Below are 111985 nucleotides of genomic sequence, written 5' to 3'. Positions count from 1 at the left end.
TTTGCCTGCCAACGCCTTGATCGCGGCCGTGTCCTGCAGGACGATGCCGAAACGCAGGAACGCAAGAAAGCCCACTTGGCCATACTCGGCGTAACGCTCAACCAAGCGTTTCAGCGTCAAGCTGCGCACGGCGCGCAAGATCAGCTCGTTAAAGTCGCCGGCAAACATAAACTTCTTGCCAGCAGCAATATCAGCAATTGCCTGATCAATGACGTATTGCTGTTTAAGAATGGTCGCCGGACGGTCGCTATCAATGCCCGGCAGCCAGAGAGGACGGTTATTGCCATCGACCATTTCTTCAAGGGCCTGACAGGTTTTGTCGTTGAAGGCCAAGCGGAATTTCGGAGCCGCACGATAGGCCGGGTCGACCGAGTGAATCAGGCTGTTCACTTCCTGCCAGGTGAACTTGGTTGCATTGGCTGTAACGCTGCCCACGCTTACCGAGGCTTCCAGTCCCTTAGGCTGGGCCGGCGCATCTGCCGCCTCGGCTGCGCCAGTGCCCTGCACGATCAGGCGGTTACGAGTGCGTCCACAACGCTTGCTGATGCGGCCAGCCAGAAAGGCTTCCATATCAATACCGGAATCCTGCAACAGCTGTTCAGAGACACGAATAATCTTTGAGCTGATTGTGTACGAACCCAAAGTGCCCATACCAAACTCGACATCTTTTTCGTTGGCTTGCTTGTTTTCCCCAATCAGCTCGCCTTCTTCTTCACCGCCATTGCTCACCGCCCAGGCAATGGGTGCACCATTGTCGGTATTGAGTAGCTGACAGACAGCCGCAATACCGCCATAGGTGTTCAGCGATTCAATTACCCGCGCCTGCAACGTGGTGGGGACAGTAAAGCCACCCGCTTCATTAGGGTTGGTAGCCTGAGCACGCATAGCAAATACAGCTGAACGTTGTTCAGCCGTCAGCGGCTCCGTGCCGCGACGCAAGAATGCATCGAAAGCGCTTCGTTGTTCAGCGTCGGCACCCGTCAGTTCTGGTTGAGGCTGGGCGCCATGGTTGCCGCTACGAGCGCGCTCTTCGACAAAGGACTGATCATTCTCACGCAATTCTTCCTCGCGCTCGATCTTCTCCTTCAACGCTTTGAGGTCGACTTTCATCGCCTCCCACTTGGCACGCACTTCGCCGGTCCATGCTTCATCACCCGTGCTTTCATGCAGGCTACGCATTTCGGCAGATTTTTGGGCGTACAGCTCTTTAAGTTGTTGCAGTGTCATAGATCCCCCAAGGGCTTAAAGGTCGTTCAAATCCAGCAGGCGCTCTCGGGCTTCACGCTCAAACAAAGCGCGACCCTCAAGGCCTTCGGTGTTCGCCTGCTTCCAGGCATTCAAGGAGCGCTGGGCAGCGCTTGAATCGGGATAGGCGGGAAAGGACACTGGGCCCACGTCGCGCAGTTCGGCGATCTTGTAAATCGTCCGCACCACCACGCCGTCTTCTTCGTGCCACGTGTCACCCCCCGGAGCAACACGCATGGCGAAGCTGCTACCGCTCATGTCACCGCGCTTAAGCGGCTCGACAACCAGGTCGCGAATGGTCTGCGTGTTAGGGGTGTCGATCTCGTAAGCCAGGCCACGTTGGTCTACCGAGAGCCGCAACGTGCCGCTGACTGTGCGACCCAACAGATAGTTAGGATCATGGTTGAACAGCCCGCGCACGTCCTGTGTAAGGACCTCATCGAATGCACCCGGTGCAATCAGCTCTACAAAGAAGCCCCCCAGCAGATCACTACGCTGATTGAAAACAGCGCCGTATCCGGCAATGCGCGGCGACGCGTTCTGATCGCCGCCCTCTTGCGTCGGGACAGCGCGAAGCTCGCAGTGCTGCGCAGGCAGCATGCGTTTTTCAAAATCACTCATTGGGTTATTCCTTTGGTGTTACAGGTAACGGCAAGCCGTCTACGCCAAGCAACTGCGTGTTGACGTTGAGCAACATCGAGTCGAGTCCGACAAGCGGGTTCAGGTCCTCCAATACACGCACTTCATTGCGGGCCATCCACCCGTCTTGGATGGCAATTCGGTAGAACTCTGCACGCTCTTTTGGGGTGCCGCGCAACAAGCCTGCAAGGTTGAACTTGACGTAGTAGCCCGCCAACCTCTCAGCGCGGGTGAACACTCGGCGGTTTAACTCTTCCTCCCAGTTCTTGACCCACGGCATGATCGAGTGCCGCACAAACTGGATGGCTTGTTCGCTGATGTTGGAAAATGTCGCCTTTTCGAGGTCGTTGATCATGTGAGAAGGCACGTTAAACATGCTGGCAATCTCACTTCGGGTCAGCTTGCGCGTCTCCAAAAACTGCGCATCCTCGGGCGCAATGGTCAGCGCCTTATAATCCAGATCCGCGGGCAATAGCAGGGTCTTGTTATCCGATTGTTTGAGTCTGACTACAGCGTTATTCCAGGCCTTTTTAAGCCGCTCCCAAGCGTCATTGGAAAGTTTTCCATCCTTGAGCGATACCAGCCCTGTAGGTCTCCCGCCCCCCTCAAAAAACTCTTTTCCATAACGCACCGCCGCCAAACCAAGCCCAATGGTTTCAGCATTCTGTCGAATGGGACTGGTCCCCATTCTGCGGCCCGAACCGATAGCCCGAAGATGAATCATGTCCTCGGGAGAAACAGCCAGCGGGTAGCCATCCTCATCCTGAGTTGAATAGATCCAGCGCTGCCCATTTTTGACCAGATCAGTCACTTGGGGCTCGCACATTTCCAGCGTCTGTAACTCTCCCTTACGGCTGCGCACAATCCGCGTGAAACCATTGCCCCAGCCCAAGGTGTGGGCCTGCTTGGTCTCACGCCAACGGTACGAGGTCTGCCACTGGTTCGGTTCGTCATGCAGTAAGAAGTGCGCTGGGTGGTCAGTCGCTGGCACGATCCGACCGTCTACCTTGCGCAGTACGCTGAGCGGCAACTGAGCCATGGTGCTCGACAGCACATAGATGCAGGCATACACCGCCGTAAGCTTCTGTGCAGTAGCAGGGCTTACCGCAATACCGTTACCCCCACCCAGTAACTCTGCGAGCGCTTCACTGCTTAATGAGGTATTCGGACTCTCCAAACTGCTGCGCTGCTCGTACAGCGCGCCCAGAATCATGTCTGAACCAACTTAATGGCAGCACCCAGCAGCAGCGCACCACCGACGATCATTGCAATACCGGGGCCGAACTCTATGTGCAGACCGGCAACAAACAGGCAAAAGCCTGCCGTCCCGACTAGTTCAGGAAGCATCTTTTTCATAGGTCTATCCGACTAAGAGGTCATCATCCTCAAGGGTATCGAGCACAGAATGTGCTGCACCATCCGCCAACAGAGCGCGACTCATGGCCATCAGAATGGCGACCATGCCGTCTATCTTTTTAGCGCTACTTTCCTTGGTCGGGGTAATGCAGCCTTTGTATTCATGGGCCACTACGTTGCTGGCCATCCAGGCCAAAACAGGATCACCGTTATGGCGGACTCGACCAGAAACCAACGCAGCCTCTAGCTCACGCATGGCAAGGTTCATGGTCTGGATACCGCCGCCGACCTCAACAACCTCGGCGCCGTCTTTCATCAACTGGTGCGCGAGCTGGGTAGCACGCCACTTGTCATAAGCGATTTCTTCGACCTGATGATCACTGCCAATGTCTTTGGCGTCTTCGCGGATCACATCAAAATCAAGTTCCTCACCATCTGTCGTTATCAAGTGCCCTTCATTCACCCAGCGCTCATAAGCATCTTGATTAGGGCCATCCCCCTGGACCGCGCCTTCAGGCAGATAGTGACGATTGAAGAAAGACCATAGATCACGCCCCTCCTCATCCTTTTCACGGAACACAATGGCAATGTCCGCAATGTCACACTTGCTTGCGAGGTCGACGCCGAGATAGCAGCGTTTACCGCGCATATCATCAAGGGTCAAATTGCCATCACCGGCTCGCTCCCAATCCAACTGGTTAAGCCATGCCATTTTCGCGTTTACCCATAAGTTGCAATGTTTAGTTTTAAATGCGTTTTGCCGTGACGGGTAACGCGTGGCATCAGCTAAGCTGCGCTGCAAGTTCTCGGGAAAAATGGACACCCCATAGTTAGGGTTTGCCTTCTTCAAAACCTGTAACTCTCGCCAATCATCTTCCTCATCAAGTGTGTAAATCAGCCCGAACAACTCGTCATTTGCCACGCTGTTTTCCAGCATCGCACATATCTGTTTACGCTTTTCGTAACAGGGGCCGGCGATATTGGAGCCCGCTGTAGTGATGGTAAAAATCAATGGTTGCTCGCGTGCCCCCATGCCGGTCAGCATGGTTTCGTAGAGCGCATCACTTTCATGTTCGTGGTATTCATCCACCAGCGAGCAACTGGGCGAAGATCCATCGCCGGGGTCGCCAATAATCGGTTCCAGGCGGCTACCGTCTTCTGGTATGGCCAAACTACGCGCATTAATTTCGACGCCGGCCGCTTCCACCAAATAAGGCGTTTTAAGCATCATCAAGCGCGCAGGCCGGAACACTTCCCATGCTTGTTTTTCCGTAGTCGCGCCGCAGTACACCTCGGCGCCAAATTCGCCATCGGCACAGAGCATGTAGAGAGCGAGGCCTGCCGCAATAACGCTTTTGCCGTTTTTGCGTGGAATCTCGCAATACACCTCGCGGAAACGGCGTAGACCATTTTTCTTACTGACCCACCCGAACACACAGCAGAAAATGAAAAGCTGCCACGGCTCCAACTTCAGTAGGCGCCGCTCTCGCGCCCACTTGCCTTTGGTATGAGGCAGCAACTGCACGAAGGCGCAGACCCTTTCAGCGGCGGCCTTATTGAATTTCCATTTGTAACTTTTGCTCTTGCTGGCCTCCAGGTCGTCGAGGTGACGCTTGCAGGCCAAACGTACCCACTTACAAGCATCAATTTTTCCGGCCACTACATCGCGGGCGTACCTGTTCGCCGCGTTAACGCTCACATTGGCCATTGTTCTATTCCCTCACTTGCCTCCGATGATCGCGGAAAAGGCATTGGATTTTTTGGACTTGGGCACGACCAGTCGCGCCCGGCTTGCAGGGTCAAGCCCCAAGGCTGCCCCGTAGCTGGTCATTTGACGCATGGCCTCATTGGCCACTGTGCAGGCTGGGTTCTTTACCCGCCCCATCGCCGTTTTGATAGTGATGCCGTTGTGCATGACGTCCTTTTCCGCTTCGCGCCAACGGCTGTAAGCCAGACAAAATCCTTCAAGTACATGCAGGTCGGTCAAGGTCAGAACCTTGGCGTCAATCAGCTCGGGAGCCAACTTGTCCCACATGACACCGGCGTAATCACTCATCCAGTCAGGCGCCGGCGGTGCAATCAGCAGCGTTGAAAAGTCCGGCTCGGCGTTGTTGAGTTTTCGCTTTCCGGGATTTCCGGCTGCCCGCTTTTGGGCGGTCGGCTTGGGTTTCCGGCCTCCCCCTGGGGCACGCGTTGCCATGAAAAACATCCGTCTTGGTTAGTGGGCTGCCTCGCTGGCCGGGCGTACCCTGATTTTTTTATTTCGCGGTCGCGTGAAAAGGGCTGGGCGAGCGGTGGAGACAAGGGAGGGCTGTAGAGATTTACCCCACCCCCCCCTCTAACAGAACACTTTTCTAGAAATTCCAGCATTTTTCGATGAAATTCACGGCCTTGAGGCTCGTCTAGCCGCAGCCGACTCGGCTTGTGTTTTTCTCTTGTGACAGTCCACGTTTATGGCAGCGAGATTGTCAGAATCATCACTTCCACCGAGGTGTTTTGGCGTTACGTGGTCAACTTCTGATGCTGGAAGACGCCGACCTTTGCAGTCAGCGCACTGACACAGGTAACGATCACGCTTGAGTACTGCTGCCCTTTTCTTGCGCCATTCCCAGTCATACCCGCGCTGCTCAGCAGTCCCACGATCCGGGTTAGACCAGCCTGTCGCAAGGTGCGAATGGTCGTCGCAATAGCCGTGCTTACTCTGCGTCTTTCCCGGACACAGCGGTTGCCGGCACGCGCGCTTGGCCTTTGGCGGCATTGCTTTGGGCCTCCTGCTTGAAAATGCAGTCTATTAATCTGATCTGCGTGGCAGCTTGAAGTCAGCGAAGCGATCAGCAAAATCAGCGATCTTCTTCACACCCAAGAAGCCAATCCAAATGCCTGCGGGTGTAGCTAGACTGGACGGCAGGCCGAAGTACTCCAGAACCGCAATCAGGCTGGTGGTGAGCAACATACAGATGGTTGCTTCAAGCATCGCCTGTCGCCGCGTGCCACCGCCGTAGATGATGCGGGCGACAGCCATTGCAGCTGACGCTAAGGCCGCGTAAATAGTTGGCGAGTGCTGACTCAGCCACGCGAGCGCTATCACCCAGGTGTCTGGCTTATCAGGCATATGAGGCATCCGGTGTCCTCCCCTGCGGGGAGTGAAATAAGTTCGGCCCTGACAGCACTCCCGACTTAGAGCTACGGGTGTGGCAGGGCCGAAAACGAAAAAGCCCCGGCAAATGCCAGGGCTCAGAAACAAAAAAGCCCAGCGCTGGGCTGGGCTTTTCAAATCAAATAAGTTTTACGCAGACTGATAGGCAGCTACAACGCGACGAACCTTACCTGCATCCTTAGCAGCTTTATAAGCAACCAATGCGGCGTTCAAACGCTCTACTTTGCTTGCTTTAACGGTGTCTTTCGCTTCAGAAGATCGCATATCCGGATCCCTCGAGTACTTGATGAACGTTGTAGCCTAATTGGGCTTCATACTTTTTCAGTAGGCGACCGTAGTATGAACCAAGCTTGGGCCTGTCTTCAAGAGCTACTGCCACAAATCCACGTACATTTCGGGTTCGCCTCAATAACCAATGCGATTGCAGAAGCCCATTGCCTACACCCATGGCCTGCTTATAGCTCAACGGCCCTAGGTCTGGCCAGCTACTTGGTGTTGTGTAGTCGGGGGCACCAGCATCGAAGTCACGACGCAAAGCGAACTTTATCTCATAGCAGTCCTTGGGAAAACTACGACCCAGCTCTCTCTCTACCCTGTCCTGCTGTGCAAACAAGCCAGCGGACAACGGCAGATACCACACGCCATACTCGAATTTATCTACGTAGAAAGTATGCAGAATGGCTAGCTCTCCTTCATTGATCAACAAAGGAACCTCTTCGTATTCTTCCAGCAAGCGTACTTCAGCCACCCATTCGCCTCTTCTATCCATATGGAGGCGATACGCCCAAGAATACAAAGCCCCGCTCAATAGCAGGGCTTTTACTAGTCGATCCTCATAACGCGCAAAACCGACATGATGGGGTGAATTTACGGCGAGTCGGCGAGCCAGTCAAGCGGCATCAATAAAGATTTCTTCCACGTCGAATATCTCGGTGGCATGGATAATCGCCCCTTCCTCAAGAGCCTCTAAGCGCTTACCAATGCCAGCCCTCCAGTCACGTCGCGTGCGCTCTGGTGAAGCTTCAGGATCCCAAGTGTTCATGTCATAGAACTCGGCAGGCAGCACGATCATGTCTGTGGAGCGTTTGCCAGATTGAACGCCCTTTAGCTTAGGAATGGCCCAGGCTGTCACAGCTTTGTAGATGAATAGCTGCGGTGCTGGTGAGGCAATCCGGCTGATTAACCGCCCTATTGCCGCGACCTTGTTGGCCTTGTGCGTCGAGAACTTCGCCACCAGAACATCCCAATGCGCCGGGGCCAACTCGCGGTGTAACAAGGCATACAGGCAGCAGTCATAGTCGAATTTATCACGCACCGAGATACCAGCGCCTTGCCCGCCTGAACGCAGTTCTGCATCAATGAGTTTCTGCCAGCTCTGCTTGGTTGAGTTGTCGATGTTGTCTGCCGCAAGCACACGTACCAGCGTGCCCATTACGTCTTTATAAAGCCCCATCACTTAGCCTCCATCAGCCGCTGGTGTAACTCATAAACGTTGTCGCCATCGTGACAATGCGAGGTGTGCGGAACTCGATAAATCTCACCATTGCGCATCTGAACTTCCAAGGTCGGGGCATGGTTCACGGTGTAGATGAACATAGCGCTGACCTCCGCTGGGTTTACTGCGAGCCGAGTGCGCTGGATGAGCTGAATCAGCATTTTTAATCCTCGCCTATGGTTGATTTCTGAATGGTGCTGCATGCCACGCCGTTAGCGGCCTCCAGCGCCTTACCGGATTCTTTGAATCTAACGCCTGTCTGCCCGTGGATCAGGTTCAAACCCTTCTGATCTAGATGCGCATGCCACTTCTCCAGCGCGTCACGTTTGCGGCCCATCACGTCAGACTGGATGTACACCTGCACGTTGCGGCCCATGGCATGGTTGATCAGCAGTTCACCAATCAAGTGATCAATGCCAAGGTCAGCCCATGCGGTACGAGCTACTTTGCGCAGGTCGTGGCTGGTCCACTCGCCCTTGCCCAACCGGGTGAACACGGCACTGGCCTGCCCTTCACTCAACGCCTTACCACTGCGCGCCGGAAACAGGTACTGGCCGTCATAGCCGCGGGCGGTTTGATTTTCTCGGTACTGGATCAACAGACTGCGGACTTGCTCAGTCAGGGGCAGGTGATGCTCAACACCGGTCTTGGTGTGCTCAGCCGGAATGAACCACTCGCCCTCTGCCAGACTGATATGCGACCAGCGCGCTTGCCGGGTCTCACCAATGCGCGTGCCGTGGCACAGCATCATCAGGGCCAGCATGGCATCAGCCGGTTCGCTACCCATCACCCGCCCCAACTCACCAAGCAAGTCCTGCAACTGCACGCCGCGCAACCGAGACGGCTTGATGCTCACCTTGGCCTTGGAGAAGTCCTTGAACTTGATGCCCGCCATCGGGTTGGACGTGATCAGGCCCAGCGCCAATGCCTGCCGGAACGCCAAGGCCAGCAACTGGAACGCCAGACGCACGTAATCGATTGAGAGGGTTTCTTGCAGCGGCCACATCAGCAACTTGTCGAGTTCAGCCTTGCTGACCTCCACCAACGGCAGATCCCCCAAACGCGGCAGTAGATGACACTTCATGGCCGAGGCGCCGGTGTTCTTGCGCTTGGCCGACAGATTGCGGTCACGGGCCATACGATCGGCATACCAGGTGAGCAGTTCGCCCGTGGTCGCCCACTGCGAAATAGCCGAGCCAGCATCGGCTGAAACCCGCAGGCGTACAGAGGGCAATGCGGCCAGCACCTGCTTGGCGCTCAAATCAGGGAACGCGCCGATACGGTGCCAACGGCGTTTGTTGACCAAGTACCAGGAGCCGCGCGTGCGGTTCTTGCCAAACCGAAAATGCAGCGCAGGATGGCCGGCGTCCCGCAGGTCTCGCACATGCTCAAGCTTGGCATTGCGCCCAATCTCCGCGTCGGACAGCTTCACGGTCAGTGTTTGAATTTTGGTGTTCACAGGGCACCTTCCGGTTGAGGCTGTCGGTCGACAACCTCGTAAGTGTTGGGCCACATCAAGCGGCCAAAGGTATGGGCCACGCGCTCATGCTCAAACAAGGCCACGGCGCGGTCAGGGCCAGCACTCAAATCCAGCTTGTGAGCGCAGCAGTGAACGGCCCAGCGATAAGCACTCGGTTCCACCGGGGCCAGATTGGGGTTAGGCATGTGCAGCACCTCCAGAACGCATTGCACGCAATGCCGCCAACGCGTTGTTTCCAACCTCGGGTGCACTGCGCTCGATACTGCGCGGCGGCAAGGCCAGCGGCATTTTCTGCAACGGCAGACCTGCCAGCACACGGCGCACCGTGATCGTGTAATTGCGCTCAAACAGTTTGATGCTCAGGTCATGAGCAAGACGGTTGAGATTTTCAAACCCGCACTCCTTGGCCGTATGCCACACCGCGTCATGGGACCATTGTGCTTGTCCTGCCATCGACGGGTGCGCGTTGCGGCAAGCCTCGCGGTGAGCAGCGACCAGCTTCGGCAGTCCCAGCATTTCCGCCGTTGGCGTGCACCAATCGATAAATACTCCCACGTTGGGCACAAAGTCCTTGGCAGCCTGACGCGCTCGCATCAGTCCAAACCGCAGTTGCTCAGTGCTGCAAATACCCGCTTCGAGGAACCCCTGCATCCACTGCTGCTTTGCGGCTTTGTAGGTCGCCATGTCCGGCCACGCTTGCTTCCAGGCGGGAAAGATCGAGCGCAGTTCGCGGAAAAGACCGTTGATGACCTTGGCCGTCGCTTCGGACACTCCCACTGCGGGTCGGGCGTTTTCGCTTTCACCGGCAGCAATGAATTGGCCGGTTTGTACCTTGGCCCACAGGCCGGTGGCGATCACTGAAACTTGATTCATTGCGCAAACTCCTGATTGATCCAATCGGTGTCATCGTCGTCATAGGCCTCTTCGCTACGAGGCCTGCTGGGGAATTGCCGGACGTTGCTCGCTCGGGTCTTGTCGTCCCTTGCCCACCTGACCATCAGAGATACCCACTTGGCTTGAGTATTCAGGCTGCCCTCGGTTTCGTGGTGGGCCGTGAACGCAGCGATGGAGTCCTTGGTAAGCAAGTCAGCGGATACGCCAAAGTGAACGCAGTAGGTTTTCAGGAGATTGGCGTCAGGCTCCCAGTCCAGGGTCATTTCCACTGGAGCTTTTGGGTCGACAGGTTGTGGGGTTGATTCAGGACTGGGCTGAACCAAGGCAATTTTTGCCTCAGTTGGATTTTCCCCAACAGCTGAGGATTTCTCGGGGGTTGGTTTTTGCTCTGGCCCCGCTGGCTTAGTTTCTTCGTTCGCGCTGAGAGGGTGGTGTTGATCTTCTTCAGGAATCAGTGAATCAGTAAATCCGGAATCAGGAATCAGGGCGTTACCTAACGGTGCCGTAACAGGCTCTAACGGTGCGGTAACGGTATTGCTCCGTTCCTTAACGTGAATCTTGCGGTCTGAGCCCTTAACAGCGAGTTTGCCGTTCCGTTCGTAAACGGTTAGATAACCGTTAATGTCTGGTAGGTCGCTGTCTTTTTCGGTGGCGTGTGGGCTCTGATGCTTGGTGAAGTTGACGACCTCAATAATCAAATGGCCCTCATAGGAGTAACGCGAAATGAAGCCAGCGGCCGCGAGATTGTTTAGCCCTGCGTCAATGTCGTAGTTATCACAGGGAAATAACTCCATTTTGATTCGTTTAACCCGATCCTCAAGACGCCCTTCACGATCCGCCAGACACCACAGTCCAATGAACAGCAGGCGATCAAATGCAGGAAGGTCGACAAGAACTTCGTTGGTGAACAGTCCAGGTTTGATATTTCGTGCGCGGGCCATTACAAGGCCTCCTGTGCGGTGGTCGATGTAATAACGCGTGGCGCTGATGCCGTTCGTGACATCAAGTGGGTGGTATTGCCTGATGGCTCAATGATGCTCATAATGACACTCGCTAATTGTTGTAAAGCTGTGAAAAAGTCCGCCCGTCTACGGCGGCTTTTTTTTGCCTGCGATTCAGGCGTTATAGGTGTCCGGCGCATCTGTGGTAGCTTTTTGATTCCACTCGAAAAGGCCTTGGAGGCCGGACATGTCAGAAGATTTAGCGGTAAACCCGATAACCGAATGGGAAGTACAAACGGTTCCGGCAATGAGCTCGCTGCTGCTCAAATTCAAATTCATTTCGACACCTTTCCAACGACCAGATGAGGCGCAAGGGACTCCTCTTCTGGCGGTGACGGTTGAGCAAGCGAAAGAGCTGATCGAGGTATTGAAAAGAGGCGTGGCGAAAGTGGAAAGCGAAGCCCCGGCATCACCACCTGGGCAGCGGCATTAACCGAGAAAACACCCGAGACTTCAGGCTGAGCAAATTTTCTAAATTCAATTGAAAGGATCATCTGGTCAGCCTTTTGTCCGTTGCTTGGGAGGCCGGTCTAGCCACCGGCTTTTTTTTGCCTTGGATTTGGGTACTGGATGGATTAACAGCTAATCCGACTCACTACCTGCGATAGCCTCTAGGCCCGATACTTACTGAAAGGTCAGACGCAGTGGATAGACAGGCTTGGCCGAAGCTCGCATGCCTTAACTTCGCCACATGTAATCGCCTCAGCGCGAAGCGCAACCTCTGCCGAGCAGCCATGAACGCCACGAACCCAGCCGCTAACAGAGCCTTGCTTTACGTTCAGGGCGGAAGCTGTCGCAGCCTGAGACCCGAAGTGAGCCACAAGTTTTTCAAAAGGGTTTTTCATTACTTCTCCGCCCAAATAAAGGGATTCCTTTATGCTAATTCAAAGGAATACCTTTTTGCAACTTTAAAGGTTGGCCTATAAATTGTCTGACATGGAACTTAAAGACAGATTGAAATTGGCGCGCAAAAACGCCTCTCTCACGCAAGCCGAATTGGCACAGCGTGTAGGGATAAAACAGGCCTCTATCTCTGAGATTGAGCGTGGGCTGACGCGGTCTAGTGGATACCTAATCAAAATCGCCAAAGTTTGCGGTGTCGACCCGATTTGGTTATCAGAGGGCGCAGGAAGTATCGACAGCTCCACTACTTCACTCAAAGCCATGCCTAGCAATATCGAGTCAAACGCCGAGCTTCTTGGAGACTTGGTGACATGGGAGACCGAAGACCCTCTTGATGACGATGATTGCGAGGTTCCTTATTACGCAGAGGTAGAGTTTGCAGGCGGCAACGGAATGACCGAGGTGATTGAGGTGGCGTCGCGCAAACTGCGCTTCAGTAATTCCACCCTTAGAGCGGCAGGCGTTGAGTGTCAAAATGCTGCGTGTGCTCGAATCAAAGGCAAGAGCATGGAGAGACTGATCCTGGATGGAGCTGCTATTGGATTTGACCGAGCATGCACATCGATAATTGACGGAGAAATTTACGCCTTTAACCAAGATGGCATGCTGCGCGTTAAGTATCTATATCGACTTCCGGGCGGAGTAATTCGGATTCGGAGTGAAAACTTTGAAGAATATCCTGACGAGATGATTTCTCTCGACCAGTATCACCAGGACGTAAGAATGCTTGGACGCGTCTTCTGGTGGTCAACAGTCAGGCGAGCGCCAAGACGCTGACATAATGCGCTACACAGAACCCGGCCTTCACCGGGTTTTTTTTCGGCCATAACTTGTCTCCCTCCCTGAGGTTTCACGAAATCCGTCTGTAAATTCCAACTCCCACAAAAAAATAAAGGCATACCTGTTGACTTCAAATAAAGGCAAACCTATATTTACCCCGTCACCGGCCAACACCGGCAACACGGCAGAGATGCCAGGGGCAACCCGAACGCTCTTTACACAACCTGACGTGACCCCGCGACGTACCGGCAAGCCCGGTGGTGAGAAAGCTAAACCGTCGCCCATGCAGCCTCTGGAAGCTGCCGCTCTCTCCACATGAGAGGACGCCAAACTATGCAGCCAGCCGGCAGATCATCGAGCACGAAATGTGTGATGCCGGACAGGAGGGGAAACCGCGGCGCCGCGCATGGTGCGGAACAAACACATAGGAGAAATACGAAATGAAGTAAGCAGGCCAGCCGGAAGTCGGACCGGCAACCCACGACGAACTGCCCTACCCAGCAGGCCAAGGAGCTGCAGTTGTCAGTCGTGTAGCGAATACATAACCCGATGACCACGGAGCTAAAGCCGAAATAGGCACCGTGAACAGGGAAGCTCAAGGCCGAACAAGCCTCCAGCGCGAAGCCATCGGCGGCGCAGCGTTACCAGACATTGCTGATGCCGCAAACCCAAGTCGACGCCAGTAGCGGACTTGGGCGCTTCACGGGCACTTTCACTGCTGCAGCTGGGCAACCGGGTGCATCGGGAAAACAACCGAGTACACATCATGGAATCGACAATCGTAGACGGCGCATGGAAAGGCCACCTCGGCCGTGGCCTTGCGCCGCGTGAGCTGCAATTTGTTCTGTCGGTCGCACAAGGGCTCACCGCCAAAGAGATCGCCCGGGTGTTCGGCATTGCGCCGGGCACCGTGGTTAAGCGACTGGCCAACGCCATGTTCAAGCTTGGCGTTCACCGCCAAGGCGCGCTGGTCGCCGAAGCCATGCGCCGCCAGATCATCACCCCGTTGTGCCTGCTGCTGGCTGGCCTGATCGCCATGCACACCGCCACAGATGACCAATTGGCCCGCCGCGACCGCCGCCCGACTGAGCGGCGATTCGCAGAAATGCGTCTGATACGCCGCGCAGAAGCTGTCGGGCTGATCGGCTAAACCGTATCAACCAGCGCCACGACAGCCTGTCGAAAACTGCCCGAGCGCCTGGTCCCCCATCACCAGGCCGCATCGGTCTGTACTCCGACTTTACAACCTGAATACAGACCGATGCGGAAGCCAACCCAGCAGACGCTGGACACCTGCATCACACCACTGCCGTGCTACCGCCCGCAGTGCACACCTGAACGGAGGATTTGCAGCCATGGGCAATTAACACGATTTACACGCTTCGCTCTTACATACGGCGGCGTTTGTAGAGCAGCTCACAGCCCGGTTTCGACCGGGTTTTTCAATCCTGTGGTTATTCGTCAGCACTCCCCTGCGCGCCCACCGGCATATATGCCAGGCCCCGAGTGCTGACGAATACCCGTAACCCTGTCGAGGATCGACCATGCACCCAACCTTCTCCCAGCGCCGCGCCATTCTCGAAGGGTTGCGCGAACGCACACGCCAAGCCACTGCCGACTTCTACCAGAAGCCAAACGTGATCGCCCCGCCGTTGGCTCCGCGTTTCATCGTCAAGCCGACGGGCAGCAACACCTTTGAAGTGATCGAGCGCGCCACGGGCAAGATCATCACGGAGCGCTTCGGCCACAACAATGCGACCGCTCATGCTCGCGAGTTGGAAGCCAAGAAAGATCAGTTCGATGTGAAACAGTTCGGCCGTTTCCTGCGGGACTGGGCACTGCGCATCAGCCTGACGCTGACGGTGTTCGCATTCTTCGGCAGCCACGTGTGAAACGTATAGCCCGCATCCAGCAACGCAAACGTCAAACATGGCTGGCACTGCCGGCCAGCGGAATTGAAGAGGTAGATCATGGCCAAAACGGCACAGGAGCGGTCGGCCAAGGCTGCCAAGAAGCGCGTGGAAAATGCCGAAGAAGAATTGAGGCTCAGGGTTCGCCCTGGCACCCGACAGGCACTGGCCGACCTGATGCAGTGGTCAGGCATTTCTGAGCAGGGCGAGGCAATGACGCTGATGATTCATCACCTGCATGGGTTGGGCCCGGGTCGTGCGCTTCCGCTTCTCGAACCACCGCGCCACAAAATCACGGTGTCACCGGCTGTGGCGCGGAAGCTGGAGCAATTCAGGGCTCGTGAGTCACTTCGGCTATGCTGCGATGGATAGCACTACTCACTCCAGTCACTCGATATCCAAATCAGACTGAATGCGGGCAGCTACTGATGGGGCCCAGTTCTGGCCCGTCAGTTGATACGTTGAGCGAGTCTTGCTTACGATGTGGATCGTGTAGCTATCTGATACTTTTGTTACTGGAGTAATGAACAGCCCTACTACTTCCCCCCATGTCGCCATCCCGGCAGGCGCTTCAGATTTAATCACACCGGCCGACTTGTCCATTTCGACTATTGCCAGGTTGGTGCTCATCGCTTTAACCGATGACTTCCAAACCTCTGCAAACGGCTTTTGGGTAACTTCCAGTGTAATACCCTTATCGGTTGACTCAAGCCCATCAATAGTCGAGCAAGCGGTAACCCCGCTAGCCAATATCGCTACACCTACAAATCGTAGCCAGCGCTTCATCACACAAAGATTCCTTCTTTTCAGCTAGGTTATCCGGCTAGGCGCACATCGCCTGCCTGTTCTAGCGATCCGTAATACCCCAACCGAAACCAAATTGCCACCATCTGTGATGGAGGGCGGCGCTTACCTGGAGTGATGCCATGAGCACATTTGCAGTGTTTGGAATGACCCGCGACGTTGCGCTGGCCGAGGCCAAGAAGCGCACCAAAGGCACCCGCAAGAATGTAGAAGCACCGGGCGGCGTTGAGCCAATCCCGCTCGCAGAATGGATGGAGCTGGTCGAGAAGAAGACCGAGCAGATTATGGGGGGGGTACGGTTCGGCAGCTATCGCCGCTGTTCGATGCCCCGCAGTACGCCCAGCAGTTCATTGCGCTGGCCCGAAAAACCATTCAATGCCGGGATCTGCGGATCAGGGCCAAGCGCGTTATGACTGACGCTGACGGGAAGCCAATCATCAACCCAAAGACAAAAGCACCAAAGGTTGGGTTTTGTGAATGGCAGCCCGCAAAAGCCGCATAGATACACCCCCCCCGGTTCTAACAATCTCCCTTCATCAAATATCACGCCATCTGGCGAGGCGAAGCCATGGCCGCTTACTACAACGAAATTGACCCGTATGCCGCCCAGTGGCTGCGAAACCTGATCGATGCCGGGCATATCGCGCCCGGCATCGTGGACGAACGGAGTATCGAAGATGTCCATCCAAACGACCTGCGCGGATTCACGCAGTGCCACTTCTTCGCCGGCGTTGGCGCCTGGTCTCTCGCCCTTCGGCGTGCCGGCTGGTCAGATGATCGACCTGTTTGGACCGGTTCCTGTCCTTGCCAACCTTTCAGCGCGGCAGGCGCTGGAGCTGGGTTTGAGGACGCAAGGCACCTTTGGCCAACCTTCGCCTGGCTCATTAAACAGTGCAAACCTGCAATCATCTTTGGAGAGCAAGTTGCGAGCAAGGCTGTCGAGCCTTGGGTCGACCTTGTACACGCTGACTTGGAAGCCTTGGGTTACGCCTTCGGGGCCATCCCGTTCCCGTCTGCGGGCGTCGGTGCGCCGCATATCCGCGACCGACTCTACTGGATGGCCGACTCCAAAAGTGGCCGATACGAATGGCCCAGGAAACTCAACCAATCGACAGGGAGGGATGGCCCTTCACACTTGCGCGCAACTGGTGGGATGGACAACGCCGACGACACGCGACCACAAGGACACGCCGGGCATGGTGGCCCAGCGGAACGGAAAGGATCGGATCGACCAACTTCCGCGACAGGCGTATTTAGCGGGCTGGAACACACCAGACTCGACAATGATGCAAGCCAAGTCGAAACCGCCGGTGATTGGAAATCGAAAGCCGACAGATCCACAGATATCACTGGCGGATCAGGCATTCCATCTCGCGGGCTGGCCGACCTGCACAGCGACGGATGCGATCAAGGGCGGCAGTGTCAGCCCACGACCGGGAATGATGGGGCTGAGCGAGACAGCGCCGCTAGCGGGATGGGCGACACCAACAGCAACAGATCACATAGAGCGCAAAGGACTTCGGCCGAGTCGAGCAGCGACAGGCCGAACAGGTGGGTATCTATCGGAGGAAGTGGTGATTCACTTACCGGTAGAACAGCAGGCCCGATTAACGGCCTGTGGGCAGATGCTGACTGGCTCTTCTGCCGGGATAGAAAGTGGCGGGCAGTTGAACCCGGCACATTCCCGCTGGCTCATGGCGCTGCCTCAAGAGTGGGACGACTGCGCGCCTACGGAAACGCCATCAACGCTGAAGCGGCGACGCAATTCATAGCTGCTTTCCTCGAAATCTGAAACTCACTTTTCATTCTGCTGGGCATGCCCCGGCAAAGGACGACTCATGACAGCCCTCCGCCGAACCGTCCAAAAGCGCGGCATCCCGATCCAGAGGCTGGATCTGCAAACCATATGCGACCAATGCAACACGTCACGCGCCCACGGCAACCACACCAAATGCAGCAAGTTGCGCCAGGCCAAAGCGGTTGAGCGGCGCGCACGGGAGAAGGTATGACCAATAAACCGATGTTGAGCGTTGAGCGGGATTCAATTGCTCTTGAGGCTCTGAAGGTCGCTCGCCAGTTTATAGCCAATGGCATTGAGCTTGGTCATATCAGAATGCCTGAACCCGAAACGCCAGACCCTGCGCACGATACCCTTCCTATGATTGATCGGGCGATTGTAGAGCTGCGCGCCCTTCTCAATAAGCCAGATGGGAAAAACTGGGAATACTTCCATAACGCTATGGAATCTGAGCGGGACTACTGGAAAGCACTTGCGCAGAAGCAAGCCGCCCAGCACCAGGGCGATACAAACCCAATTACTGGGGATATGTATCGTCTTATGGAAGCCTACCGTATTGGTGAATTCAGTGCTGAAAGTGGATCTGAAACCGTAGAGGCTTTATCTGTAGCAGCTTTCGATTCCGTAGAAAGCCAAGGCCACGATGCTGATAGCTACATGGCTGGTTACTGTGCTGCGCTCTACGAGCAAGGCAAGCCGTTTATAGGGCTGGCACTTAAACCTAAGCACCAGGTAGAACCGGTCAAGTGGGAGCGAATGTCGATAATGGAAGGCGGTAAGTGGTGGCCTTGCGATGATAAGGAAGAGGCTGATGCAGCGGTTCTGTGCGGATGGAAGGTGCGAGCTCTCTACGCCGAGCAGCCCGCGCCGGTAGCGGAGGTTATGCCATTTGCCGAAAAAGTAATCGCCAAGCTACAGAGATTTGAAGCATGTGTAAGTGACGGGCAGGACGTTGATATTGATCGTCACTGGTTTGACGTGCTGACCCATCTTGGGCTTTTGCGGCGCGTTCAGCGCAGCCCTGCATATTGGGAAATAACGCAGCAAGGCGAAGATGCTTTAAAAACAACCCACTGCAATTCCCCGCAGTAACCCCTCCCCCCCCTAATTTCAAACGCACCAGCCGTAACCGGCATGGCAAGGTAACTCTATGAACACTCAAAACACCCAACCAACCGAACTGATCGCGCTGCCCGAAGTTATCAAGATTACCGGCTTCAAGACCACGAAGATCTACGACATGGTGAATAAAGGCGCCTTCCCGAAAAAGGTGCACCTCGGCACACGCTCAGTGCGCTGGGTTAAAGCCGAGGTGTTGCAGTGGGCCAATGATCAAATGGCGGCACGTGAGCACCGCGCTTAATCGGCGGCCTCGGTCGCATCGAGAAAGTCAGCCCACTCCTGCATCATCACTCTCCGCTGTTCCACGTACTCCGCATGGTTGTACGTCTTGCGCACCTTGTTATCCCCCGCGTGGGACAGCTGAGCCTCGATCCAGTCCTCTTTGTATCCCATCTCATTTAAGGCCGTTGAAAGCGTGGCGCGTATTCCGTGCCCGGTCAGTCGGCCTTCATATCCCATTTTTTTGATCGCGCTATTTACCGTGTTCTCGCTCATCGGTGTGTTCGGGTGATTCCTCCCGGGCAACAACAACCGACAGTGCTCACCGGTCATGCCTTTCAATGCACGCACCACCTCTACCGCCTGCCGCGACAGTGGCACCAGATACGGCGGTATTACATCCCCCTCTGTTCTAACCCGGCTGCGCAACTGCTTAACGTTGTCAGCCGGCACTGTCCACAGCGCGGCGTCCAGATCGAACTGATCTGGCGTTGCCGCTCTCAGCTCACCCGTCCGAACGCCTGTCAGCAGCAATAGCCGGATCGCATGCATAGTGAATACCGAACCTTTGAAATTGCGCAGGTCCAGCAGGAACGGTTTGAGTTCCGAACGTTTCAGGAAAGGGTTGTGTTTCGCTGGCGGCTGCACGGCGGCAACAATATCGATATCTGCCGCAGGGTTGGTCTCGATCAGGCCCTGCGCTATGGCGTAGCGAAAAATCTGATTCAGCCAGGTGCGGCACTTCTCAGCCACATTCAGCGCGCCACGCTTTTCAACGCGATGTACTGCCGCTAGTACATCGGCACGCTTGATTTGGCCGATGGGGATTTTGCCCAGCATCGGTATCAGGTCTTTGTCCAAATACCTACGCGATTGCGCCGCGCCACCCTTCACAGCAGCCACCAGGCGCGGAGACTTGAAGTCGTACCATTTGTTGGCCACAACTTCGAAGGTGTTCTCGACCTCGGCACCAGCAGCGCGTCGGGCCTGCTTGCGCTCTAGCCGCGGATCAATGCCTTTTGCAACGAGCGCACGCGCCTGATCCCGGAGTTCACGGGCTTCACGGAGGGTAATTTCGGGATATGTGCCAAGAGAGATGCGCGGTTGTTTGCCGTGCCAGCTAAATCGAAAGTGCCAGGACTTCTTGCCGTTGGCAGCCACGAACAGCGAAAGGCCGTCGAGATCACTCAGCGTAAAGTCTTTGTCACGGGGCTTGGCTTGCCTGACAGCGGTGTCAGTGAGGGGCATTAGTACATCACCATAGTGCTCGAATTACCGATGGACTGGCTAATGTACTAAAAATGTTGGGAAGGTGGCGAAAGAAAGCGAAACGCCACAAAAGAAAAAACCCGCTCAAGGCGGGTTATTTCAAGGGTTTCGCGAAAGTCAGCGAGACTGTGCGAAACCATGTTTGGTGCGGACGGAGAGACTCGAACTCTCACACCTTGCGGCGCTGGAACCTAAATCCAGTGTGTCTACCAATTCCACCACATCCGCATTTCAAACTTTTGAAGCAAAGACGCCAGATTATTAATCTGGCGTCTTTCTAAATATGGGGTGGACGAAGGGGATCGAACCCTCGACAACGGGAGTCACAATCCCGTGCTCTACCAACTGAGCTACGCCCACCATATTGCCTGTACTGCCTACTTGTGCCAAAGCTGCCTAATGGCGCACCCGGCAGGACTCGAACCTGCGACCATCCGCTTAGAAGGCGGATGCTCTATCCAGCTGAGCTACGGGCGCCTTATTAATCTGTACTCTGTGACGACTACAAACTAAGTGCTTTCAGTATCACCAAGCTAGACATCAACTTCGCTCTACCTTCTTAACCAGTGCTAGGCTGTGCCCGACAAGTGCGACGAATGTTATAGGTGAGTCGGTAGGTCGTCAACTCTTTTTTAAAAAAAGTTTAGAAATATAAAGGGGTTAGGGGATTAAGCAGACCAAGCGCCTTTGCCCTCACGCCATGGCATGCGAGAATGCACGCCCTTTTTCCACCCTTTTCGATGGTTAATCACGCGTAATGACTGCACAACTAATCGACGGCAAAGCGATCGCCGCCAGCCTGCGCCAGCAGATTGCCAAACGTGTTGCCGAGCGTCACGAGCAAGGCCTGCGCACTCCTGGTCTGGCAGTGATTCTGGTCGGCAGCGATCCTGCCTCCCAGGTTTATGTTTCGCACAAGCGTAAAGACTGCGAAGAGGTAGGCTTTCTTTCACAAGCCTATGACTTGCCTTCCGATACCAAACAGCAAGACCTGACCGACTTGATCGACCGCCTCAATGACGATGCGAACATCGACGGCATTCTGCTGCAATTACCGCTGCCAGAGCATTTGGACGCTTCCAAACTGTTGGAGCGCATCCGCCCTGACAAAGACGTAGACGGTTTCCACCCCTACAACGTCGGGCGCCTGGCACAACGCATCCCGCTCCTGCGCCCTTGCACCCCGAAAGGCATCATGACCCTGCTGGAAAGCACAGGCCAAAACCTGTACGGAATGGATGCCGTCGTCGTTGGCGCCTCCAACATTGTGGGGCGTCCAATGGCCATGGAGTTGCTGCTGGCAGGCTGCACCGTGACCGTCACCCACCGTTTCACTAAAGATCTGGCTGGCCATGTCGGCCGCGCCGACCTCGTGGTGGTGGCCGCTGGCAAACCGGGCCTGGTCAAAGGTGAGTGGATCAAGGAAGGCGCCATCGTGATTGACGTCGGGATTAACCGTCAGGCGGATGGCAAGCTAGTGGGTGACGTGGTTTACGAGACCGCCCTGCCCCGCGCAGGCTGGATCACCCCCGTTCCGGGCGGCGTAGGCCCGATGACGCGTGCCTGCCTGCTTGAGAACACGCTGTACGCCGCCGAGACGTTGCACGGCTAAGCGCTCAATCCATTGAGGCCAACGGCACCTTCGGGTGCCGTTTTTGTTGGCGATAACTTTCCAGACAAACAAAAGCCCGCACGAAGCGGGCTTTTGTTGGTACGGCGATTAACTAGTCAGCCAGACGCCAGGTGGTTGCGCCCTTCCCGTCTTCGAGCACAATCCCCATTTCGGTCAATTGATCACGAATACGATCGGATTCGGCCCAGTCTTTTGCCGCACGTGCCGCCAAACGCGCCGCGATCAGAGCTTCTACCTGCGCAGCGTCGACCTTGCCTTCAGCGCCTGCCTGCAAGAAATCGTCTGCCTCAAGCTGCAAAACGCCCAGCACATCCGCCAACTGCTTGAGACGAGCCGCCAAACCAGCCGCCGCCTGAAGATCAGTTTCACGCAGGCGATTGATTTCACGGACCATCTCAAACAAGACCGCACACGCTTCCGGCGTACCGAAATCGTCATTCATCACCTGAGTAAAACGCTCTACAAACGCTTCACCACCCGCTGGCTCAGCCTTTGGCAAGCCTTTGAGCGCATGGTAGAAACGTTCAAGCGCTGCTTTCGCGTCCTTCAGGCTGTCTTCCGAATAGTTGATCGAGCTGCGGTAATGGCTGGACACCAACAAATAGCGCACCACTTCCGGATGATATTTCTCCAGCACGTCGCGAATGGTGAAGAAGTTGTTCAAGGATTTGGACATCTTCTCGCCATTGATGCGAATCATCCCGCAGTGCATCCAGGCATTGGCGTAGGTCTTGCCCGTCGCCGCCTCACTCTGGGCGATTTCGTTTTCATGGTGCGGAAACTCAAGATCACTGCCGCCACCGTGAATATCGAACGTCTCGCCCAGGCAGCAGGTAGACATGACCGAACATTCAATATGCCACCCCGGACGACCCGGCCCCCACGGCGATTCCCAGCTAGGCTCGCCGGGCTTGACGCCTTTCCACAGCACGAAATCCAGCGGATCGTCCTTGGCTTCGTCAACTTCGATGCGCGCACCGATACGCAGGTCTTCGATCTTTTTACGCGACAACTTGCCGTAGCCCATAAATTTGGCCACGCGGTAGTACACGTCACCATTGCCCGGCGCGTAAGCAAACCCCTTGTCTATCAAGGTCTGGATCATCGCGTGCATGCCAGCAATATGATCCGTGGCACGCGGCTCCATGTCCGGTTTGCGGATATTGAGCCGCGCTTCGTCTTCATGCATCGCGGCGATCATGCGCTCGGTCAACGCCGTGAAGGACTCATTATTTTGGACCGCGCGATTGATGATCTTGTCGTCGATATCCGTAATGTTGCGTACATAGGTCAAGTCATAGCCACTGAAACGCAACCAGCGGGTAATCAGGTCGAAAGCAACCATGCTGCGACCATGACCCAGATGGCAATAGTCATAGACCGTCATGCCGCACACGTACATGCGCACGTTGTTACCGTCCAGCGGCTTGAAGACTTCTTTGCTCTTGGTGAGCGTGTTGTAGATCGTTAGCACGACGACTTCCTTAAAACTGACTCACTGACCCCAAGAATCGCGCAGGGTTACGGTGCGGTTGAATACCGGACGACCCGGTTTCGAGTCCTTGATATCCGCGCAGAAGTAACCTTCGCGCTCGAACTGGAAACGGTCTTCAGGCTGTGCATTCCCCAAAGAAGGTTCAGCACGACAACCGGTCAGGACCTGCAGCGAGCCAGGGTTGATGTTTTCGAGGAAACCCGCACCGTCTTCAGCCTTTTCAGGATTCGGCGAACGGAACAGACGATCATAAAGACGCACTTCACATTCAACGCTGGCCGCAGCCGGCACCCAGTGCACAACCCCTTTGACCTTGCGACCTTCCGGGTTTTTACCCAAAGTTTCCGGATCGTAGGAACAACGCAACTCGACGATATTGCCCTCGGCATCCTTGATTGCTTCATCCGCGCGAATGACATAACTGCCACGCAGCCGCACTTCGCCCGCAGGCTCAAGCCGCTTGTAACCTTTTGGCGGCTCTTCCATGAAGTCATCCCGGTCGATATAGATTTCGCGCGCGAACGGCAGCACGCGCACACCCATGTCTTCTTTTGGATGGCAAGGCAGCTCAAGGTTTTCAACCTGACCTTCCGGGTAGTTGGTGATCACAACCTTCAACGGACGCAAGACGCACATGGCACGCGGCGCGCTTCGATCCAGATCGTCGCGGATGCTGAACTCCAGCATGCCGAAATCGACCACACCGTCGGAACGGTTGGTGCCGACCATGTCGCAGAAGTTACGGATCGACTTGGGGGTATAACCACGACGGCGGAATCCCGACAGCGTGGACATGCGCGGGTCGTCCCAACCGTTGACGTGCTTCTCATCAACCAACTGCTTGAGCTTGCGCTTGCTGGTGATGGTGTAGTTCAGATTCAGGCGCGAGAACTCGTACTGACGAGGCTTGCTCGGCACCGGCAGATTGTCGAGGAACCACTCATACAGAGGACGGTGACCTTCAAATTCGAGGGTGCAGATCGAATGAGTAATCCCTTCGATGGCATCAGACTGCCCATGGGTGAAGTCATAGTTGGGGTAGATGCACCACTTATCGCCCGTCTGATGGTGATGAGCATGGCGAATGCGATACAGAATCGGGTCGCGCAGGTTCATGTTCGGCGAGGCCATGTCAATTTTGGCACGCAACACACGCTTGCCATCTTCGAACTCACCCGCCTTCATGCGCGCAAACAGGTCGAGGTTTTCCTCTACGCCGCGGTCACGAAACGGGCTGTTTTTGCCAGGCTCGGTCAGGCTGCCGCGGTACTCTTTGGCCTGTTCAGGCGTCAAGTCGCAGACGTAGGCCTTGCCCTCTTTAATGAGGTAAACCGCCCACTCGTGCAACTGGTCGAAATACTGAGAGGCATAGCGCACTTCGCCGGACCATTGAAAGCCCAGCCATTTGACATCGCTTTCAATGGCGTCAATGTATTCCTGGTCTTCCTTGGCCGGGTTGGTGTCGTCAAAACGCAAGTGCGTGACACCACCAAACTCTTCAGCCAGCCCGAAGTTCACGCAAATCGATTTGGCGTGACCAATGTGCAGGTAACCGTTGGGCTCGGGCGGGAAACGGGTCACGATCTGTTTGCATTTACCCGAGTCAAGGTCAGCCTGAACGATTGGACGCAGGAAATTGGCCGGGACAGCTGGGCCAGCCTTTGGATTCAGAGTGGGGTCGACAGTGGGCTTGCTCATAGGATCCTTGAACATAACGAGTGCGCGGCCTGGGTCGGCCGACTAAATCAAAGCGCCTATCATAGCCGATGCTGTCAAGCCACTGACAGAGCAGGCGCTCAATCAAAGCATTTGAAATCGCCGCTTTTAGTACCCATATCGTAAAAACCGCATCGAAATGCCGCGCGAGCACGCTAAACTCCGCCCCGCGGCTGTTTCTACCCAGCCAGCTCAGGGGTTGGGGCGACCCATACCGCCTCCGGGCCCGACGAATTCTCTGATAGAGCGATAACACCATGTCAAAAGTAAAACTGACCACCAACCACGGCGACATCGTGCTCCAACTGAACGCTGAAAAAGCGCCGATCACGGTTGCCAACTTCATCGAATACGTAAAAGCCGGCCACTACGAAAACACCGTTTTTCACCGTGTCATCGGCAACTTCATGATCCAGGGCGGCGGTTTTGAGCCGGGCATGAAAGAAAAGAAAGACAAGCGTCCAAGCATCCAGAACGAAGCCGACAACGGCCTGCCGAACAAGAAGTATTCGGTAGCCATGGCCCGCACCATGGAGCCGCATTCTGCTTCTGCTCAATTCTTCATCAACGTGGCTGACAACAGCTTCCTGAACCACAGCGGAAAGACCGTTCAGGGCTGGGGCTACGCAGTGTTTGGCGAAGTCGTTGAAGGTCAGGACATTGTCGACAAGATCAAAGCTGTCGCAACCACTTCCAAAGCTGGCCACCAGGATGTACCTGCAGACGACGTGATCATCGAGAAAGCCGAGATCGTTGAGTGATACTGCTGATTTCAGATTTGCATCTGGAAGAGGAGCGCCCGGACATTACCCGGGCGTTTCTGAATTTCCTGACCGGGCGCGCGCGCTCGGCTCAGGCGCTGTACATCTTGGGCGACTTTTTTGAAGCCTGGATCGGCGACGATGCAATGACGCCCTACCAGCGCTCGATCTGTGACGCACTGCGCGCCCTGAGCGATGGCGGTACTGATGTGTTTCTCATGCACGGCAACCGTGACTTTTTATTGGGCCGGGCCTTTTGTAAAGCGGCCGGCTGCACCCTGCTGAAAGACCCAAGCGTCGTGGACTTTTACGGCGAACCCGTGCTCCTGATGCACGGCGACAGTCTGTGTACCCGCGACGAAGCCTACATGCGCTTACGACGCTACCTGCGCAACCCGGTAACACTGTGGGTGTTGCGTCACTTGCCAGTAAGCACCCGCCACACACTCGCGCGTAAATTGCGCAGCGAAAGCCGCGCCCAGACCCGCATGAAAGCCAACGACATTGTCGACGTGACCCCTGAAGAGGTTCCGCGGATCATGACGCAGTTCGGCGTCCACACCTTGATCCACGGCCACACACATCGACCGGCGATTCATAAATTGCAGATTGGTGAGCAGGCCGCCAAGCGGATTGTGCTCGGCGACTGGGACCGTCAAGGCTGGGTGTTGCAAGTGGATGAGCAAGGCATGCAACTCACGCCGTTCGACTTTCAGCTGACATTGCCAGCTGCCACGCACCCCTGAACCACCCGAGCCTCGCCGACAGAGCACTGACCGGCGTCGCCAAAGGCCAAGACCCAGTACGTCGCGGCCTTCGGCTATCCCCGCCTCATCCCTGCTAAAAGTGTCTCAATGCCCGCTGGCCGCTGGCCCCGCCTTGGCAGCAAAGGGTGGTTTGGCCAGCCATACGATCAAAATCAAGCCCATGAACATCCAGCCCATCATCGTGAAGTAATCCACGGTCGACAGCATGTACGCCTGGCTGGTCAGGATTTGATCCATCTGAGCGTAGGCCTTGGTACTGGCACCCCCCAGATTTTCTAGGGTATGCCGGGTAATTGGATCGTACGTACTGATGCTTTCACTCATGTAGGCATGATGCTGATCCGCCCGGCGAATCCAGATCCACGTGGTCAATGAGGCCGCGAAACTGCCGCCCAATGTACGCAAGAATGTAGCCAGCCCGGCCCCGTCGGCAATTTGATGTGGGGGCAAATCCGACATCAAAATGCTCAACGTCGGCATAAAGAACAGCGCCACGCCAATCCCCATAAACAGTTGCACCATTGCGATGTGCTGGAAATCCACTTCATTGGTGAATTCGGCGCGCATAAAGCAGCTCAGGCCAATCGCCAGGAAGGCCAGCCCCGCCAACAGTCGCAGGTCAAATTTATGCGCGTACCTGCCCACGAACGGAGACATCACCACCGGCAAGATGCCGATAGGTGCAACGGCCAGACCGGCCCAAGTGGCCGTGTAACCCATTTGGGTTTGCAGCCATTGCGGCAGAATCAAGTTGATACCGAAGAAGCCGGCATACCCCAATACCAGTACCAGCGTTCCAATACGGAAGTTGCGATGGGCGAACAGGCGCAGGTTGACGATCGGGTGTTTGTCAGTCATTTCCCAAATGACGAAGGCCGCCAGTGCAACCACTGACAGCGCGGTACCCATCAGGATGAAGCTGGATTCGAACCAGTCCAGATCATTGCCTTTATCGAGCACAATTTGCAGGGCGCCCACCCCGATGATCAGCGTGATCAACCCCACATAGTCCATGGGCTGGCGGGTGATAACCACGGGGCGCGCTTTCAACTGCTGGCGCACGACCATGACCGCGAATATTCCGATCGGAATATTAATGAAGAAAATCCATGGCCAACTGTAACTGTCCGTAATCCAGCCACCCAAAATCGGCCCGGCAATGGGCGCCACCACCGTGACCATCGCCAGCAATGCCAATGCCATCCCCCGTTTTGCGGGTGGATACACAGCAATCAACAGGGTCTGAGTCATCGGGTACAAAGGCCCCGCGACCAAGCCCTGCAGGACCCGAAAGCCCACCAGTTCAGGCATCGACGTGGAAATTCCGCACAAAAATGAAGCCAGCACGAACAAAATCGTCGCCCATAAAAACAGCTTCACTTCACCGAAGCGGCGGCTCAGCCAGCCGGTCAATGGCAATGCAATCGCGTTGCTGACCGCAAAAGAAGTGATGACCCACGTCCCCTGCTCCGAACTCACCCCCAAGTTGCCGGAAATGGTGGGCAGCGCGACGTTGGCAATGGTGGTATCGAGCACTTGCATAAAAGTGGCCAACGACAGGCCAATGGTGGCAAGCAGCAGGCTGGGCGGCGTAAAAGACGCGTTTGTACTCATCGCAAATCCTTTAAAACAGAGAGCGCAACCCCGCCGTAGCGACGGGGTCAGTGGATTGGCGAATCAACGCGCAGCGGCGGCATTGCTCAAGGCGGCACTGTTACGGTCAATCAGGCGCGCGATCAAGGCTTCAGCATCGGCCAATTGTTTTTCATACACATTGGTCGTGAAGGTGGCTTTTTGCGGTGGCTGTTGCGCCAGCACCGGGCCACTCTGGTCATGCAAGTTCACCTCCACCACGGTCGACAAACCCACCCGCAACGGGTGCTGCGCCAATTGGTCGGCATTGATATGAATACGAACCGGTACCCGCTGGACAATTTTGATCCAGTTGCCAGTCGCGTTTTGCGCTGGCAACAACGCAAACGCGCTGCCTGTACCGGCGCCGATACTGTCGATGGAGCCGCTGTATTTCACATCGCTGCCGTAAATGTCCGATTCGATCTCAACCGGCTGGCCGATACGCATGTTATGCAGCTGGGTTTCCTTGAAGTTGGCATCAATCCATAACTGATTCAGCGGGATAACGGCCATCAGCGCCGTGCCCGGCTGGACACGCTGACCCAGCTGAACCGTGCGTTTCGCCACATAACCGGTCACTGGGGCAATCAGGGTGGTGCGCGCATGCTCCAGGTACGCCTGACGCAATTGCGCGGCGGCCGCGAGTACATCGGGATGGTTAGCGACGGCGGTGTTATCCACCAATGCCGTGGTGGTATTTAACTGTTGTTCGGCATTGCGCAAGGCACTTTGTGCCGATGCCAGATCGTCCCGCGCATGGGACAGCTCTTCCTGCGAAATTGCGCCGCCCGCAGCCAGACTTTTACGACGGCTGTAGTTGTCCTGAGCCTTTTGCACTTCGGATTTTTGCGCAGCCACTTGAGCCTTCATGCCGTTCACATTGCTGAACAAACCACGCACCTGACGCACCGTACGCGCCAGATTGGCTTCAGCACTTTGCAGCCCGACTTGCGCATCGCTCGGGTCAAAATTGAGCAATACCTGACCTTCGTGAACCAGATCGCCATCATCGACGCCAATGCTCACCACCGTACCTGTCACCAGAGGCGTGATTTCAACCACGTTGCCATTGACGTAAGCGTCGTCAGTGCTTTCACTCCAGCGGCCGTACAGTTCGTGCCAGGCCCAAACGCCTACGATACCGAGCACGACCAGCAGCGCGAGGGCACCCAGCCAGAGTTTGCGTTTACGCGAGCCACCCGCGTTTTCGTTGTGTTGCGTTTCATTCGGTGTTTGCACAGAGGCCATGACCATTACCTGAAATTATTCTGCCAGCGAGGCTTGGGAGGGAACGGCCAACGCCGTGTGAGCGGGCTCGAAGCCGCCGCCCAAGGCCTGCATCAATTGAATCGAGAGATCGATCTGTTGCGCGTTCAAATCAGCCAATTGGCGCTGAGCCTGAAGCAGTTGCTGTTCAATGCTGAGCACGTCCAGGTAGTTACCGACCCCCGAACCATAACGCTGCAACACCGTGTCGTAGGAGTCCTGCGCGATATCGGCGGCACGCTGTTGAGCCGTAATCTGACGGCCCGTGGCCCCCAATTGCCCGAGGGTATCGCTGACTTCGCCAAGGGCGCCCACGACTGTTTTGTTGTATTGCGCCACCGCCAGATCGTAATTGGCGTCCTCCGCATCCAGCCCGGCGCGTAAACGCCCGCCATCAAAAATCGGCAGCGTCAACGCTGGCGCAATATTGAAGAAGCGGCTTGCCGACCCGAACAACGCATCCCCTAGCAACGACTGAGTACCCGCTGCGGCCGTTAAATTCAGGTTGGGGTAGAAGCGGGTCTTGGCCGCAGCAATGTTTTTGCTGGCCGCTTCCACGCGCCAGCGCGCCGCGACCACGTCCGGCCGACGCCCCAGCAAGTCCGCAGGCAATGTACTGGGCAATGCCACGGCGCCCGGTGCCAACTTATTGGGCCGGGTGATTTCCTGACCGCGATCCGGTCCCTTGCCAAGCAACACCGCGAGCGCAATACGCGCCGAATTGAGCTGTTTCTCGGCGTCAATCAGTTGCTCTTGAGCGCTGGCCTCAAGGCTTTCGGTTTGTTGAAACTGATAATGGCTGTCGATGCCTGAAGCCAAACGACGCTTGCTCAGGTCCAGCATTTTTCGCGTGCGTTGCAGATCCTCTTGCGACAGATCTCGCACTTGGAAGGCATGTCCCAAATTGCTGTAGGCACGCGCCACATCGCCCGCCAGCGTAAGACGCGCGGCCTGGCCGTCCACTTCCGCTGCACGGGCTTCGCCCAATGCGGCTTCCCACGCAGCGCGCTGACCGCCCCACAAGTCAAAGGTGTAATTGAAGGTCAGATTAAGGTCACGCTCGGTGCTGTAACGTCCACCTTGCCCGCTTGGATCTTGTGATCGAGACAGGCGCGAGCGCGTGACATCCCCGTTCGCATCCAGCGTGGGCATCCGCGCCGCGTTCGCTGAACGGGCAGCAGCCGTGGCCTGATGTGTGCGGGCGCTGGCCACTTGCATGTCCGGGCTGTCACGCAAGGCCTGCGCAACCAGGCTGTTAAGTTGCTGATCGCCCAATCGCGTCCACCATTCCTTTTCGGGCCAGGCGGCGGGGGTGACGCTGACGTTTTTGAAGGAGTGACCGGCCTTCAAGTGTTGGGCATCAAGGCTGATGCCCTGGGGGTTCAGCCCGTGGTAATTGGCACAGCCAGCCAACACCATTGACGCAAATACCAGGCCCAAGCCCGTACGCAAGGTTTTGTCGCTCATTTTCCACCCAGGCGCTGCACCGTGATCGTGTCACCGGCGGCGAGCAGTATTTTTTTCAGGATATGTTCAAGACTTTGCAGTTCTTGCGGGGTTATCGCGCCAGCCAACTGGTTCATGGCAGCGGCACCGATGGTCGGGAGTTGATCGGCCAGGCCTTGCCCCTCCTCTGTAAGCACTAACCGCACCTGACGCCTGTCGGCCTCGGAGCGCTGACGCACCAACAGATTTTTTTGCTCAAGACGATCGAGCATGCGGGTCATCGAACCGCTGTCGATGCACAAGTGCCGACACAGCTCGGCCGGGGTGTCCACCTCGAACTGCGCCATGATGATCAGCACTTTGAACTGCGCAGCCGTGATGCCATACGGCTCCATGTGCGTATCAATAATGCGGTCCTTGAGCAACGCCGCACGACCCAGGAGTAAACCCAGGGTGCAATTTTGGAAGTTATCGGGGGAAAAGTGCTTCATCGGCCACCAGGAAGCTGCTTAAGCAGTAATGTTTCAAAATATTACTGTCTAGGCAGCTAATGTCAAGGCGATAAATAGCCAGCTATCTATTCATGCCAATGGCGTCTGACCGACGGGGTGGGTCCGCCACTCGTAGCAATGAGCTGTTTGATAAAAAAACAGGGGCTGACGCAAGGGATGCCTGCGCCAGCTGAAGGCTACGCCTGAGCAGGCACGCCACTGTGGAAGCGAAACTCAACGTCAGGGCTTTCGATGAGTGCTTGCTCGGCGTCGCGAACGCGCTCAATGACCTGAGCAATGTCCTTGGCGTCGCCGTATTGATAGGCCAATTTCAAATAGCCCTGGAAATGCCGCGCTTCGCTTTTCAGCAAACCGAAATAAAACGTGCCCAGCTCTTCGTCCAGGTGCGGCACCAGCGCCTCGAAACGCTCACAACTGCGCGCCTCGATAAAAGCCCCTACCACCAGCGTGTCTACCAGCTTCACGGGCTCGTGGTTGCGTACCACTTTGCGCAAGCCTGAGGCGTAGCGGCCTGCAGACAACTGGCGAAGTTCGATCTTGCGCTTTTTCATCAAACGCATGACCTGCTCGTGGTGCACCAACTCTTCGCGGGCCAGACGCGACATCATGTTGATCAGGTCAACATGGGAGTGATATTTGGCGATCAGGCTCAGCGCCGTGCTGGCAGCCTTGAACTCGCAGTTTTTATGATCGATGAGCAGGGTTTCCTGATCGGCCAGCGCTGCCGCGATCCAGCCATCGGGCGTTCGGCAACCAAGAAACTCGTGAATTTCAGGAAGAATCACGCGAACGCTCCCGAAATAAGAAGGGTGCGCGACGAGTCGGCAGTAGGCAGAGAAGTGACAGGCATGAGGCTCACACAGGCTGGAGTGACAAAGCCGCCGATTATACGGGGCCCACGGCACAGCACCAGCCTGGCGAGTTGATATGCATCAACGTGCGAGCAACCCGTGAGCAACTATAGTGGTTGCACTTAATCCTCCATGGAGCCTCGACCATGCAAAAGATCAAAAAGCTGCTGGTGGTGATCGAACCCGAGTTAATGGAAAGCCTTGCCCTCAAGCGCGCCAAACAAATCGCCGAAAAGACCAAGGCCGCCCTGCACCTCTTGATTTGCGACAAAGAGGACAAACACGCCGCATTGCTCAGCGTCCTTGAGAACGCGTTAAGGGCCGAAGGCGTTACTGCCAGCAGCGAACGGTCCTGGCATGAGAGCAAGCACCAGACCATTATCCGGGCGCAGCAGGCTGAGAATTGCGGCCTGGTGATCAAGCAGCACATTCCTGACAACCCCCTGAAAAAACTCTTGCTCACGCCCGAAGACTGGAAACTGTTGCGCTACTGCCCGGCTCCGGTATTGCTGGCTAAATGTGCAACGGACTGGGACAACGGTGTCGTGCTGACCGCGGTGGACGTGGGTAATGACGATGCCGACCACATGGAACTGCACAAGAGCATTGTTGACGCCGGTTTTGAAATCGCCAGCCTGGTTAAAGGCAAGCTGCATGTGGTCAGCGCCTACCCGGCTCCCATGCTGGCCGCCGTTGAAGCCGCCTACCCGATTGAAACGGAATACGAGGCGATTTATCGCAAGGCGTGCGAAGGGTTCCAGAAACAGTACGACATTGACGGCAGCCGCCTGCATGTCGAGGAAGGCCCGGCCGATGTGATTATTCCGCGGGTTGCCGACGAGCTACACGCTGCCGTGACCGTCATGGGCACAGTGGCGCGCACCGGGTTTTCGGGGGCGCTGATCGGTAACACCGCAGAAGTTGTCATCGACAAACTCAAAAGTGACATCTTGGTGCTCAAGCCAGAAGAAATGACCCGTCACCTGGAAAAACTGGCATCCAAACATTGACCTGCTAATCAGTTGCCCAGCGCATCTTTCAAGAAACTGGGGGCGATGTAGCGCTGATAGTGGGCTTCGGACAGCAGGAAAAATTCCCGATCAATGGCGTCTCGCAGCTCGGGCAAATTCCAGTCGCGAAACTCGGGCAACAGCACCATTCCGTACGCTTCCAGCTGATTGATCACCCGCGCCCCGCGGGCAATCAGCTGGTAGGCCCAGCAATATTCGGACTGATGGGGGACAAACCGGATTTGCCGCGCCAGCAACTGGCCACGCAGCTTTTGAGGGTCAAAGACTTCAACCTTGCCCGCCATCACCTGCACGAGCAACTGCTCCAGACGCATCCACACTGCGCGCTTCTCGTCGTCGTTGTAACCGTTCCAGTGGATCACTTCATGATGGAAACGCTTGCATCCACGGCACACCAGGTCGCCGTAAACCGTCGAACACAGGCCGATACATGGAGTCTTGATGGTTTGGTTGGGCATGGCGAAATAGAGCACTGCAGAGCGAAACAGGCGGGCATGTTAGCCCTTTGTCTAACGCAGATCACCCCTCAACCTTCAGGGGTTAACTTACCTTTACCAAGTTTTTCCCGTAGAATCGGCCTGCCTTTTAAGGCGCCAATGTCCGTTAGAAGCTGTTTTCAAAGCGTCACGAGCACAGTTGATCCTGAAGAACGGTGTTGGTGATGGGTACTTGCCAGGCAACTGCCCGCACCAACGTGCACCACCCCTCCGTTCCCAAGGCGTAAAACTTTGAAAACAGCTTCTGTTGGGAATCTCTGCAACTCTGGCTAAGCGGCTCATAAAGCCCCGCAGCGCATGAGTGCCTTGCATTCCTGGATGAGCGTCCCGGACACCCATTTGGGACCAATGATGAGGGTAATAACTGTGCTTGAAGCCTACCGCAAACATATCGAAGAGCGCGCAGCACTGGGTATCGTTCCCCAGCCGCTTAACGCCGAACAAACTGCAGGCCTGGTTGAGCTGCTGAAAAACCCGCCTGCTGGCGAAGAAGAATTCCTCGTTGACCTGATCACCAACCGCATTCCACCGGGTGTTGACGAAGCGGCCTACGTAAAAGCCGGCTTCCTCGCTGCCCTCGCGAAAGGTGAAGCCACCTCCCCCCTGATCAGCAAAAAGCGCGCTGTTGAACTGCTTGGCACCATGCAAGGCGGCTACAACATCGTCACGCTGGTTGACCTGCTGGACGACGCAGAGCTGGCTCCGGTGGCTGCCGAGCAGCTCAAGCACACCCTGTTGATGTTTGACGCCTTCCACGACGTGGCTGAAAAAGCCAAGAACGGTAATGCCCACGCCAAGGCGGTGGTGCAATCCTGGGCTGACGGCGAGTGGTTCAAAAACCGCCCTACCCTGGCAGACAAAATCAGCCTGCGCGTATTCAAGGTGACCGGCGAAACCAACACCGACGACCTGTCGCCTGCCCCAGATGCCTGGTCACGTCCTGACATCCCGCTGCACGCGCTGGCCATGTTGAAAATGGCCCGTGATGGCATCGTGCCAGACGTCCAGGGCTCCATCGGCCCGATGAAGCAAATCGAAGAAATGCGCGGCCAGGGCTTCCCTATCGCCTACGTCGGTGACGTTGTCGGTACGGGTTCTTCGCGTAAATCGGCTACCAACTCGGTACTGTGGTTCTTCGGCGACGACGTGCCTTACGTGCCGAACAAGCGCGCCGGTGGTTTCTGCTTCGGCAGCAAAATTGCTCCGATCTTCTACAACACCATGGAAGATGCGGGCGCACTGCCTATCGAGTTTGACGTCAGCAACATCAACATGGGCGACGTGATCGACCTGTACCCGCACGCTGGTAAAGTCTGCAAGCACGGTACCGACGAAGTCATCACCACCTTTGAACTGAAAACCCCGGTTCTGCTGGATGAAGTCCGCGCTGGCGGCCGTATTCCGCTGATCATCGGTCGCGGCCTGACTGAAAAGGCACGCGCCGAACTGGGCATGGGTCCGTCTGACCTGTTCAAAAAGCCTGAAGCGCCTATTGAAAGCACCAAGGGTTTCACCCTGGCGCAGAAAATGGTCGGTAAAGCCTGCGGCGTAACCGGTGTTCGTCCGGGCACTTACTGCGAGCCGAAAATGACCACCGTGGGTTCTCAGGACACCACCGGCCCAATGACCCGTGACGAACTGAAAGACCTGGCATGCCTGGGCTTCTCGGCGGATCTGGTGATGCAGTCGTTCTGCCACACCGCGGCCTATCCAAAGCCGATCGACGTGACCACCCACCACACCCTGCCTGACTTCATCATGACCCGTGGCGGCGTTTCCCTGCGTCCGGGCGACGGCATCATCCACAGCTGGTTGAACCGCATGCTGCTGCCTGACACCGTCGGCACCGGTGGCGACTCCCACACCCGCTTCCCAATGGGCATTTCGTTCCCGGCCGGTTCGGGTCTGGTGGCATTTGCTGCCGCGACTGGCGTCATGCCACTGGACATGCCGGAATCGGTTCTGGTTCGCTTCAAAGGCAAAATGCAACCTGGCATTACCTTGCGCGACCTGGTTCACGCCATTCCTTACGTGGCAATCCAACAAGGCCTGCTGACCGTAGAGAAAAAGGGCAAGATCAACGAGTTCTCGGGTCGCATCCTGGAAATCGAAGGCCTGGACAACTTGAGCATCGAGCAAGCGTTCGAACTGTCCGACGCGTCGGCAGAACGTTCGGCTGCTGGCTGCACGATCAAACTGTCCAAAGAGTCGATCACCGAATACCTGAAATCCAACATCACCCTGCTGCGCTGGATGATCGGTGAAGGTTACGGCGATGCACGCACCCTTGAGCGTCGCGCTCAAGCGATGGAAGCCTGGATTGCCAACCCGCAATTGATGGAAGCCGATGCTGACGCCGAATACGCGCACATCATCGAAATCGACCTGGCTGACATCAACGAGCCAGTGCTGTGCGCCCCGAACGACCCGGATGACGCCCGTCTGCTGTCCAGCGTTGCCGGCGAGAAAATCGACGAAGTATTCATCGGTTCGTGCATGACCAACATCGGCCACTTCCGCGCAGCGGGCAAGTTGCTCGACAAGGTCAAAGGTCAGTTGCCAACCCGTCTGTGGCTGTCGCCGCCGACCAAAATGGACGCTCACCAGCTGACTGAAGAAGGCTACTACGGCATCTACGGCAAAGCCGGCGCGCGCATGGAAATGCCAGGTTGCTCGCTGTGCATGGGTAACCAGGCACGTGTTGAGCCGAACGCCACCGTGGTGTCGACTTCAACCCGTAACTTCCCGAACCGTCTGGGTGACGGCGCCAACGTATACCTGGCTTCGGCCGAGCTGGCGTCGGTGGCCTCTATCCTGGGCCGCCTGCCTTCCGTTGAGGAATACATGGCGTACGCAGCTGAGATCAACACCATGGCGGCGGACGTTTACCGCTACCTGAGCTTTGATCAGATCGCTGAATTCCGTGAAGCGGCAGCCAATGCCAACATCCCGGTTATTCAAGCGTAAGCTGACGCTGTAACGAAAAAGCCCCGACTCGCAAGAGCCGGGGCTTTTTCATGCCCGCCGCAATGACAGGCTATAGGAGTGGCGCCACAACCTGCTGCTTGCGCGGCCAGGCATCCAGCACCGCCTTGAACAGCGTGGCCAGCGGGATGGCGAAAAACACACCCCAGAAGCCCCACAAGCCACCGAACAACAGCACCGCGCAAATGATCGCCACCGGGTGCAAGCTCACCGCTTCTGAAAACAGCAACGGCACCAGTACGTTGCCATCCAGTGTCTGAATGATTCCGTAGAGCGCCATCAGGTAAATGAACTGGTCGCTCCAGCCCCACTGGAACAAGGCAATCAGGCACACCGGCACAGTCACGACCACCGCTCCTACGTAGGGCACCACCACCGACACACCCACCAATAAGGCCAGCAATGCCGCGTAATTGAGATCCATGACGACAAACGCAATGTAGGTGACGCCTCCGCAGATGATGATCTCGATGACTTTGCCACGAATGTAGTTGGCAATCTGACGGTTCATATCATGCGCCACGCGGGTAATCAGCGCACGCTGGCGAGGCAAGTAGCTGCGCACCCAGCGGCCGATCATGGCCCGGTCCTTGAGAAAGAAGAACACCAGAATCGGCACCAGTACCAAATAGATCATGATGTTGACCAACAGCGGCAGACTGGACAGCGAGAGGGTCAACGCCAATTGCCCCACTTTGCCAATCTCCCCCCGCGCCACCTCGATGGCCTGCAACACTTGCTCATCCGAGACCAGATGCGGGTAGCGCTCAGGCAGCAACAACAGCAACGACTGCCACTTGACGAGCATGCCCGGCAGCTCATTGAACAGCGTGATCAATTGGTGCCACAGCAGCGGCACCACTACCACGATAAACAGCAATAACAGGCCCATGAACAACGCAAACACCAGCCCTACGGCCACCGCTCCAGGCAAGCGCAAGCGCTCCAGCGCCACCACCAACCCCTGCATGAGGTACGCCAGGACCATGCCCGCCAGCACAGGCGCCAGCATGCCGCCCAAGGTCAAGACCACTGTGAACGCCAGCACCAGCAACACGGCCAGCACCACCGCTTCCTCATCGGAAAAGTAGCGTTGTATCCAGTTACGCAACACGTTGAACATCAAGATTACTTTTAAAAGGTGTCGCCCGGGCGTCAGGCCTTGCGCAACCAATAACGATAGACGCCCGAATCCTCTTGCTCGCCGAGCAGTTCATGCCCCGCCAGGCGCGCGAATGTGCGGAAGTCGCGCTGGGAGCCCGCATCAGTCGCAATCACCTTCAGCACGGCACCCGAGCTCATCTGATTGAGTACCATCTTCGCCTTGAGCAACGGCAACGGGCAATTCAGACCGCTGGCGTCCAGCAGCGAATCATGTTCCAACACATCAGTCATTTACCCGTCCTCAGGCATTTTGTAGCGCACTAGAATACCCCAGGCTGACCCGCCTCTGGTCGCCAGCCCACTGTGCAGCTACAGTAAGCCCTTTATCGACTAGAGCTTCGTGCATGAATTTTCTGCGCCCGACCCTGTTGACGCTCGCTTGCCTGCTCGCATCACCGCTTTTCGCCGACGATTTGCCGTCGTTGGGTGATGCCAGCTCCTCCATTGTTTCGCCTCAACAAGAGTACAAACTGGGTCGCGCCTGGCTAAGCATGTTGCGCGGCCAGGTCTCGCAGCTTAACGATCCGCAGCTCAAGGACTACGTTGAAACCAGCGTCTATAAATTGGTCGAAACCAGCCAGGTTCAGGACCGGCGCCTTGAATTCATATTAATCAACAGCCCCCAGCTCAACGCCTTTGCCGCGCCCGGCGGAATCATCGGCGTGAACGGCGGCCTGTTTCTCAACGCGCAGACCGAAGGTGAGTATGCCTCGGTGCTGGCGCACGAATTGGCCCACTTGTCGCAGCGGCACTTCGCACGCGGGGTCGAAGCGCAACAACGCATGCAATTGCCCATGATGGCCGCCTTGCTGGCGGGCATCGTCATCGCCGCCTCGGGGGCGGGTGATGCCGGGATTGCCGCTATTGCGGGCACTCAGGCCGCAGCATTTCAGGAGCAGCGACGCTTCTCCCGGCAAAACGAGCAGGAAGCAGACCGCATTGGCATCCTTAATCTGGAGAAAGCCGGTTACGACCCGCGCTCCATGCCGACGATGTTCGAGCGCCTGATGCGCCAATACCGGTTCGATGCCAAACCACCGGAATTTTTACTGACTCACCCGGTGACCGAATCGCGTATTGCAGACACCCGCAACCGTGCTGAACAAGCCCGCCCCGGCGGCGCCGAGGACAGCCTGCGCTATCAATTGATTCGCGCACGGGTGCAACTCAACTACGAAGAAACACCCGGACTTGCCGCCAAGCGTTTCCGGGTCCAACTCGATGAAAACCCGAACAACGACGTGGCCCGCTACGGTTTGGCCATCGCGCAGATCAAGGGCAGTCAATTCAAGGACGCTCGGGACAACCTGAAACGGCTGCTCGACAAATCGCCTAACGACATCACGTACAACCTGGCACAGATCGAACTCGACATGGCCAGCAATCAACTGGACGATGCGCAAAAGCGCGTCGAACGGATGCGTACGCTGTATCCGGGCAATTACCCGCTCAATCAGGCGCGAGTCGATCTGTTGCTTAAACAGAACAGAGCAGGCGAAGCAGACAAAGCACTAGAAGCCTTGCTCAAAAGTCGACCGAACGACCCGGATGTCTGGTACTCGGTGGCTGAAACCCGCGGCCTTTCGGGCAATATCATCGGCTTGCATCAGGCGCGGGCGGAGTACTTTGCACTGGTGGGTGATTACCGTCAGGCCCTGCAACAGCTGGACCTGGCGAAAAAACTGACCAATAACTTCCAGCTGCTATCGCGCATTGATGCTCGTCAACGTGATTTGCTGGATGAAGAACGGTCTATCAAAGACATGATGAATTGAGAGTACACCTGAAAGCGGCAGCTTCACGAGAATGAGCTACCGCCTTCAGTGCCTACGCCCAAGAGCGACACTCAGGCGTTGCCCGCCAGCTTCAAACGGGCCGTTTGAGTGAAGTCCAACATGCGTTTGAGCGGGCGAACCGCTTGCGGCACCAGCGCCGGATCGACAAAGATCTCGTTCGATCCCTTCTGTAGACATTCCAGCGTACGTTCCAGCGTATTCATTGCCATCCACGGGCAATGGGCGCAACTGCGGCATGCCGCGCCATTGCCTGCCGTAGGCGCTTCAATAAAGACTTTGTCAGGACACAGCTGCTGCATTTTGTAAAAAATGCCGCGGTCGGTGGCCACGATGAAGGTCTTGTTGGGCAGGTTCTGCGCGGCGGCAATCAGTTGACTGGTGGAGCCTACGGCGTCGGCCAGATCAATCACCGACTCGGGCGATTCAGGATGAACCAGAATCGCTGCATCCGGGTACAGCGCCTTCATGTCTTCGAGCTGCTTGGACTTGAACTCTTCATGGACAATGCACGCCCCATCCCAGAGCAACATGTCGGCCCCGGTCTGGCGCTGGATATAGCGCCCAAGATGCTTGTCAGGCCCCCAGATGATCGTTTCGCCGTTATCCATCAGGCTTTCGACGATTTCCAGCGCACAGCTTGATGTCACCACCCAGTCTGCACGGGCTTTAACCGCAGCTGACGTGTTAGCGTAAACTACCACAGTGCGCTCGGGGTGTTTGTCACAGAACGCAGAAAACGCTTCGACCGGGCAACCCAGGTCCAGCGAGCAGGTGGCTTCCAGCGTCGGCATCAGCACACGCTTTTCAGGGGTGAGGATTTTGGCCGTTTCACCCATGAAACGAACACCGGCGACCAGTACCGTTTTTGCGGGATGCGCGGCACCGAAACGGGCCATTTCCAGCGAGTCGGAAACGCAACCGCCTGTTTCTTCGGCGAGCGCCTGAATCACGGCATCGCAATAAAAATGAGCCACCAGAACCGCATCCTGCGCCTTGAGCTCGGCAGCGATGGCGGCACGCAATGCAGCCTCTTCTTCCAGGGTCAGGGCTTTAGGCTGCTTGGCATCAAGGTGGGCTTGAACCAGAAGTCGTTCGGAAATATGCGTCATGTTCGCAAGACCTGCAGGCGCTACTGCGCGAAAGTCGAGTGTACCACCGGCTCCGGACCGTCGAGTCCCGCCGGGAGAGTGTGTGTTATCAGGCACGGACCATCTATTCAGCTCGCCAAGGCTACAGAATATGCTTGCGATTCAAAAGTTTAATGTTTCAGGGGAGGTCTTGCAGGGGATGTGTTGCAGGGCCACAAGGGCAAATCTGCCGATGACTGGCAGGCCACCAGGCATCGGCAGCAGAACTTAACTCACTGGCTCAACGCTTTAAGCACAAGCTCAGCCACAGCGCCACCTGACGCAGGGTTCTGGCCCGTAATCAAACGCCCATCTGCAACGGCATAAGCCGCCCACGGCTGGCTCGCCTTCTCATACTTGGCCCCACGCTTGACCAGCTCGGTCTCGGTCAAATACGGCACGACTTCGGCCAAACCGGCCAATTGCTCTTCTTCATTGGAGAAACCCGTGAGTTTTTTCCCCTCAATCAGCAGTTTGCCGTCGCTGAGCATGATATTCAGCAGCCCGACCGCCCCGTGACATACCGAGGACACGACTCCACCCGACTCATAAATCTCGCGGCTGATGGTTTGCAGCTCAACGTTGTCCGGGAAATCCCAGATGACCCCGTGGCCCCCTGCAAAGTAAATAGCGCAGTAGTCTTCAGGCTTGATATCGCTTGGCTTGAGCGTTGCGCCAAGGCGATTCATGAACGACTTATCGTGATACCACTGCCAGTCAATATCAGCTGCCATGTCCTTGGCCAAACTGTGAGGGTCGATCGGCGTGTAACCACCTTGAGGGCTGACGAAGTCGACTGTGTAGCCTGCAGCCTCAACCTTCTGTACGAAATGCACCGCCTCCCCCAGCCATAAACCCGTGGCACGCGGCAGGTTCGGGTATTTTTCGACACTGGTCAAAACCACCAACATTTTCTTGCTCATCGTAAGCCTCCTGTAAATAGCGGGTATGCACGCAACTTGGGCTGTACATCACTGCAAATGGTTCAGCCGAGGAACGAAGCGAGAGCATAGACCATTAGGTTTGCCGACTCAGGGTGAGCGGCTACGCTGAGTTTTCCCAGCACTTGAAATAGCGTGCCAGCATCCAACCCAACAGGAGTTGAAGCCATGACCACAGTCACGAATGCGCAGGAAGCCGTCGGTGTCGCGGCATCGGAGTCAGTCAACGCGGCGTATCAAAAAACCTTTGCTGTCGGCGGAGCCATCATTGATAACGCCACAAAAAAAATCATCGCAGCCATGCATAACAACGTATTGATGCCCTACCCGCCAGCCTCTGGCACAACCCGGTTTCTACCCCACGACCCTACCGCCCATGGCGAACGGCAATTGGTGGACTGGTATTACGAAAACGCCGCCGCACTCAAACTGCCACCTGCGCAGCAGCTCACGATCGTTACAACGCTCGACCCGTGCGCCATGTGCGCAGGCTCTTTACTCACCGCGGGGTTCAATGTTGCCGTCAGCGCAATCGATACCTATGCGGGCATTAATTACAACAGCGCGTTTGATTTCCCCACTCTGCCCCTCCACATACGCGAACAAGCGCAAAAAAGCTGGGCTTATTACGCTGTCGCACCACCCTTCAGCCGTGCTTTTACAGGCAGCACCACGCCGGTCTTTGCAGGACAGACGATTGATTCGTTGTTGTATTGCCTGACGTCATCCATTTTTGAAGCCAGCGTGAACACCGTCAGAGAGTCCAGCAATAACAGCGGCATCGAGCCGGCACACTTGAAAAACCCCGCCGACCTCCCTGCCAACAGCCCCGTACGACAAGCGCTAACAGCATTGAGCGACCAAGCACTCACAACGGTCTCACCCAGCCCGCGCAACCCTGGCGCCGAGCTGAGCGCCCCATTGATTGCCGTTGCACAACAGGCCCAGCTCAACGGCGGCGCCTTCAACGCGGTTGCGCTGCTTGATCCATTTGGTAATTTGCTGACCTGCTTGGGCGGGAGTGAAAAACAATCCCCCATCCGCACGGCATTTATGGAGACCACGCGCGGTTACGCCGTTCTGCGCTGGAAACTCATGAATGACCCGTCACCGGAAGTGCGCGCCGAAGCCGAGCAATATCTGACGCACCCCAAATACGGAACATTCGTCTTTCTTTACGCCCCAGATCCCGCAACACCACAGGCCGTGATGACACTGGGGGCGTACGGATCAACGATGGAAGGCCCCGTACCGCAGAGCTACCCCTCGAACTTTCAATACGTACTGTTGCCCGCCTCAACCACCGCACAGGCCGTTTCGGAACTGGCGCAAACGCTGCCGCCTTTTTATACCCAAAGCGTGCAAGTGGCGCCCGCCCAAGTGCTCAGCGAAGCGTTGATTGCCAGCGCCCAGCAAGGCGGATGCGAGCACTAGCTAAATTCGCCATCAAGCGCCAACGGGACGACGCGACTGGATGGCGTCGTCCCGTTGCAGGTATGTCCATTCCAGGCAAATTAAAGACACAAAAAAGCCGGTAGACCCTAAGGTACTGACCGGCTGTTTTGGTGTAGCGATATGGTGGGTCGTGTGGGATTCGAACCTACGACCAATTGGTTAAAAGCCAACTGCTCTACCAACTGAGCTAACGACCCGCTTCGTTGTGGGACGTATAATACTGATTTTTAACGAGAATTCAACACCCGATTAAAAATAAATATGAAATAAATCAAAAATAACGGGTTGGGTCTTTGATTCCGGCGGCTGCAAAGCCATCTGCACGCAAGCGACAGCTGTCGCACTTACCGCATGCACGGCCCTGGTCATCGGCCTGATAGCACGAAACAGTCAGCGAATAGTCGACGCCTAACTGTATGCCCGCCTGAACGATCTGTGCCTTGCTCAGATTTTGCAAAGGCGCCTTGATACTGAAAGGCTTACCTTCGACACCCGCCTTGGTAGCAAGGTTGGCCATGACTTCAAAAGCCTCGACAAACTCGGGACGGCAATCCGGATAGCCTGAATAGTCCACAGCGTTCACGCCGATAAAAATATCTTGGGCGTCCAGTACCTCGGCCCAACCCAATGCCAACGACAGGAACACCGTATTGCGCGCTGGGACATAGGTGACGGGAATACCTTCACTTGGCGCCTCAGGCACGTCAATCGAGCTGTCGGTCAGCGCCGACCCTCCGATGCCGTCCAGGTTCAGGCCAATGACCTTGTGGTCAATGACCCCCAGATCACGGGCAACACGCGCTGCGGCATCAAGTTCCGCACGATGGCGCTGGCCATAATCAAAGCTCATCGTGTAGCAGCTGTAGCCCTCGGCGCGAACCATGGCGACAACGGTCGCCGAATCCAGGCCACCCGACAACAGAATGACCGCTCTTTTCTCTCTTACAACCGATTGTTCCGTCATTTCAGCGCCCCGGCTCATCATTCCATAAGTATTTGTGCAACTGCATTTGCAAACGCACAGGCAAGTTGTCCGCTACGATCCAGTCGGCCAGGTCACGGGCCGACAAATCATGATGGCTTGGCGAAAACAGCACCTCGCCCGCTCGCCGCTCCAATCCATACTCGATCAACTTCGAAACAGCCCAGTCGTAGTCATCACGCGAACAGATCACAAACTTGACCTGATCATTGGATGTCAGCAACGCGATATTTTCGTAGAGGTTACGATGGGATTCTTTAGAGCCAGGGGTTTTCAAATCAAGCACGCGACTGACGCGTGGATCAACTGCCGAAATATCCAAGGCGCCACTGGTCTCGATGGAGACTTCATACCCGGCATCACAGAGCTGCGTCAGTAAAGGGATTGCGTTGGGCTGCGCCAGCGGCTCCCCCCCCGTAACACAGACGTAACGCGGACGATAACTTGCCACCTGCTCGAGTATGTCCTCAAGAGGCCTCACAGTGCCGCCACTGAATGCGTAAGCGCTGTCGCAATAACCACAGCGCAACGGGCAACCGGTAAGGCGAACAAAAACGGTCGGCAAGCCAGCCGTTCGCGTTTCACCCTGCAACGAGTAAAAAACTTCGGTAATTCTCAATGTGTCTTGCATATCCGCCACGGGCGTAACAGCTAAACAGGCTGTCCGCCTCCGTCAGGCACTCCAAAGAATCTGCCAACGCAGTACTCAGAAGAGCGTATTTCATAAAAGGGCGTGGATTCTAACGAAAAAACCCGCGACAGGCGCGGGTTTCTCGATGAAAGCGTTTGAGAGCTTACATGCGCTGCAAATCGCGCTGCGCCAATTGCGCTGCCGATGTGCCCGGATATTGAGACACCACTTGCTGCAGGATGCCTTTAACCTTATCGGCATGGCCAAGACGGCGCTCTACATCAGCCAACTTGTACAAAGAGTCAGGCACCTTCCCATGCTTGGGATAAAGCTGGCTGACTTTGGCAAATGCCTGGCCTGCAGCCTGCAAATCCCCTTTCGCCAAATTCACCTCACCCAGCCAGTACTGCGCGTTACCGGCGTACTGACTGTTAGGGTATTTGCGCAAAAAGGCAGTGAAAGCCTGACTGGCCTTGTCGAAATCTTTGGCCTTGATCAAGTCGAAAGCAGCATCGTAATAGAGCTTTTCTTTCGCAGGATCACCCGGCTCGGAACTGGCGGCGGCCTGAGGTGCAGGCGCGGCCGTATTACTGGCGGCGGTATTGCTGCCACCCGATGACGAATTATCAGGCGTGGCAGCAGGAGCAATGCCAGCACCAATACGCCGATCAAGATCCTGGTATCGCTCCAGGCTTTCTTGCTTCATGCGCGAGATATCATTTTGCAGAACTTCAATCACACCCTGTTGGCGTGCAATCTGTTCCTGCATTTGTTGCAACTGGTTGAACAGCTCGCCCTGTGCCGAGACAGGGGCCGAAACCCCTCCCCCGGCATAGGCGCCGCTCGCACCGTAACCCGTTGACGGATAACTCCCCCCGCTATTGTTATAGCCAGAGTTGTCATCGACCACAGGAACCGCAGCCCAAACCGCAAGCGACATGAGGCTGAGAGTCAGAATAGTTACAGCACGGCGGCACGTTCGCATGACGAATTACTTACGCAGTTCGACGCGACGGTTCTGAGCCCACGACTGTTCGTCGTTGCCAGTAGCGATCGGACGCTCTTTACCGTAGGACACCAGCTCCAGCTGTGCTGGAGAAACACCTTGCAGTACCAGGTAGCGTTGAACGGCTTTCGCACGACGCTCGCCCAGTGCCATGTTGTACTCACGAGTACCACGGGCGTCAGTGTTACCTTCCAGAACAACGCGAGCGCCGTTAGCTTTCAGGTCTTTTGCGTGAACGTCCAGAGCGCGCATAGCTTCTGGTTTCAGGTCCGAACTGTCGTATTCGAAGTAGAAAACAGTGATAGCACGCAGAGCAGCTTCTTCGCTCAGGGAGCCATCAACAGCGCCTGTGTTTGCGCCGTAACCAGCGTTTGGATCAACAGCAGCGCCTTCACCGGCATTGTCGCCGCCTTTGGACGAGCAACCTACAGCTACAGCCATGGCCAGTGCCAGCGCAGCAAATTTACCAAACTTCAGCATTTCCATCGTAAAACTCCTAATGAACCCCAAGTGTTAAGTGCAACGTAAAGCTATCACCACGTCAGTTCAGGTAAGGGGACCAGGAAGGTTCTCTGACTTCGCCTTGAGCGGTAGGAAGAGGGAGCCTTACGCGTCCGTTAATGGACACGAGCATCAAGACTCCCCGGCCCTGCTGGCGGGTGGCGTAGATTACCATGGTGCCGTTGGGCGCAACAGTAGCTGACTCATCAAGGTTGGTATCTGTGAGTATTTTCACGCTTCCACGCTGCAAATCTTGCGCTGCGACACGGAAGTTTGTGAAACCGTCCTGACGATGAATCATTACCAGGGTCTTTTCGTCTGCCGAAAGCTTCGGACTGGCGTTGTAGTTCCCGATAAATGTCACGCGTTCTGCATTACCGCTACCGACTGTGGTTTTGTAGATTTGTGGTTTACCGCCACGGTCAGAGGTGAAGTAGATGGTAGACCCATCTTTACCCCAGAACGGTTCGGTATCGATAGCCGGGCTGTTGGTCACGCGCGTCAACTGACGAGAAGCCAGGTTCATCACGTAAATTTCAGCGTTGCCATCTTTGGACAACACAAATGCCAGCTTCGAACCGTCCGGGGACCACGCAGGAGCACCGTTGAGGCCTTCGAAGTTGGTGATTTGCTCGCGACGGCCGGTATCAATGTTCTGCATGAAGATACGCGGACGTTTTTGTTCGAACGACACATAAGCAATGCGCTTGCCATCTGGCGCAAAACGCGGCGACAGAATCGGTTCACGCGATTGCAGCAGTGTGACTGCACGCGCACCGTCGTAATCCGAGCGCTGCAAGGTGTAGCGTGTGTTGTTGGCACTTGCGCGCTCAGCCGTCACGTACAACAGACGGGTTGAGAATGCACCTTTAATACCGGTCAGCTTTTCAAACGACTGATCGGAGATGTAATGCGCCATGTCCCGAAGCTGCTCAGCAGTACCGGAAACACTGCCGGTCAGAACCGGTTGCTCGGTGGCCACGTTGAACAGGGCATATTGCACCTGCAAACGACCGCCAGCCGGAACAATATTACCGACCATAACGTATTGGGCACCCAGCGCTTTCCAGTCACGGAAAATGACTTCACTCGCCTGGGTCGGCAAGCTGATCATGTTCTGCTTTGGAATCGGCGCGTAGTAACCCGAGTTGCGCAGGTCATTACCAATGATCTCCGCCATGTCGTCCGGCAGAACGGAACCACCCTGCCAGCCGAATGGAACCACGGCAATCGGTGTGGCCCGGTCGCTACCGCTGGTGACCAGAATGTTCTTTTCTTCCGCCATTGCCATCCCTGCAAAGCAGCAGACGACGACTAGCAGTCCTCGAAAAAAGTTAATCACAAGGCTAGATCCTCAGGTGTGAATGTCATCTTGAATGATCGATAAGGATTGAATTCGCTGGGCTTCAAACCCTGCATCTCCGTTAAACGGCCAATATTCTTGACCGCCGCCACAGCCGAACTGTCAAAAGGTCCGTCACCGCTGGACCTGGCAACCGTAACCGAAGTTACCGTGCCATCCGGCAACATGCCGATTTGCAGCACCACTGTCATGTTCTTGCGAGCCGAAGGAGGACGAGCCCACCCTTCTGCTGCCCGGGCACGAATCAGGTCATCAAAACTACCGGCGACCTCATCGCCCTGCTCCTCTGCCAAGGCTTGTTGACGTTGGGGCGTGTCAGAAAGCAAATCTGCCAAGGCCTGGGCCTTTTTCTCTTCGGTCGATTTACGCGCTGCTTCTACTGCCTTCTTCTTGGCAGCATCGGCAGACGCTTTTTTCTTCGCGTCTTCGGCGGCTTTCTTTTTTGCCTCGTCCGCTACAGCCTTTTTCTTGGCATCTTCAGCCGCTTTCTTCTTCGCATCTTCGACAATCTTTTTCTTGGCTTCTTCGGCGGCCTTTTTCTTCGCCTCTTCTTCAGCGGCTTTTTTGGCCTCTTCCTCAGATTTCTTTTTGGCTATGTCAGCCAATTTCTTCTCTTCAGCCTTTTTAGCTTCGGTAGCTTTTTTAGCATCATCAGCCTTCTTGGCTTCGTCCGCTTTTTTAGCTTCTTCGGCCTTTTTGGCTTCGCTGGCCTTGGCTTCGTCAGCCTTCTTGGCCTCTGCGGCTTTCTCGGCAGCCTCTTCTTTCTTTTGCTCTGCCGCTTTCACGGCTTCCTGCTCAACCTTTTTTTGCTCCATCTGTTCAACTTCGGTCTGACGTGCGGCAGATTTCTTTGCCTCACCCGCAATCTTTTGATTGGTTTGGGTCGTCGCCTGACTTTTTGACTTCAGTTGATACAAGGTTGCTTGAACAATCGGCTTGGAGGGTGGCAATTCCGGCGTCATGGCAAAACTGGCGAAGAGCATGCCAAAAATCAGGACGTGCAGCCCCACCGCCCAAACTGTAGGCCAAAAATAATTTTCAGAGGCGGACGGCTCCCGCTGTTCGCGCATCAGGGAGCCTCGGTGATCAAGCCAACGTTACCGACGCCGGCTTTCTGCAAGCCGCCCATGGCACCCATTACCGCGCCGTAATCCACCGACTTGTCACCGCGAATAAAGACTTGGGTGTGCTTGCCACCCTCATTGCCGGCACGAATGATTTTGGTCACGGCATCGGTCATCTGCGGCAAGGTCATGGCCTTGTCCATCTGCTTTTCAGTGTCGACTTCGCTGCCAAGGTTCCAGAAGTAGGTCTTGTCAGCCTTGATCGAAATAGTCAGAACCTGAGTGTTGTTGTCTTGCGGCAAAGCCTCGCTGGAGACTTTGGGCAAATCCACTTTCACACCCTGGTTGAGCATGGGCGCCGTCACCATGAAAATGACCAGCAGTACCAACATCACGTCGATGTAAGGCACTACGTTCATCTCGGCGACCGGCTTGCGCTTCTTGCGAGCTCGAGCGATTAAAGCCATTGGAAAATACCTGCTTATTCTTCGCTGGTGTGCACTTTGCGGTGCAGGATCGCCTGGAATTCATCGGCGAAGGTGTAGTAGCGACTGATCAGGGTTTCGCTACGCGCAGCAAAGCGGTTGTAAGCGATAACAGCCGGGATTGCAGCAAACAGACCGATCGCGGTAGCCACCAGCGCTTCGGCGATACCGGGTGCTACGGTTGCCAGCGTGGCCTGCTGCGCAGTCGCGAGCCCGCGAAAGGAGTTCATGATGCCCCACACCGTACCGAACAAACCGATGTACGGGCTAACGGAACCGACCGTTGCGAGGAACGGCAGGCTTTGCTCCAGCTTTTCTTCTTCACGGGAAATGGCCACGCGCATGGCACGGGCCACGCCCTCCATGACAGCCTCAGGATCTACGCCTGGCTGCTGACGCAGACGGGAAAACTCCTTGAAACCCGCACGAAAGATCTGTTCAACGCCCGAATCCGGGTCAGGGTTACTGCCCGCCTGGCGATACAACTTGGACAGATCTATACCCGACCAGAAGCGCTCTTCAAAGCTTTCCAGGGCACGTCGACCGGCACGCAGCATGGTGCTGCGCTGAAAAATCATGACCCACGAGGTAACCGATGCGGCCAGCAGGGTCAACATTACCAATTGCACAACAATGCTGGCATTGCTGACCAAGCTCCACATGGAGGAATGGTCGACGACGTTAGCTTCCACGCTTTATCTCCTGCTCTAAATGTTTACCCGCGCCGCTCACGTCGGCAAAGGCCGTACGTAAAGCTTCGGGAATGGCCCGGGGTTTGAAACTATCGGCGCGCACACAGGCCACCAAAAACTGCCCTTCACAGAGCAACGTTGAGTCCGCAGCCCGCCAGACCTGCTGTTTGAAACGCAAGCTGGCACGGTTGAGTTCTATTACTTGCGCAGTTACCAACAGTTCGTCGTCCAGTCGCGCCGGTGCGTGATAACGCGCCTCGCTGGAATGCACGACAAATAACAGGTTCTCGCCTGCCAGCTCGGACTGGGCAAACCCCAGCTCCCGCAGCCTTTCGGTTCGAGCCCGCTCCATAAACTTTAGATAATTTACGTAATACACGACGCCACCCGCATCGGTGTCTTCGTAATAAACGCGACAGCGATGTGCGAACGGCTCAAGCCTGTTTTGCGCGCGCATACTCTAGTGCTTACTCCTCAGGTTGCCAATCCGCCAGACCACTGTTTTTCACTCTTCTTAGACTTTAAGACCCAGGATTTTCAGCGCCAGCCCTTGTGACATCAAAAACGGCAAAAAAATCGACTCATTACGCCTTAATTAATCATCCAGCGCGTTCGAGAATTCATTAGCGCCCGGCATTTCGCCCAAACGCGACGGAATATTCAGACCGAAGTGCAAATACGCATGCCGGGTCACGACCCGCCCTCGCGGCGTACGCATGATATAGCCCTGCTGAATCAAATACGGCTCCAGCACATCCTCAATGGTATGGCGCTCTTCACTGATCGCCGCTGCAAGACTGTCGACCCCAACCGGCCCACCATCGAACTTCTCGATCATGGTTAACAGCAATCGCCGGTCCTGATGATCAAAACCGTGCTCATCCACATCCAGTAGGTTGAGTGCCAGATCCGCCACCGATTTGGTGATGTGCCCCTTGGCCCGCACTTCGGCAAAGTCACGCACCCGACGCAGTAATCGATTGGCGATACGCGGCGTACCGCGGGCACGCCGTGCAATTTCGTACGCACCTTCAGGATCCAGCGGCAAACCGAAAATTCCCGCGGAACGACTGACGATCGTCGCCAGATCATCCGTGCCGTAGAACTCAAGCCGCTGAACGATACCGAAGCGGTCGCGCAGTGGGTTGGTCAGCATCCCGGCACGGGTTGTGGCCCCAACCAGCGTAAACGGCGGCAAGTCCAGCTTGATCGAACGGGCAGCAGGCCCCTCACCGATCATGATGTCCAGCTGAAAATCTTCCATGGCCGGGTACAAAACTTCCTCGACAATGGGCGACAGACGATGGATCTCGTCAATGAACAGCACATCATGGGGCTCCAGATTGGTCAGCAAGGCCGCCAGATCTCCCGGCCGCTCAAGTACCGGGCCCGACGTACTTTTGATGGAAACCCCCATTTCCTGCGCGATGATGTTCGCCAGGGTGGTTTTACCCAAGCCTGGCGGACCGAAAATCAACGTGTGGTCCAACGACTCAGCACGCCCCCGCGCCGCCTGAATGAACAACTCCATCTGCTCACGCACTGCCGGCTGGCCAATATAGTCAGCCAGACTCAGTGGACGGATCGCACGATCCTGAACGTCTTCGCGGTCACGTCCACTGGAAGCGGTTATCAAACGATCAGCTTCAATCACTTAAATCATTCCCTTCAGGGCCCGGCGAATCATATCTTCACTGCTCAACGTTTTGTCCTTAATGGCTGACACGGCTTTACTCGCCTCTTGAGGCTTATAGCCCAAAGAAATCAAAGCGCTGACCGCATCGCTTTCAGCGCTGGCGACTTGCACCGGCGCATCCGGCTGATTGGGCACCAGCGCAAACATGCTCGGCACCTGCTCCCAGGCCTTGAACCGATCCTTCAACTCGACCAACAGGCGCTCGGCAGTTTTCTTGCCAACCCCCGGCACCTTGGTCAGCGCCGACGTGTCCTGTGCCTGCACGCAACGCACCAGTTCATCGACTTCCAGGCTGGACATCAATGCCAGCGCCAGTTTCGGGCCCACGCCATTGAGTCGAATCAGCTCGCGAAAAAAATCGCGCTCTCGCTTGCCACTGAAACCATAGAGCAACTGCGCATCTTCGCGAACCACCAGATGGGTATGCAGGGTCAAGGGCTCGCCGATTGAAGGCAGGCGATAGAGCGTAGTCATCGGGACCTCGACCTCATAACCCAGGCCATTTACATCCAGAATCAGGTGAGGGGGCTGTTTTTCAGCGAGAGTACCGCGCAAGCGTCCAATCACGTTTCAGATCCTTTTTCAGGCCAGATCAATGGCTAACTAATGAGACCGGGGCGCTGCACAATTGCACAGGCAATCATTCGCAGCGCTCACACACGGCATACATGCCCTTCAAAGGCGCAGACGACCGCCCCGACTGCGCGCTGCGCCCAACCCGTGCGGCAGCAGACTGGAGCGCGTGTGCGCGTGGCACAACGCAATTGCCAGGGCATCGGAAGCATCGATTTGCGGCTTTGTGGTCAGTTTGAGCAAATGCATGACCATCATCATGACCTGCTCTTTATTCGCGCCCCCCGTGCCTGCAACGGCCTGCTTGATTTGAGTCGCCGTGTACTCGGCAATTTCCAGGCTCTCTTCACCGCCAGCCACGATCGCCGCGCCGCGGGCCTGACCCAGCTTTAATGCAGAGTCCGCATTACGCCCCATAAACACTTTTTCAATGCCCATCGTAACTGGGCCGTACGTCTGGATCACTTCGCGCACGCCGCGATAAACGATCTGCAGCCGCTCATGCATTTCGCCGTTGCCTGTACGAATACACCCCGAAGCCACGTACACACAGCCACGACCGGTATCCTGCACCACGCCATAGCCGGTAATTCGCGAACCGGGATCGATACCAAGAATAAGAGTCATAACGCCTGCAGCTTTAGAAGTGATGCCCTCGGGCATGAACCCGGACAGCTTAAAGGCAGAAGCCGGAGGTGCACAGCCTGCGATCATCGCAGCGTTGCACCTCCGGCTTCCAGGATTACAGCGAGGTATCAGGCAAGCTGTTCCAGCACAGCCTCGGGAATCTCGGCGTTGGAGTAAACGTTTTGCACGTCATCCAGATCCTCAAGCATATCGATCAGCTTGAGGATCTTTTCAGCCCCCTCCAGATCCAGCTCGGCACTCGTGGTGGGTAACATCACGATTTCGGCATCAGCCGGCTTAAAACCTGCAGCCTCCAATGCGTTGCGAACCGCGTAGAAGCTCGAGAACGATGTAAACACATCGATCGACCCGTCTTCATTGGTCACAACGTCATCCGCATCAGCCTCCATCGCCGCTTCAATCAACGCATCTTCATCAACGTCAGCGGTATACGAAATCTGGCCTTTACGCTCGAACAAGTAGGCCACAGAGCCATCGGTACCCAGATTGCCACCGCACTTGCTGAAAGCATGACGCACAGCCGCTGCAGTCCGATTGCGGTTGTCGGTCATGCACTCAACCATCACCGCCACACCACCGGGACCGTAACCTTCGTAACTCAGCTCCACCATATCATCGGTATCAGCCGCACCGGCACCGCGGGCGACCGCACGATCAATGACATCGCGACTCATGTTTGCCCCGAGCGCCTTGTCCAGCGCCAGACGCAACCGCGGGTTGGACGCCGGATCACCGCCACCCTGACGCGCCGCGACGGTCAGCTCACGAATCCACTTGGTGAAAATCTTGCCTTTTTTGGCATCCTGACGCTCTTTGCGGTGCTTGATGTTCGCCCACTTAGAATGACCTGCCATAACCTACTCCGAATCCTTGTCTGTGAAACCTTGCCAATTGGCACCGAAGTGCCAGTCAGCAATAAAATTTCCGGTCCAACGAGAAAGGCGCATCCGGGGATGCGCCTTCGCTGTTCCGTCTTACTCAGCCTTAGGCTGTTCACGCAAACGAATATGCAGCTCTCGCAGCGCCTTCGCATCCACCATGCCAGGGGCCTGAGTCATGACGCAGGCAGCACTCTGGGTTTTCGGGAACGCAATGACTTCACGAATCGACTGAGCGCCGGTCATCAGCATGACAAGACGATCCAGACCGAACGCCAGACCACCGTGCGGCGGCGCACCGTACTTCAGTGCGTCCAGCAGGAAGCCGAACTTCTCTTCCTGTTCCGCTTCGTCGATGCCCAACAGGCGGAAGACCGCTTGTTGCATTTCTTTACGGTGGATACGGATGGAACCGCCACCCAACTCAGTACCGTTCAACACCATGTCGTAAGCACGGGACAGCGCGGTTGCAGGGTTGGCTTCCAGCTCCTCAGGCGAACACTTGGGCGCCGTGAACGGGTGATGCAAGGCGCTGAAGCTACCGTCTTCGTTCTCTTCGAACATCGGGAAGTCAACGACCCACATCGGGGCCCACTCGCAGGTCAGCAGGTTCAGATCGTTACCCACCTTGATACGCAGCGCACCCAGTGCCTCGCTCACGATCTTGGCTTTATCGGCGCCAAAGAACACGATGTCGCCATCCACGGCACCTACGCGATCAAGGATGACATTGAGATTAGCTTCCGGAATGTTTTTAACGATCGGCGACTGCAGACCCTCAACACCCTTGGCGCGCTCGTTGACCTTGATGTAGGCCAGGCCGCGAGCACCATAAATGCCCACGAATTTGGTGTAATCATCGATCTTGCTGCGCGGCATGCTCGCCCCGCCCGGAACGCGCAACGCTGCAACGCGGCTTTTAGGGTCGTTGGCCGGGCCACTGAAGACCTTGAATTCAACATCCTTGAGTTGATCGGCAACATCTACCAGCTCAAGCGGGTTACGCAAATCTGGCTTGTCGGAGCCATAACGGCGCATGGCCTCTTCAAACGTCATGTGCGGGAATTCGCCGAATTCCAGATCCAGCACTTCCTTGAACAGGGTGCGAATCATGCCTTCAGTCAGGCCCATGATGTCTTTTTCATCAAGGAAGCTGGTCTCGATGTCAATCTGAGTGAACTCAGGCTGACGATCGGCACGCAAGTCTTCGTCGCGGAAGCACTTGGCGATCTGGTAGTAGCGATCAAAACCGGCAACCATCAGCAGCTGCTTGAACAGCTGTGGCGATTGAGGCAAGGCAAAGAAACTGCCTGCATGAGTACGGCTCGGCACCAGATAGTCACGCGCACCTTCTGGCGTGGCACGGGTCAGAATCGGCGTTTCGACATCCAGGAAGCCGTTTTCATCCAAATAACGACGAATGCTGGTGGTCATGCGCGAACGCAGGCGCAGCTTCTCGAGCATTTCTGGGCGACGCAGGTCAATAAAGCGATAACGCAGACGGGTTTCCTCGCCTACGTCAGAAAATTCGTTCAGCGGGAACGGCGGGGTCTCTGCTTCGTTCAGCACCTCCAGCTCGTAGCCCAGCACTTCGATCATGCCAGACGCCATGTTGGCGTTACCGGCACCTGCCGGACGCAGACGGACTTTACCGGTCACCTTTACGACGTACTCGCTACGCACGCGATCTGCGGCAGCGAAGGTTTCAGCACGGTCCGGATCGAAAACCACTTGGGCCAGACCGTCACGATCACGGATATCGAGGAAAATAACCCCACCGTGGTCACGGCGACGGTGTACCCATCCGCAAAGGGTAATTTCCTGGCCTTCCAGGCTTTCGTTCAGTTGGCCGCAATAATGGCTGCGCATCATGGTCGTGTTTTCACTTCTCGTAATTCGAAATTCGGTGGAGGCCTTGCGCACCCTTACTACTGGAGAGTGATGCGCAAGACCCCGCTCATATTCAGACTGTTTTCGCTCAATCTCAGTCGGATTTGTCGCCGCTTGCCAGATTCTTTTTCGAGCCTGTCTTGAAATCTGTTTCATACCAGCCCGTGCCACTCAGGCGAAAGCCCGGCATGGACAGCAGTTTCTTCAATTCAGGCGCCTGGCAGGCAGGACAATCGATCAGTGGCGTGTCACTGATTTTTTGAATGGCTTCCAACTGATGACCGCAGGAAGCACATTGATAATCGTACATGGGCATTGGCGTATCTCGACTATCTGTTAGCGGCGCCCCCTTCAGAGGGCCACAAAGCGCGAGATTATATCTGGTAAATCGAGCCTTTGCAGCCGCGCGAGCGGCCATATCAAGCTAAAGGCACCATAAAGATTGAGCGATTACAAGTCTCTGAACACCGGCACTCGATTTGCCAATGGGTGACTTACCCCCAAAAGAACTGCTTTTGTGGCGCTTCAGTCGTTCCGCGCACAGCATTGGAGAGGTGCATGACGCACACAACACGAATCAGTCCACTGAAGTTTTTTACCCCGCCGTGCCGCAGGTGGACCTCTCTGTCGACGTAAGACAACAAAGCATTTATTGAGCAATCATTATTGCGCGCTATCTCGGATAACACCTCCCAATACACCTCCTCCAGACGAAGACATGTTGCAAACCCGTTTAATCTGACCGATCGCGATAACGGTCGAGCCAAAGACATCCCAAAATCAAGAATGGCAGGATCAATTTTGACCCGTTGAACTACTCTGCCACCCGCCCCTTCATGCCTGATTAATCGCCCCATATTTAGAGCACTCCATCGCAACACCATTTAAGTTAATTAATATTTCCTGAAACACCCTTACATAAAACATTATGTAAAAGTTCTAATCCAGCGGATCTCACCCGCAAATACGTAGGAGCTCTCCCGCTGCACCGATTGAATTCTTGAACGCCCAAGCCCGAGCCCTCAAGCGCCCACCCCCTAGGCAGGCCGTCATTCAAACTCAACCAACCGGGCGACCGACCTTTCCTATCCATTGAGTAACACCCATAGACTTCACACCCACTTTTCCTTCACCTCATATATGCGCAACACCGCCCCCACTCACACCAACTAAAAAAACAGCGCACCTCCCATGCGACTGAATAAATATATATAGGCTTTATTTAAAAACCGCCAAACTTCAAAGCGAAACAAAATTCATCCATTACCAAAAAACCTCAACACCTTTCAGCTTTAGAAATAAATCCACAACGCCACAACATCAAATCATGCACCCGCCGAGTCATAGCCAAAGCAAGAAAAGGATGCATCCTACGCACTCGAAGGAAACACCTTTATTTACCGTTCAGGACCCATAATTTGAGAAGCACCCCGCTTTACTGTTAAATAGGCAGCGTGTCGCTTCCACCAAGGCTTGGTGAAGGTGCATAGGCTGATAAACGTACGTGTCCAACGCCTCCATTTTTTTTCAGAAGCGAACCGTACCCACTCAGCTCTTCCTTGCGATCCATCTTAATGTGAGTCAATCGAAATGTTGAAAATCGTCCACTTGGTGACGGGAACAGCGGCCTTGCTGCTGTCCTTCGTACCCAGCCTACAGTCCGAAGCGGTCCCTTACCTGCAACACGCCGATGCCCTTTACCTGGCATTTCTCGGCTTACTCAACCTCACACTGGCACCTGTCATTCCATTCTGGAATAAAGGAGCACGCCACCAACTGCAAAACCTTGTCAGCGCCTTACTTGTCCTTTCGGTGGTTCTGCAAACACTCACCCTGTTTGACCTTCTGCGGCCGATCGGCGATCAGCCTGCCGTCCTGCTCAGCCTTGTACCGGCTGTACTGGCCGTGCTTCTGCATCTGGCAGTGAGTTTTTACAAATCCTCACCTTCGTCAGCTTCGCAAAACTACGATATGACCAACCGCGATACAGGGACCGTGAAGTGGTTTAACACCTCTAAAGGCTTCGGTTTTATTTCCCGCGACTCCGGTGATGATATTTTCGTGCACTTTCGTGCCATTCGCGGCGAAGGCCACCGCGTTCTGGTAGAAGGCCAACGCGTCGAGTTTTCGGTCATGAACCGCGACAAAGGCTTGCAAGCTGAAGACGTCATTGCAGCATTGCCACGCCGCTGATTTCCCGCGCCACATAAAAAACCGCGAACAGCTTGGCTGATCGCGGTTTTTTTTATTCTCTGCCAGCAGAATCAGTAATGAGGCGGAGGCGCCTCATCCTCAAAAGAGTCGAACTGCCCACCCATTTCTTCCTGACGTTTGAGCAATGCCGCGATCTGCATTTGCAACCGATCAACCGCATTTTGTTGAGCCACCAGCACGTCATTCAATGCCTGGATGGTGTCATCCTGAAAAGCCAAACGGGTTTCAAGATCCGTCACACGAGCTTCAAGCGTCACAACGCGCCCTCCGAAATAGTTAACACGTCACCCATGATCGCTTTGAGCTTGTCACGCAAGCTCAGTACCGCATCACGCGTGTAGGGCTTGGCCGGATGCTTGCCCCAGACCGGGCCAGGCCAGGCAGGATCCGTGGTGTAACGGGCGATGACATGCATGTGCATCTGCTTGACCACATTGCCCAACGTGGCCACATTCATTTTGTCCGCACACAACAGTTCCTTCAGTACACGCGCCACTGCAGTGGTTTCACGCCACATCAATTGCTGATCATCCTCATCCAATTGAAACAACTCACTTATACCCTCGCGGCGCGGCACCAAAATGAACCAGGGGTAATTTGAGTCGTTGGACAGTAAAAGGCTGCACAAAGGGAGCTCCCCTATCAGCCACGTATCCTGTTTGAGACGAGAATCCAAAGCGAACACTGAATGTTCTCCTGTACGACGGGGAATTTTACCAGTGACCAGACGCATCAACCGCCAGCCAGCGCAGTGCAGGATACCTGTGATTCAGGCTTGCATCACGTCACACGGCTAGAGCGATTACACAAAGCCGCACCAAAACGAAACAGCTGACTGGTTTTGGTGCACACAACTGTCACCGCCACCAAGGTTAGGTGTGAACCGGTAACATCTTGGTCGCCCCAACGCCCGGAAATTTTACAATCGGGTAACACACGTTGCGCCAAGCCTGATCCAAGGCGCGCAGCCCCTTCGCTCAAGGCCGCACCAATACCCGCAATCCCCGATTTATAATTTTTTTCAAAACTTTTCAAGATTTGAGCATGCTTGTTGCATAGAGCCTATCTATATCGAGGGCACGCCCTTGGGAAGGGAACGGGCCTGCGATTAACAACCCTAGATCAGAATCTGGGAAGTGGCGCTTCTAACCCGTGGTTTCACGACAGAACGCACCGTTCCCAAACAGTAAAAGCAGTTTCGACAACATGTACAAACACTCATGACCGCCGCACATTTACGACGTCAAAAATGTGTTTTGCGACACAGCTGTAAAGAAGCTGAAAGCTTATGAGGGTAAGTATCGCCAATAGGGCCGGCGTGATATAAGTTTGCGCCGACACAAAAAGAAAGAGCCGCCCAGATAAAAATTCAGGTGGGACGGCAGTACTCTTCCGAAAACCAAAGGAGCAAATCACGATGCGCGTGATGAAGTGGAGCATGATCGCACTGGCTGTATCAGCCGGGACTACGCAGTTCGCAATGGCATCGTCTCAGGACGAAGCCAAGGGTTTCATTGAAGACAGCACCCTGACGTCCAAAACCCGCATGTTGTACATGAACCGTGACTACCGTAATGGCGCTGGCAACATCGCTAAAGAGGGCGGCGGATTCAAAAGCGGTTATCGCGAAGACTGGGGCCTGAGCGAACTGCTCAACTACGAGTCCGGCTTCACTCAAGGCACCGTGGGCGTAGGTGTCGATGCTTTTGCAATGGGCACCGTACGCCTGGATGGCGGTGCAGGTCGCCAGGGCAACGGCCTGTTCGCCACGCGAGGCAATGGCGATCCTGAAGACACACAATCGAAGATCGGTGGCGCAGTCAAATTCCGCATCTCCGACACCGTTCTGAAATACGGCAACCAGTTTGTCGCCAGCCCGGTCTTCTCTACCGATGACAGCCGCTTGCTGCCTGAAGTCGCGACCGGCACCTTGCTCACCAGCAAGGAAATCAAAGGGCTTGAACTGAGCGCAGGTCGCTTCACCAGCCTGAGCTCCCAGACCGGCATGGGTCGCGACAGCATCAACGGCCCGGGCGAGCCCGGCCTGACGGCAGCCAACATCGCCGGCGCGACCTACCAGTTCACCGATAACTTCGTCGGTGGCGTAGCCGCATCGGACGTTGACGATTACTTCAAGAAGCAATACGTCAACCTGAACTACACCCTGCCGATCGCCGAGTCCCAGGCCCTGAACTTCGACTTCAACGGCTACCGCACCTCTAGCCAGGGCAAAGAGCTGGCGGGCGACGTCGACAACAAAATCTGGAGCTTGGCAGCAGCCTACAGCCTGGGCGCACACAAATTCACCCTGGCCTACCAGCGCTCCACCGGTGACAGCGGCTACTACTACGGCGTAGACGGCGGCGGCTCTATCTTCCTCGCCAACTCCGTGCAGTACTCCGACTTTAACGGCAAGGACGAACGCTCCTGGCAGGGTCGTTACGACCTGAACATGGCCAGCTACGGCGTACCCGGCCTGAGCTTCATGGCCCGTTATGTCAACGGTGACAACATCTCCACCTCCGAAGGCGAAGGCAAAGAGCACGAATTCAACTTCGAGAGCAAATACGTGATGCAAGAAGGCCCGGCCAAAGACTTGTCTTTCCGTCTGCGTAGCTCGGTTTACCGCACCACCAGCAACTACGGCGTTGATACCAACGACGTTCGCGTGATCGTTGAGTACCCGCTGAACATCTTGTAATTAAGTGCGTTAATGCCTTAACCGCATCGTGTTCAAACAAAGCCATGCCCTTCAAAGAGGGCATGGCTTTTTAATGTCCGGACTCAGCCATATAGCAAGCTAACTAACTTCTTTAGTGCTTGTCGATACCGTCCCGACCACTAAAGGCACCCGCCAAAAACAATTAAAGAGGCTCTCGCCCCTTCAATTGGTCAATCACACAGACGTCCAGGCCGTAATATTCCCAGCAATTATTCTGCTGCCGACTCTTGCACCACGCGAATCACGCGCTGCGGGAACGGAATATCAATATTGGCTGCTTTTAGTCGATCACGGGACTGTTCGTTGAACATGAACAGCACGTCCCAATAGTTCGGCGTATCCACCCACACGCGTAACGACATGGTGATAGCACTGTCACCCAACGTGGTCACCACTACTACCGGAGCAGGTTCTTTGAGTACGCGCGGGTCATCCGCCAACGCCAGCAACACCTCGCGCACCTTCTGCAGATCGGCCTCGTAATCAACGCCCACATCAAACACCACCTTACGCGTCGGTTGGCGGTTGTAGTTGGTGATGATGCCGTTGGACAAATTGCCATTGGGCACGATGACCGTCTTGTTATCGCCTGTGCGCAGCACGGTATGGAAAATCTGAATGCTGTCGACGGTGCCGCTCACGCCCTGCGCTTCAATCCAGTCACCGATCTTGAACGGACGGAACAACAGAATCAGCACCCCGCCGGCAAAGTTCGCCAGGCTGCCTTGCAACGCCAAACCGATTGCCAGACCCGCCGCACCGATCGCCGCCACAAATGAGGTGGTCTGAATGCCGATCATTGAGGCGACACTCACCACCAGCAGCACTTTGAGAATGATGTTGGCCAAACTGCTGATAAAGCCTTGCAGGGCCAGATCAGCCTTGCGCAACGCCAGCAGATTACCCAGCTTGGCGGTCAGGCGGTTGATCAACCACCAGCCCACAGCCAGTGTAATCAGGGCCAGCAGCACGCGGCTGCCGTACTCCATGATCATCGGAATCCAGGCTTGCGAAGCCTTGATCAAGTGATCCACTTCAGCGTTCAAGTCCATTTATCTCTCCTTGTACCGATACCCGGCGACGTCATTTATTCAGTGAAACGACTGAACCCGACAGGCTCAATCGTTTCTGCAGTGCCCGAAAAAATCGGACGCCGATGATCGCCAGAGGTTCCCCCATGGCCAATGATCATTGATCAATCGCGGAAATTATTGAACTGCAAAGGCAGGTCGAACGTCTTGGCGCGCAGGGCCGCGATGGCTTCTTGCAGGTCATCGCGCTTTTTACCCGTAATACGCACTTGCTCGCCCTGAATGGCGGCCTGAACCTTGAGCTTGGCCTCTTTGACGTGGGCGACGATTTTCTTCGCCATCTCTTTATCGATACCTTCCTTGAGCACCGCTTCCTGCTTCATCAGCTTGCCCGATGCATAAGCATCCTTGACCTCAAGGCACTGCACATCGATCTTGCGCTTGACCAGAGCTAGCTTGAGAATTTCGATCATTGCTTCCAGTTGAAAATCAGCTTCGGCAGTCAGGTTGACCGTCAGGTCCTTTTCCTTGAACTCAAAAGAGCCCTTGCCCTTCAAGTCGTAACGGCGGTCCAGTTCCTTGACAGCGTTCTCGACTGCGTTGGTGACTTCGTGCTTGTCCAGTTCGGATACCACGTCGAACGACGGCATGTGTTTTCTCCAATAATAAAGGGCGCGCTCAACACTGATGGAGCACGCCTGACCTGACAGTTAAAATGCGCGGGCATTATAGCGGTTCTTCGACTTCATTCACGGGCGAGCATTCATGTCTGTACATAGCTTCTGCGGCACCTCGCGACAGCCTTCTGCGCCCTGGCACATTCTGGGGGCAGGCAGCATGGGGTCGTTATGGGCCACCCGCCTGGCTCGGGCCGGGTATGACGTACGGCTGATATTGCGCGATCAAGCGCGATTACAGGCTTACCACGCCGCGCAAGGTTTGACCCTCGTAGAGGGAAGCAACGCCATTTTGCTGCCCATTGCTGCGCAGACGCCTGACGCTGCAGACCCCATCACTCGCGTGCTGGTGGCGTGCAAAGCCTATGACGCTGAACATGCCGTCGCCCAAATCGCACACCGCTTAAGCCCTGAGGCGCACCTGATCCTGCTGCAAAACGGACTGGGCAGCCAGCAGGCCGTGGCCGCGCAAGTTCCACACGCGCGCTGCGTGTTTGCCTCCAGCACCGAGGGGGCGTTTCGTGATGGCGACTGGCGTGTGGTTTTTGCCGGGCAAGGCCACAACTGGCTGGGCGATCCTGAGCAGGGCGCCGCACCCGCCTGGCTTGACGATTTACAGCACAGTGGCATCCGTCACGAATGGTGCCCGACTATCATGAGCCGGTTGTGGCGCAAACTGGCGCTCAACTGCGCAATCAACCCGTTGACCGTGCTGCATCAATGCACAAACGGAGGACTGAAGGCCCATACGCAAACAGTGGATGCGCTGTGCATCGAACTCAGCGCGCTGCTGGTAGGCTGCGCGCAGCCAGAAGCCGCTGTAAACCTGAGCGCTGAAGTGCGCCGGGTGATTGATGCCACTGCCCAGAATTATTCCTCGATGTATCAGGATGTGGCACAGCGTAGGCGCACAGAGATCAGCTATTTGTCCGGTTATGCCTGCCAGGCAGCGCAACGCATTGGCCTGGACACACCTCACTTGCACGCCATCCATCAGCAATTGATAGCCCACCTGACGCACCTCGGTTTGCCCTCTCACTGAGCGCCGCGCTAACCTGCCCGCTCACCCACTCCATACGGCCCCGTCATGCCCTTGCGCCAGCGCCTCGAAAACCTGCCGGTCGGCCAAAAGCTGCTGGCCGCCCTGCTTGTTTTGTTGGCAACCGTGTTGCTGGTGGCCAACCTGACCTTCATCAGCGTGGCTTACTGGATATCCCACGAGAGCACCGCCCCGCAGGCATTGCAGACCTTGGGCAGCCTGGCAGCCAACCCCGGCCTGATGGAACATGCGCTGGATTCGCCCGAAAGCGCCAAGGCACTGCTCACAGAAATGGGCAGCTACGCCCCCCTGCGGGCCGGTGCCATTTATGACGCGTCCGGCCAATTGTTGGCACAGGTGCAGCACGGCGATCATTTGGCGTTGCCCGAACAGATCGGCCAGGTTCAAGCCTGGGGCCGGACTGAACTGCGCAGCCATCACACCTCCCGCCTTCCGAAGGGCGGGCACCTGTTGCTCGTGGCCAGCAGTGAACTGCCCATGGCGTTCTATACCGGCACATTCACCGCCAGCCTCGGAATTCTGGTGTTCAGTGTATTGCTGTGGCTGTTGATCGCGCGCCAGATCAAGCGCCTGATCACCCAACCCATCTATCAACTCGAAGAGCTGTCCCGACAGGTCACACGCGAAGAGAACTATTCGTTACGGGCTAAACCGGGCAATAACGATGAAATCGGCAGCCTCGCGGAGGCGTTCAATACCATGCTCTCGCGCATCGAGGCGCGTGAGCAGGAACTCAAACGCGCCCGGGATGAAGCGCAGGCAGCCTACGATCAAGCCCAAGCGCTGGCAGAAGAAACCCGCCACACCAATCGCAAGCTGGAACTTGAAGTACAGGTGAGAAGCAAGATCGAGAAAAAGCTCACCGGTTTTCAGATCTACCTCAACAGCATTATCGATTCGATGCCTTCTGCCCTGATCGCACTGGACGAACAGCTCTACGTCACCCAGTGGAACCAGGAGGCCAGCGCCCTCTCCGGCACCCCTCTGGATGAAGCCTTGAATCAACCGGTGTACCTGGCGTTTGAACCCCTCAAACCCTTTTTGCCACAAATCAAAGACACCATCGCCCATCACCGCGTGGTCAAGATCGAGCGCGTGACCTGGACCCAAGGTGAGGACACCAGGCAATACGCGCTGACCTTCTATCCACTGATGGGCGGCGGCGGGCGCGGTGCTGTGATCCGCATCGATGACATCACCCAGCGTCTTTCCATGGAAGACATGATGGTTCAATCCGAGAAGATGCTCTCTGTGGGCGGTCTCGCCGCGGGGATGGCCCATGAGATCAATAATCCATTGGGTGCCATTTTGCATAACGTGCAGAACATCCGGCGGCGCCTGTCCAACGACCTGCCCAAGAACATTGAGCACGCCGCGTTGACAGGCGTAGACCTCGATGCGATCAACCGCTACTTGCAGGCCCGCGAAATCCCGAAACTGCTGGATGGCATTCAACAGGCGGGGGCGCGTGCAGCCAAAATCGTGACCCACATGCTCAGCTTCAGTCGCCGCAGCAATCGCCAAATGAGCCCTTGCGACCTGTCAGCGCTGATCGATCAGGCGATCGATATCGCGAGCAATGACTTCGACCTCGCCATCGGTTTCGACTTCAAGGGCCAGGCCATCACTCGTCAGTTCGACCCTCAACTTGGCCCGGTGCCCGGCATTCCCAACGAATTGGAACAGGTGCTGCTCAACTTGCTGAAAAACGCTGCACAGGCGATTCATCAGCGCCAGGACACCACCGAACCCGGCCGCATCATCCTGCGCACGAAGCTCAATCCACCCTGGGCAGAGATCCAGGTCGAAGATAACGGCGCAGGCATGCCTGAGAACGTGCGCAAACGTATTTTTGAACCCTTCTTCACCACCAAGGAAGTTGGCCAGGGCACGGGGCTGGGTCTTTCCGTGTCCTACTTCATCATTACCAATAACCACAAAGGGCAAATGGAAGTGCATTCAACCCCGGGCCAAGGCACGTGCTTTACGCTGCGTTTGCCATTGGCGCCCGTCCACGACTCTACCAAGCTGGAACTGTAACCATGGGCTTTCGCTTATCGAAGATTTACACCCGCACCGGCGACAAAGGCGAAACAGGTCTGGGGGATGGCCGTCGCGTGCCCAAAGATCATCCTCGGGTCGAGGCCATTGGAGAAGTGGACTCGCTAAACAGCCAGCTGGGCCTGTTGCTGGCCGGTTTGCATGAGCAAAGGGTCCAGACACCGGGCCTTGAGGAACTGATCGAGGTACTGACGCCCTGCCAGCACCGCCTGTTTGACCTGGGAGGCGAGCTGGCAATGCCTGCTTATCAGGCGCTCAAACTGAGTGAAGTCGAACGGCTTGAGGCGGCAATTGACCACTGGAACGAGACGCTTGGGCCATTGGAAAACTTCATATTGCCAGCAGGCTCTACCCTGATCGCCCAAGCCCATGTGTGCCGCTGCCTCGCGCGCAGTGCCGAGCGTCGCTGCCAGCACCTCAATGCCGTCGAGCCACTGAACGGCCCGGGGCTGGCCTACATCAACAGGTTGTCAGACCTGCTGTTTGTGGCGGCACGCTTGATTGCCAAGCGGCAAGGGGTTGCAGAAGTCTTGTGGCAGGCCGCCGATAAACCCGCTGACTGATGCGCCGGCTGCCGTCACTGGCGCTTGCGCGGCAACACCGTAGGTACGCCAGGGACTGCAGTTGTGCGCTCATGCGCGGTGGCGTCAGCTCATGCCTGGGGCCAGAACGCGCGAATACCCGCTACACCTTGTGCGCCGACGCCCCATGCCTGCTGACGGTCATCCGGCCCCAACCCGCCCAGCAGGAACACTGGCTTGTTAAAGCCGGCGATCAATTGCTGCGCCTGCTCCCACCCCAAAGGCTCCATACCGGGATGGGTCTCGGTGGGCAACACGGGCGACAAGGTCACGAAGTCCACGTCCATTTGTTCTGCCAACGCCAATTCCTCAGCGTTATGACACGACGCTGCCAGCCAGCGATCTTTAGGGAACGGTCGGCCTTTGGCGGCGTATTTACGCAATTGCGCTGCCGTCAAATGCCAGCCGGCTGACGGAAAATCACCCAACCACTCCAGAGGCCCTTTGAGCATCAGTTGCGCCTTGCCCGCGCACAGCCCCGTGGCGTCCACGGCCAGATCCCGATACTTGGGGTCATAGCCTTTGGGGGCACGCAGGGAAATCAGTTTGATGCCGCCCGCTATGGCCTTTTGCACCCCCTTTAACAGTTCAGGAGGCTCCAGGCCGTCGGGGGTGATCAAGTACTGATCAGGCAAGCGCGCTGCCGCAACGATAGGCTGATTGGCGGGCGGAAATGCGTAATTCGCCAAGTCCCGCGGGGCCACCCACGCCAAAGGCTGACCTTCTATGCCGTGGGCCACACCGGTAAACGACGACACTTCCCACACGTCCAGCAGCACATGCTTGTCGGGATAATCGTGCTTCACGGTGATCAATGGGCGAGCCGAGGTCACGTCGATCCCCAGCTCTTCTTTGAGCTCACGGCCCAAAGCAGCGCTGACAGACTCGCCAGCTTCAACCTTGCCGCCGGGAAACTCCCACAGGCCGCCCTGATGCTGTGTATCAGCACGACGGGCAATCAGGATTCTGCCGTCGCTGCCTCGAATGACGGCCGCAGCCACATGAACGCGTTTCACCCTTGAACTTCCTCTACTCCGGCCTGTTGCCAGGCTTTGAACGTGGACTACCGAATCAGCAGTCTTGACTTGCACCGGTCGGTGATTCGCACGCCAGTCAAGCGCACTATGCTTGCCTGACTGACACGCGGTGTCGAGACGACTTAGGTCCGGTACTCGGCGTTGATTTTCACGTACTCGTGGGACAGGTCGGTGGTCCAGATGGTTTCGCTGCACACACCGCGACCCAGCTCGATGCGGATGGTGATCTCTTCGCGCGCCATCACCGCAGAACCTTGCTCTTCGGTGTAGGTCGCCGCACGCGCACCACCACTGGCGATACACACTTCGCCGAGGAACACATCGATCTTGCTGACATCCAGATCCGGCACACCGGCACGCCCCACAGCGGCCAATATCCGGCCCCAGTTGGGATCAGAGGCGAACAGCGCGGTTTTGATCAACGGTGAATGGGCCACGGTATAGCCGACGTCCAGACACTCCTGATGGTTGGCGCCGCCATTGACTTCAACGGTGACGAACTTGGTTGCACCTTCGCCATCGCGCACGATGGCCTGCGCCACCTCCATGCACACGTCCAGCACCGCCTGCTTGAGCGCGTCGAACAAAGGCCCGCGGGCTTCGGTGATTTCAGGCAGGTTGGCCTTGCCTGTGGCAATCAACATGCAGCAATCGTTGGTAGACGTGTCGCCATCGATGGTGATGCGGTTGAACGATTTGTTAGCGCCGTCGAGCAACAGATCCTGCAGCACCTCGCGCGACACCTTGGCGTCCGTCGCGATGTAACCGAGCATGGTGGCCATGTTCGGGCGAATCATGCCTGCGCCTTTGCTGATCCCGGTGACGGTGACGGTCACGCCATCATGCTGAAACTGGCGGCTCGCCCCTTTGGGCAAAGTGTCAGTGGTCATGATGCCAGTAGCCGCTTCAGCCCAGTGATCCTCTGCGAGATCGTCCAGGGCTGCTTGCAGTGCGCCTTCAATTTTCTCGACCGGCAGAGGCTCGCCAATCACCCCCGTGGAGTACGGCAGCACAGCACTGGCGTCCACTCCCGTCAACTCGGCCAACTTGGCACAGGTACGTGTGGCAGCTGCCAGACCCGGCGCGCCGGTGCCCGCATTGGCATTGCCGGTGTTGGTCAACAAATACCGCACAGCGCCTTGCACACGCTGCCTGGCCAGAATCACCGGCGCTGCGCAAAACGCATTCAGGGTGAACACACCCGCCACGCTGGAGCCCTCGGCGCAGCGCATCACCACCACATCCTTACGCCCTGGGCGCTTGATACCGGCTGAAGCAATCCCCAGCTCAAAACCCGCAACCGGGTGCAAAGTGGGCAAAGGACCAAGACCAACTGCCATGATGCGCTCCTCAATAAGCTGTCTGCGCCGCCCTTGAAAGGCGGGAATTCAATGGTAAAACGCCGCGACGGCTAATGCCGGTCGCGGCGCAGGTGTTTCAGCAGATGAAACGGGTTATCAGTTGATTTGCCCGTGACAGTGCTTGAATTTTTTGCCCGAACCGCAGTAGCACAGTTCGTTGCGACCGAGCTTCTGCTCGTTACGAACAGGGTCGGTTGCAGGCGAGACGTCTGAGACGTCTGCACCGTCCAGCACTTCGGTCAATGCATCCGGCTGATCAAGACCCGGGGCTTCTGCATGCTGGAACTGCATGCGCGACGCCAGATCTTCAGCTTCCTGACGCAGACGCGCCTCTTCTTCAACAGGGTCTTCGCGACGTACCTGAACGTGCGAGAGCACGCGGATCGAATCGCGCTTGATCGAGTCAAGCAGCTCGGAGAACAGGTTGAAAGACTCGCGCTTGTACTCCTGCTTCGGGTTCTTTTGCGCATAACCGCGCAAGTGAATGCCGTGACGCAGGTGATCCATGGTCGACAGGTGGTCTTTCCACAGGTCGTCCAGTACACGCAGAACGATCTGCTTCTCGAACGTGCGCAGCGCTTCAGCGCCCGCCTGTTCTTCTTTCTCGTTGTACGCCGCAATCAGCTCAGCCAGCAGCTTCTCGCGCAGGGTTTCTTCGTACAGGTGATCGTCTTCATCGAGCCACTGCTGGATCGGCAGTTTCACGCCGAAGCCGCTTTCGATGGCGGACTCAAGACCTGCAACGTCCCACTGCTCCGGCAACGACTGTGGCGGAATGTGAGCGCTGATGGTGCTGTCGAGGACATCCTTACGGAAGTCAGCGATGGTTTCGCCAATATTGTCAGCGGCCAGCAACGTATTACGCATGTGATAAATCACTTTACGCTGCTCGTTGTTGACGTCGTCGAACTCCAGCAATTGCTTACGGATATCGAAGTTGCGGCCTTCAACCTTGCGCTGGGCCTTTTCGATAGCGTTGGTCACCATGCGGTGTTCAATCGCTTCGCCGGACTGCATGCCCAGGGCTTTCATGAAGTTTTTCACCCGGTCAGAGGCGAAAATGCGCATCAGGCTGTCTTCCAGCGACAGGTAGAAACGGCTGGAACCCGAGTCACCCTGACGGCCCGCACGGCCACGCAGTTGGTTGTCGATACGGCGCGACTCGTGACGCTCGGAAGCGATCACGTGCAGGCCACCCGACTCCAGCACTTGCTGGTGACGTTTCTGCCAATCGGCCTTGATCTGGGCAATCTGCTCAGGGGTCGGGTTTTCCAGGGAAGCCACTTCCACTTCCCAGTTACCGCCCAGCAGGATGTCAGTACCACGGCCCGCCATGTTGGTGGCGATGGTCAGCGCGCCTGGACGGCCCGCCTGTGCAATGATTTCAGCTTCTTTTTCGTGGAACTTGGCGTTCAGAACCTTGTGCTCGATCCCTTCCTGCTTCAACAGGTTGGACATGTGCTCGGAGGTTTCGATGGTCGCCGTACCCACCAGCACCGGACGGCCTTTGGCCATGCAGTCCTTGATGTCCGCCACGATGGCTGCGTACTTCTCGTCCGCCGTCAGGAACACCAGATCGTTGTAGTCTTTACGCGCCAGCGGCTTGTTCGGCGGGATAACCATCACCGACAGACCGTAAATCTGGTGGAACTCGAACGCTTCGGTGTCTGCCGTACCGGTCATGCCGGACAGTTTGTTGTACAGACGGAAGTAGTTCTGGAAGGTGGTCGAAGCCAGCGTCTGGCTTTCTGCCTGAATGTTCAGGCCTTCCTTCGCTTCGATGGCCTGGTGCAGCCCCTCGGACAAACGACGGCCCGGCATGGTACGCCCGGTGTGTTCATCAACCAGCAGCACCTGACCGTCTTCAACGATGTATTCAACGTTGCGGTGGAACAGTTTGTGAGCGCGCAGTGCCGCGTACACATGGGTCAGCAGGCCCAGATTGTGCGCCGAATACAGGCTTTCACCTTCAGCGAGCAAACCGATCTGGGTCAACATTTCTTCAACGAACTGGTGACCGGCTTCGTTCAGCTCGACCTGACGGGTCTTCTCGTCGATGGTGAAGTGACCCGGTTTGGTCACTTCGCCTTCCACTTCTTCGATGTGCTGCTCGAGGCGCGGAATGAGCTTGTTGATTTCGGTGTACAGCTTGGAGCTGTCTTCGGCCTGACCAGAGATGATCAGCGGCGTACGGGCTTCGTCGATCAGGATCGAGTCGACTTCGTCGATAACGGCAAAGTTAAGCTCACGCTGGAATTTTTCTTCCATGCTGAAAGCCATGTTGTCACGCAGGTAATCGAAGCCAAACTCGTTGTTGGTGCCGTAGGTGATGTCGGCGGCATAGGCTTCGCGCTTTTCCTGTGGCGGCTGGAACGGCGTCACGACGCCGACCGTCAGGCCCAGGAATTCATAAAGCGGGCGCATCCAGTTGGCATCCCGGCGCGCGAGGTAGTCGTTCACCGTCACAACGTGTACGCCCTTGCCGGACAACGCGTTGAGGTAAACGCCCAAGGTCGCTACCAAGGTCTTACCTTCACCGGTACGCATTTCTGCGATCATGCCTTCGTGCAGGGTCATGCCACCGATCAGCTGGACGTCAAAGTGGCGCATGCCCATGACGCGCTTGCCCGCTTCACGGCAGACCGCGAAGGCTTCAGGCAGGAGTTGATCGAGGGTCTCACCTTTTGCTATGCGGGCCTTGAACTCTTCGGTCTTGGCACGCAATTGCTCATCGGTCAGAGCAACCATCTGCTCTTCGAGGGCATTGATGACCTGAACCTTCTTGAGCATGCGTTTAACTTCGCGCTCGTTCTTGCTTCCAAAAAGTTTCTTTAACAAAGGCGCAAACATATCGGCAGGATCTTCCACACATAGGGATGGAGGGCGGCCCCGAGAGTCGCCCGAGCAGCCCTGATGGCCGCATGCGAGCGAGCATTCTACCCGGAAACGGCGGTGAGGAAAGTGGCGTTATTCCACGATACTGGTGCAGCGTTGTGACGGGGCTTCACTAAAATAAGGGCTTTTTACTGAACTTCAACCCATAAGACCAAGAAGTTACTCATTGATTTTGCTGCCAAAGTGGCAAGCCTGCGGATCGAGCGCAGTCAGGCGGGCGGTTTCTGCTAAGATTGCGCCTCAGTTTTCTCAGGTGTTTGAACATGGCATTTCGCCCACATCCAGCGCGGGCACCCTCTGTCCTGCTGCGCGAGGCCAAACCGTTAAAAGCCATTTTCGGCCACGCCAAGCGCTTGGCCCACCTGCAACGCCTGCTTGAGAGCCAACTCCAGCCCGCGGCCCGCGAACACTGCCATGTGGCCTCGTGGCGCGAAGGCAGCCTGCTACTGATTGTCACAGACGGCCACTGGGCAACACGCTTGCGCTACCAGCAAAAACGCCTGCAACGTCAATTGCAGGCGTTCGACGAATTTGCCAGCCTGACCCGCATTCTATTTAAAGTGCAGCCGCCCACCGTGCTGGCCAAAGTCGCCGGCCACACGCTGGACTTGTCAGAAAACGCCGCGCAGACCATTCAAGCCACCGCCGAGGGCATCACTGACCCGGCACTGCGGGCGGCCCTTGAGCGGCTGGCCAGCCATGCGAAGCCCAAGTCCGATCCGGCCTAGGCCCGCCTCGCTATCATTTACGCTTGTTGCCACCCAGCAACGACCCGAGCAAGCCCCGCACCAACTGGCGCCCCATCTGATTAACGGCCTGACGCGCCATCGACTGCAAAGCTTTGCCCGTCGACGTCCCGAGGAACTCCCCGGCCTGATCCAGAAACCCGGGCTCTTTGGCCTGCCCCGGCGCCGGCTCTTCACTGATACCGCCTTTGCGCGCCATGAGCACTTCGTAAGCAGACTCTCGATCAATCGGCTTGTCGTAACGCCCCTGCAATGGGGAGGTGGCAATCAGGCCGTTACGCTCGGCCTCGCTCAAAGGACCGATCCGCGACTGCGGCGGCGCAATCAACACCCGCTGCACCATTGCCGGAGTGCCTTTGTCCTCCAACATACCGACCAGGGCTTCGCCCGTGCCCAGCTCCGTCAGCACTGCGAGCGCATCGAACGCCGGATTGGGTCGAAACCCGTCAGCCACGGCCCTGAGGGATTTCTGCTCCTTGGCAGTGAATGCACGTAAACCATGCTGAATGCGCAACCCCAATTGCGCCAGAACCGTGTCAGGCAAGTCCGCCGGTGATTGCGTGACGAAGTACACCCCTACGCCTTTGGAGCGGATCAAGCGCACCACTTGCTCCAGTCGATCCTGTAGCGCTTTCGGCGTACCGGCAAACAGCAAGTGCGCCTCGTCAAAAAATAGAGCCAGCAACGGTTTGTCCGCATCACCGCGCTCGGGCAACTGCTCAAACAATTCGGCCAGCAGCCACAGCAAAAAGGTGGCATAGACCTTGGGCGCCTCATGCACCAAACGGCTGGCATCGAGCAAATGAATGCGCCCTCGCCCGTCGCGGTCTGGCTGCAAAATATCTTCCAGTTGCAATGCCGGTTCACCAAACAGCGCCTCAGCACCCTGCTGCTCCAGCGTCGCCAATCGACGCAGCAGCGCCTGGCTCGAACCGGTGGTCATCAACGCCGCGTCATCACCCAGCACCTCGGGGTGGTCACGCAGGTGATTGAGCAACGCCTTGAGGTCTTTGAGATCCAGCAGCAACAGGCCTTCGCGATCGGCCACTTTAAAGGCTGCGTACAGCGCTGATTGCTGGCTGTCCGTCAGCTCGAGCAGACTGCCCAGCAAGAGCGGCCCCATTTCACTCAAGGTTGTGCGTAATGGATGACCGGTCTTGCCTTGAATATCCCATAGCGTCACCGGATAAGCCTTGGGCTGGAAGTTAAGCCACGGCATGCCCGCGATGCGCTCCGCGATCTTGCCCTGAGGGTTACCGGCAGCCCCCAGACCGCACAAGTCCCCTTTGATGTCGGCAGCAAACACCGCCACACCGGCGTCACTGAACTGCTCTGCCAAGCGTTGCAGCGTGACGGTTTTACCTGTCCCCGTGGCGCCCGCGATCAAGCCGTGACGATTGGCCAGACGCAATGACTGGGCGACGGGCTGACCCGCAAGGTCGGCGCCGAGAACTAAAGCTGAGGAATCAGGCATTTTTCCACCTTAAATTAATCTTTCGCGGTAACACGTCGATACAACGTTAATGCTAGACCAGAAAAATCCGAAATTAACGTCGGAAAGAGCGCAAATAAATATAGAAATTGCTCGGGTTCAGTCAGTGCTTTCTATGTTGTGCGTATTTCATGTCGGCAGGCATCACACTTTTAGACCTAAGCGGACCCTTCAAGCCATGAACAAAAACCTGCGTTTCAGTCATAAAATCCTGCTTGCCGCGTCCCTGATCGTAATAGCCGCTTTTTCGCTATTTACGCTGTACAACGATTACCTGCAACGCAATGCCATTCGCGACGATCTGGACAGCTATCTGCGTGAAATGGGCAGTACGACGGCCAACAACATTCAGACTTGGCTCGGCGGGCGCATCCTGCTCACTGAAAACCTGGGTGAAACCCTCGCCCTTAACCCTGAACCCGAGTATGTCTCCCGCTTGCTGGAGCAAAAAGCGCTGACCAGCTCGTTCCTCGCGGTGTACTTCGGTGACACCCAGGGCGCTTTCACCATCCGCCCCGACAGCAAAATGCCGGACGGCTTCGATCCGCGCAGCCGCCCCTGGTACAAAGACGCGCTGAACAGCAACGGCGCCGGCCTGACCGAACCGTACATTGATGCGGTCACCGGGCAGATGATCATTTCCATTGGCACGGCAGTGAAAAAAGCCGGGCAAACCCTCGGCGTCGTCGGCACCGACCTGACACTCAAGACGGTCACCGACAGCATCAACGCACTTGATTTCAGCGGCATGGGCTATGCCTTCCTGATCAGCGGGGACGGCAAAATTCTGGTGCACCCCGATAACACGCTGGTGATGAAAAACCTGAAGGATATCTACCCGCACGATACCCCGCCGATCAGCTCCGACATCAGCGAAGTCACACTCGATGGCAAAGAACGCATCGTGACGTTTGCCCCGGTCAAAGGCCTGGGGTCCGTCAATTGGTACGTCGGGCTGTCGATCGATAAAGCGCAGGCATTTGCCATGCTCAGCACCTTCCGCACTTCAGCGATCATCGCCACCGTGATTGCGGTGATCTCGATCATTGCCTTGCTCGGCTTGCTGATTCGTCTACTCATGCGGCCGCTGCACGTCATGACCCGCGCCATGCAAAACATCGCGGAAGGTGAAGGCGACCTGACGCGCCGCCTGGTCGTCGAGTCCAAAGATGAATTCGGCACATTGGGAAGCGCGTTCAACCAGTTTGTGGAACGCATCCACACCTCCATGACGGAAGTGGCCTCCGCCACCGAGCACGTCAATGAAGTCGCGCTGCGTGTGGTCAGTGCGTCCAACTCGTCCATGGTTAACTCAGACGAACAAGCCAGCCGCACCAACAGCGTGGCCGCAGCGATCAACGAACTGGGCGCCGCGGCGCAAGAAATCGCCCGCAATGCGGCCCAGGCCTCGCATCAGGCCAGCGATGCACGCGGCCTGGCCGAAGAAGGTCAGCAAGTGGTTGAGCGCAGCATTGGCTCGATGCAGCAACTGTCGCAGATGCTCAGCACCTCCAGCGGCCATATCGAGTCGCTGAATGACAAGACCGTGAATATCGGGCAGATCCTGGAGGTCATCACCAGCATTTCTCAGCAAACCAACCTCCTGGCTTTGAACGCCGCGATTGAAGCGGCACGTGCCGGTGAGGCCGGACGCGGGTTTGCGGTCGTGGCCGACGAAGTTCGCAATTTGGCGCATCGCACTCAAGAGTCTGCGCAACAAGTGCAAAAGATGATCGAGGAATTGCAAGTCAGCGCCCGCGACTCGGTAAACACCATGGAAGAGAGCCAGCGTCACAGCAAAGACAGCGTAGAGATTGCCAACAGTGCCGGCGCGCGCCTGACCAGCGTGACCGAACGCATTGGGGAAATCGACGGGATGAACCAGTCGGTCGCCACTGCCACCGAGGAGCAAACGTCGGTCGTGGAATCGATCAACATGGACATTACCGAGATCAACACCCTCAATCAGGAAGGCGTGGAAAACCTGCAGGCGACGTTGCGCGCCTGTTCTGACCTCGAGCAACAAGCCGCCCGCCTGAAACAACTGGTCGGCAGCTTCCGCATATAAAGGAACACTTGATCTGTGGCCGCCGGACGCGGCTACAGATCAGGTTCGGTTTCTCCCTCTTGCTGTAACGCCTCCCACAGCCGGGCAGCGTCAGGAAACTCGGTTCCATCTTCGGGGCCCAGAGCTTGCGGGTCGTAACGACTCAAACACCCCTCACCCAACGTGGCCGGTGCGCTGGACGTCGCCTTGTCGAGTGGATCGGTCATCGCACATCACCCCGCGTGGAATTACAGCGTTTGGTGTCATAGAAAGACAACGCGAGGCTGCACTCAGAGCGCAGCCTCGCGTGGGTCGTCATGGTGAGTGCTCGACAAAGGTTTGGTCAGAACACGACCGTCTTGTTGCCGTGCACCAACACGCGATCTTCCAGGTGATAGCGCAGGCCACGAGCCAGCACCATCTTCTCGACATCACGGCCGAAGCGCACCATGTCTTCAATGCTGTCGCTGTGACTCACACGTACCACGTCTTGTTCGATGATCGGGCCCGCATCCAGCTCTTCGGTCACGTAGTGGCACGTAGCGCCGATCAGTTTTACGCCGCGCAGCGACGCCTGATGGTAAGGCTTGGCGCCGACGAAGGAAGGCAGGAAGCTGTGGTGAATGTTGATGACCTGGCCTGCGTATTCTTTGCACAGGTCCGGCGGCAGAATTTGCATGTAGCGCGCCAGAACCACCACTTCAGCCTCGTGTTGTTTGACCAGACGCGAGACTTCGGCAAACGCCGGCTCTTTGTCTTTTGGATCAACCGGCACGTGGTAATAAGGAATACCGTGCCACTCCACCATGCTGCGCAGGTCATCGTGGTTAGAGATCACACACGCGATCTCGCAATCGAGTTCATCGCTGTGCCAGCGGTGCAGCAAGTCCGCCAGGCAGTGCGATTCGCGGCTGGCCATCAGCACCACGCGCTTCTTCTGCGCCGTATCCGTAATGCGCCACACCATCGAGAACTCTTCAGCGATAGGTGCAAATGCTTCACGAAATGCCTCGATGCCGAACGGCAGCGAATCGGCACGAATTTCGTGACGCATAAAGAACCAACCACTCTGGTCGTCCGAGTGGTGGCTCGCTTCAGTGATCCAGCCATTGTGTGAGGCCAGAAAATTACTGACCTTGGCGACAATGCCGACGCCATCGGGGCACGCAATCACCAGTCGAAAAGTGCGCATGTAGGGCAAACTCCAAAAACTTTACTAAGGCCGCCATTCTAGCGAGTGCGCAGCAAAACGACAGTATTCGTTGAGACTGATTACGCGCCCCCCTGCACTCGCGCTGTCACGGGCCAGCCTCAACAGTACCGCGGCCTGCATGCTTTTTAACACGGCCCGAATGTAGCTGATTAATCGTTTTTATTAGGCTGATAGCGTGACCTCTATTTAATAGCGCGCTTATTCAATACCGCGAAGTTAATGAATAAAAATTTAACTAAATGTGCGAAGACAGGTTTACTTGCTCAAAGTGTCTGACTATTATTGCCCCACTGTGTCCCTGTTAACCCTTTTCAACATAAGGTTATCCTCATGTCCCTGATCAACGAATACCGCGCAACTGAAGAAGCTATCAAAGAGCTGCAAGCTCGCCTGAAGAACCTGTCGGAAGACGACAAACTTCAAACTGAGCTGGAATTCGAAGGCAAACTGCGCACGCTGATGGGCGAATACCAAAAATCGCTACGCGATATTATTGCGCTGCTGGACCCAGAGTCCAAAGTAAGCAAAACGCCACGCGGTGTTGTGAAAACTACCGGTACCAAACGTGCCCGTAAGGTTAAACAATACAAAAACCCGCACAACGGCGAAGTGATTGAAACCAAAGGCGGCAACCACAAAACGCTGAAAGAGTGGAAAGCCAAGTGGGGCGGTGACGTGGTAGAAGGTTGGGCAACTTTGCTCGACTAAGTAACACGCGCTCGCAGCCTAGTTGCGATGCTCTAAAAAAACGCCAGTTCGCTGGCGTTTTTTTATTGGCGCCGGTTAATCCTCGCTGCCCTGCTCGCCTTCGACAAACAGGCGACGGCTGATCCCTTCGGCATACCGGCGCCACTCATCCAACAACGTCAATTGCGCAGGCGTTGCGCTGCGTGACAGGGCTGCCAGGCTCTCCAGAAATGCATCGAGGGTCAACGGCGCGCCCATCTGCGGATCGGACAATCGCTGCTGGCAGAACACCCGCCAGCGTGCCTGCTCTTGCTCGCTCAACGTATCGGGAAAGTTACGCGCCCGGTACCGAAACAATAATTCAGGTAATCGCTCGTCATCAAAAGGCCACGTATCTTTGGCCAGAGCCTGCGGATCACTGAGTCTTACTTGTTCGCACAAGCGCCGGTCACGGTCACCGATAAAACCATCATATAACTGCTGCTCGGGATCGCTGCTCGGCACAAAGTCTTCACCGGCATAAATCGCCGTTAATTTATCCCGCCAAAGTTCCTGCGCTTCGATAAGTGTTTGCGCCCGTGCCTGGTATTGGCCAACGTCCAATTGCAAACGCGCCTGATCCTGTGCACGCACTACATTCATCGGCGCCACCACCGGACAACGATTAACGTGTATTAGCTTGAGCGGCACCGGTAATTGCCCTTCGGGCAAATCTTCTCGACGTGTATAGAGCAGTGCACGCAGTGACTCTGCGTCCAATTCCAATAATGGCCGTGGGTCAAAGTGCAAATCACAGACAATCAGCGCATTGCGGTTTTTCGGATGCCACGCCAAGGGCAGCACCACCCCCAAATAATGACGCGCCGCCGAAAACCGTCCCGAGATATGCACCATCGGCTGTAACAATCGAACCTGATCCAGCACCCGCTGTTTCGTTCGCAACTGGAAGAGCCACTCATATAACTTGGGTTGTTTGTCGCGAATCAATCGGGCCAGGGCAATGGTGGCGCGCACATCCGACAACGCGTCATGGGCCTGACCGTGATCAATCCCGTTAGCCGCGGTCAAGCGCTCCAGCTTCAGGGTGACGCGCCCCTCCTCTTCAGGCCACACAATCCCTTCAGGGCGCAAGGCATAGGCGGTGCGCACCACATCGATCAAATCCCAGCGGCTGTTGCCACCCTGCCATTCACGGGCGTAGGGATCGAAGAAGTTGCGGTACAGACTGTAGCGCGTCACTTCGTCATCAAATCGCAAGGTGTTGTAGCCTGCGCCGCAGGTGCCGGGCAATGACAGGTGCGCGTGAGTGCGCGTCATGAACTCGCCTTCGACCAGCCCCCGGTCTTCCAGGCGACTGGGCGTGATACCGGTGATCAGGCAGGCCATAGGGTGCGGAAGGATGTCGTCGCTGGGCTGACAGTAGAGATTGAGCGGCTCGTCAATCTCGTTCAATTCAAGGTCAGTGCGAATGCCGGCCACTTGTACTGGCCGGTCACAACGAGGGTTGATGCCGGTGGTTTCGTAGTCGTACCAGAAGATAGTGGTCACGGGGTGTTCCTGAACAGTAGACCCCGCAAGTCTAGGCGTTCAGCCCTGAGCAAGACCAGCCCTGTGCCGCCTCAGGCCGACGCTGGCAAGGGATAAAAGCTGAAATACTGGCGCAAGGCCGTGATCAGGGCGGTGTATTCGGGAGGCGGCTGATAGAGGGTGAAACCGGCGTCGTAGTAGCGCGGCGTGACATCTTCATGGCACCACAGGCAGCGCGCTGTCAGGTCGACCACTTGCACACGACCGTCACTGTCCGGCAGCTTGAGTCGCAATTCGAAATTGGCATCGACCAACAACGGGAGCTGGCTGATGAGCATCAGCCCGTCCTCGCAGACGTTGCCCAGATACCCCATGGGTTTGTCCGTGAAGCGATTGAACACCTTCAAGAAATACGGCAGTTGATGACGCTCGATACGGCGATCAGTAAACATGCTGAATATCACTTTGAAAGGCCATTAAGCATGGCCGCGCTAGTACCAGGCCCCCCAACGCTGCACGACGCCCGGGAGTTGAAATGACCACTCAAGTGGTTCGCAAAGGCTTTTGTCACTCACGGTCAGACTGTGCAGACACACAAACGTCACTTCGCATATCGCACAGCAATATTAGTAAATGCAGGGCAAATGGCCAGCTCGCGGTTAAATTTTTGCCGGGATGGCCTGCGAATTGGCGTTGCCGGGTATGAACTTGAGGATGCGCAACGTTTCAATACGCGCCTTGGCCCGATACGCCCACTCGCTCTGCGGGAACTCCTTGATGATCCATTCGTAGGTCTGGGCAGCATCCAGGTAAAACTTCGTACGCTCCAGGCACAAACCGCGCAGCATGGCCGTTTGTGGCCAGATATAAGGACGGCTACGGCTGTCGCGATCGACTTCCGACAGCTCCAGCATGACCGCCTCGCAATTGCCTCGGTCGTAGGCGCGATAAGCATTGTTCAAGTGATGATTCATCGACCAGCGGGTGCAACCGACCACACTGGTGGCCAACAGTACAACGAGCAAAATTCGCATGGGTATCTCCTGTTCTCAGCAGGGTATCGACCCGGCGAGCGAATTCTTCAACCAATGACCGTATGCACCACAACTTAAGTCGAAAGTAGTGCAGAGGAACAATGACTACAACTTGAGACCATAGTAGCCTTTGGCAGCGCTTGAACTCAGGAGTCTTTGCATGTCCGTTCGTCGAACCAAAATCGTTGCCACCCTTGGCCCTGCCAGTAATTCACCGCAAATGCTGGAGCAGCTGATCCTGGCTGGCCTGGACGTTGCCCGTCTGAACTTTTCCCACGGCACGCCCGATGAGCATAAGGCCCGCGCCAAGCTGGTGCGCGACATCGCCGCCAAGCACGGCCGCTTCGTCGCTCTGCTGGGTGACCTGCAAGGCCCGAAAATTCGCATCGCCAAATTCGCCAACAAACGCATCGAGCTGAAAATCGGTGATCGTTTCACCTTCTCCACCAGCCACCCGCTGACAGAAGGCACTCAGGAAATCGTCGGCATCGACTACCCGGATCTGGTCAAGGATTGCGGCGTGGGCGACGAACTGCTGCTCGACGATGGCCGCGTGGTCATGCGTGTCGACACCGCCACCGATGACGCCCTGCACTGCACCGTGCTGATCGGCGGCCCGCTGTCGGACCACAAAGGCATCAACCGTCGCGGTGGCGGCCTGACAGCCCCGGCACTGACTGAAAAAGACAAAGCAGACATCAAACTCGCGGCCGAGATGCAGGTCGACTACCTGGCCGTTTCGTTCCCGCGTGATGCGGCGGACATGGAATACGCCCGTCAACTGCGCGACGAAGCCGGCGGCACCGCCTGGCTGGTGGCCAAGATCGAACGTGCCGAAGCCGTGGCCGACGACGAAACCCTCGACGGTCTGATCAAGGCCAGCGACGCGGTGATGGTTGCCCGTGGCGACCTGGGCGTCGAGATCGGTGACGCCGAGCTGGTAGGCATCCAGAAAAAAATCATCCTGCACGCACGCCGTCACAACAAGGCCGTGATCGTTGCGACCCAGATGATGGAGTCGATGATCCAGAACCCGATGCCAACCCGCGCTGAAGTGTCCGACGTGGCCAACGCCGTGCTCGACTACACCGACGCCGTGATGCTCTCGGCTGAAAGTGCTGCCGGTGCTTACCCGCTGGAAGCCGTACAAGCCATGGCGCGTATTTGTGTCGGCGCTGAAAAGCACCCGACCAGCAAAACCTCCAGCCACCGCATTGGTAAAACCTTCGAAAGCTGTGACCAGAGCATCGCGCTGGCGGCCATGTACACCGCCAACCACTTCCCGGGCGTCAAGGCCATCATCGCCCTGACCGAGAGTGGTTACACGCCGCTGATCATGTCGCGCATCCGCTCCTCGGTGCCGATCTACGCGTTTTCCCCGCACCGCGAAACCCAGGCCCGTGCCGCCATGTTCCGTGGCGTCTACACCGTGCCGTTCGACCCGGCCTCGTTGCCGCCAGAACAGGTCAGCCAGGCTGCCATTGACGAGCTGCTCAAGCGCGGCGTTGTCGAAAAAGGCGACTGGGTCATCCTGACCAAGGGCGACAGCTACCACACCATCGGTGGCACCAACGGCATGAAGATCCTGCATGTCGGCGACAAAATGGTGTAAGCCTTAACCGGCCCACACCCCAAGCCCCGCCCGAGCAATCCGGCGGGGCTTTTTGCTTCAGGGAGCGGCTTTATGGATAAAACCGAATAACGCCGCCACTGCCTCAGGCGATTTCAAGCGCTGAATAAACAGCCAGCTTTCTTCTTCAATCACCCGTTGCAACTGCTCACGCCCCGGCGCCCTCATCAACCGCTTGCTGTCCTGCACCGCGGCCGGGGCCAGCGCAGCCAGTCGATGCGCAGCCGCATGGGCTTGGCGCAGCACCGCCTCACCGTCCTCCAGCGCGGCATTGGCCAGCCCCCAGTTCGCCGCCTGCTCCCCGCTAAACCCCTCACCCAGCAGCAACAACCCGGCCGCCCTTGCCTGCCCCAGCCGTTGCGGCAACAGCAGGCTCGACCCGAATTCCGGGCTCAGGCCCAAGTTGACAAACGGCATGCGCAGCCGTGCATCGCCCGCCACATACACCAGGTCGCAATGCAGCAACAGGGTGGTGCCAATGCCCACTGCTGCGCCAGCCACCGCAGCCACTACCGGTTTACGGCAGGCCAGCAAGCTGCGCATAAAGCAAAACACCGGGCTGTCCATGTCCGTCGGCGGGACTTCAAGAAAGTCCACGATGTCATTGCCGCTGGTGAAACAGTGCGCACTGCCGCACAACACGATGGCATGCACCGACGCGTCAGCATCGGCCTGCTGCAGTGCAGTGGCCAGGCGGCTGTACATGTCGCGGGTCAGGGCGTTTTTCTTTTCGGGGCGATTCAGGCGCAGGGTCAACACCGCGCCGTCACGTTCACTAACGATGGTTTGAGTCATGGGCACGCTCAAAAAGGGGAAAGACAGCACTCAACCCCGACTTAAAAAGGCATCCGCCAGCAGTTGGTTGCGCGACAACCCGGCCAGGAACAAACGCTTGGCGAACGCCTCCACCGTGTCAGGATGCCCACACACTAGGGCACGTGTCTGGCGCGAAACAAGGCGCATTCGGACTAGAAAATCCGCCAATTCATCCTGCCGAACGTATTCGACCTGCAACTGAGGGTGGGCCTGGGCCAACGCTTGCAGTTCGGCCTTGAGGTAATGCCCGGACTCATCACGGGCCACATGCACCACACGAATCGGACCGTGGTGCGCTTGGCGCAAGGCTTCACGCAATACGCCATACAACGGGCCCAGCCCACTACCCGCCGCCAGCAACCACAGCGCCAGCTCCTGCCAGTCCGGGTCGTAATGCAGCGCACCCCCGCGCAACTCGCCCAACCGCACCGCATCCCCCACCGTGAGCTGACGCGCCGCGCGGACAAAGGCACCGGGCCGGGCGCACTCGAGATGAAACTCCAGAAACGGGTCTTCCCCCGGCAAACTGGCCAACGAATACGGCCGTGCCACCCCGTCGGCCGTCCACAACACCAGATGCTGCCCGGCGCGATAGCGCAGCGGGCGCTCCGGCACGAGCCGAAGCCGCAACAACGTCGGGCTTAACCAGTCCAGCGCTGCCACCCGGGCAGGCAGGCCGTCTCGCACCGGATCAAACGCCTCAACCTGCAAATCCCCGACCACCTGGCACTGACAAGCCAGGCGCCAGCCTTGCTCGCGCTGGGCACGGGTCAAGGCTTCGGGCTTCAAGTCCAGCGGCTCGCCCTGCACGCAACGCACCAGACACGCATGGCAACTGCCCGCACGGCAACTGTAGGGCACACCCACCCCGGCCTGATTCAGGCTGTCGAGCAAATTACTGCCGACGGTAACCGGCCAGCACTGATTGGCGACGTGTAACTCGGGCACTTCGGGGCTCCTGTGGGCAATTAGTCTTATAGACGCTAGCGGGTTGTGAGGGACCGACTGCCCCGCACGCCCGCAAACCCGTGCAATCAATAGCATGCGCAGGCTCCGGGCCCTTATCGCAGCCTTAGGCGGCGACTACAAGTTTTGCCTGCTCAGGTGTATCAATGAGAGGGCCGGGTTATACTGCCGCGCCTTTTTTGTGCCGGTCATGCGTGCCCGGTGCATCCCTGCAAAGATGTTTACGACAGACCGAACGACCCAGGTCGCAAACACCTTATTGAATGTTCCCGTCTTATAGAGGAGCGCGACCCATGACCGTGATCAAGCAAGACGACCTGATTCAGAGCGTTGCTGACGCCCTGCAATTCATTTCCTACTACCACCCCGTGGACTTCATCCAGGCCATGCACGAGGCCTACCTGCGCGAAGAATCGCCGGCAGCCCGTGACTCGATGGCACAAATCCTGATCAACTCGCGCATGTGTGCCACCGGCCACCGCCCGATCTGCCAGGACACCGGCATCGTCACCGTGTTTGTACGTGTGGGCATGGACGTGCGCTGGGATGGCGCCACCATGGGCCTGGACGACATGATCAACGAAGGCGTGCGTCGCGCTTACAACCTGCCGGAAAACGTCCTGCGTGCTTCGATCCTGGCCGATCCGGCCGGTGCCCGCCGCAACACCAAGGACAACACCCCGGCGGTCATCCACTACTCCATCGTCCCGGGTAACACCGTGGAAGTGGACGTAGCGGCCAAGGGCGGCGGTTCCGAGAACAAGTCGAAAATGGCCATGCTCAACCCGTCCGACTCGATCGTAGACTGGGTGCTCAAAACCGTTCCGACCATGGGCGCTGGCTGGTGCCCACCGGGCATGCTGGGCATTGGGATCGGCGGCACGGCTGAAAAAGCAGCCGTCATGGCCAAAGAAGTGTTGATGGAATCCATCGACATTCACGAGCTGATCAAGCGCGGCCCGTCCAACCGTATCGAAGAGATGCGTCTGGAGCTGTTCGAAAAGGTCAACCAACTCGGTATCGGCGCTCAGGGCCTGGGCGGCCTGACCACCGTGCTCGACGTAAAAATCATGGACTACCCGACCCACGCCGCCTCGCTGCCGGTGTGCATGATCCCTAACTGCGCCGCCACCCGTCACGCCCACTTCGTACTGGACGGCTCCGGCCCGGCCGCGCTCGAAGCGCCACCGCTGGACGCCTACCCGGAAATCGTCTGGGAAGCCGGCCCGTCGGCTCGCCGTGTCAATCTCGACACCCTGACCCCGGAAGACGTGCAAAGCTGGAAGCCGGGCGAAACCGTCCTGCTGAACGGCAAAATGCTCACCGGCCGTGACGCTGCGCACAAACGCATGGTTGAAATGCTGAACAAGGGCGAAACCTTGCCGGTCGACCTCAAGGGCCGCTTTATCTACTACGTGGGCCCGGTTGATCCGGTGCGTGACGAAGTGGTGGGCCCTGCCGGTCCGACAACTGCAACGCGGATGGACAAGTTCACGCGCCAGATCCTCGATCAGACCGGCCTGCTGGGCATGATCGGCAAATCCGAGCGCGGCCCGACCGCCATCGAAGCGATCAAGGAACACAAAGCGGTGTACCTGATGGCCGTCGGCGGCGCGGCTTACCTGGTGGCTCAAGCGATCAAGAAGTCGCGCGTGGTGGCGTTCGCCGAACTGGGCATGGAAGCGATCTACGAGTTCGACGTAAAAGACATGCCGGTGACCGTGGCTGTCGACAGTTCAGGCGAGTCGGTGCACATCACTGGCCCAGCGATCTGGCAGAAGAAAATCAGCGAAAGCCTGGCCGTAGAAGTGCAGTAAGCGCTTTTAAGTCAGACACAAAAACGGCCGGGTTAACCGGCCGTTTTTTTATGCGCGTGATGTACAAGCCCCTCACTCAACCCTCTGCTAAAGGGAGGGTTGGGGTGAGGGCAGGCCGTGACTTAAAACGCGTTACGGAAGATTTCTTCAATCTGCGCCTGATCGGCCTTGCGCGGATTGGTCAGACCACACGCATCTTTCAACGCGTTGGTCGCCAGAATCGGGATGTCATCCAGCTTGGCGCCCAAGTCCCGCAGGCCCGCCGGGATGTCGACAGCTTTGGCCAAGGTCCGAATCGCCGCAATCGCCGCCTGAGCACCCTCTTCCGGGCTCAACCCGCGGATATCCGCGCCCAGCGCATGGGCCACGTCAGTCAGGCGTGACGCACACACGCTGGCGTTGAAGGTCTGCACGTGGGGCAATAGCACGGCATTACACACGCCGTGGGGCAAGTCGTAAAAACCGCCCAACTGGTGCGCCATCGCGTGCACAAACCCCAGCGACGCATTGTTGAACGCCATGCCGGCCAGAAATTGCGCATACGCCATGTTCTCGCGCGCGGTCAGGTCCTTGCCGTCATGAACCGCCTGACGCAGGTTTTGGCTGATCAGCTCCATCGCCTTGATCGCACAGGCATCGGTAATCGGGTTGGCCGCAATGGACACGTACGCTTCAATGGCGTGCGTCAGCGCGTTCATACCGGTGGCCGCCGTCAGGCCTTTGGGCATGGCCACCATCAATTGCGGGTCGTTGACCGACAGCAGCGGCGTCACGTTGCGGTCGACGATGGCCATTTTCACGTGGCGCTCTTCATCGGTGATGATGCAAAAACGCGTCATTTCACTGGCCGTGCCGGCGGTGGTATTGATGGCCACGAGGGGCAGTTGCGGCTTGGCCGAGCGGTCGACGCCTTCGTAATCGCGAATATGCCCGCCATTGGTGGCGCACAGCGCAATACCCTTGGCGCAATCGTGGGGCGAGCCACCGCCCAGCGACAGCACGAAATCACACTGATGTTGCTTGAGCACAACCAGACCGGCTTCCACGTTGGCGATGCTCGGGTTGGGTTTGGCCCCGTCGAACACCACCGCATTGATGTCCTGCGCGGCCAGTTTTTCGGCAATCATGGCCGCCACGCCCGCCTTGGCCAGCCCGGCGTCGGTCACGATCAACGCGTTGCGAAACCCATAATTGCGAATTGCAGTCATGGCTTCATCCAGACAACCGTTGCCCATGATGTTCACGGCCGGGATAAAAAAGGTACTGGTCATGGCGAGTCCTCTTTGCGGGCGCACCCGCGACGCTGATGAAGTCAATGAGCATAGCTTCAACTCATCAGCGCATCCGGATGTTGATCTGGCTCAACACATGGTCGTGATAAAGTCCCGCACCGCCCACGCTTTGAGATGACCTACGCGATGACCCCCTTCCAGGAATTTGATGCCGAACTAGAAGACTGGAACGCCCTACGCACCAGCACCCCGTGCAGCGGCTTGCTGCTCGGCAATGGCGCAAGCATGGCCGTGTGGCATGACTTTTATTACGACTCGCTGTTTGAAAAAACCAAAAGCGTGGCCGAAAAACCCCTCAGCCAGACGGAACTCAGCGTGTTTGACGCCTTGAACACCCGCAATTTCGAGCACGTGCTCAGCGCCCTGAAAACCGCGAGCAAGGTCAACAAGGCGCTGGCCATCAGCTCTGCATCACCGCGCAAACGCTACTACGCCATCAAGGAAGCCCTGATCAACAGCACTCAGGATGTCCACATTCCCTGGCGCTTGATGCCCGCCGCCACGCTGGATTGCTGGCAGGAAGAACTGGCCTGCTACAGCACGGTGTATTGCTCCAACTATGACCTGCTGGCGCCGTGGGCGCTGATGCAGGCGCCCAAGCGTTTCAACGATTTGTTCCAGACGCCGGGTGCCACTTTTGAACTGGCGCAGGCCGCAGCCAAAGGCAAAACCACCCGCGTGCTGTACCTGCACGGCGCGCTGCACCTGGTGAAAAATCAGGAAGGCAAGGCACGCAAATCCGTGGGCGATCCCGCCGCGCTGCTCAGCAACTTCGCCATCAATCACTCCATCAGCGCGCTGGATGACGTGCCGCTGTTTGTCAGCGAAGGCACCAGCGACGACAAGCGCAAGTCGATCCGGATGTCGGATTACCTGTCGTTTTGCCATGAACAGTTGATGGCCCACAAAGACAGCCTGTGCATCTTCGGCCACAGCCTGGGTGAGCAAGATCAACACCTGATTGACGCCCTGCGCCTGGCGCCCCTGAAAACCCTGTGCATCTCGATTTATCCGCGCAGCGAAGCCTTCATCCGCTTCCAGAAAAACCATTACACGCAGCTATTTGCACAGAACAAGGTGGCATTGCGCTTCTTTAACGCTAAAACGCACCCATTGGGCGACAGCCGTCACTCAGTACCGGTCGAGCGCTGAAAGCGCCCTTCGCCTTACTCCTCGGTGCTGTGCACCACCACCAACAATTGCGCTTGAACCTCACCCACCGAACGCACGCGGTGAGGTTTTTGCGCATTGAAATGCAGGGCATCGCCGCGCTGCAAAATCACCCGCTCATTCATGAAGTCGACCTCGACCGCACCTTCGTGGACAAACAGAAATTCTTCCCCCACGTGCGCTTTGAAGCTGGGATCAGCGAACGCTGCGGGCGGGTAAATCATGAATGGCAGCAAGTTACGCTCACTGACCTGGTGTGCCAGCACCGCGTAGCCCGGTGAGTGCTCGCTGCCCGATAGCAACTGGCGCTGATCGCTGCGCACCAGGCTGTAACCCTCAATCCCGGCCTTGTCCTCAGCGAACAACTCTTCGACATTGACGTTCAGCGCCTTGGCCAACTTGAGCGCGGCGGCGATTGAAGGGGTGTTCAAGCCACGCTCGACTTTCGACAAATAGCTCTTGGTCAGGCCGGAATGTTCAGCCAACGCCTCAAGGGTGATGCCCAGTTTTTTTCTGAGTAATTTCAAACGGATAGACATGTAGAGCGATTAATCCATCAAGGGAGCTGCGAGTTTTACTTGCCAATGACACTTTGTGTCATATAGCCTCTTAAGTGTCATAAGCACTGCCACCCATCACCTTCGACGCCATGGGGGCAGACACATCCGGCAATCACCGAGGACACCGACATGGCCAAGACCTTAGCACTCCCGAAAGAGCAACTGGTCAAGCAAGCGCTTGTGCAGATGCAAAATACGCTGGCGGATAATACGTGGACTGACCGGCAAAAGCTGGCACTCACCTGCCGCATTCTGTTCGAAAACGGCCACGACTCCGGTCTGGCCGGGCAAATCACCGCCCGCGGGCCACAACCCGGCACCTATTACACCCAGCAACTGGGCCTGGGGTTTGATGAAATCACTGCCAGCAATCTGCTATTGGTCAACGAAGACCTGGAGGTGCTTGAAGGCCACGGCATGCCGAACCCGGCCAATCGCTTCCACAGCTGGGTGTACCGTGCCCGTCCGGATGTGAACTGCATCATCCACACGCACCCCACCCATGTGGCCGCGCTGTCGATGCTGGAAGTGCCGCTGGAGATTTCGCACATGGACCTCTGCCCGCTGTACGAAGACTGCGCGTTTCTGGAAGGTTGGCCGGGCGTGCCGGTCGGCAATGAAGAGGGCGAACTGATCGCCGGTGCGCTGGGGGACAAGCGGGCAATCCTGCTCTCGCACCACGGTCAATTGTCCACCGGCGCCAGCATTGAAGAAGCCTGCGTCATCGCGCAACTGATCGAGCGGGCAGCCAAACTGCAATTGCTGGCCATGGCCGCAGGCACCCTCAAGCCCATCATCCCGGCCCTGGGCCGCGAAGCCCATGACTGGATCAGCCGCCCCAAACGTCATGCGGCCGCTTTCAATTACTACGCCCGGCAAAACCTGCGTCGTCATGCCGACTGCCTGAACTGAGCCACCTCCCTCCCCCACAGGACACCCACCATGACGACTCCAGTAATCCACGGCATCATCGGCTACACCATCACCCCGTTCAGCGCAGACGGCAGCGCCATCGACCTGCCCGCGCTCGGGCGCTCCATTGACCAATTGATCGACAACGGCGTGCACGCCATCGCGCCACTGGGCAGCACCGGCGAAGGCGCGTACCTGAGCGACGCCGAATGGGATCAGGTCAGCGAATTCAGCCTCGCCCACGTGGCCAAACGCGTGCCGACCATTGTCAGCGTCTCCGACCTGACCACCGCCAAAGCCGTGCGCCGCGCCCGCTTTGCTGAACAGCACGGCGCGGACGTGGTCATGGTGCTGCCGGCTTCCTACTGGAAACTCAGCGAGGCTGAAATCCTGGCCCATTACCGTGCCATCGGCGACAGCATCAACACCCCGATCATGCTCTACAACAACCCGGCCACCAGCGGCACTGACATGTCGGTGGACTTGATCCTGAACATTTTCAACACGGTCGACAACGTGACCATGGTCAAGGAAAGCACGGGCGACATTCAGCGCATGCACCGCTTGCAACAACGAGGGGAAGGCCAAGTGCCGTTCTACAACGGGTGCAACCCGCTGGCACTGGAGGCCTTCGCTGCGGGTGCGAAAGGTTGGTGCACAGCGGCGCCGAACCTGATCCCGGCGCTGAATCTGGCGCTGTATGACGCCGTACTGGCCAACGATCTGAACGCCGCACGCGCGCTGTTCTACCGCCAGTTGCCATTGCTTGAATTCATCCTCAAAGGCGGTCTGCCGGCCACCATCAAGGCGGGTTTGCGCCTGACCGGCCTGGAAGCGGGCGACCCGCGACTGCCCGTGTTCCCGTTGGCCGACGCTGGCGTAACGCAGTTACACGGGTTGCTGGCTCAACTGAAATAACCCTGCTCCGGCCGACGCGCACCGGGCTGCCTCGCCCGGCACGTCGGCCACCGGCCCCTCACAGCTTCTCTTTGATGACCGTGGTGGGCCCATTGCTTTTCACACTGGCAATGCCCTTCTCTCGCGCCGCTTCGGTGCTGTATTGCTCACTGGTGCCGATGATCTGGTGATTGGCCGCCTTCAGGTTGAAATACGGTTTGCCGTCTTTCGCCACCTTGCGGTCATAGCGTTCATCCAGCGGGCTGTTGGCCTGAACCGAAGCAATGCCCTTTTTCGCCGCCTCGTGCGTGGTGTACTGCTCACTCACCAAAATGGTTTCGGCATTCGCTGCTTTCAATACGAATCGGAACTGCCCGTTGCTGGTCTTGCTCAACTCATACCAACCCGACATAGCGTTTCTCCTTGTGGCTGAAGGTCATGTGTCCCCTTCAGTAAAGCGCTCACCCAGCAATTAGCCATTTATCTGTAGGAAAAAAGAAAAGGTGAATTTACATAGAGACAAATAGTAATAATTCTCGATACCATTCGCGGCTTATTTTGCATCGCTGAGTCCACAAGGATTTTCATGTCTCGCTTTAAACCTGACCCCGCGTTGGCCGAATCCTTACGCGAGTTCTATACGCAGATTCTGCATTTCCTGCGTAAGCGCACCGACAACGCCAGCGATGCAGCTGACATGACGCAAGACGTTTTCACGCAATGGTTGGGCTATCAGGACCGGGCCAAGGTCCAGCAACCCCGGGCGTTTTTGTTTCAGATGGCGCGCAACCTGCTGCGCGATCACTGGCGACGCCAGCAGGTGCGCCAATCCGTGCATGCGGATCAGGTTGAACGCGAAGACGAGCCGTTAAGCGATGAGAGGGATGACCCCATGCTGGCCGCACACCGCCTGCAACGGCTTGAACAGCTCAAGACCGTACTCGCAGAGCTCTCGCCCCGGCGCCGTGAAGCCCTTATCCTGCACCGCTTCGAAGGGTTGAGTCAGGCGCAGATCGCGCAACGCATGGGAATCTCGGTCAGCATGGTAGAAAAGCACATCGCCTTTGCGTTGTTGCACTGCAAGCAACATTTACAGCGGGACAGCGGCAAGGAGCAGCCACAATGAGCCCTTTTCAATCGGCCGCCCACGACAGCATTGATGCGCAGGCGGCCAGCTGGTTTGCACGCAATCGCAATCGGCCCGACGCACAGACCCGCGCGCAATTCGACGCCTGGCATGCGCAACCGGCGCATGCACGGGCGTATGCCGAGTTCGAGTCGCTATGGGCCGACTTGGGCGAACTGCAACACCGGAACAAACCGCAGCCACTGCCAGTAAAACCGGCGATCAAGCGTCGTTCGACGTTTGCCCTGGCTGCGGCGGCTGCGATGTTGGGTGCCGTGCTGGCCTTGAACATCGGCACCCCCGTCACGCTGCACCAACAACAGCTCACGACCCAGTCCCAAGGTGCGAAAACCCTGACACTGCCCGATGGCAGCACCCTCTACGTCAATGCCAACACCCAACTGCGCCTCGATTTCAACGCACAACAACGCGACATTTACCTGGAACGCGGTCAGCTGTACATCGAGGTGGCGGCCAATAAAGACCAGCCCCTGGTGGTGCACGCCGGTGACGCGCGCATTCGGGTGGTCGGCACCGGTTTCGATGTGCGGCGCAGCCCACGCCAACTGGTGGTCAGCGTCGCCCACGGCCAGGTTGCGTTCGTGCCTGACGCCAAGCGCTCTGCCCTGCTCGGCGCCGATCAGCGTGCCACGTACGACTACGCGCGCCAGGCATTGACTGAACACACCCTCACGGCCAGCGAAGTCGGCGATTGGCGCAACGGGCACCTGGCCTTTCGCAACCGCGAGCTGGCCAGCCTGATCGACGAACTGGACCTCTACCGGCCCGGCATCATCGAACTGGCCAATGGACCGCTCCAACAGTACAAAGTGTCAGGCCACCTCGACGTCAATGATCCGCTGGCACTGGTGAAAGCCCTGCCCGCCTTGATCCCGGTGAACACCGTGTGGCTGGACAACGGAAAAATCCGCATCGAACCCCGCTAACAAAACATATGCGAATATTTTGCATTCGCATATGTGGTTTTTTAATCGCCCCGCGTCTTCCTTCGGTCTGCGTTGTTAACGCATGTCTTTTTGGCCTTTGTTGCCGCACTGGGGGATTTCATGTTTCGCGCACCGCATCACGTCTCGCATTTCTGCACACGCCCGACCCTGCTGGCCGCCTGCCTGGCGTTCTGCCTGCAGGCTCACGCCGAGTCGGTCCAACTGCAACTGCCTGCACAGTCGCTGGCCAATTCGTTGAGTGCCGTGGCCCGGCAAGCCAACATCCAGTTGCTGTTTGACGAAGCACTGTTGCGCAACATCAAGGCCCCGGCGCTGAGCGGCCGTTACAGCGCGCAAGAGGCCATCAACCAATTGTTGCGCGGCACCGATTTCAGCATGACCCAAGTCGACCGCACCTTCGTCGTGCGCCCCAAGGAAGAAGGCACGACGACCAGCAACAGCCTGCAGCTCAGTGCCATGAGCGTGATCGGCACCGGCAATGAAGTCGACTCCAGCAACGTCGGTAAATCGACCCTGACCCAAGCTGAAATCAATCGCTATCAGGCCAACAACATTCCCAGCCTGCTGGCGACACTGCCCGGCATCAACCTCGGCGGCTCGCTCAAGCCCGGTGGCCAGACCATCAACATTTGGGGCATGGGCGAAGCCGAAGACGTGCAGATGACCGTCGATGGCGCGACCAAAAGCGGCTTCGAACGCTACATGCAAGGCACCATTTTCATTGAGCCGGAGTTGATCAAGGGGCTGGTGGTCGAGAAAGGCCCGCACGATATACGCACCGGCAACGGCGGCTTTGCCGGCTCCGTGCACATGGAAACCAAAGACGCCCCGGACTTGCTCGCAGAAGGCAAAGACACCGGCGCCATGCTCAAGTACGGCTACAGCAGCAACGATCACCAGCAGGTTTACAGTGGCGCCGTGTATGGCCGCACCGATGATGGTCGCGCGGATGCGCTGGTGTATTACACCAAGCGCGATGGCGACAACATGAAGCTGGCCGGGCACATGCCAGACCCCAAGAATGCCTACCCGATCAATCCCAAACGCTTGCCCAACACCGCCCAGGACCTGGACGCGCAACTGCTCAAAGTGAACCTGCACTTCAACGAAGAGCACCGCCTGGGGATGTCGTACTCACGCTCCAACAACTACCTGTGGGTGCCCTTCTCGGCCATCAGCTACCCGGCCCCGCCGAGCCAGGCCAACATCGACAAATATGGGTACGACATCGCCACCCGGCGTTACTTGTCGAACCGTTCGACCATCGACACCACGTGGTCCGCCAAATACAAGTACCAGCCCCTTGAAAACCCCTTGGTGAACCTTGAGGTCAAGTACTCGCATTCCAATACCGAGCAAACCGATACGCGGGGCGCTCAAGCTTATTTCCAGCCGTCCACCGGCGGTCGCAAGATGGAAACCGGCTACACCGACGACATGGTGCAAATCGAAAACGTCAGTCTGTTTGCCAGCGGCCCGCTGGACCATGCCGTGACCACGGGCATGCAGGTGCGCAAGCACCAGCGTGATGTCGACATGTGGATGCCGGGCAAGACCTACGAAGTAGAAAAATACAACTACGGCCACTACCAGCCCAGCTTCATGCCCAAAGGCAAAGTCGACACCCACAGCTTTTACCTGCAAGACGCGATCACTCTCGGTGACTTCACCCTGACCCCGTCCGTGCGGTACGACCACGTGCGTAACCGCGGTGAAGAAAACGATGCACCGTTCTATAACCACGCGGAATTGGGTCACGACTACAGCGACAAAACCTACACGGGCTGGTCGCCTCGCCTGTCAGCCTTTTGGAAAATCACCCCCAACACAGCGCTGTTTGTCGACTACAGCAAAACCTGGCGCGCCCCGGTCATCGACGAACAATACGAGCTACAAGGGCTCGGCAGTCGCACAGCGACCAGCCTGAATCTGAAACCGGAAAAGATCACAGGCTGGCGAGCAGGCAACATCACCAACTTCGATCAGATCTTTACTGACAGCGACCATGCACTGATCCGCACCACGCTGTTTCAAAACACCGTCGACAATGAAATATTCAAGGCCACCGGCGTCGGCTGTGCCGCCCAGACAGCGGCGGGCAGCCTGTCCAAAGACTGCGGGCCGGGCAACATACCGAACTACCGCAACATTGGCAGTGTGACCATCAAGGGCTTTGAAGTTGAAAGTTTCTACGAATCCACGTACCTGTTCGGATCACTGTCGTACGCGTGGATGACCGGTAAACACCAAGGTGCCTACACCAACCCGTGGGGGCCAAACGTCTGGGCACGTGACATTCCGGCGCCTAAATGGGTCGCCGTGCTGGGGACCAAAATTCCGGCATGGGATGCACGCGTGGGCTGGAAAGGTGAGTTCGTGCGCAAGACCGACCGTCTGCCAAGCGACAAGTATTCGGGTAACGAGATCAGTGTGTTAGGGGATCGCTACTACGACCAACACGCCAATGACGGGTACAACGTGCAGGGCCTGTTCGCCAACTGGACCCCTCAGCAGCCTTACCTCAAAGGCACCGAGGTCAACTTCACGGTCGACAACCTGTTCAACAAAAGTTACCAGCCGATGCTCAGTGGGGATAACGCCTACAGCCAGGGCCGCAATGCCAAGATCAGCGTGACCCGTTTCTTCTGAGAGCGACCCTGGCCGCTGCGGCGAGCACGACCATCAACCGTGCTTGCGCGGCACCACATTCAAATCGATCGACGGCACCCGACGCTGACTCAGGTAACGGGTGCAACTGACCCGCAGGAACGAGGCGAAGTTGACCACTTCGCCTTGGTAATCCATCACTTCTTCGTAGAGCTTGGCCACCAGTTGATTGGTGGTCATGCCATCGGCGTCGGCGATTTCACTGAGGATGTCCCAGAACTGGTTTTCCAGACGCAACGTCGTGACCACGCCACCGATACGCAACGATCGCGAGCGTGACTCGTACAGAATCGGATCGGCTTTGACGTACAGTTCACACATGGTCACGCCCTCGTCTTACACGGTAATGGTGGTGCCCAGCAGGCTCACAAACGCCGCCAGCCACGCAGGGTGCGCGGGCCAGGCAGGCGCGGTGACCAAATTGCCCTGCACATGGGCCTGGCTGACGTCGATATCCATAAACGTACCGCCCGCCAGTCGCACTTCCGGGGCACACGCCGGGTAGGCGCTGCACTCGCGACCTTCCAGGATCCCGGCCGCCGCCAGCAACTGCGCACCGTGGCACACCGCAGCGATAGGCTTACCGGCCTTGTCGAAGTCGCGCACCAGTTCAAGTACTTTTTCATTCAAGCGAAGGTATTCCGGCGCACGACCACCTGGCACCAACAAGGCGTCGTAGTCGCCCGCCTTGACCGTGTCGAAATCACAATTCAGGCCAAACAGGTGGCCGGGCTTTTCGCTGTAGGTCTGATCGCCTTCAAAGTCATGAATGGCCGTGCGCACGGTCTGCCCCGAGGTTTTGCCCGGACAGACGGCGTGCACCTGATGGCCGATCATCAACAGCGCCTGAAACGGCACCATCACTTCGTAGTCTTCGACGTAATCGCCCACCAGCATCAGAATTTTTTTCGCCGCCATGTCGCGTACTCCCATGAGTGAGGATTGCCCTGGCAGGCGCTGCCGGAGGCAGGCCTGCGGGTCATCGTTGGTTTTCGAAAGCTCGGAAACCCCACAAGAGTAGTCACTGAGTACCTACACGGGTAATAACCCGGTACTACACAGGCTTACTTCAGCAACCCATCGGCCCGGAGCAGGGTTTCGAGGCAGTGTTCCTCAATGCCGTAGAACGCCTTGAGTTCTTGAATCTTCACCAGCAACTTCGCAGGGTCTACAGGCTCGGCGCGTTTGACCGCGAGGATCATTTTGTTCTTGTTGGTGTGTTCCAGCGAGATGAACTCAAACACCTTGGTGTCATAACCGCAGGCTTCCAGAAACAACGCCCGCAGGCTGTCTGTCACCATCTCGGCCTGCTGGCCCAGGTGCAGGCCGTATTGCAGCATCGGCTTGAGCAGCGCCGGGCTCTGGATTTGCAGGCGGATCTGCTTATGGCAGCACGGCGAACACATGATGATCGCGGCGCCCGAGCGGATGCCCATGTGAATCGCGTAATCGGTGGCGATGTCACAGGCATGCAGCGCGATCATCACGTCAATCGGCGTCGGTGCAAAACTGCGCACGTCACCATGCAGAAAGCTCAGGCCCGGATGCTCCAGACGCTGCGCCGCGTTATTGCACAACGTGACCATGTCTTCACGCAGCTCAACGCCGGTGACCACGCCTTCAGCGTGCAGGCTGTGGCGCAGGTAATCGTGAATCGCAAACGTGAGGTAGCCCTTGCCCGAACCGAAATCCACCACCTTGACCGGCTGATCCAGCGTGAGCGGCGAGCTGCTCAGCGCGTGGGAAAACACTTCAATGAACTTGTTGATCTGCTTCCACTTGCGCGACATGGCCGGGATCAGTTCTTGCTGTTTATTGGTCACGCCCAGATCAGCCAAAAACGGACGCGTCAGGTCCAGAAAGCGATTTTTCTCACGATTATGCTCAGCCGACGGCACTTCCCGCGCGTGCTGGCTTTTGCCCTTGAACAGCGAGCTTTTGCCTTTTTTGCTGTACTCCAGCTGCACTTCGTCGGTCAGGGTCAGCAGGTGCGCGTTCTTGAACGCTTGCGGCAACAAAGCGGCAATCGTCGTCACCGCCTCGTCCAGCGGTAAATTCTTGGTGATATCGCGGGTTTTGTAGCGGTACACAAACGACAGGCAAGGCTGATCCTTGACCGTGACCTGCTTGATGATGACCCGCTGCAGCTCAGGCTCAGGCCCCACGTACTTGGCCAGCACCAGCTTGATAAACGAGTTTTGCGCCAGGCCGGTGTCCAGCAGGTTCAAAAATTGCGCACGATGATCCGGCGCAGACGCGGCGGTGGTAGCAGTCACTGACATTGAAAAAAGCGCCTCGGGGGATGCAGGAGGGGAAATCAGGAAAGGAATGGCGGCCATTTTAGGCGTGTTGGCCGCCATGAGCACGGGGTTATTTCAAGGGGCGTCCATTACAACACCACCAACCGATTCGGCAGTTGGTTACGCGGATGGGTTTTCGGGATGTGGGTGGCCAGCAGTTCAGCGCTGGCGTCGATGCAGGCAATGAACCCTTCGGCGGTATGTCCCAGCCCCACGCGACGCGTGAAATCGCTGACGATGGTGCCCCAGTCACTGTTGTCCAGATGCCGGGAAATGCCTTCGTCCACGATGATTTCGACGTAGCGCTCGGCCTCGCTGACAAAAATCAGTACGCCCGTGCGCCCTTCGGTGTGGTGCAGTTTTTGCTCAAGAAACTGGCGGCGCGCCAGGTTGCTCGCACGCCAGTGCCGTACGCGGGGCGGGATCAGCCGCGTGGTGATCGCAGGAATGCGAAAAATCAGGCTTAACACCACGAATGTGGCCCATTGCAGCATCAGCAAGGAATACGTCTGCATGCCGGCCATGAAGAAGTGCGCCAGTGCAGGCACCAGCAGCGCAATCAGGCTCGCCCACAACAAGGGGATGTAACTGTAGTCGTCTGCGCGCGGCGCCAGGACGGTGACGATTTCGGCGTCTGTGCGTTGTTCGGCACGGGTCACGGCGTCTTCGACCTGCCGTTGTTGCGCTTGTGTGAGTAAAGCCATGGGTATCAATGCTCGTCTAAAAATGAATTACCAGCCGCCAGAAGCACCGCCGCCGCCAAAACTGCCGCCACCGCCACTGAAGCCGCCACCTCCTCGGCCACCGCCGAAGCCGCCCCCGCCAAAGCCACCGGAGCGCGAACCGCCTGAGCCCCCGGCAGTACAAATGCCATAAAACTGGCAGGCGGCGACCACTATGACAAACAGGACAAATAGCAGCAGTACGACAAAGGGATGCTCGGCCATGAAATCACTGCCCTCCCCCTGGCCGCTGGCGTAGGCCGGTTCTGCCAAGGGATCGCCGCCCAATACATGCAGCATCGCGGCCACGCCGTCGCTGATGCCCTGACTGAACTGGCCTGCCTTGAACGCAGGGGTGATGACCTGGTTGAGGATGACGGACGACTGCGCGTCTGTCAGGCGGTCTTCCAGCCCATAACCGACCTCAATGCGCAGTTTGCGATCATCGCGGGCGACGATCAGCAATGCACCGTTGTTCTTGTCTTTTTGCCCGATGCCCCAGGCGCGCCCCAATTGGTAACCGAAGTCTTCAATGGAGGTGCCTTGCAGGTCAGGCACGGTGACCACCACCACTTGCTCGCCCGTGGCTTTTTCGTGGCTTTCAAGGGTTTGCGTCAGCTGTTGACGCGTGGCGGGGTCGAGCATGTGGGCGTCATCGACCACGCGGCCGCTGAGCGCGGGAAAAGTCAACGCGTGCGCCGTGGCCATAAAAAGCCACAGCAACACGCAAAGACCCGGTTTCAATACGCGCATTAGCACCTCATCAATGGGACACAGCGCCTGTGGCCGCTGCCACAGGCTGGCACACGGGCCGAGCGTCAGAACTTCACTTCAGGCGCTTTGTCGGCGTCCGGGCTGGTGGCTTCGAACGTCGGACGCACGGGCAAATCGCTGTACATCACGGCATGCCACAGACGCCCCGGGAAGGTGCGGATCTCGGTGTTGTAACGCTCGACCGCGAGAATGAAGTCGCGACGGGCCACGCTGATGCGGTTTTCCGTGCCTTCGAGCTGCGATTGCAACGAGAGGAAGTTCTGGTTGGATTTGAGGTCCGGGTAGCGCTCGGAAACCACCATCAATCGGCTCAAGGCCCCAGTCAGCTGATTTTGCGCATCCTGAAACTGCTTGAGTTTTTCAGGGTTATTGAGGGTGCTGGCATCCACTTGAATCGAGGTGGCCTTGGCCCGCGCTTCAATCACCGCGGTCAGCGTCGCCTGCTCCTGTTTGGCCGCGCCCTTGACTGTCTCTACCAAGTTGGGGATCAGATCCGAACGACGCTGATATTGGTTTTGCACCTGTGACCAGGCCGCCTTGACCTGCTCGTCAAGGGTCGGAATGGTGTTGATACCGCATCCGGCCAAGACGCTGCTCATCAGCAGCAACGCCATGACTTTCCAGCCGGTGGCGGCCTGTACGCGTTGTATTCCCATGGTCGTGACGCTCCAAAATGATCGCATTGAATTCATAGACACCGCCTGCCCGAGAAAAACTCCATCGCCTTCATTGAATATCGCCAGCAGCACTGGATTGCGGGCAACGAATCAGATAAAAGACTTCTCGCATGTAGGGCTACTCCTACTAAAGATAGGGTAATTCTTTAGGTTAAGTAGTCCCTATCCCAATCCAGAACAATATCGCTTCAAGAGCGCAGGGCTTCCTCGCTTTATGTGAGCGGCTGCGTAGAAGAATTCCATGAGAAAAATGTGTTTGCTGGGCATCGCCATCAGCCTGGCCAGTTCCTGCGCGTGGGCGCAGACCCCGTCCGTCGCGCTGGAGCATAAAGCGGCGTTCATCACGGACTTGATGAACCGGATGACCCTCGATGAAAAAGTCGGGCAGTTGCGCCTTATCAGCATTGCGTCAGACATGCCGCGAGAGTTGATTCGCACGGAAATTGCGGCGGGCCGCATCGGCGGCACGTTCAACTCGGTGACGCGCCCCGAAAACCGCCCCATGCAAGACGCTGCCATGCGCAGCCGGCTGAAAATCCCGATGTTTTTTGCCTACGACGTGATTCACGGGCACCGCACCATTTTCCCGATCAGCCTGGCGCTGGCCTCCAGCTGGGACATGGACGCCATCGCCCTGAGCGGTCGGGTGTCGGCCAAAGAAGCCAGCGCCGACAGCCTTGACCTGACCTTTGCCCCGATGGTCGACATCGCCCGCGACCCGCGCTGGGGGCGCACCTCTGAAGGGTTCGGGGAAGACACCTACCTGGTCTCGCGCATCGCCAAAGTCATGGTGCAGGCGTATCAAGGCGTGTCCCCGGCCCTGCCCGGCAACATCATGGCCAGCGTCAAGCATTTCGCCCTGTATGGCGCCGTCGAAGGCGGCCGCGACTACAACATCGTCGACATGAGCCCGACGCGCATGTTTCAGGATTACCTGCCGCCATACCACGCCGCTATTGACGCTGGCGCGGGCAGCGTGATGGTGGCGCTGAACTCGATCAACGGTGTACCGGCCACCTCCAACACCTGGCTGATGCAGGATTTGTTGCGCAAGCAATGGGGCTTCAAAGGCGTGGCGGTCAGTGATCACGGCGCGATTCTGGAACTGATCAAGCATGGCGTGGCCAAGGATGAGCGTGAAGCCGCCACGCTGGCGATCAAGGCCGGGGTCGACATGAGCATGAATGACCTGGTGTATGGCAAGGAACTGCCGGGCCTGATCAGGTCCGGCAAAGTGCCACAAAGCGACCTGGACAACGCGGTGCGTGAAGTGCTGGGCGCCAAGTACGACATGGGCCTGTTTAAAGACCCGTACCTGCGTATCGGCAACGCCGAAGACGATCCGGCCGACATCAATGCCGAAAGCCGCCTGCACCGGGCCGAGGCCCGCGAGGTGGCGCGCAAGAGCCAAGTGCTGCTCAAGAATGAATCGCGCACCCTGCCTTTGAACAAACGGGCGAACATCGCGTTGATCGGGCCGCTGGCCGATTCGAAGATCGACATGCTCGGCAGCTGGTCGGGCGCCGGGGTTCCCGCGCAGTCGGTGACCGTGCTTGAAGGCTTGCGCGCTGCCGTGGGCAAACCGGGCACGCTGACCTACGCCCGTGGTGCCAACGTGACCGATGATCAGGCCGTGGTCGACTACCTCAATTACTCCAACCCCAACATGCTCGACCTGACCAACGACCCGCGCCCTGCACAAGCGATGCTCGATGAAGCCGTCAAGGTGGCGCAACAGGCCGATGTGATTGTGGCCGTGGTAGGCGAAGCCCGGGGCATGTCCCACGAAGCGGCCAGCCGCACCGACCTCGACTTGCCTGCGACGCAACGCGCGTTGATTAGCGCCCTCAAGGCCACCGGCAAACCGCTGGTGCTGGTCTTGATGAATGGCCGCCCGCTGTCAATCGGCGATCAGGTGCAACAGGCCGATGCCGTGCTGGAAACCTGGTACAGCGGCACAGAAGGCGGCAATGCGATTGCCGACGTGCTGTTCGGTGACTACAACCCCTCGGGCAAGCTGCCGATCACCTTCCCCCGCTCGGTGGGCCAGATTCCGAGTTACTACAGCCACCTGCGCATCGGTCGACCGTTCACGCCGGGCAAGCCGGGCAACTACACCTCGCAGTATTTCGATGCCCCGAACACCCCGCTCTACCCGTTCGGTTATGGCTTGAGCTACACCGACTTCAGTGTGTCGGCGCCGCAACTGTCGGCCAACACCCTCAAGCCAGGGTCAGCCCTGACGGCCAGCGTGACGGTGAAGAACACCGGGCAGCGCGCCGGTGAAACCGTGGTGCAGCTTTATATACAGGACGTGAGTGCGTCGATGAGCCGCCCCGTCAAAGAGCTGAAAAACTTCCAGAAGCTGATGCTCCAGCCGGGGGAAGAAAAGGTCGTGCAGTTCAGCATCGACGAAGACGCCCTGAAGTTTTACAACACCCAACTCCAGTACGCTGCCGAACCCGGCGAATTCAACGTGCAAATTGGCCTGGATTCGCAAAACGTCCAGCAGACGAGTTTCCAACTGCTCTGACGTCGCCGCCGGGGAGGCTTTGAACGGTCTTCCCGGCACTTCTTGAGCGCAATATCCGCTTGACCTTTTCGATCTTTGCGCCCGCCTCAAAATGCGTTCGGACAGCGCTGTTTTTTGTGGTAGGGTTCGCGCCCTCAAAATCCAGCGCGCCCGATTTCATCCCGGCAAAAACAGTGACAGACGGTGGAATGCCGGTGTCATGCGGCCTACGTGGAGATTCGAGGGTTCATACACAAATTACACACAGGGTTATCCACAGGCGGTGCATTGCACACCTCCTGTAAAACGCATATCTTGTATCAATTCTGCCAAAAGACCCCACATATAGGGTTTTAGGGCAAAAACCCAACACAACTCAGCCGAGAATTTCAAGTGCTTTTCTCGCCCCTGTCGGGTTGAACCAAACAGCGATTTCAAAGCCCAAACCGCTCATGCGGATGGCAACCGTTTTCCAGCGCTGGCGCGGAAAGCGGCCCGGGTGTTGCAGTACAAAGACTGTCACCCACCAGGAATAAGATTTGAGGCGGTACGCGCAAATCTGAGACTTCGGCAAGGAAGCGGCCAAAACACCCCTTTCTGTACGTCCCGAGGTCGTTATGCCCGGTTTATCCCCGGTTGTAGTGCGTCAGGACGGAACGGTGGGCACCTTTTTGAGGCGCCCAAATAAACATAGAGAATGTGGAGACACCCATGCAAACCGACTCAACTCGCGAGAACTCGCAGGGCACCGCGTCGCAGAACGATTCAAATCTGGATCTGTCGGCAACTGCGCCAGGCCAATTGCGCGTGATCAAGCGTAACGGAACCGTCGTTCCTTACACCGATGACAAGATCACCGTCGCCATCACCAAAGCGTTTCTTGCAGTTGAAGGCGGCAATGCAGCCGCTTCGTCACGCATTCACGACACCGTTGCCCGCCTGACCGAACAGGTCACCGCAACCTTCAAGCGTCGCATGCCTTCGGGCGGCACCATCCACATCGAAGAAATCCAGGACCAGGTTGAACTGGCCCTGATGCGTGCCGGCGAGCAGAAAGTAGCCCGCGACTACGTGATCTACCGCGATGCCCGCTCCAAGGAGCGCGCCACCCGCGCACCGGCCGAAGACGCCGTGCAAGCGCACCCGTCGATCCGCATCACCCGCGCCGACGGCAGCTTCGCGCCGCTGGACATGGGCCGCCTGAACACCATCGTCACCGAGGCCTGCGAAGGCCTGGAAGAAGTGGACGGCGACCTGATCCAGCGCGAAACCCTGAAAAACCTGTACGACGGCGTGGCCCTGAGCGACGTCAACACCGCGCTGGTGATGACGGCCCGCACCCTGGTTGAGCGTGAGCCGAACTACTCGTTCGTGACCGCCCGCCTGCTGATGGACACCTTGCGTGCCGAAGGCCTGAATTTCCTCAATGTTGCCGAAAGCGCCACTCACCACGAGATGGCCGACCTGTACGCCAAGGCGCTGCCTGCTTACATTGCCAAAGGTATTGAGTTCGACCTGCTGAACCCGGTGCTGGCCACCTTCGACCTGGAAAAACTGGGCAAGGCGATCAACCACGAGCGCGATCAGCAGTTCACCTACCTAGGCCTGCAAACCCTGTACGACCGTTACTTCATCCACAAGGATGGCGTGCGTTTCGAACTGCCGCAGATCTTCTTCATGCGTGTGGCCATGGGCCTGGCGATCGAAGAGAAGCAAAAAGAAGACCGCGCCATCGAGTTCTACAACCTGTTGTCGTCCTTCGACTACATGTCGTCGACACCGACCCTGTTCAACGCCGGCACTCAGCGTCCACAGCTGTCCAGCTGCTACCTGACCACCGTGCCGGACGACCTGTCGGGCATTTACCACGCGATCCACGACAACGCCATGTTGTCCAAATTCGCAGGCGGCCTGGGCAACGACTGGACCCCGGTACGTGCGCTCGGCTCATGGATCAAAGGCACCAACGGAAAATCCCAGGGCGTGGTGCCGTTCCTCAAGGTGGTCAACGACACCGCCGTCGCCGTGAACCAGGGTGGCAAGCGCAAGGGCGCCGTGTGCGCTTACCTTGAAACCTGGCACATGGACATCGAAGAGTTCATCGAGCTGCGCAAGAACACCGGTGATGACCGTCGTCGTACCCACGACATGAACACCGCCAACTGGATCCCTGACCTGTTCATGAAGCGCGTCTTCGATGACGGCAAGTGGACCCTGTTCTCGCCCTCCGAAGTACCGGACCTGCACGACCTGACCGGCAAAGCCTTCGAAGAGCGTTACGAGTACTACGAAGCCCTGACCGAGTATCCGGGCAAGGTCAAGCTGTTCAAGACCATCCAGGCCAAAGACCTGTGGCGCAAAATGCTGTCCATGCTGTTTGAAACCGGCCACCCATGGCTGACCTTCAAAGACCCGTGCAACCTGCGCAGCCCGCAGCAGCACGTGGGCGTGGTTCACAGCTCGAACCTGTGCACCGAGATCACCCTGAACACCAACAAGGATGAAATCGCGGTCTGCAACCTGGGCTCGATCAACCTGCCGAACCACATCGTGGACGGCAAGCTGGACACCGCCAAGCTCAAGCGCACCATCGACGTGGCCGTGCGCATGCTCGATAACGTGATCGACATCAACTACTACTCGGTGCCGCAAGCGCGTAACTCGAACTTCAAGCACCGTCCGGTCGGCCTGGGGATCATGGGCTTCCAGGACGCGCTGTACCTGCAGCACATTCCGTATGCTTCGCAAGCAGCGGTCGAGTTTGCCGACAAGTCGATGGAAGCGGTCAGCTACTACGCCATTCAGGCGTCCTGCGACCTGGCTGACGAGCGTGGCGCTTACGAGACGTTCCAGGGCTCGCTGTGGTCCAAAGGCATCCTGCCACTGGATTCGCAACAGATCCTGATCGAACAGCGCGGCCAGAAGTACATCGACGTTGACCTGAACGAATCCCTGGACTGGGCACCGGTTCGCGCCCGTGTTCAGAAAGGCATTCGTAACTCCAACATCATGGCCATCGCACCGACCGCGACCATTGCCAACATTACTGGCGTCTCGCAGTCGATCGAACCGACCTACCAGAACCTGTACGTGAAATCGAACCTGTCGGGCGAATTCACCGTGATCAACCCGTACCTGGTTCGCGACCTCAAGGCCCGCGGCCTGTGGGACTCGGTCATGATCAACGACCTGAAGTACTACGACGGTTCCGTGCAGCAGATCGAACGCATCCCGCAAGAGCTCAAAGAGCTGTACGCCACTGCGTTTGAAGTCGACACCAAGTGGATCGTTGACGCTGCCAGCCGCCGCCAGAAGTGGATCGACCAGGCTCAGTCGCTGAACCTGTACATCGCGGGCGCCTCGGGCAAGAAGCTGGACGTCACCTACCGCATGGCGTGGTACCGCGGCCTGAAAACCACGTACTACCTCCGTGCCCTGGCTGCCACCAGCACCGAGAAGTCCACCGTCAACACTGGCAAGCTCAACGCCGTATCGAGCGGCAACAAAAGTGAAGACGTCGCCGCCGCCCCTGCGGGCCCGGCTCCGGTGCCAAAAGCATGCGCCATTGACGAGCCGGATTGCGAAGCGTGTCAATAAGCTGAGCTGTCCAGCGGGTCACACCGCTTGACTGAAACCCCCGTTAAACCCTGGCAACAGGTGGGTTTAACGGGGGTTTTGTTTTGGCGGGTGAACAATCCAGCGCCCGTTTTCTCGAACAGCTATGACGCGGTGCTCCGAGCCAGGCCGTGATGAATCTGCAGGCGAAAAAAAGCCCCTCACTCGAGGGGCTTTTTGAAGACGCATTCGCCCATCAGGTCATCTGAATGATGGTCTGCATGATGGTGCTCTGGGTGGAGATGGTCTTGGCGTTCGCCTGGTAGTTGCTTTGCGCCTTGATCAGGTCAACCAGCTCGTTGGTCAGGTTCACGTTGGAGTCTTCCAGCGAGTTGGACTGGATTGCCCCCAGCGTACCGACCTTCGGTGCGTCGTAACCGGCCTGGCCCGAAGCGAATGTCTCTTTCCACGCCGTGCCGCCCACAGGCTGCAAGCCTTGTTCGTTGGTGAAGCTGGCCAGGGAGATCTGGCCGATGGCACGGCTCTGGTTGTTGCTGAAGTTAGCAAACATCACGCCCGAGCCATCGATGGTCAGGTTGGTGATCTGGCCAGTGGCGTAGCCGTCCTGAGTTGGCGGGTTGCGCGAGGTATCGGTGTTGTACTGGGTGGTTTTGGCCATGTTGATGGCAATACCGCCATCTTTGGCGGCTGCACCGTTGGAAACCCACGCACCGTTGACAGTGGCGCCCGGCACCCAGTCAGTCACCGTCAAGGTGCTGCTGATGATGTCCGGTTCGCCCGGCACCGGGTTTGGCGTGGTGACGCTGGTCAGGGCGCCTGCAGAATCAAACACCATGGTCGAAGGCACTGGGTCCTTGGCGCCCGTTCCCGTCACCGGGCTGCCGTCCGGGTTGCGGCCATCGACGAGGGTGTAGGCTTTCCAGGTGTTGGAGTCCGTTTTCACCATGTACTGATCCATCTCATGGGGGTTGCCCTGAGTGTCGTAAATGGTGGTGGAGAATTTTCTGGAGTAGCTCTCGGACTTCAGCGGATCGAACTTGTTGGCCACCTGATCGACCACATCACTGGTCGAGTTCAAGTTGATGGTCGATTCCACCGAGCCGCTGGCGCGTGGCGCCAGGTTCGAGGTGTCAATGCGCAGGTCGGTCAGTACGCCGTTGACGATCTTGCCGTTGGCGTCTACGCCATAGCCTTGCAAGCGCGCGGTCCCGTCGGTGTTGGTCACGTAGCCGTCTTTATCGGCCTTGAACGTACCAGCACGGGTGTAGCTCAGGGAGCCGTTGTCGCTCAGCACAAAAAAACCGTTGCCCTGGATGCCCATGTCCAACAGGTTGCCCGTGTTGTTGATAGCGCCCTGACCAAAGTTCTGCGAGACGTTGGCCAGGTTCACACCGCTGCCGATGGTTTTGCTGCCAATGCCCAGCTTGCTGGCCGAGTAAATGTCCGAGAACTCGGCACGGGACGATTTGAAGCCGGATGTGGCGACGTTGGCGATGTTGTTGCCGGTCACGTCGAGTTGCTTGCTGGCCGCATAGAGGCCGCTAAGGCCGATATTGAAAGACATGTTGCACTCCTTAAGGCGTATGAGTCGGCTTAGAGGCCAATGGTCTGGACTTTGGACATGCCAATGCTGCCCAGGCCTGCGAGATTGAGCATCACTTCCCCCCCCGTCTTGCTCAGCGTCACACTGTTGACAGTGGCGGGCAGGTACGTGGTGAGGGCCGTGGTTCCGGTGTCAGTTTTTGTCGACGCGGTGAAGGTGTAGTTGCCCTTGGGCATCAGTTCACCGTCATCGTTTTTGCCGTCCCAAGTGAAATCGACATTGCCCGCTTTCTGGGCGCCCATTTCGAGGGTTCGGACCACAACGCCATCGGCATCGGTGATCTTGATGGTGGGTGAGGAGTTAGCATCTTTGACCACCACGGTGCCGTTGAACGGCTTCTCGCTGGCAGGGTCCACCAAGGCTTCACCGGTTTGCACGATCACGGAACGCCCTACCAGCGACGAAGCCTGCAGCGCCTGCGAGGATTGCAAGCCGCCGGTGATGGCCGTCACCGATTCGTTCAGGGACGTGATGCCTTCCAGGCTGCTGAACTGGGCCAACTGCGCAACGAATGCGGTGTTGTCCTGCGGGTCCAGCGGGTTCTGGTTTTTCAACTGGGTGACCAGCAATTGCATGAACGCATCTTTGCCCAATGCCTTGCTGTTGCCCGCCACGGCCTTGGAAGCAGCCGCAAGGCTGGTGTCCGTGGCCTTGGCCTGAGAGGAGTTGGCCAGCACCTGATTAAGGGTCTTGTTGCTGACGGAATCGGTCACACTCATTTGCGTCGTTCCTTATCACTGACCGAGGGTCAGGACCTTCTGCATCATGGTTTTGGCGGTGTTCATCATTTCTGCGTTGGTCTGGAACGAACGACTGGCGGAAATCATGTCAGCCATTTCTTCAACCACGTTGACGTTGGGGTAGTACACATACCCCTTGGCGTCGGCAGAAGGATGGTTCGGTTCGTAGCGGGCTTCGAGGTTGCTCTGGTCTTCGACCACGCCCAGTACTTGTACGCCCTGCCCGGCGGCATCCTGATTCTGGAACAGCGAATCGCCTGTGCCGTTTTGCGCACCTTGAAACATGGTGGCAAACACCGGGTGCCGTGCGCGGTAAGTCTGGTCGATGCTCGACGACACGGTTTCGGCGTTGGCAATGTTACTGGCCACGGTGTTCAGGCGCGTGGTCTGAGCACTCATGCCGCTACCGGCAATATTGAAAACACTGGCTAGAGACATGGATTACTCTCCGCGCAGGGCTGACACCAGCCCTTTGAATTTACTGTTGAGCAGGGTGAAGCTGGCCTGGAAGTTGACCGCGTTCTCTGCGTAATTCGATTGTTCGAGCTGAGCGTCGACCGTGTTTTGGTCGATGGAGGGCTGCATCGGCGTGCGGTACAACAGCGATTCATCGCCGCTGCTCAAGCCCTGGGCTTCGATGTGGCGACTGTTGGTCATGTTCAAGGCAAAGCTGCCGTTCTTGTTCTTGTCATTCTGTGCCGCGAGCACAGAAGCAAAATCCAGATCCCGAGCCTTGTAGTTCGGGGTGTCGGCGTTGGCAATGTTATTGGCCAGGACTTCAGCGCGCTGGGCGCGAAAACCCAGGGCTTGCTCATGGATACCGAGCGCTTTATCGAAGCTGATGCTCATGTCGAAAAACCTTTGTGGGCTGACCTGAACATGTGGTTCAGGTCCTTCTTGCTCTGGATAGAGCAAACCCCGTGCCAATATTCACATGCCCGTATTTCAAGGCTTTGCCGGGGGCTGGGGCGCGGCAATGCCAGAAAAGCGGCAATCACTGACCGCCGACTGCCGCTTTTCTGCCGCTTTGTTGCACGGGACACTCGCACCGCCGCCCCACAGCGCCATAAAAAACGGGAGCCTTGTGGGCTCCCGTTAGGATTACTTGGCCTGGTAGATGATCCCCGGGCTGCACTGGATCATCTGGTAGTGATCCGGCAACCCGTTGAGCGCTTCGGAGGCGCCCAGGAATAAATAGCCGCCCGGCTTCAAGGTGCTGTGAATGCGCAACAGGATGTCTTTTTTGACCTCTGCCGAGAAATAGATCAGCACGTTGCGGCAGAACACCATGTCGAACTTGCCCAACCCGGCGTAACTGTCCAGCAGGTTGAACGAGCGAAACTCCACACGGCTCTTGATCGGCGCCTTGACCATCCAGCGCCCCGGCCCTTTAGGCTCGAAGTAACGCTGCAAGCGCTCCTGGGACAAACCGCGGCCGATCGCCAGGCTGTCGTACTCGCCGGTCTTGCAGTTGTTGAGCATCAGGCTGGACAGGTCGGTGGCGACAATTTGCACCCCCGCTTTCAATTGCCCGAGGTTGCTGCGCTCAAACTCATCGATGGCCATCGACAGCGAATACGGTTCCTGCCCCGAAGAGCAGGCGGCCGACCAGATGCGTAAACGTTGCCCCGGATGGGCCTTGGTCAACTCAGGCAGGACTTTGTTTTTCAGCACTTCAAAGGGGTAGGTATCGCGAAACCACAGGGTTTCGTTGGTGGTCATCGCATCGACCACCTGCTCACGCAGCCCGCTGCGGGGCTGGCTCTGGATGCGCTGAATCAGCTCACCCAGTGATTTGATACCTTGCTGTTCCATCAGCTTGTTCAGTCGGCTGGAAACAAGGTACTGCTTGTTCTCCCCTAGCAAAATGCCACAGGCTTTTTCCAGGAAAACCCGGAACTGCTCAAAATCCAAATTAGCCGTAGACAAATGATCCTGCCTCTATAAAACGTGTTGACCGCCAAGGACTGCGTCCTTAGGGAATCTCCGAGCAAGTTTTCAAATGTGCTGAAATACGCCTGACCACCTGATCCGAGCCGCCTATGAGCCAGATGAGCTTTTCCGATTTCGAATACGCCGGCAAGCGCAAGCAGACACGCCGCGAACGCTTCCTCGCCGAGATGGATCAGGTCGTGCCCTGGACGGGTCTGCTGGGCCTGATCGAGCCGTTCTACCCCAAGGCCGGTGGCGGCAGAAAACCCTATCCTCTGGAAACCATGCTGCGTATTCATCTGTTGCAGAATTGGTTTTCCCTGAGCGATCCGACCATGGAAGAAGCGCTCTACGAAATCACGCCCATGCGCCAGTTTGCACGTTTGACCTTGAGCGCCCCGATACCTGAAGACACCACGATCATGAATTTCCGGCACTTACTGGAAAAGCATCAGCTGGCACCTGCAATCCTCGCGGTCATCAATGGTTATTTGCAGGACAAAGGCATGTCTCTACGTCAGGGCACTATCGTCGATGCCACCATTATTCATGCTCCTAGTTCGACTAAAAACGAAGAGGGAAAGCGCGACCCCGAGATGCATCAGACCAAAAAAGGTAACCAGTATTTCTTCGGAATGAAGGCCCATATTGGCGCTGATGTCGAGTCCGGCTTGGTTCATCACGTCCACGGCACCGCCGCCAACGTCGCCGATGTCACACAGGTCGCCGAGCTGTTGCATGGCGAAGAAAATGCAGTGTATGCAGACGCCGGATACACCGGCGTTGAGAAGCGTGAAGAGCATGAAAATCGTGAAGTGATCTGGCAAATCGCGGCGCGCCGCAGCACCTATTCCAAGTTGAATAAACGCAGCGTGCTCTACAAGGGCAAGCGCAAGATTGAGTACTGCAAAGCCCAGACACGGGCCAAGGTCGAACATCCGTTTCGGGTGATCAAATGCCAATTTGGGTACGTGAAAGTGCGCTTTCGTGGGCTGATGAAAAACACGGCTCAGTTGACCACATTGTTCGCCCTGTCGAACCTGTGGATGGCTCGAAAACAACTGATGGGTATGGGCGAGTTGCGCGCTTAACATGGAAAACCGGGCGAAAAACGCCCTCGATGAACACTGCATCAGGTCGTTTTGAGCAAATAGCGCTGCGTGCCGTGCAAATTACGACTTGCCGCCGCCGCGCAGCAAGTTGATCGGAGCATCCTTAGCTGTGATCTGCTTCTTTGATCCGGTCGACGACCCGGGATGCCAGGTCATCAGGGCGGAATTTTGCCAGAAAGTCATTGGCGCCGACTTTCTTGACCATCGCCTGATTGAATACCCCGGACAGCGAAGTGTGCAGAATGATGTGTAAATTTTGCATGCGCGGATCGCTACGGATTTCAGACGTCAGGGTGTAACCGTCCATTTCCGGCATCTCGATGTCCGAGATCATCATCAGAAACTCTTCTGACGGGTCCTTGCCTTCGTCCACCAGTTTGCGCAGATACTCCAGCGCCTGGCGACCGTCATTCAGCGAGACCACTTCCACCCCCACCGTTTGCAGGCAACGTGACACCTGCTTGCGCGCCACTGACGAGTCATCGACCGTCAGCACCCGCAACGACACGGCCTTGGTGTGGGTGTCGACATCGACCACACCGTGGGAAATGCTTTCCGATGACGGCGAAACCTCTGACAGGATCTTTTCAACGTCGATGATTTCGACCAGTTGATTGTCCAGCCGTGTCACCGCCGTCAGGTAGTGGTCACGCCCCGTGCCTTTGGGCGGCGGATGGATCTCTTCCCAGTTCATGTTGACGATGCGCTCGACCGCGCCCACGAGAAACCCCTGAGTCTTGGTGTTGTACTCCGTGATAATCACAAACGGGCTGCTTTGATCTTTCAGCGCGCCTGAACCGGTGGCCATGGCCAAATCCAGAATCGGAATGGTCGCCCCCCGAATACTCGCAACACCGCACACCACAGGATGGGATTTGGGCATCACGGTCAGCTTGGGGCATTGCAGCACCTCGCGCACCTTGAACACGTTAATCCCGTACAGCTGTGGCCCATCCAGGCGAAACAACAACAGTTCCAGGCGGTTCTGCCCGACCAGTTGTGTGCGCTGGTTAACCGAATCCATCACCCCAGCCATACACGGTTCCCCTTAGAAACTTTAAGTTGCGACGCACATCGCCCGGTAAACGGCACGGGCTTTGCTATTTATCCGCCATGAATGCAAAAACGACAATTTCTTGCCACCGGCCGATCCTTCAGACGCTGCGCCTTCGCTGTGCAAGCATGCTTGCGGCTGTCTGCCTGATAAGCGTGGGCACACAGTCATACGCAGATGGATTTACTTCTCCTACACAGCTTATCGGCGTGACCCAA

Annotated in this window: 115 protein-coding genes and 4 tRNA genes (2 of these 119 cut by a window edge); 36 read left to right on the top strand and 83 right to left on the bottom strand. The window is 57.1% G+C overall.

Annotation, left to right across the window (positions count from 1 at the left end; genetic code table 11):
* The 16 genes from BKD70_RS12245 to BKD70_RS12185 all read right to left on the bottom strand — a co-directional run.
* Window positions 1–1227, bottom strand: partial view of a phage major capsid protein gene (locus tag BKD70_RS12245; protein WP_047276630.1) — the 5' portion only. Its footprint begins 21 nt before the window's first position; only the first 1227 of its 1248 coding nucleotides appear in the window; it begins with the start codon at window positions 1225–1227; its stop codon lies off the left edge, out of view.
* 15 nt (window positions 1228–1242) lie between these two features.
* The gene (locus tag BKD70_RS12240) at window positions 1243–1866 is read right to left on the bottom strand and encodes an HK97 family phage prohead protease (protein WP_047276632.1); all 624 of its coding nucleotides are present in this window, start codon (window positions 1864–1866) and stop codon (window positions 1243–1245) included.
* Between the two features lie 4 nt (window positions 1867–1870).
* Entirely contained in the window at window positions 1871–3097 is a 1227-nt protein-coding gene (locus tag BKD70_RS12235; RefSeq protein ID WP_047276633.1) for a phage portal protein, read from the bottom strand.
* The gene (locus tag BKD70_RS25035; RefSeq protein ID WP_170320301.1) at window positions 3094–3240 is read right to left on the bottom strand and encodes a hypothetical protein; all 147 of its coding nucleotides are present in this window, start codon (window positions 3238–3240) and stop codon (window positions 3094–3096) included. The genes BKD70_RS12235 and BKD70_RS25035 overlap by 4 nt, the downstream gene beginning before the upstream one ends.
* A gap of 4 nt (window positions 3241–3244) precedes the next feature.
* The gene (locus BKD70_RS12230; protein ID WP_047276635.1) at window positions 3245–4948 is read right to left on the bottom strand and encodes a terminase large subunit; all 1704 of its coding nucleotides are present in this window, start codon (window positions 4946–4948) and stop codon (window positions 3245–3247) included.
* Between the two features lie 12 nt (window positions 4949–4960).
* The gene (locus tag BKD70_RS12225; protein WP_047276636.1) at window positions 4961–5449 is read right to left on the bottom strand and encodes a phage terminase small subunit P27 family; all 489 of its coding nucleotides are present in this window, start codon (window positions 5447–5449) and stop codon (window positions 4961–4963) included.
* Between the two features lie 174 nt (window positions 5450–5623).
* Window positions 5624–5998, bottom strand: coding sequence for an HNH endonuclease (locus BKD70_RS25650; RefSeq protein WP_047276638.1), 375 nt, complete (start codon window positions 5996–5998; stop codon window positions 5624–5626).
* A 33-nt stretch (window positions 5999–6031) separates the two neighbouring features.
* Window positions 6032–6361, bottom strand: coding sequence for a phage holin, lambda family (locus tag BKD70_RS12220; RefSeq protein WP_047276640.1), 330 nt, complete (start codon window positions 6359–6361; stop codon window positions 6032–6034).
* A 165-nt stretch (window positions 6362–6526) separates the two neighbouring features.
* Window positions 6527–6661: a hypothetical protein gene (locus tag BKD70_RS25365; RefSeq protein ID WP_256542637.1), complete on the bottom strand. Its 135-nt coding sequence runs from the start codon at window positions 6659–6661 to the stop codon at window positions 6527–6529.
* Complete coding sequence (locus BKD70_RS12215; RefSeq protein ID WP_139047518.1) at window positions 6648–7145, bottom strand: hypothetical protein; 498 nt, start codon at window positions 7143–7145, stop codon at window positions 6648–6650. The genes BKD70_RS25365 and BKD70_RS12215 overlap by 14 nt, the downstream gene beginning before the upstream one ends.
* A gap of 141 nt (window positions 7146–7286) precedes the next feature.
* A complete protein-coding gene (locus BKD70_RS12210) occupies window positions 7287–7850 on the bottom strand; it encodes a hypothetical protein (RefSeq protein WP_047276644.1) in 564 nt (187 codons plus the stop codon).
* On the bottom strand, window positions 7850–8053 hold the full coding sequence (locus BKD70_RS12205) for a hypothetical protein (protein WP_047276646.1): 204 nt from the start codon (window positions 8051–8053) through the stop codon (window positions 7850–7852). The genes BKD70_RS12210 and BKD70_RS12205 overlap by 1 nt, the downstream gene beginning before the upstream one ends.
* 2 nt (window positions 8054–8055) lie before the next feature.
* A complete protein-coding gene (locus BKD70_RS12200; protein ID WP_047276647.1) occupies window positions 8056–9351 on the bottom strand; it encodes a site-specific integrase in 1296 nt (431 codons plus the stop codon).
* On the bottom strand, window positions 9348–9557 hold the full coding sequence (locus tag BKD70_RS12195) for a hypothetical protein (RefSeq protein WP_047276649.1): 210 nt from the start codon (window positions 9555–9557) through the stop codon (window positions 9348–9350). The genes BKD70_RS12200 and BKD70_RS12195 overlap by 4 nt, the downstream gene beginning before the upstream one ends.
* Entirely contained in the window at window positions 9550–10245 is a 696-nt protein-coding gene (locus BKD70_RS12190; RefSeq protein WP_047276651.1) for a replication protein P, read from the bottom strand. The genes BKD70_RS12195 and BKD70_RS12190 overlap by 8 nt, the downstream gene beginning before the upstream one ends.
* Entirely contained in the window at window positions 10242–11207 is a 966-nt protein-coding gene (locus tag BKD70_RS12185; RefSeq protein WP_047276653.1) for a DnaT-like ssDNA-binding domain-containing protein, read from the bottom strand. The genes BKD70_RS12190 and BKD70_RS12185 overlap by 4 nt, the downstream gene beginning before the upstream one ends.
* Window positions 11208–11454: 247 nt before the next feature.
* On the opposite strand from BKD70_RS12185, the gene BKD70_RS12180 reads away from it, so the two are divergent.
* Window positions 11455–11700, top strand: a complete 246-nt coding sequence (locus BKD70_RS12180) for a hypothetical protein (RefSeq protein ID WP_047276656.1) — start codon at window positions 11455–11457, stop codon at window positions 11698–11700.
* 202 nt (window positions 11701–11902) lie between these two features.
* Here BKD70_RS12180 and BKD70_RS24230 read toward each other — a convergent pair whose 3' ends face one another.
* Entirely contained in the window at window positions 11903–12112 is a 210-nt protein-coding gene (locus BKD70_RS24230; RefSeq protein ID WP_080960363.1) for a YdaS family helix-turn-helix protein, read from the bottom strand.
* Window positions 12113–12203: 91 nt separating this feature from the next.
* On the opposite strand from BKD70_RS24230, the gene BKD70_RS12175 reads away from it, so the two are divergent.
* From BKD70_RS12175 to BKD70_RS12160, 4 genes are all read left to right on the top strand, one after another.
* Window positions 12204–12947, top strand: a complete 744-nt coding sequence (locus BKD70_RS12175; RefSeq protein ID WP_047277302.1) for a helix-turn-helix transcriptional regulator — start codon at window positions 12204–12206, stop codon at window positions 12945–12947.
* A gap of 769 nt (window positions 12948–13716) precedes the next feature.
* A complete protein-coding gene (locus BKD70_RS12170; protein ID WP_047276658.1) occupies window positions 13717–14100 on the top strand; it encodes a helix-turn-helix transcriptional regulator in 384 nt (127 codons plus the stop codon).
* 394 nt (window positions 14101–14494) lie between these two features.
* Window positions 14495–14842 carry a hypothetical protein gene (locus tag BKD70_RS12165; RefSeq protein WP_047276659.1) on the top strand — a complete coding sequence of 116 codons (348 nt, stop codon included), beginning with the start codon at window positions 14495–14497 and terminating at the stop codon, window positions 14840–14842.
* 78 nt (window positions 14843–14920) lie between these two features.
* Window positions 14921–15232 carry a hypothetical protein gene (locus BKD70_RS12160; RefSeq protein WP_047276660.1) on the top strand — a complete coding sequence of 104 codons (312 nt, stop codon included), beginning with the start codon at window positions 14921–14923 and terminating at the stop codon, window positions 15230–15232.
* 15 nt (window positions 15233–15247) lie between these two features.
* Here the strand turns inward: BKD70_RS12160 and BKD70_RS12155 are convergent, their stop codons facing one another.
* Window positions 15248–15646 carry a hypothetical protein gene (locus BKD70_RS12155; RefSeq protein ID WP_047276662.1) on the bottom strand — a complete coding sequence of 133 codons (399 nt, stop codon included), beginning with the start codon at window positions 15644–15646 and terminating at the stop codon, window positions 15248–15250.
* Between the two features lie 140 nt (window positions 15647–15786).
* Here BKD70_RS12155 and BKD70_RS12150 point away from each other — a divergent pair, with 140 nt between their 5' ends.
* From BKD70_RS12150 to BKD70_RS12135, 4 genes are all read left to right on the top strand, one after another.
* A complete protein-coding gene (locus BKD70_RS12150; RefSeq protein WP_080960364.1) occupies window positions 15787–16077 on the top strand; it encodes a hypothetical protein in 291 nt (96 codons plus the stop codon).
* A 155-nt stretch (window positions 16078–16232) separates the two neighbouring features.
* Window positions 16233–17456 (top strand): DNA cytosine methyltransferase, encoded by a 1224-nt coding sequence (locus BKD70_RS25360; RefSeq protein ID WP_047276663.1) that lies wholly within the window; start codon window positions 16233–16235, stop codon window positions 17454–17456.
* Between the two features lie 213 nt (window positions 17457–17669).
* Window positions 17670–18554 (top strand): hypothetical protein, encoded by an 885-nt coding sequence (locus tag BKD70_RS12140; RefSeq protein WP_047276665.1) that lies wholly within the window; start codon window positions 17670–17672, stop codon window positions 18552–18554.
* A 58-nt stretch (window positions 18555–18612) separates the two neighbouring features.
* Window positions 18613–18825: an AlpA family transcriptional regulator gene (locus BKD70_RS12135; RefSeq protein ID WP_047276666.1), complete on the top strand. Its 213-nt coding sequence runs from the start codon at window positions 18613–18615 to the stop codon at window positions 18823–18825.
* Here BKD70_RS12135 and BKD70_RS12130 read toward each other — a convergent pair.
* The 4 genes from BKD70_RS12130 to BKD70_RS12115 all read right to left on the bottom strand — a co-directional run bounded on the left by BKD70_RS12130 (window position 18822) and on the right by BKD70_RS12115 (window position 20549).
* Window positions 18822–20051: an integrase arm-type DNA-binding domain-containing protein gene (locus BKD70_RS12130; RefSeq protein ID WP_047276668.1), complete on the bottom strand. Its 1230-nt coding sequence runs from the start codon at window positions 20049–20051 to the stop codon at window positions 18822–18824. The two genes, BKD70_RS12135 and BKD70_RS12130, sit on opposite strands and share 4 nt — an antisense overlap.
* 164 nt (window positions 20052–20215) lie before the next feature.
* Window positions 20216–20300, bottom strand: a tRNA-Leu gene (locus tag BKD70_RS12125).
* A 56-nt stretch (window positions 20301–20356) separates the two neighbouring features.
* Window positions 20357–20432, bottom strand: a tRNA-His gene (locus tag BKD70_RS12120).
* A 40-nt stretch (window positions 20433–20472) separates the two neighbouring features.
* Window positions 20473–20549 (bottom strand) — tRNA-Arg (locus tag BKD70_RS12115).
* A gap of 280 nt (window positions 20550–20829) precedes the next feature.
* Here BKD70_RS12115 and folD point away from each other — a divergent pair.
* On the top strand, window positions 20830–21684 hold the full coding sequence (gene folD / locus BKD70_RS12110) for a bifunctional methylenetetrahydrofolate dehydrogenase/methenyltetrahydrofolate cyclohydrolase FolD (protein WP_047276671.1): 855 nt from the start codon (window positions 20830–20832) through the stop codon (window positions 21682–21684).
* 112 nt (window positions 21685–21796) lie between these two features.
* Here folD and cysS read toward each other — a convergent pair whose 3' ends face one another.
* Window positions 21797–23179 carry a cysteine--tRNA ligase gene (cysS, locus tag BKD70_RS12105; RefSeq protein ID WP_047276672.1) on the bottom strand — a complete coding sequence of 461 codons (1383 nt, stop codon included), beginning with the start codon at window positions 23177–23179 and terminating at the stop codon, window positions 21797–21799.
* A gap of 21 nt (window positions 23180–23200) precedes the next feature.
* On the bottom strand, window positions 23201–24898 hold the full coding sequence (locus BKD70_RS12100) for a glutamine--tRNA ligase/YqeY domain fusion protein (RefSeq protein WP_047276674.1): 1698 nt from the start codon (window positions 24896–24898) through the stop codon (window positions 23201–23203).
* 275 nt (window positions 24899–25173) lie between these two features.
* Between BKD70_RS12100 and BKD70_RS12095 the strand changes: the two genes are divergently transcribed.
* Both BKD70_RS12095 and lpxH read left to right on the top strand, forming a co-directional pair.
* Complete coding sequence (locus BKD70_RS12095) at window positions 25174–25677, top strand: peptidylprolyl isomerase (protein ID WP_047276676.1); 504 nt, start codon at window positions 25174–25176, stop codon at window positions 25675–25677.
* Complete coding sequence (gene lpxH / locus BKD70_RS12090; protein WP_047276678.1) at window positions 25674–26423, top strand: UDP-2,3-diacylglucosamine diphosphatase; 750 nt, start codon at window positions 25674–25676, stop codon at window positions 26421–26423. Before BKD70_RS12095 ends, lpxH begins: the two co-directional genes overlap by 4 nt.
* Before the next feature lie 105 nt (window positions 26424–26528).
* On the opposite strand, the gene BKD70_RS12085 is transcribed toward lpxH, so the two are convergent.
* The 5 genes from BKD70_RS12085 to BKD70_RS12065 form a co-directional block, all read right to left on the bottom strand.
* Window positions 26529–28058 (bottom strand): DHA2 family efflux MFS transporter permease subunit, encoded by a 1530-nt coding sequence (locus BKD70_RS12085; RefSeq protein ID WP_047276680.1) that lies wholly within the window; start codon window positions 28056–28058, stop codon window positions 26529–26531.
* A gap of 63 nt (window positions 28059–28121) precedes the next feature.
* Window positions 28122–29327: an efflux RND transporter periplasmic adaptor subunit gene (locus BKD70_RS12080; protein ID WP_047276682.1), complete on the bottom strand. Its 1206-nt coding sequence runs from the start codon at window positions 29325–29327 to the stop codon at window positions 28122–28124.
* A gap of 15 nt (window positions 29328–29342) precedes the next feature.
* Window positions 29343–30812: an efflux transporter outer membrane subunit gene (locus BKD70_RS12075; RefSeq protein WP_047276685.1), complete on the bottom strand. Its 1470-nt coding sequence runs from the start codon at window positions 30810–30812 to the stop codon at window positions 29343–29345.
* Window positions 30809–31282, bottom strand: a complete 474-nt coding sequence (locus BKD70_RS12070) for a MarR family winged helix-turn-helix transcriptional regulator (RefSeq protein WP_047276687.1) — start codon at window positions 31280–31282, stop codon at window positions 30809–30811. The genes BKD70_RS12075 and BKD70_RS12070 overlap by 4 nt, the downstream gene beginning before the upstream one ends.
* Window positions 31283–31479: 197 nt before the next feature.
* Window positions 31480–32088: a tRNA-(ms[2]io[6]A)-hydroxylase gene (locus BKD70_RS12065; RefSeq protein WP_047276689.1), complete on the bottom strand. Its 609-nt coding sequence runs from the start codon at window positions 32086–32088 to the stop codon at window positions 31480–31482.
* 212 nt (window positions 32089–32300) lie between these two features.
* Between BKD70_RS12065 and BKD70_RS12060 the strand changes: the two genes are divergently transcribed.
* Window positions 32301–33164 carry a universal stress protein gene (locus BKD70_RS12060; RefSeq protein ID WP_047276690.1) on the top strand — a complete coding sequence of 288 codons (864 nt, stop codon included), beginning with the start codon at window positions 32301–32303 and terminating at the stop codon, window positions 33162–33164.
* 8 nt (window positions 33165–33172) lie between these two features.
* Here BKD70_RS12060 and BKD70_RS12055 read toward each other — a convergent pair whose 3' ends face one another.
* Window positions 33173–33643: a DUF1289 domain-containing protein gene (locus BKD70_RS12055; protein ID WP_047276693.1), complete on the bottom strand. Its 471-nt coding sequence runs from the start codon at window positions 33641–33643 to the stop codon at window positions 33173–33175.
* Between the two features lie 405 nt (window positions 33644–34048).
* On the opposite strand from BKD70_RS12055, the gene acnB reads away from it, so the two are divergent.
* The gene (gene acnB, locus BKD70_RS12050; RefSeq protein WP_047276694.1) at window positions 34049–36649 is read left to right on the top strand and encodes a bifunctional aconitate hydratase 2/2-methylisocitrate dehydratase; all 2601 of its coding nucleotides are present in this window, start codon (window positions 34049–34051) and stop codon (window positions 36647–36649) included.
* Window positions 36650–36719: 70 nt separating this feature from the next.
* Here acnB and BKD70_RS12045 read toward each other — a convergent pair whose 3' ends face one another.
* Both BKD70_RS12045 and BKD70_RS12040 read right to left on the bottom strand, forming a co-directional pair.
* Entirely contained in the window at window positions 36720–37790 is a 1071-nt protein-coding gene (locus BKD70_RS12045; RefSeq protein ID WP_047276696.1) for an AI-2E family transporter, read from the bottom strand.
* A 32-nt stretch (window positions 37791–37822) separates the two neighbouring features.
* Window positions 37823–38062, bottom strand: coding sequence for a sulfurtransferase TusA family protein (locus BKD70_RS12040; protein ID WP_047276697.1), 240 nt, complete (start codon window positions 38060–38062; stop codon window positions 37823–37825).
* A 113-nt stretch (window positions 38063–38175) separates the two neighbouring features.
* Between BKD70_RS12040 and BKD70_RS12035 the strand changes: the two genes are divergently transcribed.
* Window positions 38176–39606, top strand: a complete 1431-nt coding sequence (locus BKD70_RS12035; protein ID WP_047276699.1) for a M48 family metalloprotease — start codon at window positions 38176–38178, stop codon at window positions 39604–39606.
* Between the two features lie 71 nt (window positions 39607–39677).
* Here BKD70_RS12035 and nadA read toward each other — a convergent pair whose 3' ends face one another.
* Window positions 39678–40736 (bottom strand): quinolinate synthase NadA, encoded by a 1059-nt coding sequence (gene nadA, locus BKD70_RS12030; protein ID WP_047276701.1) that lies wholly within the window; start codon window positions 40734–40736, stop codon window positions 39678–39680.
* Between the two features lie 251 nt (window positions 40737–40987).
* The gene (locus BKD70_RS12025; protein WP_047276703.1) at window positions 40988–41677 is read right to left on the bottom strand and encodes a type 1 glutamine amidotransferase domain-containing protein; all 690 of its coding nucleotides are present in this window, start codon (window positions 41675–41677) and stop codon (window positions 40988–40990) included.
* A 186-nt stretch (window positions 41678–41863) separates the two neighbouring features.
* Here BKD70_RS12025 and BKD70_RS12020 point away from each other — a divergent pair, with 186 nt between their 5' ends.
* Window positions 41864–43129 carry a deaminase gene (locus BKD70_RS12020; RefSeq protein WP_047276704.1) on the top strand — a complete coding sequence of 422 codons (1266 nt, stop codon included), beginning with the start codon at window positions 41864–41866 and terminating at the stop codon, window positions 43127–43129.
* Window positions 43130–43271: 142 nt separating this feature from the next.
* On the opposite strand, the gene BKD70_RS12015 is transcribed toward BKD70_RS12020, so the two are convergent.
* The 17 genes from BKD70_RS12015 to BKD70_RS24225 form a co-directional block, all read right to left on the bottom strand.
* Window positions 43272–43347, bottom strand: a tRNA-Lys gene (locus tag BKD70_RS12015).
* Window positions 43348–43421: 74 nt separating this feature from the next.
* On the bottom strand, window positions 43422–44114 hold the full coding sequence (gene queC, locus BKD70_RS12010; protein WP_047277304.1) for a 7-cyano-7-deazaguanine synthase QueC: 693 nt from the start codon (window positions 44112–44114) through the stop codon (window positions 43422–43424).
* Window position 44115: 1 nt separating this feature from the next.
* Window positions 44116–44763: a 7-carboxy-7-deazaguanine synthase QueE gene (queE, locus tag BKD70_RS12005; protein ID WP_047276706.1), complete on the bottom strand. Its 648-nt coding sequence runs from the start codon at window positions 44761–44763 to the stop codon at window positions 44116–44118.
* 163 nt (window positions 44764–44926) lie between these two features.
* Window positions 44927–45748, bottom strand: a complete 822-nt coding sequence (gene ybgF, locus BKD70_RS12000) for a tol-pal system protein YbgF (protein WP_047276708.1) — start codon at window positions 45746–45748, stop codon at window positions 44927–44929.
* A gap of 6 nt (window positions 45749–45754) precedes the next feature.
* Window positions 45755–46255: a peptidoglycan-associated lipoprotein Pal gene (gene pal / locus BKD70_RS11995; protein ID WP_003441254.1), complete on the bottom strand. Its 501-nt coding sequence runs from the start codon at window positions 46253–46255 to the stop codon at window positions 45755–45757.
* 55 nt (window positions 46256–46310) lie between these two features.
* Window positions 46311–47561 carry a Tol-Pal system beta propeller repeat protein TolB gene (gene tolB, locus BKD70_RS11990; protein WP_213936080.1) on the bottom strand — a complete coding sequence of 417 codons (1251 nt, stop codon included), beginning with the start codon at window positions 47559–47561 and terminating at the stop codon, window positions 46311–46313.
* Between the two features lie 47 nt (window positions 47562–47608).
* Complete coding sequence (tolA, locus tag BKD70_RS11985) at window positions 47609–48703, bottom strand: cell envelope integrity protein TolA (protein ID WP_047276713.1); 1095 nt, start codon at window positions 48701–48703, stop codon at window positions 47609–47611.
* Complete coding sequence (gene tolR / locus BKD70_RS11980; protein ID WP_162199712.1) at window positions 48703–49155, bottom strand: protein TolR; 453 nt, start codon at window positions 49153–49155, stop codon at window positions 48703–48705. The genes tolA and tolR overlap by 1 nt, the downstream gene beginning before the upstream one ends.
* Window positions 49156–49178: 23 nt before the next feature.
* On the bottom strand, window positions 49179–49874 hold the full coding sequence (gene tolQ / locus BKD70_RS11975) for a protein TolQ (RefSeq protein ID WP_047276717.1): 696 nt from the start codon (window positions 49872–49874) through the stop codon (window positions 49179–49181).
* The gene (gene ybgC, locus BKD70_RS11970; protein ID WP_047276719.1) at window positions 49864–50331 is read right to left on the bottom strand and encodes a tol-pal system-associated acyl-CoA thioesterase; all 468 of its coding nucleotides are present in this window, start codon (window positions 50329–50331) and stop codon (window positions 49864–49866) included. The genes tolQ and ybgC overlap by 11 nt, the downstream gene beginning before the upstream one ends.
* A 138-nt stretch (window positions 50332–50469) precedes the next feature.
* On the bottom strand, window positions 50470–51528 hold the full coding sequence (gene ruvB, locus BKD70_RS11965) for a Holliday junction branch migration DNA helicase RuvB (protein WP_047276721.1): 1059 nt from the start codon (window positions 51526–51528) through the stop codon (window positions 50470–50472).
* Entirely contained in the window at window positions 51529–52137 is a 609-nt protein-coding gene (gene ruvA, locus BKD70_RS11960) for a Holliday junction branch migration protein RuvA (protein ID WP_047276723.1), read from the bottom strand. It lies immediately after the preceding gene.
* A 108-nt stretch (window positions 52138–52245) separates the two neighbouring features.
* Entirely contained in the window at window positions 52246–52770 is a 525-nt protein-coding gene (gene ruvC, locus BKD70_RS11955; RefSeq protein WP_047276725.1) for a crossover junction endodeoxyribonuclease RuvC, read from the bottom strand.
* Window positions 52771–52898: 128 nt separating this feature from the next.
* Complete coding sequence (locus BKD70_RS11950) at window positions 52899–53645, bottom strand: YebC/PmpR family DNA-binding transcriptional regulator (RefSeq protein ID WP_047276727.1); 747 nt, start codon at window positions 53643–53645, stop codon at window positions 52899–52901.
* A gap of 120 nt (window positions 53646–53765) precedes the next feature.
* On the bottom strand, window positions 53766–55541 hold the full coding sequence (aspS, locus tag BKD70_RS11945) for an aspartate--tRNA ligase (protein WP_047276729.1): 1776 nt from the start codon (window positions 55539–55541) through the stop codon (window positions 53766–53768).
* A 112-nt stretch (window positions 55542–55653) separates the two neighbouring features.
* Entirely contained in the window at window positions 55654–55875 is a 222-nt protein-coding gene (locus BKD70_RS11940) for an FmdB family zinc ribbon protein (protein WP_047276733.1), read from the bottom strand.
* Between the two features lie 178 nt (window positions 55876–56053).
* A complete protein-coding gene (locus tag BKD70_RS24225; protein WP_047278006.1) occupies window positions 56054–56416 on the bottom strand; it encodes a ribbon-helix-helix domain-containing protein in 363 nt (120 codons plus the stop codon).
* A 733-nt stretch (window positions 56417–57149) separates the two neighbouring features.
* Here BKD70_RS24225 and BKD70_RS25550 point away from each other — a divergent pair.
* Entirely contained in the window at window positions 57150–57752 is a 603-nt protein-coding gene (locus tag BKD70_RS25550) for a cold-shock protein (RefSeq protein ID WP_047276735.1), read from the top strand.
* A 71-nt stretch (window positions 57753–57823) separates the two neighbouring features.
* Here the strand turns inward: BKD70_RS25550 and BKD70_RS11930 are convergent, their stop codons facing one another.
* The 3 genes from BKD70_RS11930 to BKD70_RS25030 all read right to left on the bottom strand — a co-directional run bounded on the left by BKD70_RS11930 (window position 57824) and on the right by BKD70_RS25030 (window position 58808).
* Complete coding sequence (locus BKD70_RS11930) at window positions 57824–58030, bottom strand: SlyX family protein (protein ID WP_047276737.1); 207 nt, start codon at window positions 58028–58030, stop codon at window positions 57824–57826.
* The gene (locus BKD70_RS11925; RefSeq protein WP_047276739.1) at window positions 58027–58458 is read right to left on the bottom strand and encodes an HIT domain-containing protein; all 432 of its coding nucleotides are present in this window, start codon (window positions 58456–58458) and stop codon (window positions 58027–58029) included. The genes BKD70_RS11930 and BKD70_RS11925 overlap by 4 nt, the downstream gene beginning before the upstream one ends.
* 95 nt (window positions 58459–58553) lie before the next feature.
* Complete coding sequence (locus tag BKD70_RS25030) at window positions 58554–58808, bottom strand: hypothetical protein (protein WP_169859544.1); 255 nt, start codon at window positions 58806–58808, stop codon at window positions 58554–58556.
* Window positions 58809–59190: 382 nt separating this feature from the next.
* Here BKD70_RS25030 and BKD70_RS11920 point away from each other — a divergent pair, with 382 nt between their 5' ends.
* Window positions 59191–60474, top strand: a complete 1284-nt coding sequence (locus BKD70_RS11920) for an OprD family porin (protein ID WP_047276741.1) — start codon at window positions 59191–59193, stop codon at window positions 60472–60474.
* 230 nt (window positions 60475–60704) lie between these two features.
* Here BKD70_RS11920 and BKD70_RS11915 read toward each other — a convergent pair whose 3' ends face one another.
* Entirely contained in the window at window positions 60705–61547 is an 843-nt protein-coding gene (locus BKD70_RS11915; protein WP_047276743.1) for a mechanosensitive ion channel family protein, read from the bottom strand.
* Window positions 61548–61690: 143 nt separating this feature from the next.
* Window positions 61691–62176, bottom strand: a complete 486-nt coding sequence (locus tag BKD70_RS11910; protein WP_047276745.1) for a YajQ family cyclic di-GMP-binding protein — start codon at window positions 62174–62176, stop codon at window positions 61691–61693.
* Between the two features lie 115 nt (window positions 62177–62291).
* On the opposite strand from BKD70_RS11910, the gene BKD70_RS11905 reads away from it, so the two are divergent.
* The 3 genes from BKD70_RS11905 to BKD70_RS11895 are packed head-to-tail and all read left to right on the top strand — an operon-like array spanning window position 62292 to window position 65887.
* Window positions 62292–63245 (top strand): putative 2-dehydropantoate 2-reductase, encoded by a 954-nt coding sequence (locus tag BKD70_RS11905; RefSeq protein ID WP_080960365.1) that lies wholly within the window; start codon window positions 62292–62294, stop codon window positions 63243–63245.
* A gap of 45 nt (window positions 63246–63290) precedes the next feature.
* Window positions 63291–65303, top strand: coding sequence for a HAMP domain-containing sensor histidine kinase (locus BKD70_RS11900; RefSeq protein ID WP_047276749.1), 2013 nt, complete (start codon window positions 63291–63293; stop codon window positions 65301–65303).
* Window positions 65304–65305: 2 nt separating this feature from the next.
* Window positions 65306–65887, top strand: coding sequence for a cob(I)yrinic acid a,c-diamide adenosyltransferase (locus BKD70_RS11895; RefSeq protein ID WP_047276751.1), 582 nt, complete (start codon window positions 65306–65308; stop codon window positions 65885–65887).
* A gap of 89 nt (window positions 65888–65976) precedes the next feature.
* Here BKD70_RS11895 and BKD70_RS11890 read toward each other — a convergent pair whose 3' ends face one another.
* From BKD70_RS11890 to secA, 3 genes are all read right to left on the bottom strand, one after another.
* Complete coding sequence (locus tag BKD70_RS11890; protein ID WP_047276753.1) at window positions 65977–66921, bottom strand: Nudix family hydrolase; 945 nt, start codon at window positions 66919–66921, stop codon at window positions 65977–65979.
* A gap of 143 nt (window positions 66922–67064) precedes the next feature.
* A complete protein-coding gene (gene argJ, locus BKD70_RS11885; protein ID WP_047276755.1) occupies window positions 67065–68282 on the bottom strand; it encodes a bifunctional glutamate N-acetyltransferase/amino-acid acetyltransferase ArgJ in 1218 nt (405 codons plus the stop codon).
* Window positions 68283–68399: 117 nt separating this feature from the next.
* Complete coding sequence (gene secA / locus BKD70_RS11880; RefSeq protein ID WP_047276757.1) at window positions 68400–71153, bottom strand: preprotein translocase subunit SecA; 2754 nt, start codon at window positions 71151–71153, stop codon at window positions 68400–68402.
* Window positions 71154–71461: 308 nt separating this feature from the next.
* On the opposite strand from secA, the gene BKD70_RS11875 reads away from it, so the two are divergent.
* Window positions 71462–71926 (top strand): DUF721 domain-containing protein, encoded by a 465-nt coding sequence (locus BKD70_RS11875; protein ID WP_047276759.1) that lies wholly within the window; start codon window positions 71462–71464, stop codon window positions 71924–71926.
* Window positions 71927–71939: 13 nt separating this feature from the next.
* Here the strand turns inward: BKD70_RS11875 and BKD70_RS11870 are convergent, their stop codons facing one another.
* Entirely contained in the window at window positions 71940–73418 is a 1479-nt protein-coding gene (locus tag BKD70_RS11870; RefSeq protein ID WP_047276762.1) for a helicase HerA-like domain-containing protein, read from the bottom strand.
* A 196-nt stretch (window positions 73419–73614) separates the two neighbouring features.
* Here BKD70_RS11870 and BKD70_RS11865 point away from each other — a divergent pair, with 196 nt between their 5' ends.
* On the top strand, window positions 73615–75504 hold the full coding sequence (locus BKD70_RS11865; RefSeq protein ID WP_047276764.1) for a methyl-accepting chemotaxis protein: 1890 nt from the start codon (window positions 73615–73617) through the stop codon (window positions 75502–75504).
* A gap of 32 nt (window positions 75505–75536) precedes the next feature.
* Here BKD70_RS11865 and BKD70_RS25025 read toward each other — a convergent pair whose 3' ends face one another.
* Window positions 75537–75710: a hypothetical protein gene (locus BKD70_RS25025; RefSeq protein ID WP_162841624.1), complete on the bottom strand. Its 174-nt coding sequence runs from the start codon at window positions 75708–75710 to the stop codon at window positions 75537–75539.
* Window positions 75711–75826: 116 nt separating this feature from the next.
* Window positions 75827–76675 carry a formyltetrahydrofolate deformylase gene (gene purU, locus BKD70_RS11860; RefSeq protein ID WP_047276766.1) on the bottom strand — a complete coding sequence of 283 codons (849 nt, stop codon included), beginning with the start codon at window positions 76673–76675 and terminating at the stop codon, window positions 75827–75829.
* Between the two features lie 351 nt (window positions 76676–77026).
* On the opposite strand from purU, the gene mvaT reads away from it, so the two are divergent.
* The gene (mvaT, locus tag BKD70_RS11855) at window positions 77027–77404 is read left to right on the top strand and encodes a histone-like nucleoid-structuring protein MvaT (protein WP_047276768.1); all 378 of its coding nucleotides are present in this window, start codon (window positions 77027–77029) and stop codon (window positions 77402–77404) included.
* Window positions 77405–77479: 75 nt separating this feature from the next.
* On the opposite strand, the gene sbcB is transcribed toward mvaT, so the two are convergent.
* From sbcB to BKD70_RS11840, 3 genes are all read right to left on the bottom strand, one after another.
* A complete protein-coding gene (gene sbcB, locus BKD70_RS11850; RefSeq protein WP_047276770.1) occupies window positions 77480–78931 on the bottom strand; it encodes an exodeoxyribonuclease I in 1452 nt (483 codons plus the stop codon).
* 71 nt (window positions 78932–79002) lie between these two features.
* On the bottom strand, window positions 79003–79362 hold the full coding sequence (locus BKD70_RS11845; protein WP_047276772.1) for a PilZ domain-containing protein: 360 nt from the start codon (window positions 79360–79362) through the stop codon (window positions 79003–79005).
* Window positions 79363–79569: 207 nt separating this feature from the next.
* Window positions 79570–79944, bottom strand: a complete 375-nt coding sequence (locus BKD70_RS11840) for a tol-pal system YbgF family protein (protein ID WP_047276773.1) — start codon at window positions 79942–79944, stop codon at window positions 79570–79572.
* Between the two features lie 160 nt (window positions 79945–80104).
* Here BKD70_RS11840 and pyk point away from each other — a divergent pair, with 160 nt between their 5' ends.
* Window positions 80105–81556 carry a pyruvate kinase gene (gene pyk / locus BKD70_RS11835; RefSeq protein WP_047276775.1) on the top strand — a complete coding sequence of 484 codons (1452 nt, stop codon included), beginning with the start codon at window positions 80105–80107 and terminating at the stop codon, window positions 81554–81556.
* A 57-nt stretch (window positions 81557–81613) separates the two neighbouring features.
* Here the strand turns inward: pyk and BKD70_RS11830 are convergent, their stop codons facing one another.
* A complete protein-coding gene (locus tag BKD70_RS11830; protein ID WP_047276777.1) occupies window positions 81614–82369 on the bottom strand; it encodes an enoyl-CoA hydratase-related protein in 756 nt (251 codons plus the stop codon).
* A gap of 30 nt (window positions 82370–82399) precedes the next feature.
* On the bottom strand, window positions 82400–83338 hold the full coding sequence (locus BKD70_RS11825; RefSeq protein ID WP_047276778.1) for an iron-sulfur-binding ferredoxin reductase: 939 nt from the start codon (window positions 83336–83338) through the stop codon (window positions 82400–82402).
* A gap of 311 nt (window positions 83339–83649) precedes the next feature.
* Here BKD70_RS11825 and BKD70_RS11820 point away from each other — a divergent pair, with 311 nt between their 5' ends.
* Window positions 83650–85173 carry a fumarate hydratase gene (locus tag BKD70_RS11820; RefSeq protein ID WP_047276780.1) on the top strand — a complete coding sequence of 508 codons (1524 nt, stop codon included), beginning with the start codon at window positions 83650–83652 and terminating at the stop codon, window positions 85171–85173.
* A 122-nt stretch (window positions 85174–85295) separates the two neighbouring features.
* Here BKD70_RS11820 and yiaY read toward each other — a convergent pair whose 3' ends face one another.
* Window positions 85296–86444 carry an L-threonine dehydrogenase gene (gene yiaY / locus BKD70_RS11815; RefSeq protein WP_047276782.1) on the bottom strand — a complete coding sequence of 383 codons (1149 nt, stop codon included), beginning with the start codon at window positions 86442–86444 and terminating at the stop codon, window positions 85296–85298.
* Between the two features lie 147 nt (window positions 86445–86591).
* Here yiaY and BKD70_RS11810 point away from each other — a divergent pair, with 147 nt between their 5' ends.
* Window positions 86592–87617 (top strand): DUF4917 family protein, encoded by a 1026-nt coding sequence (locus BKD70_RS11810; protein ID WP_047276784.1) that lies wholly within the window; start codon window positions 86592–86594, stop codon window positions 87615–87617.
* A 14-nt stretch (window positions 87618–87631) separates the two neighbouring features.
* Here BKD70_RS11810 and BKD70_RS11805 read toward each other — a convergent pair whose 3' ends face one another.
* Window positions 87632–88174: a helix-turn-helix domain-containing protein gene (locus BKD70_RS11805; RefSeq protein ID WP_047276786.1), complete on the bottom strand. Its 543-nt coding sequence runs from the start codon at window positions 88172–88174 to the stop codon at window positions 87632–87634.
* Between the two features lie 150 nt (window positions 88175–88324).
* Here BKD70_RS11805 and BKD70_RS11800 point away from each other — a divergent pair, with 150 nt between their 5' ends.
* Together BKD70_RS11800 and BKD70_RS11795 are read left to right on the top strand one after the other, a co-directional pair.
* Complete coding sequence (locus BKD70_RS11800) at window positions 88325–89107, top strand: aldolase (RefSeq protein WP_047276788.1); 783 nt, start codon at window positions 88325–88327, stop codon at window positions 89105–89107.
* 30 nt (window positions 89108–89137) lie between these two features.
* Window positions 89138–90025 (top strand): dihydrodipicolinate synthase family protein, encoded by an 888-nt coding sequence (locus tag BKD70_RS11795; protein ID WP_047276790.1) that lies wholly within the window; start codon window positions 89138–89140, stop codon window positions 90023–90025.
* Between the two features lie 58 nt (window positions 90026–90083).
* On the opposite strand, the gene BKD70_RS11790 is transcribed toward BKD70_RS11795, so the two are convergent.
* On the bottom strand, window positions 90084–90416 hold the full coding sequence (locus tag BKD70_RS11790) for a YegP family protein (protein ID WP_047276791.1): 333 nt from the start codon (window positions 90414–90416) through the stop codon (window positions 90084–90086).
* A 174-nt stretch (window positions 90417–90590) separates the two neighbouring features.
* Between BKD70_RS11790 and BKD70_RS11785 the strand changes: the two genes are divergently transcribed.
* From BKD70_RS11785 to BKD70_RS11775, 3 genes are all read left to right on the top strand, one after another.
* Window positions 90591–91130, top strand: coding sequence for an RNA polymerase sigma factor (locus BKD70_RS11785; RefSeq protein ID WP_047276793.1), 540 nt, complete (start codon window positions 90591–90593; stop codon window positions 91128–91130).
* Window positions 91127–92077, top strand: a complete 951-nt coding sequence (locus BKD70_RS11780; protein ID WP_047276795.1) for a FecR domain-containing protein — start codon at window positions 91127–91129, stop codon at window positions 92075–92077. The genes BKD70_RS11785 and BKD70_RS11780 overlap by 4 nt, the downstream gene beginning before the upstream one ends.
* 120 nt (window positions 92078–92197) lie before the next feature.
* On the top strand, window positions 92198–94747 hold the full coding sequence (locus BKD70_RS11775) for a TonB-dependent receptor (protein WP_047276797.1): 2550 nt from the start codon (window positions 92198–92200) through the stop codon (window positions 94745–94747).
* A 33-nt stretch (window positions 94748–94780) separates the two neighbouring features.
* Here the strand turns inward: BKD70_RS11775 and BKD70_RS11770 are convergent, their stop codons facing one another.
* From BKD70_RS11770 to BKD70_RS11745, 6 genes are all read right to left on the bottom strand, one after another.
* Window positions 94781–95086 carry a ribbon-helix-helix domain-containing protein gene (locus BKD70_RS11770; RefSeq protein ID WP_047276799.1) on the bottom strand — a complete coding sequence of 102 codons (306 nt, stop codon included), beginning with the start codon at window positions 95084–95086 and terminating at the stop codon, window positions 94781–94783.
* 15 nt (window positions 95087–95101) lie between these two features.
* Window positions 95102–95683: a DJ-1/PfpI family protein gene (locus BKD70_RS11765; RefSeq protein WP_047276800.1), complete on the bottom strand. Its 582-nt coding sequence runs from the start codon at window positions 95681–95683 to the stop codon at window positions 95102–95104.
* 146 nt (window positions 95684–95829) lie between these two features.
* Complete coding sequence (locus BKD70_RS11760) at window positions 95830–97047, bottom strand: SAM-dependent methyltransferase (protein ID WP_047276802.1); 1218 nt, start codon at window positions 97045–97047, stop codon at window positions 95830–95832.
* Window positions 97048–97154: 107 nt separating this feature from the next.
* A complete protein-coding gene (locus BKD70_RS11755; RefSeq protein ID WP_047276803.1) occupies window positions 97155–97769 on the bottom strand; it encodes a TPM domain-containing protein in 615 nt (204 codons plus the stop codon).
* A gap of 27 nt (window positions 97770–97796) precedes the next feature.
* The gene (locus tag BKD70_RS25545; protein ID WP_047276805.1) at window positions 97797–98540 is read right to left on the bottom strand and encodes a YgcG family protein; all 744 of its coding nucleotides are present in this window, start codon (window positions 98538–98540) and stop codon (window positions 97797–97799) included.
* 65 nt (window positions 98541–98605) lie between these two features.
* Window positions 98606–99217, bottom strand: coding sequence for a LemA family protein (locus BKD70_RS11745; protein WP_047276808.1), 612 nt, complete (start codon window positions 99215–99217; stop codon window positions 98606–98608).
* Window positions 99218–99479: 262 nt separating this feature from the next.
* Between BKD70_RS11745 and bglX the strand changes: the two genes are divergently transcribed.
* Window positions 99480–101771: a beta-glucosidase BglX gene (bglX, locus tag BKD70_RS11740; protein ID WP_047276810.1), complete on the top strand. Its 2292-nt coding sequence runs from the start codon at window positions 99480–99482 to the stop codon at window positions 101769–101771.
* Between the two features lie 355 nt (window positions 101772–102126).
* Here the strand turns inward: bglX and BKD70_RS24745 are convergent, their stop codons facing one another.
* On the bottom strand, window positions 102127–102336 hold the full coding sequence (locus tag BKD70_RS24745; protein WP_139047519.1) for a hypothetical protein: 210 nt from the start codon (window positions 102334–102336) through the stop codon (window positions 102127–102129).
* Between the two features lie 125 nt (window positions 102337–102461).
* On the opposite strand from BKD70_RS24745, the gene BKD70_RS11735 reads away from it, so the two are divergent.
* The gene (locus tag BKD70_RS11735) at window positions 102462–105347 is read left to right on the top strand and encodes a ribonucleoside-diphosphate reductase subunit alpha (RefSeq protein ID WP_047276812.1); all 2886 of its coding nucleotides are present in this window, start codon (window positions 102462–102464) and stop codon (window positions 105345–105347) included.
* Window positions 105348–105561: 214 nt separating this feature from the next.
* Here the strand turns inward: BKD70_RS11735 and flgE are convergent, their stop codons facing one another.
* The 5 genes from flgE to cheR form a co-directional block, all read right to left on the bottom strand.
* A complete protein-coding gene (gene flgE, locus BKD70_RS11730; protein ID WP_047276814.1) occupies window positions 105562–106890 on the bottom strand; it encodes a flagellar hook protein FlgE in 1329 nt (442 codons plus the stop codon).
* 29 nt (window positions 106891–106919) lie between these two features.
* A complete protein-coding gene (gene flgD, locus BKD70_RS11725) occupies window positions 106920–107648 on the bottom strand; it encodes a flagellar hook assembly protein FlgD (RefSeq protein ID WP_047276815.1) in 729 nt (242 codons plus the stop codon).
* 15 nt (window positions 107649–107663) lie between these two features.
* Window positions 107664–108107, bottom strand: coding sequence for a flagellar basal body rod protein FlgC (gene flgC, locus BKD70_RS11720; protein WP_047276817.1), 444 nt, complete (start codon window positions 108105–108107; stop codon window positions 107664–107666).
* A gap of 3 nt (window positions 108108–108110) precedes the next feature.
* The gene (flgB, locus tag BKD70_RS11715) at window positions 108111–108518 is read right to left on the bottom strand and encodes a flagellar basal body rod protein FlgB (protein WP_047276819.1); all 408 of its coding nucleotides are present in this window, start codon (window positions 108516–108518) and stop codon (window positions 108111–108113) included.
* Window positions 108519–108770: 252 nt separating this feature from the next.
* The gene (gene cheR, locus BKD70_RS11710) at window positions 108771–109598 is read right to left on the bottom strand and encodes a protein-glutamate O-methyltransferase CheR (RefSeq protein ID WP_047276821.1); all 828 of its coding nucleotides are present in this window, start codon (window positions 109596–109598) and stop codon (window positions 108771–108773) included.
* Between the two features lie 113 nt (window positions 109599–109711).
* Between cheR and BKD70_RS11705 the strand changes: the two genes are divergently transcribed.
* Complete coding sequence (locus BKD70_RS11705; RefSeq protein ID WP_047276823.1) at window positions 109712–110692, top strand: IS5 family transposase; 981 nt, start codon at window positions 109712–109714, stop codon at window positions 110690–110692.
* Window positions 110693–110816: 124 nt separating this feature from the next.
* On the opposite strand, the gene BKD70_RS11700 is transcribed toward BKD70_RS11705, so the two are convergent.
* Window positions 110817–111749 (bottom strand): chemotaxis protein CheV, encoded by a 933-nt coding sequence (locus tag BKD70_RS11700; RefSeq protein ID WP_047276825.1) that lies wholly within the window; start codon window positions 111747–111749, stop codon window positions 110817–110819.
* 77 nt (window positions 111750–111826) lie between these two features.
* Here BKD70_RS11700 and flgA point away from each other — a divergent pair, with 77 nt between their 5' ends.
* Window positions 111827–111985 carry the start of a flagellar basal body P-ring formation chaperone FlgA gene (flgA, locus tag BKD70_RS11695; RefSeq protein WP_047276827.1) on the top strand. 612 nt of this gene lie beyond the right edge of the window, so 159 of the gene's 771 nt are visible here — the first part of the coding sequence; it begins with the start codon at window positions 111827–111829; the stop codon falls past the right edge of the window.

The sequence above is a fragment of the Pseudomonas sp. BS-2016 genome (genome assembly GCF_001806145.1).
Classification (GTDB): Bacteria; Pseudomonadota; Gammaproteobacteria; order Pseudomonadales; family Pseudomonadaceae; genus Aquipseudomonas; species Aquipseudomonas lundensis.
This window is presented reverse-complemented; position numbering and strand designations above follow the sequence as displayed.

Excerpts from the sequence above, each read along its gene's own strand:
- BKD70_RS12040 (WP_047276697.1), bottom strand. The coding sequence starts at position 38,062 with ATGACTGATGTGTTGGAACATGATTCGCTGCTGGACGCCAGCGGTCTG.
- ybgF (WP_047276708.1), bottom strand. The coding sequence starts at position 45,748 with ATGCGAACGTGCCGCCGTGCTGTAACTATTCTGACTCTCAGCCTCATG.
- BKD70_RS11950 (WP_047276727.1), bottom strand. The coding sequence starts at position 53,645 with ATGGCAGGTCATTCTAAGTGGGCGAACATCAAGCACCGCAAAGAGCGT.
- BKD70_RS12165 (WP_047276659.1), top strand. The coding sequence starts at position 14,495 with ATGCACCCAACCTTCTCCCAGCGCCGCGCCATTCTCGAAGGGTTGCGC.
- BKD70_RS12045 (WP_047276696.1), bottom strand. The coding sequence starts at position 37,790 with ATGTTCAACGTGTTGCGTAACTGGATACAACGCTACTTTTCCGATGAG.
- BKD70_RS11810 (WP_047276784.1), top strand. The coding sequence starts at position 86,592 with ATGACCCCCTTCCAGGAATTTGATGCCGAACTAGAAGACTGGAACGCC.
- BKD70_RS12080 (WP_047276682.1), bottom strand. The coding sequence starts at position 29,327 with ATGGCCTCTGTGCAAACACCGAATGAAACGCAACACAACGAAAACGCG.
- BKD70_RS12190 (WP_047276651.1), bottom strand. The coding sequence starts at position 10,245 with ATGAATCAAGTTTCAGTGATCGCCACCGGCCTGTGGGCCAAGGTACAA.
- BKD70_RS11705 (WP_047276823.1), top strand. The coding sequence starts at position 109,712 with ATGAGCCAGATGAGCTTTTCCGATTTCGAATACGCCGGCAAGCGCAAG.
- BKD70_RS12210 (WP_047276644.1), bottom strand. The coding sequence starts at position 7,850 with ATGGGGCTTTATAAAGACGTAATGGGCACGCTGGTACGTGTGCTTGCG.
- BKD70_RS11800 (WP_047276788.1), top strand. The coding sequence starts at position 88,325 with ATGGCCAAGACCTTAGCACTCCCGAAAGAGCAACTGGTCAAGCAAGCG.
- purU (WP_047276766.1), bottom strand. The coding sequence starts at position 76,675 with ATGCGCACTTTTCGACTGGTGATTGCGTGCCCCGATGGCGTCGGCATT.
- BKD70_RS12230 (WP_047276635.1), bottom strand. The coding sequence starts at position 4,948 with ATGGCCAATGTGAGCGTTAACGCGGCGAACAGGTACGCCCGCGATGTA.
- BKD70_RS11765 (WP_047276800.1), bottom strand. The coding sequence starts at position 95,683 with ATGGCGGCGAAAAAAATTCTGATGCTGGTGGGCGATTACGTCGAAGAC.
- ruvC (WP_047276725.1), bottom strand. The coding sequence starts at position 52,770 with ATGACTCTTATTCTTGGTATCGATCCCGGTTCGCGAATTACCGGCTAT.
- BKD70_RS12150 (WP_080960364.1), top strand. The coding sequence starts at position 15,787 with ATGAGCACATTTGCAGTGTTTGGAATGACCCGCGACGTTGCGCTGGCC.
- pal (WP_003441254.1), bottom strand. The coding sequence starts at position 46,255 with ATGGAAATGCTGAAGTTTGGTAAATTTGCTGCGCTGGCACTGGCCATG.
- BKD70_RS12170 (WP_047276658.1), top strand. The coding sequence starts at position 13,717 with ATGGAATCGACAATCGTAGACGGCGCATGGAAAGGCCACCTCGGCCGT.
- BKD70_RS12020 (WP_047276704.1), top strand. The coding sequence starts at position 41,864 with ATGACCACAGTCACGAATGCGCAGGAAGCCGTCGGTGTCGCGGCATCG.
- BKD70_RS25365 (WP_256542637.1), bottom strand. The coding sequence starts at position 6,661 with ATGCGATCTTCTGAAGCGAAAGACACCGTTAAAGCAAGCAAAGTAGAG.
- BKD70_RS11775 (WP_047276797.1), top strand. The coding sequence starts at position 92,198 with ATGTTTCGCGCACCGCATCACGTCTCGCATTTCTGCACACGCCCGACC.
- BKD70_RS12220 (WP_047276640.1), bottom strand. The coding sequence starts at position 6,361 with ATGCCTCATATGCCTGATAAGCCAGACACCTGGGTGATAGCGCTCGCG.
- BKD70_RS12075 (WP_047276685.1), bottom strand. The coding sequence starts at position 30,812 with ATGAGCGACAAAACCTTGCGTACGGGCTTGGGCCTGGTATTTGCGTCA.
- BKD70_RS12055 (WP_047276693.1), bottom strand. The coding sequence starts at position 33,643 with ATGCCCAACCAAACCATCAAGACTCCATGTATCGGCCTGTGTTCGACG.
- BKD70_RS12175 (WP_047277302.1), top strand. The coding sequence starts at position 12,204 with ATGGAACTTAAAGACAGATTGAAATTGGCGCGCAAAAACGCCTCTCTC.
- BKD70_RS11785 (WP_047276793.1), top strand. The coding sequence starts at position 90,591 with ATGTCTCGCTTTAAACCTGACCCCGCGTTGGCCGAATCCTTACGCGAG.
- tolA (WP_047276713.1), bottom strand. The coding sequence starts at position 48,703 with ATGCGCGAACAGCGGGAGCCGTCCGCCTCTGAAAATTATTTTTGGCCT.
- BKD70_RS12035 (WP_047276699.1), top strand. The coding sequence starts at position 38,176 with ATGAATTTTCTGCGCCCGACCCTGTTGACGCTCGCTTGCCTGCTCGCA.
- BKD70_RS11830 (WP_047276777.1), bottom strand. The coding sequence starts at position 82,369 with ATGACTCAAACCATCGTTAGTGAACGTGACGGCGCGGTGTTGACCCTG.
- BKD70_RS12195 (WP_047276649.1), bottom strand. The coding sequence starts at position 9,557 with ATGCCTAACCCCAATCTGGCCCCGGTGGAACCGAGTGCTTATCGCTGG.
- flgC (WP_047276817.1), bottom strand. The coding sequence starts at position 108,107 with ATGTCTCTAGCCAGTGTTTTCAATATTGCCGGTAGCGGCATGAGTGCT.
- BKD70_RS25360 (WP_047276663.1), top strand. The coding sequence starts at position 16,233 with ATGGCCGCTTACTACAACGAAATTGACCCGTATGCCGCCCAGTGGCTG.
- tolB (WP_213936080.1), bottom strand. The coding sequence starts at position 47,561 with ATGGCAATGGCGGAAGAAAAGAACATTCTGGTCACCAGCGGTAGCGAC.
- BKD70_RS11865 (WP_047276764.1), top strand. The coding sequence starts at position 73,615 with ATGAACAAAAACCTGCGTTTCAGTCATAAAATCCTGCTTGCCGCGTCC.
- BKD70_RS11805 (WP_047276786.1), bottom strand. The coding sequence starts at position 88,174 with ATGTCTATCCGTTTGAAATTACTCAGAAAAAAACTGGGCATCACCCTT.
- BKD70_RS11735 (WP_047276812.1), top strand. The coding sequence starts at position 102,462 with ATGCAAACCGACTCAACTCGCGAGAACTCGCAGGGCACCGCGTCGCAG.
- flgB (WP_047276819.1), bottom strand. The coding sequence starts at position 108,518 with ATGAGCATCAGCTTCGATAAAGCGCTCGGTATCCATGAGCAAGCCCTG.
- BKD70_RS11795 (WP_047276790.1), top strand. The coding sequence starts at position 89,138 with ATGACGACTCCAGTAATCCACGGCATCATCGGCTACACCATCACCCCG.
- BKD70_RS11915 (WP_047276743.1), bottom strand. The coding sequence starts at position 61,547 with ATGGACTTGAACGCTGAAGTGGATCACTTGATCAAGGCTTCGCAAGCC.
- BKD70_RS12060 (WP_047276690.1), top strand. The coding sequence starts at position 32,301 with ATGCAAAAGATCAAAAAGCTGCTGGTGGTGATCGAACCCGAGTTAATG.
- BKD70_RS11745 (WP_047276808.1), bottom strand. The coding sequence starts at position 99,217 with ATGGGAATACAACGCGTACAGGCCGCCACCGGCTGGAAAGTCATGGCG.
- BKD70_RS11840 (WP_047276773.1), bottom strand. The coding sequence starts at position 79,944 with ATGCGAATTTTGCTCGTTGTACTGTTGGCCACCAGTGTGGTCGGTTGC.
- BKD70_RS24225 (WP_047278006.1), bottom strand. The coding sequence starts at position 56,416 with ATGGGGCGATTAATCAGGCATGAAGGGGCGGGTGGCAGAGTAGTTCAA.
- BKD70_RS12155 (WP_047276662.1), bottom strand. The coding sequence starts at position 15,646 with ATGAAGCGCTGGCTACGATTTGTAGGTGTAGCGATATTGGCTAGCGGG.
- BKD70_RS11910 (WP_047276745.1), bottom strand. The coding sequence starts at position 62,176 with ATGCCGTCGTTCGACGTGGTATCCGAACTGGACAAGCACGAAGTCACC.
- BKD70_RS25025 (WP_162841624.1), bottom strand. The coding sequence starts at position 75,710 with ATGACCGATCCACTCGACAAGGCGACGTCCAGCGCACCGGCCACGTTG.
- BKD70_RS25650 (WP_047276638.1), bottom strand. The coding sequence starts at position 5,998 with ATGCCGCCAAAGGCCAAGCGCGCGTGCCGGCAACCGCTGTGTCCGGGA.
- folD (WP_047276671.1), top strand. The coding sequence starts at position 20,830 with ATGACTGCACAACTAATCGACGGCAAAGCGATCGCCGCCAGCCTGCGC.
- BKD70_RS11700 (WP_047276825.1), bottom strand. The coding sequence starts at position 111,749 with ATGGCTGGGGTGATGGATTCGGTTAACCAGCGCACACAACTGGTCGGG.
- BKD70_RS11755 (WP_047276803.1), bottom strand. The coding sequence starts at position 97,769 with ATGGCTTTACTCACACAAGCGCAACAACGGCAGGTCGAAGACGCCGTG.
- flgE (WP_047276814.1), bottom strand. The coding sequence starts at position 106,890 with ATGTCTTTCAATATCGGCCTTAGCGGCCTCTATGCGGCCAGCAAGCAA.
- BKD70_RS12160 (WP_047276660.1), top strand. The coding sequence starts at position 14,921 with ATGGCCAAAACGGCACAGGAGCGGTCGGCCAAGGCTGCCAAGAAGCGC.
- BKD70_RS12130 (WP_047276668.1), bottom strand. The coding sequence starts at position 20,051 with ATGCCCCTCACTGACACCGCTGTCAGGCAAGCCAAGCCCCGTGACAAA.
- BKD70_RS12100 (WP_047276674.1), bottom strand. The coding sequence starts at position 24,898 with ATGAGCAAGCCCACTGTCGACCCCACTCTGAATCCAAAGGCTGGCCCA.
- BKD70_RS12180 (WP_047276656.1), top strand. The coding sequence starts at position 11,455 with ATGTCAGAAGATTTAGCGGTAAACCCGATAACCGAATGGGAAGTACAA.
- pyk (WP_047276775.1), top strand. The coding sequence starts at position 80,105 with ATGTCCGTTCGTCGAACCAAAATCGTTGCCACCCTTGGCCCTGCCAGT.
- ybgC (WP_047276719.1), bottom strand. The coding sequence starts at position 50,331 with ATGCGCGCGCAAAACAGGCTTGAGCCGTTCGCACATCGCTGTCGCGTT.
- BKD70_RS11900 (WP_047276749.1), top strand. The coding sequence starts at position 63,291 with ATGCCCTTGCGCCAGCGCCTCGAAAACCTGCCGGTCGGCCAAAAGCTG.
- BKD70_RS12205 (WP_047276646.1), bottom strand. The coding sequence starts at position 8,053 with ATGCTGATTCAGCTCATCCAGCGCACTCGGCTCGCAGTAAACCCAGCG.
- BKD70_RS12140 (WP_047276665.1), top strand. The coding sequence starts at position 17,670 with ATGACCAATAAACCGATGTTGAGCGTTGAGCGGGATTCAATTGCTCTT.
- BKD70_RS11905 (WP_080960365.1), top strand. The coding sequence starts at position 62,292 with ATGTCTGTACATAGCTTCTGCGGCACCTCGCGACAGCCTTCTGCGCCC.
- BKD70_RS12025 (WP_047276703.1), bottom strand. The coding sequence starts at position 41,677 with ATGAGCAAGAAAATGTTGGTGGTTTTGACCAGTGTCGAAAAATACCCG.
- queC (WP_047277304.1), bottom strand. The coding sequence starts at position 44,114 with ATGACGGAACAATCGGTTGTAAGAGAGAAAAGAGCGGTCATTCTGTTG.
- BKD70_RS24230 (WP_080960363.1), bottom strand. The coding sequence starts at position 12,112 with ATGAAAAACCCTTTTGAAAAACTTGTGGCTCACTTCGGGTCTCAGGCT.
- BKD70_RS12240 (WP_047276632.1), bottom strand. The coding sequence starts at position 1,866 with ATGAGTGATTTTGAAAAACGCATGCTGCCTGCGCAGCACTGCGAGCTT.
- BKD70_RS11760 (WP_047276802.1), bottom strand. The coding sequence starts at position 97,047 with ATGTCAGTGACTGCTACCACCGCCGCGTCTGCGCCGGATCATCGTGCG.
- flgD (WP_047276815.1), bottom strand. The coding sequence starts at position 107,648 with ATGAGTGTGACCGATTCCGTCAGCAACAAGACCCTTAATCAGGTGCTG.
- BKD70_RS12225 (WP_047276636.1), bottom strand. The coding sequence starts at position 5,449 with ATGTTTTTCATGGCAACGCGTGCCCCAGGGGGAGGCCGGAAACCCAAG.
- BKD70_RS12095 (WP_047276676.1), top strand. The coding sequence starts at position 25,174 with ATGTCAAAAGTAAAACTGACCACCAACCACGGCGACATCGTGCTCCAA.
- queE (WP_047276706.1), bottom strand. The coding sequence starts at position 44,763 with ATGCAAGACACATTGAGAATTACCGAAGTTTTTTACTCGTTGCAGGGT.
- BKD70_RS11870 (WP_047276762.1), bottom strand. The coding sequence starts at position 73,418 with ATGCCTGATTCCTCAGCTTTAGTTCTCGGCGCCGACCTTGCGGGTCAG.
- BKD70_RS25035 (WP_170320301.1), bottom strand. The coding sequence starts at position 3,240 with ATGAAAAAGATGCTTCCTGAACTAGTCGGGACGGCAGGCTTTTGCCTG.
- BKD70_RS12185 (WP_047276653.1), bottom strand. The coding sequence starts at position 11,207 with ATGGCCCGCGCACGAAATATCAAACCTGGACTGTTCACCAACGAAGTT.
- BKD70_RS11770 (WP_047276799.1), bottom strand. The coding sequence starts at position 95,086 with ATGTGTGAACTGTACGTCAAAGCCGATCCGATTCTGTACGAGTCACGC.
- BKD70_RS11895 (WP_047276751.1), top strand. The coding sequence starts at position 65,306 with ATGGGCTTTCGCTTATCGAAGATTTACACCCGCACCGGCGACAAAGGC.
- secA (WP_047276757.1), bottom strand. The coding sequence starts at position 71,153 with ATGTTTGCGCCTTTGTTAAAGAAACTTTTTGGAAGCAAGAACGAGCGC.
- nadA (WP_047276701.1), bottom strand. The coding sequence starts at position 40,736 with ATGACGCATATTTCCGAACGACTTCTGGTTCAAGCCCACCTTGATGCC.
- BKD70_RS11920 (WP_047276741.1), top strand. The coding sequence starts at position 59,191 with ATGCGCGTGATGAAGTGGAGCATGATCGCACTGGCTGTATCAGCCGGG.
- bglX (WP_047276810.1), top strand. The coding sequence starts at position 99,480 with ATGAGAAAAATGTGTTTGCTGGGCATCGCCATCAGCCTGGCCAGTTCC.
- BKD70_RS11820 (WP_047276780.1), top strand. The coding sequence starts at position 83,650 with ATGACCGTGATCAAGCAAGACGACCTGATTCAGAGCGTTGCTGACGCC.
- BKD70_RS12135 (WP_047276666.1), top strand. The coding sequence starts at position 18,613 with ATGAACACTCAAAACACCCAACCAACCGAACTGATCGCGCTGCCCGAA.
- BKD70_RS12070 (WP_047276687.1), bottom strand. The coding sequence starts at position 31,282 with ATGAAGCACTTTTCCCCCGATAACTTCCAAAATTGCACCCTGGGTTTA.
- BKD70_RS11790 (WP_047276791.1), bottom strand. The coding sequence starts at position 90,416 with ATGTCGGGTTGGTATGAGTTGAGCAAGACCAGCAACGGGCAGTTCCGA.
- BKD70_RS12085 (WP_047276680.1), bottom strand. The coding sequence starts at position 28,058 with ATGAGTACAAACGCGTCTTTTACGCCGCCCAGCCTGCTGCTTGCCACC.
- BKD70_RS11780 (WP_047276795.1), top strand. The coding sequence starts at position 91,127 with ATGAGCCCTTTTCAATCGGCCGCCCACGACAGCATTGATGCGCAGGCG.
- BKD70_RS11875 (WP_047276759.1), top strand. The coding sequence starts at position 71,462 with ATGGCATTTCGCCCACATCCAGCGCGGGCACCCTCTGTCCTGCTGCGC.
- mvaT (WP_047276768.1), top strand. The coding sequence starts at position 77,027 with ATGTCCCTGATCAACGAATACCGCGCAACTGAAGAAGCTATCAAAGAG.
- BKD70_RS11845 (WP_047276772.1), bottom strand. The coding sequence starts at position 79,362 with ATGTTTACTGATCGCCGTATCGAGCGTCATCAACTGCCGTATTTCTTG.
- yiaY (WP_047276782.1), bottom strand. The coding sequence starts at position 86,444 with ATGACCAGTACCTTTTTTATCCCGGCCGTGAACATCATGGGCAACGGT.
- BKD70_RS25545 (WP_047276805.1), bottom strand. The coding sequence starts at position 98,540 with ATGCGCGTATTGAAACCGGGTCTTTGCGTGTTGCTGTGGCTTTTTATG.
- BKD70_RS12235 (WP_047276633.1), bottom strand. The coding sequence starts at position 3,097 with ATGATTCTGGGCGCGCTGTACGAGCAGCGCAGCAGTTTGGAGAGTCCG.
- BKD70_RS25550 (WP_047276735.1), top strand. The coding sequence starts at position 57,150 with ATGTTGAAAATCGTCCACTTGGTGACGGGAACAGCGGCCTTGCTGCTG.
- aspS (WP_047276729.1), bottom strand. The coding sequence starts at position 55,541 with ATGATGCGCAGCCATTATTGCGGCCAACTGAACGAAAGCCTGGAAGGC.
- BKD70_RS11940 (WP_047276733.1), bottom strand. The coding sequence starts at position 55,875 with ATGCCCATGTACGATTATCAATGTGCTTCCTGCGGTCATCAGTTGGAA.
- argJ (WP_047276755.1), bottom strand. The coding sequence starts at position 68,282 with ATGGCAGTTGGTCTTGGTCCTTTGCCCACTTTGCACCCGGTTGCGGGT.